This is a genomic window from Caballeronia catudaia (assembly GCF_001544755.2).
GTDB lineage: Bacteria > Pseudomonadota > Gammaproteobacteria > Burkholderiales > Burkholderiaceae > Caballeronia > Caballeronia catudaia.
The window spans coordinates 170895-251748 of sequence record NZ_FCOF02000008.1 but is presented as its reverse complement, the minus strand read 5'-3'; the positions used below and the strand labels follow the sequence as shown (position 1 = coordinate 251748).

At 64.9% G+C, this 80854-nt stretch carries 81 protein-coding genes and 3 pseudogenes (1 of these 84 running past the window's edge); 54 read left to right on the top strand and 30 right to left on the bottom strand.

Going from position 1 to position 80854, the window contains the following annotated elements; translation table 11 throughout:
- The 3 genes and pseudogenes from AWB75_RS11975 to AWB75_RS11965 all read right to left on the bottom strand — a co-directional run.
- Positions 1-2461: pseudogene (locus AWB75_RS11975) on the bottom strand (autotransporter adhesin family protein); the annotation flags it as partial.
- A gap of 124 nt (positions 2462-2585) precedes the next feature.
- Positions 2586-3749 (bottom strand): dienelactone hydrolase family protein, encoded by a 1164-nt coding sequence (locus AWB75_RS11970; protein ID WP_061124291.1) that lies wholly within the window; start codon positions 3747-3749, stop codon positions 2586-2588.
- A 56-nt stretch (positions 3750-3805) separates the two neighbouring features.
- Complete coding sequence (locus AWB75_RS11965; protein WP_061124290.1) at positions 3806-5149, bottom strand: Nramp family divalent metal transporter; 1344 nt, start codon at positions 5147-5149, stop codon at positions 3806-3808.
- 203 nt (positions 5150-5352) lie between these two features.
- Between AWB75_RS11965 and AWB75_RS11960 the strand changes: the two genes are divergently transcribed.
- The 5 genes from AWB75_RS11960 (at position 5353) to rpoD (ending at position 13606) form a co-directional block, all read left to right on the top strand.
- Positions 5353-7314: a phage integrase family protein gene (locus tag AWB75_RS11960; protein WP_061124289.1), complete on the top strand. Its 1962-nt coding sequence runs from the start codon at positions 5353-5355 to the stop codon at positions 7312-7314.
- Positions 7315-7487: 173 nt separating this feature from the next.
- Positions 7488-8666 carry a ParA family protein gene (locus AWB75_RS11955; protein ID WP_061124288.1) on the top strand — a complete coding sequence of 393 codons (1179 nt, stop codon included), beginning with the start codon at positions 7488-7490 and terminating at the stop codon, positions 8664-8666.
- Complete coding sequence (locus AWB75_RS11950; protein WP_061124287.1) at positions 8667-9638, top strand: ParB/RepB/Spo0J family partition protein; 972 nt, start codon at positions 8667-8669, stop codon at positions 9636-9638. It abuts the gene before it with no gap.
- Between the two features lie 320 nt (positions 9639-9958).
- Complete coding sequence (locus AWB75_RS11945) at positions 9959-11284, top strand: replication protein O (protein WP_235012072.1); 1326 nt, start codon at positions 9959-9961, stop codon at positions 11282-11284.
- A gap of 315 nt (positions 11285-11599) precedes the next feature.
- Positions 11600-13606: an RNA polymerase sigma factor RpoD gene (gene rpoD / locus AWB75_RS11940; protein ID WP_061124285.1), complete on the top strand. Its 2007-nt coding sequence runs from the start codon at positions 11600-11602 to the stop codon at positions 13604-13606.
- A gap of 93 nt (positions 13607-13699) precedes the next feature.
- On the opposite strand, the gene AWB75_RS11935 is transcribed toward rpoD, so the two are convergent.
- Together AWB75_RS11935 and AWB75_RS11930 are read right to left on the bottom strand one after the other, a co-directional pair.
- On the bottom strand, positions 13700-14047 hold the full coding sequence (locus tag AWB75_RS11935; protein WP_061124284.1) for a hypothetical protein: 348 nt from the start codon (positions 14045-14047) through the stop codon (positions 13700-13702).
- A 283-nt stretch (positions 14048-14330) separates the two neighbouring features.
- Positions 14331-15035 (bottom strand): glutathione S-transferase N-terminal domain-containing protein, encoded by a 705-nt coding sequence (locus AWB75_RS11930; protein WP_061124283.1) that lies wholly within the window; start codon positions 15033-15035, stop codon positions 14331-14333.
- Between the two features lie 378 nt (positions 15036-15413).
- Here AWB75_RS11930 and AWB75_RS11925 point away from each other — a divergent pair, with 378 nt between their 5' ends.
- Together AWB75_RS11925 and AWB75_RS11920 are read left to right on the top strand one after the other, a co-directional pair.
- A complete protein-coding gene (locus AWB75_RS11925) occupies positions 15414-15929 on the top strand; it encodes a hypothetical protein (RefSeq protein WP_061124282.1) in 516 nt (171 codons plus the stop codon).
- 89 nt (positions 15930-16018) lie between these two features.
- Complete coding sequence (locus AWB75_RS11920) at positions 16019-16786, top strand: SDR family oxidoreductase (RefSeq protein WP_061124281.1); 768 nt, start codon at positions 16019-16021, stop codon at positions 16784-16786.
- A 7-nt stretch (positions 16787-16793) separates the two neighbouring features.
- Here the strand turns inward: AWB75_RS11920 and AWB75_RS11915 are convergent, their stop codons facing one another.
- Positions 16794-17024, bottom strand: a complete 231-nt coding sequence (locus AWB75_RS11915) for a hypothetical protein (RefSeq protein ID WP_061124280.1) — start codon at positions 17022-17024, stop codon at positions 16794-16796.
- Positions 17025-17177: 153 nt separating this feature from the next.
- On the opposite strand from AWB75_RS11915, the gene AWB75_RS11910 reads away from it, so the two are divergent.
- The 7 genes from AWB75_RS11910 (at position 17178) to AWB75_RS11880 (ending at position 25240) form a co-directional block, all read left to right on the top strand.
- Entirely contained in the window at positions 17178-19160 is a 1983-nt protein-coding gene (locus AWB75_RS11910) for a sigma-54-dependent Fis family transcriptional regulator (protein ID WP_061124279.1), read from the top strand.
- Between the two features lie 178 nt (positions 19161-19338).
- Complete coding sequence (locus AWB75_RS11905; RefSeq protein ID WP_061124278.1) at positions 19339-20385, top strand: ATP-NAD kinase family protein; 1047 nt, start codon at positions 19339-19341, stop codon at positions 20383-20385.
- A 24-nt stretch (positions 20386-20409) separates the two neighbouring features.
- Positions 20410-21405, top strand: a complete 996-nt coding sequence (locus AWB75_RS11900) for a thiamine pyrophosphate-dependent dehydrogenase E1 component subunit alpha (RefSeq protein WP_061124277.1) — start codon at positions 20410-20412, stop codon at positions 21403-21405.
- An 18-nt stretch (positions 21406-21423) separates the two neighbouring features.
- Positions 21424-22440 (top strand): alpha-ketoacid dehydrogenase subunit beta, encoded by a 1017-nt coding sequence (locus tag AWB75_RS11895; RefSeq protein ID WP_061124276.1) that lies wholly within the window; start codon positions 21424-21426, stop codon positions 22438-22440.
- Complete coding sequence (locus AWB75_RS11890) at positions 22440-23564, top strand: acetoin dehydrogenase dihydrolipoyllysine-residue acetyltransferase subunit (protein ID WP_061124275.1); 1125 nt, start codon at positions 22440-22442, stop codon at positions 23562-23564. Before AWB75_RS11895 ends, AWB75_RS11890 begins: the two co-directional genes overlap by 1 nt.
- A 107-nt stretch (positions 23565-23671) precedes the next feature.
- A complete protein-coding gene (locus tag AWB75_RS11885) occupies positions 23672-24415 on the top strand; it encodes a lipoyl protein ligase domain-containing protein (RefSeq protein WP_061124274.1) in 744 nt (247 codons plus the stop codon).
- An 18-nt stretch (positions 24416-24433) separates the two neighbouring features.
- Positions 24434-25240: a hypothetical protein gene (locus AWB75_RS11880; RefSeq protein ID WP_235012071.1), complete on the top strand. Its 807-nt coding sequence runs from the start codon at positions 24434-24436 to the stop codon at positions 25238-25240.
- A gap of 4 nt (positions 25241-25244) precedes the next feature.
- Here AWB75_RS11880 and AWB75_RS11875 read toward each other — a convergent pair whose 3' ends face one another.
- The 3 genes from AWB75_RS11875 to AWB75_RS11865 all read right to left on the bottom strand — a co-directional run bounded on the left by AWB75_RS11875 (position 25245) and on the right by AWB75_RS11865 (position 27151).
- Positions 25245-25775: a YMGG-like glycine zipper-containing protein gene (locus AWB75_RS11875; RefSeq protein ID WP_061124272.1), complete on the bottom strand. Its 531-nt coding sequence runs from the start codon at positions 25773-25775 to the stop codon at positions 25245-25247.
- 49 nt (positions 25776-25824) lie between these two features.
- Positions 25825-26175 carry a hypothetical protein gene (locus AWB75_RS11870; protein WP_061124315.1) on the bottom strand — a complete coding sequence of 117 codons (351 nt, stop codon included), beginning with the start codon at positions 26173-26175 and terminating at the stop codon, positions 25825-25827.
- A gap of 172 nt (positions 26176-26347) precedes the next feature.
- Positions 26348-27151, bottom strand: coding sequence for a DeoR/GlpR family DNA-binding transcription regulator (locus tag AWB75_RS11865; RefSeq protein WP_087086582.1), 804 nt, complete (start codon positions 27149-27151; stop codon positions 26348-26350).
- 32 nt (positions 27152-27183) lie between these two features.
- Between AWB75_RS11865 and AWB75_RS11860 the strand changes: the two genes are divergently transcribed.
- The gene (locus AWB75_RS11860) at positions 27184-27771 is read left to right on the top strand and encodes an NUDIX domain-containing protein (protein WP_061124270.1); all 588 of its coding nucleotides are present in this window, start codon (positions 27184-27186) and stop codon (positions 27769-27771) included.
- Here AWB75_RS11860 and modC read toward each other — a convergent pair.
- The 3 genes from modC to modA are packed head-to-tail and all read right to left on the bottom strand — an operon-like array spanning position 27760 to position 30345.
- Positions 27760-28902: a molybdenum ABC transporter ATP-binding protein gene (gene modC / locus AWB75_RS11855; RefSeq protein ID WP_061124269.1), complete on the bottom strand. Its 1143-nt coding sequence runs from the start codon at positions 28900-28902 to the stop codon at positions 27760-27762. The two genes, AWB75_RS11860 and modC, sit on opposite strands and share 12 nt — an antisense overlap.
- Complete coding sequence (gene modB / locus AWB75_RS11850) at positions 28895-29575, bottom strand: molybdate ABC transporter permease subunit (RefSeq protein WP_061124268.1); 681 nt, start codon at positions 29573-29575, stop codon at positions 28895-28897. The genes modC and modB overlap by 8 nt, the downstream gene beginning before the upstream one ends.
- Before the next feature lie 2 nt (positions 29576-29577).
- Complete coding sequence (modA, locus tag AWB75_RS11845; RefSeq protein WP_200822967.1) at positions 29578-30345, bottom strand: molybdate ABC transporter substrate-binding protein; 768 nt, start codon at positions 30343-30345, stop codon at positions 29578-29580.
- A 326-nt stretch (positions 30346-30671) separates the two neighbouring features.
- On the opposite strand from modA, the gene AWB75_RS11840 reads away from it, so the two are divergent.
- The 4 genes from AWB75_RS11840 to AWB75_RS11825 all read left to right on the top strand — a co-directional run bounded on the left by AWB75_RS11840 (position 30672) and on the right by AWB75_RS11825 (position 33923).
- The gene (locus AWB75_RS11840; protein ID WP_061124266.1) at positions 30672-31469 is read left to right on the top strand and encodes an enoyl-CoA hydratase/isomerase family protein; all 798 of its coding nucleotides are present in this window, start codon (positions 30672-30674) and stop codon (positions 31467-31469) included.
- A 17-nt stretch (positions 31470-31486) separates the two neighbouring features.
- Positions 31487-32164, top strand: a complete 678-nt coding sequence (locus AWB75_RS11835) for a glutathione S-transferase family protein (protein WP_061124265.1) — start codon at positions 31487-31489, stop codon at positions 32162-32164.
- A gap of 124 nt (positions 32165-32288) precedes the next feature.
- Positions 32289-32471, top strand: coding sequence for a hypothetical protein (locus tag AWB75_RS11830; protein WP_061124264.1), 183 nt, complete (start codon positions 32289-32291; stop codon positions 32469-32471).
- Between the two features lie 306 nt (positions 32472-32777).
- A complete protein-coding gene (locus tag AWB75_RS11825) occupies positions 32778-33923 on the top strand; it encodes a PDDEXK nuclease domain-containing protein (protein WP_061124263.1) in 1146 nt (381 codons plus the stop codon).
- Between the two features lie 341 nt (positions 33924-34264).
- Here the strand turns inward: AWB75_RS11825 and AWB75_RS11820 are convergent, their stop codons facing one another.
- The 5 genes from AWB75_RS11820 to vapB form a co-directional block, all read right to left on the bottom strand.
- Entirely contained in the window at positions 34265-35542 is a 1278-nt protein-coding gene (locus tag AWB75_RS11820) for a PQQ-dependent sugar dehydrogenase (RefSeq protein WP_061124262.1), read from the bottom strand.
- Positions 35543-35716: 174 nt separating this feature from the next.
- The gene (locus tag AWB75_RS11815; protein WP_061124261.1) at positions 35717-36481 is read right to left on the bottom strand and encodes a hypothetical protein; all 765 of its coding nucleotides are present in this window, start codon (positions 36479-36481) and stop codon (positions 35717-35719) included.
- 231 nt (positions 36482-36712) lie between these two features.
- Positions 36713-36880 carry a hypothetical protein gene (locus AWB75_RS38090; protein WP_200822966.1) on the bottom strand — a complete coding sequence of 56 codons (168 nt, stop codon included), beginning with the start codon at positions 36878-36880 and terminating at the stop codon, positions 36713-36715.
- Positions 36881-36984: 104 nt separating this feature from the next.
- Positions 36985-37392 carry a type II toxin-antitoxin system VapC family toxin gene (locus tag AWB75_RS11810; protein ID WP_061124260.1) on the bottom strand — a complete coding sequence of 136 codons (408 nt, stop codon included), beginning with the start codon at positions 37390-37392 and terminating at the stop codon, positions 36985-36987.
- Positions 37392-37628 carry a type II toxin-antitoxin system VapB family antitoxin gene (gene vapB / locus AWB75_RS11805; RefSeq protein WP_061124259.1) on the bottom strand — a complete coding sequence of 79 codons (237 nt, stop codon included), beginning with the start codon at positions 37626-37628 and terminating at the stop codon, positions 37392-37394. Before vapB ends, AWB75_RS11810 begins: the two co-directional genes overlap by 1 nt.
- Before the next feature lie 157 nt (positions 37629-37785).
- Between vapB and AWB75_RS11800 the strand changes: the two genes are divergently transcribed.
- Entirely contained in the window at positions 37786-38970 is a 1185-nt protein-coding gene (locus AWB75_RS11800; protein WP_061124258.1) for a polysaccharide pyruvyl transferase family protein, read from the top strand.
- On the opposite strand, the pseudogene AWB75_RS11795 reads toward AWB75_RS11800, so the two are convergent.
- Positions 38959-39240 (bottom strand): annotated as a pseudogene (locus AWB75_RS11795) (LysR substrate-binding domain-containing protein); the annotation flags it as partial. The gene AWB75_RS11800 and the pseudogene AWB75_RS11795 sit on opposite strands and share 12 nt — an antisense overlap.
- A gap of 17 nt (positions 39241-39257) precedes the next feature.
- Between AWB75_RS11795 and AWB75_RS11790 the strand changes: the two are divergent.
- From AWB75_RS11790 to AWB75_RS11780, 3 genes and pseudogenes are all read left to right on the top strand, one after another.
- Positions 39258-39671, top strand: a pseudogene (locus tag AWB75_RS11790) (MFS transporter); the annotation flags it as partial.
- A gap of 67 nt (positions 39672-39738) precedes the next feature.
- Complete coding sequence (locus tag AWB75_RS11785; protein WP_061124255.1) at positions 39739-40128, top strand: potassium channel family protein; 390 nt, start codon at positions 39739-39741, stop codon at positions 40126-40128.
- Between the two features lie 61 nt (positions 40129-40189).
- Positions 40190-40900, top strand: a complete 711-nt coding sequence (locus tag AWB75_RS11780; protein WP_061124254.1) for an SDR family NAD(P)-dependent oxidoreductase — start codon at positions 40190-40192, stop codon at positions 40898-40900.
- A gap of 12 nt (positions 40901-40912) precedes the next feature.
- Here AWB75_RS11780 and AWB75_RS11775 read toward each other — a convergent pair whose 3' ends face one another.
- Positions 40913-41962: a sensor domain-containing diguanylate cyclase gene (locus tag AWB75_RS11775; RefSeq protein WP_061124253.1), complete on the bottom strand. Its 1050-nt coding sequence runs from the start codon at positions 41960-41962 to the stop codon at positions 40913-40915.
- A gap of 291 nt (positions 41963-42253) precedes the next feature.
- A complete protein-coding gene (locus tag AWB75_RS11770; RefSeq protein WP_061124252.1) occupies positions 42254-42898 on the bottom strand; it encodes a hypothetical protein in 645 nt (214 codons plus the stop codon).
- Positions 42899-43378: 480 nt separating this feature from the next.
- On the opposite strand from AWB75_RS11770, the gene AWB75_RS11765 reads away from it, so the two are divergent.
- Genes AWB75_RS11765 through AWB75_RS11680 form a run of 18 tightly spaced genes read left to right on the top strand, consistent with a single transcriptional unit; the run spans position 43379 to position 60312 of the window.
- Entirely contained in the window at positions 43379-44071 is a 693-nt protein-coding gene (locus tag AWB75_RS11765) for a beta-ketoacyl synthase chain length factor (RefSeq protein WP_061124251.1), read from the top strand.
- A complete protein-coding gene (locus tag AWB75_RS11760; RefSeq protein ID WP_061124250.1) occupies positions 44058-44849 on the top strand; it encodes a lysophospholipid acyltransferase family protein in 792 nt (263 codons plus the stop codon). Before AWB75_RS11765 ends, AWB75_RS11760 begins: the two co-directional genes overlap by 14 nt.
- Entirely contained in the window at positions 44830-45129 is a 300-nt protein-coding gene (locus AWB75_RS11755) for a phosphopantetheine-binding protein (protein ID WP_061124249.1), read from the top strand. The genes AWB75_RS11760 and AWB75_RS11755 overlap by 20 nt, the downstream gene beginning before the upstream one ends.
- Before the next feature lie 2 nt (positions 45130-45131).
- The gene (locus AWB75_RS11750; protein ID WP_200822965.1) at positions 45132-45383 is read left to right on the top strand and encodes an acyl carrier protein; all 252 of its coding nucleotides are present in this window, start codon (positions 45132-45134) and stop codon (positions 45381-45383) included.
- Positions 45380-46039, top strand: a complete 660-nt coding sequence (locus AWB75_RS11745; protein ID WP_087086581.1) for a COG4648 family protein — start codon at positions 45380-45382, stop codon at positions 46037-46039. The genes AWB75_RS11750 and AWB75_RS11745 overlap by 4 nt, the downstream gene beginning before the upstream one ends.
- Complete coding sequence (locus AWB75_RS11740) at positions 46036-47739, top strand: AMP-binding protein (protein WP_061124247.1); 1704 nt, start codon at positions 46036-46038, stop codon at positions 47737-47739. The genes AWB75_RS11745 and AWB75_RS11740 overlap by 4 nt, the downstream gene beginning before the upstream one ends.
- Positions 47736-49487, top strand: coding sequence for a glycosyltransferase family 2 protein (locus tag AWB75_RS11735; protein ID WP_061124246.1), 1752 nt, complete (start codon positions 47736-47738; stop codon positions 49485-49487). Before AWB75_RS11740 ends, AWB75_RS11735 begins: the two co-directional genes overlap by 4 nt.
- The gene (locus AWB75_RS11730) at positions 49474-51054 is read left to right on the top strand and encodes an HAL/PAL/TAL family ammonia-lyase (protein WP_061124245.1); all 1581 of its coding nucleotides are present in this window, start codon (positions 49474-49476) and stop codon (positions 51052-51054) included. Before AWB75_RS11735 ends, AWB75_RS11730 begins: the two co-directional genes overlap by 14 nt.
- Positions 51047-51484 carry an acyl-CoA thioesterase gene (locus tag AWB75_RS11725; RefSeq protein ID WP_061124244.1) on the top strand — a complete coding sequence of 146 codons (438 nt, stop codon included), beginning with the start codon at positions 51047-51049 and terminating at the stop codon, positions 51482-51484. The genes AWB75_RS11730 and AWB75_RS11725 overlap by 8 nt, the downstream gene beginning before the upstream one ends.
- Positions 51472-52107 (top strand): LolA family protein, encoded by a 636-nt coding sequence (locus tag AWB75_RS11720; protein WP_061124243.1) that lies wholly within the window; start codon positions 51472-51474, stop codon positions 52105-52107. Before AWB75_RS11725 ends, AWB75_RS11720 begins: the two co-directional genes overlap by 13 nt.
- Positions 52104-54533, top strand: coding sequence for an MMPL family transporter (locus AWB75_RS11715; RefSeq protein ID WP_061124242.1), 2430 nt, complete (start codon positions 52104-52106; stop codon positions 54531-54533). Before AWB75_RS11720 ends, AWB75_RS11715 begins: the two co-directional genes overlap by 4 nt.
- Complete coding sequence (locus AWB75_RS11710; RefSeq protein WP_061124241.1) at positions 54530-55714, top strand: beta-ketoacyl-[acyl-carrier-protein] synthase family protein; 1185 nt, start codon at positions 54530-54532, stop codon at positions 55712-55714. The genes AWB75_RS11715 and AWB75_RS11710 overlap by 4 nt, the downstream gene beginning before the upstream one ends.
- Before the next feature lie 14 nt (positions 55715-55728).
- Positions 55729-56199 (top strand): hotdog family protein, encoded by a 471-nt coding sequence (locus AWB75_RS11705; protein WP_061124240.1) that lies wholly within the window; start codon positions 55729-55731, stop codon positions 56197-56199.
- Positions 56196-56921 (top strand): 3-ketoacyl-ACP reductase FabG2, encoded by a 726-nt coding sequence (locus AWB75_RS11700; protein ID WP_061124239.1) that lies wholly within the window; start codon positions 56196-56198, stop codon positions 56919-56921. The genes AWB75_RS11705 and AWB75_RS11700 overlap by 4 nt, the downstream gene beginning before the upstream one ends.
- A complete protein-coding gene (locus AWB75_RS11695) occupies positions 56921-58147 on the top strand; it encodes a beta-ketoacyl-ACP synthase (RefSeq protein WP_061124238.1) in 1227 nt (408 codons plus the stop codon). The genes AWB75_RS11700 and AWB75_RS11695 overlap by 1 nt, the downstream gene beginning before the upstream one ends.
- A complete protein-coding gene (locus AWB75_RS11690; protein WP_061124237.1) occupies positions 58144-59400 on the top strand; it encodes a beta-ketoacyl-[acyl-carrier-protein] synthase family protein in 1257 nt (418 codons plus the stop codon). The genes AWB75_RS11695 and AWB75_RS11690 overlap by 4 nt, the downstream gene beginning before the upstream one ends.
- Before the next feature lie 28 nt (positions 59401-59428).
- Entirely contained in the window at positions 59429-59854 is a 426-nt protein-coding gene (locus AWB75_RS11685) for a hypothetical protein (protein ID WP_061124236.1), read from the top strand.
- Positions 59855-59877: 23 nt separating this feature from the next.
- Positions 59878-60312: a hypothetical protein gene (locus AWB75_RS11680; protein ID WP_061124235.1), complete on the top strand. Its 435-nt coding sequence runs from the start codon at positions 59878-59880 to the stop codon at positions 60310-60312.
- Between the two features lie 48 nt (positions 60313-60360).
- Here AWB75_RS11680 and AWB75_RS11675 read toward each other — a convergent pair whose 3' ends face one another.
- Positions 60361-61101 (bottom strand): class I SAM-dependent methyltransferase, encoded by a 741-nt coding sequence (locus AWB75_RS11675; protein WP_061124313.1) that lies wholly within the window; start codon positions 61099-61101, stop codon positions 60361-60363.
- 125 nt (positions 61102-61226) lie between these two features.
- On the opposite strand from AWB75_RS11675, the gene AWB75_RS11670 reads away from it, so the two are divergent.
- The gene (locus tag AWB75_RS11670) at positions 61227-62474 is read left to right on the top strand and encodes an NAD(P)/FAD-dependent oxidoreductase (RefSeq protein WP_061124234.1); all 1248 of its coding nucleotides are present in this window, start codon (positions 61227-61229) and stop codon (positions 62472-62474) included.
- A 50-nt stretch (positions 62475-62524) separates the two neighbouring features.
- Here AWB75_RS11670 and AWB75_RS11665 read toward each other — a convergent pair whose 3' ends face one another.
- The 4 genes from AWB75_RS11665 to AWB75_RS11650 form a co-directional block, all read right to left on the bottom strand.
- A complete protein-coding gene (locus AWB75_RS11665) occupies positions 62525-62965 on the bottom strand; it encodes a hypothetical protein (protein ID WP_061124233.1) in 441 nt (146 codons plus the stop codon).
- A gap of 107 nt (positions 62966-63072) precedes the next feature.
- Entirely contained in the window at positions 63073-63516 is a 444-nt protein-coding gene (locus AWB75_RS11660) for an SET domain-containing protein (RefSeq protein ID WP_061124232.1), read from the bottom strand.
- An 11-nt stretch (positions 63517-63527) separates the two neighbouring features.
- Positions 63528-63797, bottom strand: coding sequence for a hypothetical protein (locus AWB75_RS37690; RefSeq protein ID WP_159462779.1), 270 nt, complete (start codon positions 63795-63797; stop codon positions 63528-63530).
- Between the two features lie 13 nt (positions 63798-63810).
- Positions 63811-64074 (bottom strand): hypothetical protein, encoded by a 264-nt coding sequence (locus AWB75_RS11650; protein ID WP_061124230.1) that lies wholly within the window; start codon positions 64072-64074, stop codon positions 63811-63813.
- A gap of 98 nt (positions 64075-64172) precedes the next feature.
- On the opposite strand from AWB75_RS11650, the gene AWB75_RS11645 reads away from it, so the two are divergent.
- Positions 64173-65561 carry an FAD-binding oxidoreductase gene (locus tag AWB75_RS11645; protein ID WP_061124229.1) on the top strand — a complete coding sequence of 463 codons (1389 nt, stop codon included), beginning with the start codon at positions 64173-64175 and terminating at the stop codon, positions 65559-65561.
- On the opposite strand, the gene AWB75_RS11640 is transcribed toward AWB75_RS11645, so the two are convergent.
- Positions 65558-66622 carry a DMT family transporter gene (locus tag AWB75_RS11640; protein ID WP_061124228.1) on the bottom strand — a complete coding sequence of 355 codons (1065 nt, stop codon included), beginning with the start codon at positions 66620-66622 and terminating at the stop codon, positions 65558-65560. The two genes, AWB75_RS11645 and AWB75_RS11640, sit on opposite strands and share 4 nt — an antisense overlap.
- A 107-nt stretch (positions 66623-66729) precedes the next feature.
- Between AWB75_RS11640 and AWB75_RS11635 the strand changes: the two genes are divergently transcribed.
- Positions 66730-67020 (top strand): hypothetical protein, encoded by a 291-nt coding sequence (locus AWB75_RS11635; RefSeq protein ID WP_061124227.1) that lies wholly within the window; start codon positions 66730-66732, stop codon positions 67018-67020.
- Positions 67021-67023: 3 nt separating this feature from the next.
- Here AWB75_RS11635 and AWB75_RS11630 read toward each other — a convergent pair whose 3' ends face one another.
- Positions 67024-68304, bottom strand: a complete 1281-nt coding sequence (locus AWB75_RS11630) for an MFS transporter (protein WP_061124226.1) — start codon at positions 68302-68304, stop codon at positions 67024-67026.
- Between the two features lie 117 nt (positions 68305-68421).
- Here AWB75_RS11630 and AWB75_RS11625 point away from each other — a divergent pair, with 117 nt between their 5' ends.
- Positions 68422-69312 carry an aldo/keto reductase gene (locus AWB75_RS11625; RefSeq protein ID WP_061124225.1) on the top strand — a complete coding sequence of 297 codons (891 nt, stop codon included), beginning with the start codon at positions 68422-68424 and terminating at the stop codon, positions 69310-69312.
- On the opposite strand, the gene AWB75_RS11620 is transcribed toward AWB75_RS11625, so the two are convergent.
- Positions 69309-70415 (bottom strand): LacI family DNA-binding transcriptional regulator, encoded by a 1107-nt coding sequence (locus tag AWB75_RS11620; RefSeq protein WP_061124224.1) that lies wholly within the window; start codon positions 70413-70415, stop codon positions 69309-69311. The two genes, AWB75_RS11625 and AWB75_RS11620, sit on opposite strands and share 4 nt — an antisense overlap.
- Positions 70416-70502: 87 nt before the next feature.
- Positions 70503-70958 (bottom strand): MaoC family dehydratase, encoded by a 456-nt coding sequence (locus AWB75_RS11615; RefSeq protein ID WP_061124223.1) that lies wholly within the window; start codon positions 70956-70958, stop codon positions 70503-70505.
- 271 nt (positions 70959-71229) lie between these two features.
- Between AWB75_RS11615 and AWB75_RS11610 the strand changes: the two genes are divergently transcribed.
- From AWB75_RS11610 to AWB75_RS11585, 6 genes are all read left to right on the top strand, one after another.
- Positions 71230-72837 carry an acyl CoA:acetate/3-ketoacid CoA transferase gene (locus AWB75_RS11610; protein ID WP_061124222.1) on the top strand — a complete coding sequence of 536 codons (1608 nt, stop codon included), beginning with the start codon at positions 71230-71232 and terminating at the stop codon, positions 72835-72837.
- Entirely contained in the window at positions 72834-73640 is an 807-nt protein-coding gene (locus tag AWB75_RS11605) for a shikimate dehydrogenase family protein (protein WP_061124221.1), read from the top strand. The genes AWB75_RS11610 and AWB75_RS11605 overlap by 4 nt, the downstream gene beginning before the upstream one ends.
- A gap of 15 nt (positions 73641-73655) precedes the next feature.
- Positions 73656-74324 (top strand): DUF4286 family protein, encoded by a 669-nt coding sequence (locus AWB75_RS11600; RefSeq protein WP_061124220.1) that lies wholly within the window; start codon positions 73656-73658, stop codon positions 74322-74324.
- A complete protein-coding gene (locus AWB75_RS11595; protein ID WP_061124219.1) occupies positions 74321-75172 on the top strand; it encodes a fumarylacetoacetate hydrolase family protein in 852 nt (283 codons plus the stop codon). The genes AWB75_RS11600 and AWB75_RS11595 overlap by 4 nt, the downstream gene beginning before the upstream one ends.
- A gap of 38 nt (positions 75173-75210) precedes the next feature.
- Complete coding sequence (locus AWB75_RS11590; RefSeq protein ID WP_061124218.1) at positions 75211-76446, top strand: ABC transporter substrate-binding protein; 1236 nt, start codon at positions 75211-75213, stop codon at positions 76444-76446.
- Between the two features lie 62 nt (positions 76447-76508).
- Complete coding sequence (locus AWB75_RS11585) at positions 76509-76847, top strand: cupin domain-containing protein (protein WP_061124217.1); 339 nt, start codon at positions 76509-76511, stop codon at positions 76845-76847.
- Here the strand turns inward: AWB75_RS11585 and AWB75_RS11580 are convergent.
- Entirely contained in the window at positions 76844-77746 is a 903-nt protein-coding gene (locus AWB75_RS11580) for a LysR family transcriptional regulator (RefSeq protein ID WP_061124216.1), read from the bottom strand. The genes AWB75_RS11585 and AWB75_RS11580 overlap by 4 nt on opposite strands.
- A 122-nt stretch (positions 77747-77868) precedes the next feature.
- On the opposite strand from AWB75_RS11580, the gene AWB75_RS11575 reads away from it, so the two are divergent.
- The 3 genes in view from AWB75_RS11575 to AWB75_RS11565 are tightly spaced (at most 57 nt apart) and all read left to right on the top strand, a layout consistent with a single transcriptional unit that may run on beyond the window.
- The gene (locus AWB75_RS11575; protein WP_061124215.1) at positions 77869-78810 is read left to right on the top strand and encodes a hydroxymethylglutaryl-CoA lyase; all 942 of its coding nucleotides are present in this window, start codon (positions 77869-77871) and stop codon (positions 78808-78810) included.
- A 7-nt stretch (positions 78811-78817) separates the two neighbouring features.
- Positions 78818-79966, top strand: a complete 1149-nt coding sequence (locus tag AWB75_RS11570; protein ID WP_061124214.1) for a CaiB/BaiF CoA transferase family protein — start codon at positions 78818-78820, stop codon at positions 79964-79966.
- A gap of 57 nt (positions 79967-80023) precedes the next feature.
- Positions 80024-80854: the 5' portion of an MFS transporter gene (locus AWB75_RS11565; RefSeq protein ID WP_061124213.1), read on the top strand. Its footprint extends 609 nt past the window's final position; the window shows 831 of its 1440 coding nt (coding positions 1-831); its start codon is at positions 80024-80026; the stop codon falls past the right edge of the window.

The window sequence follows — 80854 nt, the reverse complement described above, 5'->3', positions numbered from 1 at the left end:
GCGTGGGCGTGGGCGTGGGCGTGGGCGTCGGCGTGGGCGTGGGCGTGGGCGTGGGCGTGGGCGTCGGCGTGGGCGTGGGCGTGGGCGTGGGCGTGGGCGTCGGCGTGGGCGTCGGCGTCGGCGTCGGCGTCGGCGTTGGCGTCGGCGTTGGGGCAGCAGGCGCCGGTGGCACGCTCGAACGCAGATACCAGTTGTCCGCCGTTCCCGCGCTCACGCCGCCCTTGAACAGGTAATAGGTGTACGCACCGGCCTCCATCGGACGCGCAAGCGTGAACGCGCCCGCCGATGTCGTCGCGCCATTCGTCGCCTGAACGACCATAATGCCGTCGTTCACCGTCAGCCCGCCCGTTCCGCCGACGTTCGTTACGCCGATCGACGTCGTGCCTCCGCCCGCGCCCTGCGCAATCACGAGCTTGTCGCTCGGCGCGCCGTCGGCCGCGAGCACGCTCTGCACCAGAAGCCGTCCCGCCGTGCCGGTGTAATTGCCGTTCACGACGAATTCGTCGCTCGTGCTCGTGCCGCCGTTCGTCAAATCGATCGTTCCCGCGTTGTTCAACGTGACGAGTTGCCCCGCGATCGCCGGCCGCATCGAAGTGCGTCCGATGCCGCCCGCGAGAATCGTGCTCGTCGCATCGAGATTGAGCGTGCCCGTGCCTGTCGCGGCATCGCCGAGCGTCAGTCCGTTCGCATCGAAAGTCAATTGCGTATTGTTAGACGCGTTCACCGTCTCCCAATTGGAAAAGCGCGAGAGACCGCTTGCCTGCACGTTGTCGAGCGTGAGCGAATCCGAGCCCGGGCCGCCGTCGAACTGCGTGATCGCGGCGAGCGCGGGATCGTTCAGGTTGCGGAGCACGGCCGTGTCGTCGCCCGCGCCGAGTGTTACCGGTCCCGCGATCGTGCCGCCGCTCCATGTCAGCGCGTCCGCGCCGGAGGAGGTCGAGACGCCCTGCCCGATGGCCCCGCCCGTGATCGTCAACGCGTTGTTGCCGCTGCCGAGATCCACGCGCCCGCCGATCGTGCCGCCAGAAAGCGTGAACGTATCGTCGTTCTGCGCGGCGGTGACGTTGCCGTCGACCTGCCCGCCCGACATGTCATAGATATTGGAGCCGACGTTCAGATCGACGCTGCCGATGCGCCCGCCCGTGACCAGCGCGACATCGCCGTTCGCAAAGACGCCGACGATGCGCCCGCCCGACATGGTGAACGTGTCGCGCCCGTCGCCCTGATCGAGCGAGTCGAGCTGGCCGGCGGTCATCGTGAATGCGTCGACGCCATCGCCCTGCCGAATCTGTCCGGTGACCACGCCGCCGTTCATCGTGAACGTATCGCGGCCAGTATCGGTGCGCACCGCGACGCCCGCGCCGCCCGCGATCGTTCCGGTGTTCGTGACGGACACGTTGATGTTTCCCCTTGCCGCAATCGCCTCCGCGCCCGTGCCGCGAATCGTGCCCGTGTTGTCGATCGTCTCGCCGCCGTTGGCGATCGTCACGCCCGTCGTGCCTTGAATCGTGCCCGCGTTGTCGAGCGTGCCGCCGCCATTCGCGACGATCGCGCTTGCCTTCTGACTCGTGATGCTCGCGTTCTCCGCATTCACGATCGCCGCGCGACTCGCGATGGACATGCCCAGGCCGCCCGTGCCGCGCGCGATGATCGTGCCGGTGTTGGTGATCGTGCCCGGCGATGCATCGAGCGAGACGATGCCGTGCGCGTTGCCGCCGGACACGTCGATCGTTCCGTTGTTCGTGATGACGTTGTTGCCGGGACCGTTCACGATACCGCCATTGGCGAGCATGCCGTGCGCCGATGTGCCGGTCGTCGCGATAGAGCCGTTATTGATGAGTGTGTCGCCGCCGGTACGCGCGCCCATTCCGCTCGAATTCGAGCCGCTCGTGACGATCGTGCCGTCGTTGGTGAGCGCGCCGCCGCCTGGACTGCTGAAATCGTTCATCGCGGTGGCGTTCGCGCCGCTCGTCGTGAGCGAGCCACCGGCCTCGTTGCGCATGATGACGGCCGCCGCGCTGTTGAACATCGCTTCCGAGCTAAAGCCTGCTGTTGACACGACGCCGCGGTTCACCAGCGTGTTGCGTCCCAACGCGGTGCTTTGTGAGGTCATTCCGTCAAAGCTGTCGCCGGTCACGTGCAGCGTTCCACTGTTCGTCGCGGTGCTCGTATCGCGCACGAATAGTCCGTTGCGATTGATGATGTCGAGCTCGGCGCCGGGCAGAACGTTGATCGTCACGTTGACGCTGCCCGGCACCGCGATGACCGACAAGGTCGACGGATTGGGCAAGCGCGTGTCGCACGTGGCCGTCACGCCGGACTGGGGCGCGTTGTTGTCGCACGCGCCGAACGTGGGCAGTGCGCGGAAGAGACAAGAAACGCCGAACGCGAGCGAAAGCGCATGCGCGAGCGGCGTCGATCGGACTGGAAGGAACGAGCGGCGCATGACTTCTCCGGCCATGCGGACGGTTTCGATTTGATCAGCAGCCCCGTATATCGTTACGGCCCGCGTGCACGGCTCGCCCGCAATGCTGTGCACAGATTAGTGCACGCATTGGGCTTTGCAAAGAAAGCTCGATCGCCCGTCAGATCGGCTTGCCCGCGCTCGATGCCCAGCCGGGCATGAGTTCATTGCTCGGCAATGTTTCATCGATCAGCTTGCGCGCAGTTTGCCTTCCCGCAACCGGCAGGCCTTCGGGATTCAGCGCGCCGATCTGCACGAGCACCGAAGCCTGATCCCAGTAGATATGCTCGTTATAGAGCTTGTCGCCGCGAAAGCGGATCACCGCGAGCATCGGCACTTCGAAGTATCGGCCGGTCGGCGCGAGCCCCGGCAATAGCCAGTCGATCTCGCGATCATGCGTCGCACAGAATACGAACTCATCGACGACGCGGTCCGCGCCGATCGTGCGCGACACCGGAATCAGCTTCGTGTCGGCCGGATTCGAATGGATGAAGTGATATCGGTAGAAACGCTTGAGCTGATCGTGACCGACACCGCCGGTCATCGTCGGCACGTGATTCACGTATGGCTGATCGACCATCGTCGGCATCACGGCGTCGACATCGCGCGTGCCGAACTCGAAGTAACAGTGCCGTTCCCACAACGAATCGAGATCGAAGAGCGGCCCGAGCACTTTACGCAGCATCGACAGCGTGCGTGAATAAGCCATCAGCGCGGCGGGCTTGTCGAAATGTTCGCTTTCCGAAACGATGAAGCCATTCGATGTGCCCGGATAAACGTAGCGCTCGATGTGCGGCTTGTTCGCGAGCGCGGCCTCGACTTCGCTCGGATCGTGCGAGCCGCTTTCGGCGAAGTGGAAGACCATCGGGCAGCGGATCGTCGGGATATCGGCGAGCAAGGCGGCGAAGTCATCGGGGCAGTAGCAGGCGGCGCAATCGACGTCCGCCTGCGCGGCGATGCGCGTCGCGAGTTGCCCGCCGCGCCCGAAACCCACCACGCCGATTTTCCCAGCGTGTTGCGGCAACGCGCGCAGGCCATCGACGAGCGCCGCGAAATTTTTCGCCGCGACGCCGCCGGGCTTGGGGTCGCGCGGTGGAAGTTGCGGCGCGAGCACCACATAGCCCTCTTCGGCGTACAGATCGGCAGTGCGCCGGACGAAGTCGTCGAGGCCCGCCGTATCGTGCAGCAGAACGATGCCCGGACCCGAGCCTTTCGCGGGCTGCGTCACGTAAGCGGGAATTGCCGCGCCGTCGCGAAGCCTGATGTCGATGAACGTGCCGCTCATTGTCCGGGTCTCCTCATATATATAGAGCGAGTTTTTTGGCGGCGCGCGCCGTGCGTTCAGGACAGCAGCGTGTCGGCAAGCAGCTTCACGTTCAGCACGACGATCACGCCCGCGACCAGCCACGCCAGCGCGGCCGTCCAGCGCGAGATCGCGAAGACGCCCATCGTGCGGCGGTCCGACACGAAGCGCACCAGCGGAATGACGGCGAACGGCAGTTGCATCGACAGAATCACTTGGCTCAGCACGAGCAGTTGGCCCGTGCCCTTTTCGCCGTAGATCGCGGTCACGATGATCACTGGCACGATCGCGATTGCGCGCGTGATCAGCCGCCGCGCCCAGTTCGGAATGCGCAGGCGCAGGAAACCTTCCATCACGATCTGGCCGGCGAGCGTCGCGGTGACGGTCGAGTTCAGACCGGACGCGAGCAAGGCAACCGCGAAGAGCGTCGATGCGATGCTCAGGCCCAGCAGCGGTGAAAGCAATCGGAAAGCATCACCGATTTCCGCGACGTCGTCGTGCCCGCTCGCATGAAACACGGCGGCGGCGACGATCAGGATGGCCGCGTTGATGAACAACGCGAGTGTCAGCGCGATGGTGCTGTCGATGGTCGCCCAGCGGATTGCATCGCGCCGGGCCGCGACCGATTTTCCGTAGGCGCGCGTCTGGACGACCGACGAATGCAGATAAAGGTTGTGCGGCATGACCGTCGCACCGAGAATGCCGATCGCAACATAGAGCATTTCGCGGTCGGCGACGATGCGCGGCGACGGCACGAAGCCGCGCAGCACATCCGCGAACGGCGGCGAGGCGGCGGCGATCTGCAACGTGAAGCAGCCCGCGATCACGATGAGCAGCGCGATGACGAACGCTTCCAGCAATCGAAAGCCTTTGTTCATCAGCAGCAGCAAGAGGAAAGCGTCGAGCGCGGTCAGCAGCGCGCCCGCGATCAGCGGAATGCCGAACAGCAGATTCAGTGCGATGGCGGTGCCGATTACCTCGGCGAGATCGCATGCGACGATCGCCGTCTCGCACGCGAGCCAGAGCGCGGAGTTCACGGGTTTCGAATAGTGATCGCGGCATGCCTGCGCGAGATCGCGGCCGGTCGCGACGCCCAGCCGCACCGCGAGCGCCTGTAGCAGAATCGCCATCAGGTTGGAGAGCAGGATGACCGCAAGCAGCGTATAGCCGAAGCGCGAGCCGCCGGCGAGATCGGTCGCCCAGTTGCCGGGGTCCATGTAGCCGACGGAAATCATGTAGCCGGGACCGGCGAAGGCGAGGAAGCGTCGAATCCATCGCCCGTCCGACGGCACGTGCACCGACGCGTACACCTCCGGCAAACTCGGGCGGAACGCGTCGTCCTGCTCGGGCGGTTTCGAAGCGGGGCGTACAGGATCAAGCACGGCTCGTTTCTCCTGCGGAGTACCGTCTGTCGGCGTGCTGGAAATATGCGCCGCGCCGGATGAACATTCAAGCGCGCGAGTCAATCACGCGTCGATAATGAATCGTGACGCTGATAAATCGACTTATCAGATGTAGCGATTTTTCTTGTCAGATTCGAAGGTGGTTGATAATCTTCCCGCAAATCGTTGATAAGAAAGGATAAATGGAAGCGCCTGCACGTCGTTCGACAGACGATAGCCTGAATCAGACGCGTCTGCGCGGCCCTAGCCGACTCACGCGTCAGCACTTCGCGCTGTATCGGGGTTATCTCGACGGCGTGTCGGAAGCGCAACTGCACACCTCGTATGGCGACGCCAGTACCGACGTGCGCACCACCCGGCGGCTGATCGACGCCCTGCGCGACACGCTCTCGGTCCTTGCCCGGCGCGCCCGCGATACCGAGGCGGCGCATCTGCTGCGGCTTCGCCCTGGCAGCATTCCGCTTTTCGAGCCGCCGCCGGCCGCTGCGGTGCCCACGCTCGACGACTTTCGCGAGAACATCGACCCGGACGGCGTTTACGGCGAGTCGGAATTGCTCGCGCTGTATGAGGAAGCCTATCCGCCGCAAAGCTCGCCAACCTTGGATCGGCGCGCCACACGCAATGCGCGACTGCGACGACGGCAGGCCGAAGCGCTCGCGCGCATGGAGGCGTCGCTCGCCCAGGATCCGAGTCCGGATCATCCTGTCGACGGTTGGTTCGAGCCTGCGATTACGGCGCGATTAACGTCGGCTGGACTGACGACACTGTCCGATGTCATCGAACTGATCGAACGGCGGCGGCATCGCTGGTACGCGGCGGTGCCCCGGCTCGGGCCGAAAGGCGCGCAACGCGTCGTCGACTGGCTGCAACTGCACAGCCAGGCGCTTCGGCATACGCTGTCGCCGCTTGCACTGCGGCCGAGGCGGCAGTGGCGAACCGACGACATCGCGGCAGCGCAGCCGTCGGAGATCGAACCGAGCGATACGGTCGCCATCGCGCCGCTCGAAGCGTTGCGCGTTCCCGATGCGTTCGACGGTTCGAAAGGGTCGAATCGCGTGAGTGCGGCGTCCCGCTTCGACACCGATATCCGGGCAATTACGGCCTGGCTCGACGCGCGGTCGAGCAGCGCGCATACGCGGCGTGCGTATCGGCGGGAGGCGGAGCGCCTGTTGCTGTGGGCATTGGTGGAGAAGAGCAAGCCGCTCTCATCGCTCGATGCGAGCGATTGCGCCGAATACATCGGTGCGTTTCTTTCGAATCCGGCGCCAGCGGCGCGCTGGATCGCGACTCAGCGCGGCGAGCGATGCTTCGCGAGCTGGCGGCCGTTTGCGGGGCCGCTTTCAGAACGAAGCCGTGAAACGGCGCGTTCGATCTTGAGCGCGATGGGCGAATGGCTGGTCGACCAGCGATATTTGGGGGTCAATCCGTTCGCGGGGCTCGCGCGCGTCGTGGCGCCACCAGTCTTCGATTCGGTCAGCCGCACACTCGGCCGGGACGAGTGGGCATGCGTGCTGCGGTCGGTCGAGCGAACGGAGTATTCGTTTGCCGAGCACCGCGACCGATTGGCGCTCCTGCTGGCTTACGCCACGGGCCTGCGCCGCGCCGAACTCGCCGCCGCGACAACTTGCGCGTTGAGCGTGGGGCGGCTGTCCGGCCTTGACGGCGTGGTCTGGCGTCTTGCCGTGGACCGGGGCCGGAGATCGTCGCGTACGGTGCTGTTGCCGCCTGCGGTCGTGGAAGCGCTTTCCGAAAATCTCGCGTTGCGCGGCCTTCCGAGCCCGTTGGACTGTGCCGAAGGCACGCCAATTCTGGCGCAAGCGCGCGGCGGCCAGCCGGTGACGCCTGACGGTATCGGAAAGATATTCAAGAGCATCTTTTCGAACGCGGCGGCGTTCATGGACGCGCGGGCACCCGGAAGCGGGCGGCAGTTGCAGTGCGCCAGCACGCACTGGCTTCGTCACACTCACTCTACCCACGCGCTTGGGCACGGCGCGGAACTGCGCGAAGTCAGCGTCGGACTCGGTCATGCCGATGTCTCGACTACCTCGCTGTATCTCAAAACTGAGGATGTTGGGCGCTTTCTCGGCGTCGAGAAGCTGATCCGCAGCGCCTCGATGGCCTCGAAAATCGCAGAATCCTCTTAGTTTCGCGTTTACACGAGCGGAAAGCGTTGTAAAAATGCCCGGCAAGGGCGCTCAAGTACTTCAGAGTTTACTTGAGGTTTACCGGTTCGCCGTTTATTCTTCGGTTTGCAGCTTGTTTTCCACAAACCGAATAATTTATTGCTTACCCAGGCCCGCCAGTGACTGCGAATTCCATGCTAAGCGCTCGGCTTCCCGAAGTCGATCAATCCGTTTCGATCGAAACGCTATTGGGAGTGGCCGCGCAAGCCACTGATATTCTCAATCAGATCCGCGATGCAATGTTGGAGCCGTATCCGCGCAAAAGCGCGCCAACATTCACGAGCGCGCAGGTTGCGTCGCTCTGCGGAATCGACAAGCAGCGATTCCAGTACCTGACGACCAAGGGCGATTTGCCTGCGGGAACGTCGAAGGGCGCGGGCCGCAGCAAGGAGTTCGCGCTCGAAGAAGCGCTGACCTGGATCCGGGCAACGAAAGAGCGCCCCCGCCGACCGGAAGGCAAACGCGGGCGGATCGTGACCATTGCGAATTTCAAAGGCGGCGTCGCCAAGACGACCACGGCCGTCTCTGCCGCGCAGGCGTTGACGCTGCTCGGCCGCAGAGTGCTCGTCATCGATTGCGATCCGCAGGGCACGACCACCCAGCTATGCGGATGGGCGCCCGACGCGGAAATCTCCGACGATCAGACGCTTCTTCCGCTGATCTACGGCGACCAGACGACACTGCACTATGCGGTGCAGGAAACCTACTGGCACAACCTCGATCTCATTCCCGCATCGTCGTCCCTTTTCGACGCCGAATTCGAGATTCCCGCGAAGGTTTTGAACGACAGCACGTTCGAATTCTGGGAAATCGTTCGCAAGGGACTGATGCCGCTCACCGATGAATACGACGCGATCGTCATCGACACCCCTCCTGCACTCAGCTACCTGACCATCAACGCGCTGCTCGCGTCGGATGCGATTTTGCTGCCCTGCCCGCCCGAGGCGCTCGACTTCGCAAGTTCGACGCAGTTCTGGCATCTCTTCGCCGATATCGCGAAGAAACTGCCGGGCGTGCTCGAGCAAAAGCGATTCGATTTCGTGAACGTAATCATGACGAAAGCAAAGTCGGACGATGTTTCGCGCGTTGTGCGCGGTTGGCTTCAGAAAGCCTATGGCGACCGTGTGCTGCCCTTCGAGATTCCGGAGTCGACCGTACCGAAGGGCGCGTCGGCACAGCTGTCGACGGTCTACGACCTGTCGAAACCGGACGGCAGCACGGCAGCATACAACCGATTCAAAGAGCCGCTCGACCGGCTCGCTGAACATCTCGACGCGCAGTTCGCGCGCGCGTGGAATCAGACGGAGGCGTAAATGGGCATCGGGGACAGACTACTCGCCAAGACAGCGAACATCGGCAGCAAGCCAACCGAGCCAGCGCAAGCGCGTCCGGTGAACAACGAACCGCGCACGTCGCCGGGGCGGCTGATGGATGCGCAACATCGCATCAACACGGCTCAGGCGCGGATAAAGGAGCTCGAATCTCAACTCGAGGAGCGCGCGGCACTTGAAGTTCCGCTCGACGTACTCGTCGAAGTGAGCGGACGTCGTCGGAAGCTGACGGCAGAACAGTTTCAAGAGCTGAAAAGCAATCTCGCACAGCATGCGCTCGCCACGCCCATTTTGGTGCGCGTACTGCCAGAGGGCCGCTACGAGATCATCGCGGGACATAACCGCGTGGCCGCCTACCGCGAGCTCGGACGAACCACGATTCGCGCGAACGTCGCGTCGATCGAAGAAGGTGAGATCGAATTCGCGGCGTTTTTTTCGAATCTTCTGTCGCCGTCGCTGACCGACTTCGAGAAGTACTGGAACTTCAAGCGACTGCAAGAGTTGAGCGGCCTGTCACGGAGTCAGATTTCCGAGAGTGCCGGCCTGAGCAAGAGTCACGTCACACGAATCTTCTCGTTCGATGCGTTACCTGAGGCAGCCAAAGTTGCGCTGGCCGAAAAGCCCGAGCGACTTGGAAGCAATGCGGCGCAGAAGCTGGCGGCACTCACCGAGGCTGGCAAATCGGAGAAAGTGATCGAAGCTGTTCGCAAGTTGATTGACGACGAAAACTTTACGCAAGACAGGGCGGTCGCGCTGGCAGCTGAAAAACCGAAGTCAACAGCGCCCAGCGCAACGGTAGTCAGATCGGGAAGAAGGAAGGTCTGCGAGATTTCTACCCGCAACGGCGTGGTAGGCGTCCGTTTCTTCGAAAGGGATGCGACGGATGCAGAACAGTGGGGACAACGCATTGCCGACTTCATCAACAAAACGTTGAGCGAGTCGGAGCAAGACTGAGGTTCTAGTAGGTTTTCGTTTTAAATCAACCACTTAACGAAATCAACCGTAGTTGTAACGCACTGAGCCTAGTAGAACTTCTTTGAAAATCAATGACTTGCCGAAAACGCACTGATGAGGCTGCCATGTAACGAGCAAGCTGCATAAAAGACAAAAGCCTTCGGCGCCAACCGAAGGCTTTTGAATATCGGGCTTAACTGCATATTGCCCGTTCCGCTTCCCGACGCCAATCGGGTCACGAGTACACACCTCGAAGTTTAGCGGAACGCGATCGGCAGTCAAGCGTTTGTCTTCCATTTTTCGAAATGGACGTACTTGACATGCGTATCGCGCAACATTCCGTTGCAGGCGAGGCTGTTTCTCGCCCTCAAACATCCAAAGCTTCGCCCACTGTTGAAGATCAACAGGCTCTCGACGAATATGCCTGCGACCGATCGAACCTACCTTGGGTGATCTTCCGCGCAGCGCATCGCGCGACCCACACCGCCGCCCTACCCGCACGCGCGCGCGCACTGCTCGCAGCTTTGGCGCGCACCGTCGATGCAACTCGACCCTATGCCCCGATCTTCGCGCGCCGAGAATTGCTCACTGGACGTGCTCAGCAATCCATGCGCACGTTCTATCGCGGTCTGGACGACCTCGAAGTTGCCGGACTCATCACTCGCCCGCCCCAGACAAGATATGGTCAAGCCGGCTTGTTCGGTCGCGCATATCTCCACCTCACGCCCAAGGCAGCCACCCTGCTCGGCTTGGTCGAACCCGAAAGCGAGGCCAAGAAGCCGTCCCCCGCGCATAGGGAAGACGCGTCGAAAACCGAAGCCGCTATTTCTTACGCGTGTCCGTCTGTCACCGTGGCAGACGGCGCTATATATAAGGATCTAATCCCAACTACTCAAAAGAGACAACCAGGACGCCTTCCCGCTGACCTCGAGCGCCTGTTGCCGCTGGGTTTTCGAGAATTTCTGATCTTCAAGCTGATGCGCGAAGCCAAACTTCACGGCAAGCTGCTTTCCGATGTCGTCGAAGCCGCCTGGAATCCGCTAAGTCGCGCCAAGCATCCGATCAGCTATCTCCGCACGCTTTTGCGCGCCCCGGTCGATTTCGCCTATCGCATCCGAACCCAACGCGACGCTCGCGCCGAGGAAGTACAGAACCGACTCCGCTCACAACGTGCCGACGACGTCATCGCTAAGTACGCTGGGCAAGTCTTCGTCAGCCACGACGGACTTCGGCGATATCGCATCTCGGACGACCTGCGGTCCATCACGATCCGTCACCGCGACGAGCCCCAACCGCGTGTTCACGCCGGCACGTGGGCACAGGACTTCGTCGCAGCACTCGATGCCGGGCGCATTGTGCCGGGGGATACGGACAGTGCCAGCAACGCGTTCACGCATGACGATATAAACGGACAGACGCGTCCTCCCGAGCCGTCAGGTGCTGCCGCACGCACTACCAGCGCAAGGGGCCGCGTCGAAGCGCACCTGAGCGATCTAAAGCACATTCTTCGCTTGAAACGCGCCGGAGTCGTCCCAACTATGAAGCCAAGGGATGCCGACACGCGGCCAGGTCAGAATCCCGCAGATTCGTTCCGTCTGAGCTCTCTGTTAAAGGCGCTCTCGTCTGCCGCATCGACGCCTTCTTAAGAGATGCGTTGATCGTTTGTTAATCCTTAGACAAATCATGAACGCTCGCGTCGCACAGGAGATCGGAAATAGCCGTATCACGGAAACTTTTTGAAAAACCTGCTGCGTCGCAGTAAACGCTGGTATACTCTAAGGTTGCGCCTTAATGGGCGATTGGAAAACGCAAACCGCGTCCGAACGCGCGGTCTGTGTGCTTTGCTCGATGCGATTTTCAGCAAGCCGTCCGTGGTCGAAGCTGTCATCGAAATCATTGCGAGCCGTCACGCTCGCTTCCGGGGATCTGTCGTCGCCGAGCAAACCTGTCGAGGAGAAAGTATGGCAAGTTTTGATCGGGAAGATTCGGAGCTGGATATCGTCGCGCCGGCGCGCAAATCGCCGGGCCGACGGGCGAACAAAGGGAAGGGCCAGGCCGGCACGATGCAGCCCGATGTCGCAATGACCGCGGAGCAGAATGAAGAGCGTCAGCGCCAGATGCGCGCGCTCATCCAGTTGGGCAAGGAACGTGGATACCTGACGCACGCCGAGATCAACGACCACCTGCCGGATAACTTCGCCGAAACCGCGGCGATGGAAACGGTCGTCGCCACGTTCAACGACATGGGCGTGGCGGTCTACGAGCAGGCGCCGGATGCCGAAACGCTGCTTCTGAGCGATAGCGCCCCGAGCGTGGTTACCGACGAGCAATCGGACGAAGAAGCGGAAAACGCGCTGTCGACCGTGGATTCCGAATTCGGCCGCACGACCGACCCGGTGCGCATGTATATGCGCGAAATGGGCGCGACCGAACTGCTGACACGTGCCGGCGAAATCGCTATCGCGAAGCGCATCGAAGATGGTCTGCACGAGATGATTCAGGCGATCGCGGCATGCCCGTCGACCGTCGCGACCATTCTCGCGGACGCGGCGCACGTTGAATCGGGCGAGCTCAAGATCGACGAACTGGTCGACGGTCTGAAAGAAGACGACACGGAAGAGGCTGCCGATATTTCGGCACCCGAAACAAATGACTCGACCGATGTCGATACGGACACCGATGAATCCGACAGCGTCGAAGATGACGACGACGATCTCGACGGCGCCGATTCGGCCGCTTCGAACGAAGCACGCCTGAAGCAGCTCAAGGCGGATTGCCTCGAAATCTTCGCGCGCGTGCGCGAACTCGCGGAACATGCAAGCAATCCTAAGGGATCGGGCGTGGTCGCGACGAAGGCCGTCGAAAAGGCGCGCGCCGAAATCCAGCGCGAGCTCGGTTCGATCCGTTTCACGGCGAAGACCATCGACCGTCTGTGTGCCGACGTCCAACAGCAAGTCGCGCAAGTGCGCGATTTCGAGCGTCGCGTGTTGCAGATCGCAGTGGATCGTTGCGGGATGCCGCGTGAGAAGTTCGTCGAATCCTTCGTAGGTCACGAAACCGACCTCGAATGGACGACGCGCGCGGCCGCCAGTGGGAAGCAATACGGCGCGTCGCTCGAGCGCAGCCTGCCGGCGATTCAGGCCGAGCAGCAAAAGCTCATCGACATCGAAGGCGTGGTTCAGATGCCGCTCAAGCAACTCAAGCAGATCAACCGTCAGATGACGGCTGCCGAGTTGAAGATGCGTCAGGCCAAGCGCGAGATGATCGAAGCGAACCTGCGTCTCGTGATCTCGATTGCGAAGAAGTACGTCAATCGCGGCATGCAATTCCTGGATTTGATTCAGGAAGGCAACATCGGTCTGATGAAGGCGGTGGACAAGTTCGAATATCGCCGTGGCTGGAAGTTCTCGACGTACGCCACGTGGTGGGTGCGTCAGGCCGTGACGCGTTCGCTCGCCGATCAGGCGCGCACGATCCGCGTGCCGGTTCACATGATCGAAACGATCAACAAGCTGAACCGCATTTCGCGCGAGATCCTGCAGCAGACCGGTCAGGAAGCGCATCCGTCGGTGCTCGCCGAGCGCATGGAAATGCCCGAGGAGAAGATCCGCGGCATTCTCAAGATCGCGAAGCAGCCTGTCTCGCTCGAAACGCCGGTCGGCGAAGATGCCGATGCGACGCTCGGCGACATGATCGAAGACCAGGGCGCCGCATCGCCGGCCGACGCCGCCGTGCATGCGAACATGCGCGCCGCAATCGACGACGCGTTGAACGCGCTGTCGCCGCGCGAGGCTAAGGTGCTGCGCATGCGCTTTGGTATCGACACGGCTTCGGACTACACGCTCGAAGAACTCGGCAAGCAGTTCGATGTGACGCGCGAGCGTATTCGTCAGATCGAGAGCAAGGCAATGCGCAAGCTCATGCATCCGAGCCGCGCCGACAAGCTGCGTCCGTTCCTGGATCGCTGATCCTACGATTCGCCCGAATCCACGTTCGGGTGAATTCGAAAAGCGCGTGCCGCCGAATAGGTGGCACGCGCTTTTTTACGTCTGCGGGAAGCGCTAGCCGTGCCTCGCGCCCGTCGACGCGCACGCTTGCAGCGCCGCGATCGCCTTGTTCGCGAGCGTAAGCGTTTCCTCGCAGGCGAGACGGTCGCGGAAGATGGAGCATCCGCCGCCTGCATTGACGCGCGCCACCGCGCCACGAACCTTGTCCAGCGCGGATTGCGGCGACCCGGTATCTCTGATGATCGACGCAATGTCGAATGCGCTGCCGGCATCGGTTTCCACATAGCCAGGACATTGGGTTTGCGCATGCGCCGCCGCGCAGATCAGCCCGATCGCCGCGATGGCAGGGAACCTTCGTGGCGGGGAATAGCGAAAAGAACAAAAGCGGGAAAGGGCATTCATGGCGTCACCACGGTCGAGCATCGCATCGAAGAACGCGAGCGACGGGCGAATTCGGATCGGCTGAAATGAACGCGCGCTTGTCCACAGATTTCGTGCACAAGCATGTGGATATCCTGAGCATCGTAGCGTCAACGCGTTGATGCATAACGCATTTCACCCGGCGTGCGAAATTCGCGCGCTGCTTCGCCTTTCATTCTGAACCGGTTCTGCGATTCGCGTCGGGCGGACGAGAAATCGTCTTCGGCAGACGCATCAAGCGCCTGCCGACAACTGAACGCGTATATCACCCGCGCTTCGGAATATCCAACCCGCGCTGCACGGCGGGGCGCGCGAGAAACGCGCCGAGCGCGCGCTCCACGTTCGCGAACTCATGAAAATCGACGAGTTCCCGCGCTTCATAAAAGCCGACCAGATTACGCACCCACGGAAACACCGAAATATCCGCGATGCTGTACTCGTCGCCCATGATCCAGTCGCGCCCGTCGAGGCGCTTGTCGAGCACGGCCAGCAGACGCTTCGACTCGGCGACATAACGCGCGCGCGGCCGCTTGTCCTCGTAGTCCTTTCCGGCGAACTTATGGAAGAAGCCGACTTGGCCGAACATCGGGCCGATGCCGCCCATCTGGAACATCAGCCATTGCAGCGTTTCATAGCGCTTCGCGACATCGTCGGGCATGAGTTGGCCGCTCTTCGCCGCGAGGTAGATGAGAATCGCGCCGGATTCGAACAGCGGCAGCGGCTCGCCGTTGGGCCCGTTCGGATCGATGATCGCGGGAATCTTGTTGTTCGGATTGAGCGACAAAAACTCGTCCGACATCTGGTCGTTCGCATCGAAGCGAACGAGATGCGGCTCGTAAGGCAAGCCGGTTTCTTCGAGCGTGATCGAGACTTTCACGCCATTGGGCGTCGGCAGCGAGTAAAGCTGGATCCGCTCGGGATGCTGTGCGGGCCACTTTTTGGTGATCGGAAAATCAGAGAGAACAGTCATGTAAGGTCCTCGAGGGTCGAATCGCCGAATATAACGATTTCATCGACTTCGTGCCCTGATGGCACCACGGCGCGCGGTGTCATCGGGCGGACACGTCGGAAAGAAAAGATTGCGGGATCTCGTACAGACGCCGCGTGTCGAAGCGCAGAACCTGTCATTGCCTCGACTACAAAGTGTTTGCAGGAATCGCCGGACACGTACGAGGAATGCGCGAAGCGCCAAGGTCAAGAATTCGACCAACACACAAGAAACCACCCCATTGCGGGAATAATGCAGCGCCTGCGCGACGTGCGGGCCGGTTCGCTGGCTCGCTTATTGCATCGACGGAGATGCCCGAGCATCCCTGTCGGTCTTACGAACCGTTGGTTTAACGCTGCCATGAAAACCGTTCCTCTCGCAACGCTTACCGCATTCGCTGCCGTGGTCGGGGGACTGCTGCCCAGCCTGTGCGAAGCGACACCGCTCGAAAGTCAACTCGACTGCAAATCCAGTGCGCACCGATTCATTGCGCCGCTCGTCGCCGACAAGTCCATCAATGCGCAGCCGATGCGCGTCGAGGCCAACTCCGTCAACGCTTTCAGGCCGACGCACGGCAGCGAACTCACGGCGTACGGCTTTCGCGTCTACGCCGTGCTGGGCTACGAGCAGGGCGACGACATGTTCAAGCGCGGCAGCGGCCAGCCGATCAACGATTCGGCATATGGCGTGGTGGTGCTCGGTGCGTCGGAGACGGTGGAGGCGAAGGTGCGCGAATCGGGCAGCACGGCGGTCGTGAAGCAGGTCGTGCCGATGGTGATGACCGCCGTTTTCTGCGACGGCAGCGCCGCGCAGAACACGACGACCGCGACAGCAACGGCCGGAGCGGTCACGACGGAAGCGTCGCGCAATCGCTGAATCGTCGCAAACGCGGCGATAATGTTCTCCCAAATTCCGCGCGCGTGCCTGCAAGAGTGTCGCGCGCACGACAACAGGAGAACGCCGATATGTCCGACGCAGCCAACCAGTCTCAACGAATCGCCATCGTCACCGGAGCGGGCAGCGGCATCGGCCGTGCGGCGGCGCTGGCCCTGCTCGGCGACGGCTGGTCGGTCGTGCTGGCGGGACGGCGTCCCGCGCCGCTCGAAGCGGTCGTCGCTGAATCGAAAGCGGCCGATCGCGCGCTCGCCGTGCCGACCGATGTCTCCGATCCGCAATCGGTCGAAAAACTCTTCAACGCAGCGGTCGAGCGCTTCGGCCGCGTCGATCTGCTGTTCAACAACGCAGGCGTGACGAACCCGCCGGGACCGTTCGAAGACTGGACGCCGGAGCAATGGCGCAATGTCGTCGACATCAACCTCAACGGCATGTTCTATTGCCTGCAACAGGCGTTTCGCACGATGAAGGCGCAAACGCCGATGGGCGGACGCATCATCAACAACGGCTCGATCTCCGCGAGCGCGCCGCGCCCGAACTCGGCGGCTTACACCGCGACGAAACACGCAGTCGGCGGGCTGACGAAATCGGCATCGCTCGATGGCCGCAAGTACGACATTGCGGTCGGTCAGATCGATATCGGCAATGCGTTCACCGAGCTTTCCGAGCGCATGTCGAAGGGCGTGCCGCAGGCGAACGGCGAGATCGCCATCGAGCCGATGATGGACGTGAAAATCGTCGGTCAGTCGGTGCTGTACATGGCGAATCTGCCGCTCGACGCGAACGTGCTGTTCCACACCGTGATGGCAACGAAGATGCCATTCGTTGGCCGCGGCTAAGCGGCCCTTACTCCGTCCGATACCAGACGCGAATGCCCGAATACCAGTGGCTGACGCTGGTATCGTCGCCGGCGCCGAACGTCGAGAGGCTCTCGACGTTCAGCACGTCGATCCCATTCTCCGCAATCCACCTGTTCGCGCGCTCGACGAGCGCCGCGCCGTTCTCGTACACGTTGCCCTTGATGATGTGATGCTGCACGATCTGTCGCTCGAAATCTTCGTAAGCGATTTTCGTCATCGGTCGTCTCCATTTTTTGATTGAATTCGGCGACGCGTTCTTGCTGCGGCGCAGCGATGCCGCCGCATGACGCGTTCGTCCGATTCGCGCATCATATGGCCTAAGACAGCGCGCGTGAAAGAAGGGCGCGTCATGGAGACAAGGAGAGCGCGCATGGACATGCGGCAACGCGAGCACATCGAGGCAGTCGTCGCGGCGATCACGCGGGAGGACGCGCTCGGTTCGCCGCGCACGCACGACGGCATCATCGAGTCTTCGTGGCGGCGTTGCGTGCATCAGTACGGGCTCGATCCGTCGCGCATGCAGGAAGCGCGCATCCTGCCGCAGACGCGGCTGCGCGAGCATCAGCAACGCATCGACGATTTCGCGCGCATCGCGCGGCACGGGCTTGAAACGCTGTACGAGCAAGTCGCGGGCATGGGCTACGTCGTGCTGCTGACGGATGCGCTCGGCGTGACGGTCGATTACATCGGCGACGCGAATACCGATTCAGCATTGCGCCGCGCCGGGCTGTATCTCGGCGCGCAGTGGAGCGAAGCGGGCGCGGGCACCTGCGCGGTCGGCACGGCGCTGACGACGGGCCAGGCGTTGACGGTGCATCAGATCGACCATTTCGACGCAACCCACATTCCACTCACCTGCACGGCCGCGCCGCTCTACGATTCGCGCGGCGCGCTGTCCGCCATTCTCGATATCTCCGCGCTCACGTCGCCGCAAGCGCGCGACAGCCAGAACCTCGCGCTGCAGCTCGTACGCATCTACGCCGGGCATATCGAAAACGCGAATTTCCTGCGCACGCATCGGCAGGACTGGATTCTGAAGCTGAACGCATCGCCCGAATTCGTCGATGTCAACCCGGAATATCTGATCGCGCTCGATGCGAGCGGGCGCATCGTCGGCCATAACCGGCGCGCGCACGCGATGCTCGCTGCGGAAATCGGCCGGCCGATCGCGCCGGGCGCGGTGTCGGCCGATGCGGCGGCGTCGCTGATCGGCACGCGCTTCGACACGCTGTTCGATGCGCGCATCGAAGAACTGGGACGCTTCGTGTATTCGCGGCCGAGCGAGTTGCGCGCGGTGCCGCTCGCGAAGTCCGGCGCGCTGCTGTATTTGAGCGTGATGCCGCCCGCGCCGTGCTTCACGCCTTCTTCCGCGACGACGAAGCAGCGCGACATCGAGATTCCCGCTCCGCTTGCCGCGCTTTCCGGCGGCGACGCCGCGCTCACGCGTCAACTCGAACGCGCGGCGAAGCTCGTCGATTCGCCGATCAATCTGCTCGTCAACGGGGAAACCGGCAGCGGCAAGGAGTTTTTTGCGAAGGCGCTGCATCGCGCGAGCGCGCGTCGCGCGGGGCCGTTCGTCGCGGTGAATTGCGCGGCGATTCCGGAGACGCTCATCGAAAGCGAATTGTTCGGGCATCTGCCGAACAGCTTTTCCGGCGCGGGCGCGCGAGCCAAGCGCGGACTGATTCAGGAAGCGGACGGCGGCACGCTCTTTCTCGATGAAATCGGCGACATGCCGCGCGAACTGCAATCGCGTCTGCTGCGTGTGCTAGCCGAAGGCGAAGTGCTCGCGATCGGCGCATCGCGGCCCGTGTCCGTCGATGTGCGCGTGATTTCCGCGACCCATCATTCGCTCGACGCGCTCATGCAGGACGGACGTTTCCGCGAAGACCTGTACTACCGACTGAACGGCGCGCGCTTCACGCTGCCGCCGCTGCGCGAGCGGACCGATCTCGACTGGCTGATCGCCAGGTTTCTCGGCGACGACAGAGTCACGCTGTCGCCGGCAGCGCGTGAGCGGCTGCATCGGCATGACTGGCCGGGAAACTTGCGCGAGCTTTCGAACGCGCTGCGTTATGCGCGCGCGGTTTGTGTGAACGGCCTGATCGACGTCGATGACCTGCCCGAAGGATTCGGCGTCGCGGAAACACTGCCGCCGCCGCGAGTCATCGAAGAGTTCGATCCGCATCGTCTGCCGCCCGAAGGCATGCTGCTGATGCAATACCTGCGTGCCGCGAGCTGGAACCTGAGCGCGGTCGCGCGGCAGATCGGCGTGAGCCGCATGACGCTGTATCGGCGCATGGCGCGCTACGGCATCAAGTCGCCGAATCAGCGCGACGCGAACGGTCACTGAACACGCCGACACACCGATACGCCTGTACTCGTCGATACACCTGCCGCTGTGACACCTGTCACGGCGACGTGCGTTACATCGCATCGAAACGCCCGTTTTCTACGGGAAATCCCGCGCTTTTTCGATTGGCATAGGCCTTGCCTTTATCCGCCGCACAAAAGAACGACGGAGACAAGGAATGCCACAGCCGCTCGTCGGCATCATCGCCAATCCTGTTTCGGCGCGCGACATCCGGCGCGTCATCGCGAACGCGAACAGCCTGCAGCTCGCGGACCGCGTGAATATCGTGTTGCGGCTGCTTTCGTCGCTGGCGTCCTGCGGCGTCGATCGCGTTCTGATGATGCCGGATCGCGAAGGCCTCAAAGTCATGCTCCAGCGCCATCTCGCGCGCAAACAAGGTCCGGACGCCGCGCTCGCCGCCGTCGAATTTCTCGATATGCCCGTCACGGCGCGCGTCGACGACACGTTCCGCGCCGCGCGCACGATGCGCGAAGCGGGCGCCGATGCGCTCATCGTGCTCGGAGGCGACGGCACGCATCGCGCGGTCGTGCGCGAATGCGGGCAAGTGCCGATCGCCGGCATCTCCACGGGCACGAACAACGCGTATCCGGAAATGCGCGAGCCGACCATCGCGGGCCTCGCGACCGGACTTTATGCAACCGGCCGCGTGCCGTCGCGCGAAGCGCTTGCGTCGAACAAGCGGCTCGACATCGAGATACGAGATCGCAAGGGCGCGGTGCGTCGCGATATCGCGCTCGTCGATGCCGTCATCTCGCACGAGCATTTCATCGGCGCGCGGGCGCTTTGGAAGATCGATACGCTCGCCGCCGTCTACGTTTCTTACGCCGACCCGCAGGCGATCGGCATGTCGGCGATCGCCGGTCTGCTCGAACCGCTCGGTCGGCATGAAGCGGGTGGCCTCGCGATCGAACTCGCCGCGCCCGGCAAGGGCGAATTCGACCTGCACGCGCCGATCGCGCCGGGACTCGTCGAACCGGTGCCGATCGCGAACTGGACGCGCTTAGCCGATGGCGTGCCGCATCGCGTGAAGCAGCGCACGGGCATCGTCGCGCTCGACGGCGAACGCGAGCTCGCCTTCGGCCCCGACGACGACGTGACCATCACCTTGCATGAAAACGCCTTTCGCAGCATCGATGTCGCCGCCTGCATGCGCTACGCGGCGTCGTCCGGGCTGATGCGTCAGCTCAAGAGCAATCCCCGCTAGACCACCTCAACGAAGGAGACAGAGATGACAGCTACGCAACATGCGGGCGGCTTGCCGCTCTCCAAGGACGAACTGCTGACCGTCTATCGCAAGATGCGGACGATCCGCGATTTCGAGGAACGCCTGCACGTCGATTTCGGACGCGGCGACATTCCCGGCTTCGTGCATCTCTACGCGGGCGAGGAAGCGGCGGGCGTCGGCATCATGAGCCATCTGAACGACGGCGACCGCATCGCGAGCACGCACCGCGGACATGGGCACTGCATCGCGAAGGGCGTCGATCCGGTCGAGATGATGAAGGAGATCTACGGCAAGAAAGGCGGCTCGTGCAATGGCAAGGGCGGCTCGATGCATATCGCCGATTTGTCCAAAGGCATGATGGGCGCGAACGGCATTCTCGGCGCAGGCGCGCCGTTGATCTGCGGCGCGGCGCTCGCGGCGAAGTTCCGCGGCAAGGGCGAAGTCGGCATCACGTTCGCGGGCGATGGCGCATCGAATCAGGGCACGTTTCTCGAAAGCCTGAATCTCGCCGCCGTGTGGAATCTGCCGGTGATCTTCGTGATCGAGAACAACGGCTACGCGGAATCGACGGGGCGCGATTACGGCACCGCCGTCGACAGCTACGTGGATCGCGCGGCGGGCTTCGGCATTCCGGGCGTGACCGTCGACGGCACCGATTTCTTCGCGGTGTACGAAGCGGCGGGCGAAGTCATCCGGCGCGCGCGCGAAGGCGGCGGCCCGGCGCTGCTCGAATGCAAGATGATCCGCTTCTACGGCCACTTCGAAGGCGACGCACAGACGTATCGCGCGCCGGGCGAACTCGACGATATCCGCTCGAACAAGGATTGCCTCAAGAAATTCGCGCACGCCGTGACGCAGGCCGACGTGATCGCGCCCGCGGAGCTCGACGCCATCGACAAGGAAGTCGCCGCGCTGATCGACCGCGCGGTGCAGGAAGCGAAGGACGCGCCTTTGCCGAGCGCCGCCGATCTGCTCACCGATGTCTACGTCAAATATTAAATTCTGGAGACGACAATCATGGCCCGCAAACTAAGCATGAAGATGGCGATCAACGAAGCGCTCGATCAGGAAATGCAGCGCGATCCGAGCGTGATCGTGCTGGGTGAGGATATCGTCGGCGGCGCAGGCGCGGACGGCGAGAAGGACGCGTGGGGCGGCGTGCTCGGCGTGACGAAAGGTCTGTACGCGAAGCACGGCGATCGTCTTCTGGACACGCCATTGTCGGAAAGCGCGTATGTAGGCGCTGCGATCGGCGCTGCGGCGTGCGGCATGCGGCCCGTCGCGGAACTGATGTTCATCGACTTCATGGGCGTGTGCTTCGACCAGATCTTCAATCAGGCGGCGAAGTTCCGCTACATGTTCGGCGGCAAGGCGGAAACGCCCGTTGTGATCCGCGCGATGGTCGGCGCGGGTTTTCGCGCGGCGGCTCAACACAGTCAAATGCTGACGTCGCTCTTTACGCACATTCCGGGTCTGAAGGTCGTGTGCCCGTCGACGCCTTACGACACCAAGGGATTGCTGATCCAGGCGATCCGCGACAACGATCCCGTCATCTTCTGCGAGCACAAGAACCTCTACGGCTTCGAAGGCGAAGTGCCCGAGAACTCGTATGCGATTCCGTTCGGCGAGGCGAACATCGTGCGCGACGGCAAGGACGTGTCGATCGTCACGTATGGCCTGATGGTGCATCGCGCGCTCGAAGCGGCATCGACGCTCGCGAAGGAGGGCATCGAAGCGGAAGTGGTCGATCTGCGCACGTTGTCGCCGCTCGACCTCGATACGGTGCTCGAGACCGTCGAGAACACGGGGCGGCTCGTCGTCGTCGATGAAGCGAATCCGCGCTGCAACATCGCCACGGATATTTCCGCGCAGGTCGCGCAGCACGCGTTCGGCGCGTTGAAGGCGGGCATCGAGATGGTCTGCGCGCCGCATACGCCGGTGCCGTTCTCGCCGACGCTCGAAGATTTGTACATTCCGAGCGCCGCGCAGATCGCCGACGCCGCACGAAAAACCATGAAGGGAGGAAAGCACTGATGGCCGCAATCACACCGATCGTGATGCCCAAATGGGGCTTGTCGATGAAGGAAGGCACGGTCAACGAATGGCTCGTGGAGGAGGGCACGGAGATCACCGTCGGCATGCCGATTCTCGATGTCGAAACCGACAAGATCGCCAACGCGGTCGAAGCGCCCGACGCGGGTCTGCTACGGCGCCGTGTGGCGGCGGCGGGCGATGTGCTGCCGGTGAAAGCGCTGCTCGGCGTGCTCGCGCCCGCCGAGGTGAGCGACGCGGATATCGACGCTTACATTTCCTCTTACGTGACGCCCGCGGAAGATGAAGAGGAAGGCGAGGAAGCGGCGGCGTATCACTTCGTCGATGTCGACGGCTTGCGCGTGCGCTATGCATCGCGCGGCGGCGACGACGCCAGCCGCCCCGCAGTGCTGTTCCTCCACGGCTTCGGTGGCGATCTCGACAACTGGCTCTTCAATCTCGATCCACTCGCCGAGAAGCATCGCGTGTTCGCGCTCGATCTGCCGGGCCACGGGCAATCGACGCCGAAAGTGCCGGGGACTTCGCTTGAAGCGTTGGCTTCGTTCGTCGCGAAATTCATGGATGCCGTCGGCCTGCAAAAAGCGCATCTCGTCGGCCATTCGATGGGCGGCGGCATCGCGGCGCAACTGGCCGTCGACCGGCCGGAGCGCGTGCAGTCGGTAGCGCTGATATCGCCCGCCGGTTTCGGCGATGAAGTGAACAACGCGTACACCGAAGGCTTCGTCACGGCGGAGTCGCGTCGCGAGTTGAAGCCGGTGGTCGAACTGCTGTTCGCGAATCCGGAACTCGTGAGCCGCCAGATGCTCGACGATCTGCTGAAGTACAAGCGGCTCGACGGCGTGAGCGACGCGCTGACCTCGCTCAACGGCGGATTGTTCGCGGGCGGAAAGCAGAGCGCGCAGCCGGGCGGCAAGCTCGCCGCGACGGGCAAGCCGGTGCTCGTGATCTGGGGCGGGAAGGACCAGATCATTCCCGCCGCGCACGCGAAAAATGCGCCGGAAGGTGCGACCGTGCGCGTGTTCGACGATGCCGGGCACATGAGCCAGATGGAGAAGGCGAACGAGGTGAACGCGCTGTTGAAGGAGCACGTGGGAAAGAGCGCCTGACCGCCTGACGCGCCCGTCGGAGCGGGACACCGACGCGGCGCGCCGGCGCTTTCTTGACTAACATGTCGGGATCGCGCCGGCGTCGGCGCGTCTTTCCTTTCGATTCCATGCCCTTCGACCTGATCGATCCCACAGCCCTTCCCGCCGATCCGATGCAGGCGGAGGAAACGCTGCTCGCGCGCGCCGCCGCCGGCGACGCCGTCGCGCATATCTGGGAAGCGCCCTTGTCGCTGGTCGTGCCGCGCAGCTATCAGCGTTACGCGGCGCTCGCCGATGCACGCGAGGCTTTCGCGCGGCGCGGCTGTCCGGTGTGGCTGCGTCTGTCGGGCGGCGGCCTCGTGCCGCAAGGGCCGGGCATTCTGAATCTGAGCCTCGCGTATCCGGTGCGCGCGCCGATGGGCACGCTGTCGGAATCCATCTACGTGCATCTGTGCAGAATTCTCGCGGACGCGCTCAACTCGCTCGGCGTGCTGACGCACTGGCAGGCTGTCGAAGGCTCGTTCTGCGATGGCCGCTTCAATCTCGCGTGGGGCCCCGGCGACGATGCGCGCAAGATCGCGGGCACGGCGCAGTACTGGCGGCGCGTGCCTCACGGCGACCGCGACGCGCCGCTCTATGCGGTGCTCGCGCACGCCGTGCTGCTCGTCGACGCCGATCCCATCGAAATCAATGAGCGTGCGAACGCGTTCGAAGCCATGATCGAGAGCGGCCGCCGCTACGAGGAAATGCGCGTCGTGACCGTCGCGCAGGCGCTCGCCTACGAATGTTTTTCGATGCCCGCCGACGTGCGCGATCGCGTGCGCGCGGCGCTGATCGCTCGCGTGAAGGACGCGTCGCTGCCTGAGCAATAAAAACGCATCGAGGTGGCCATGCCGCTCAGAAGTGCTTCGAACGGGTTCTTCTTCGCGATGTGGGTCGCCGTCTGCGCGGCCGCGCCCGAGTTTTTGTGGCAAGGCCTGTTTTCACTCTTCGGGCATTTCTCGCTGACGGACGCCGCCGCCGCGCTCTTCATCGGCGCGATTCTGGCGTTTTTCGTCGAACCCGTTCTGGAACGCTTGCGCAGTCTTGGCGATGCGCCCGAGCACGAGCAGAAATCGCCCGCCTTCGCCGCGTGCGAGGCGTTGAGCTTCGCGGTCGTCGCGGTCTGTGTGCACGAGGCGATCACCGTGTATGTCGCGGCGAGCCATTCCAACGAGCAGGCGAGCGAAAACCTGGTGAAAGCCGTCGCGACGGCGCTGCAATGGGCGATCACGCCGTTTTTCATCACGATTGCGTGGATCGCCGCGCGCGGGCCATCGTGGATCGCGTGGTCCGTCGCGGCGCTCGCCGTGATTGCCGGCTTGCTGGCGGGCGTCGTCTTCGGCTGGCCGGTGCACGTGCTCGTGACGAGCGCGATCCCGTCGATCTGCGTGCTGATCGCGGGATGCGTGATCGTGCGGGAACAGTGGGATGCGTCGACGTTCCGGCGCTGCGCACGCGCGACCGGTGTGATCGCACTGGCGTGGCTCGTGCTGACGGGCGCGCTGCAACTCGTGCTGTGGCTCGCGCACGTGCAGGCGTTTCGCGTCTACGAGCGCTCGGAATTCTGGAGCGACTTGCGGTTCTATATCGGCTGGGTGACGGGCCTGCTCGTTGCACCGTCGTTCGTGCGCGATGCGCCGCTCGCGCGGCGCTAGGGTTTCAGCTATTGGGCGGAGGCGGCGGCTGCCAGCCCGGCGGCGGCGGGGGCGGCGGCGGCGTGGTGTAGGACGAGCCGGTGGGCTGAACGCTCCGGACGCTGCTGCGCACGGGTACTTTGTCGCCCGCGGCGTACATGCATTGCAGATACGCGTAGTCGTAGCGCTGCTGCACGTTGTAACCCGACATCTGCGATGCCCCGGCGCCGTATGCGCTGCCGGTCAGCAAGCCCGCGCCCGCGCCGATGGCCGCGCCCGAGCCGCCGCCGAACGCCGCGCCCGCGGCAGCCCCGAGCGCCGTGCCGACGACCGCACTGCCGACCGCGCTGTTGGTGGCCGCCTGATTGGCGTCCACGCCGCCGACTTGCTGAAGGGCGAACTGGCGGCAGGAGTTGTCGTCGGCGCGGAACTGGTCGAACGTCTTGGTGCTGCCGGGCAGCGCCATCACGCTGGGGCCGGTGGGCATCACGGTGCAGGCCGAAAGGCCGGTTGCGCCGATTGCCGCAAGCAGCAGGGCAAGCCTTGAGGTGTTCATGGAATCTTGCGAATAGCTTCGTGGTCGATGTTCGGAATGCCGGAAAGCATCAGTTCGATGGCGGCGGTGTCGCCGGAACCGGGCGCCACGCGCCGGCGCATGCCTTCACGTAGGGGTAATAGGCCTTGGCGGAGTCGCAGTAGTACCACATGCCGGGCTGCTGCATGGGCGCGCCCGGTTCGGCGGCGGGCTGACCTTGCTCGACGTATTGCACCGGCGCCTGCGGCGCGACCACCACGGGCGGCGGCGAATAGTAGTAGTACGGCGCGGGCGCGACCGGATACGGGTAATACACGGGTCCGCCGACCCATACACCGACGCGCGCCCACGCATGAGCGTTGGCGGCGAAGCCCGCGCTCGCCACGAGCGACAGCGCGATAAAAGCCTTCAGGCGATTCACGACGTTCTCCAGAAAAATGTTCGCTGAGTCGAGGTCACTAACGAAAATGCGGACTTCGCAGTTGACCGCTCGCGGCACATCTTTGAACGCTATGCCACTTGCCGGAGAAATTCAATTACACGGGCTGGCGCGTATTTTTCGGCGCGTTACCCGGTAATAAATTGCCGCAATTTCATGCGCGCAGCACGGTGATGCCGGCGCGTTCGATCGGCTCGATGAGCTTCGCGTCAGTCCCTTCTTCGACGATGATCGTCTGCGCCAGTTCGATCCCGCCGATGCGATACGCCGACGCCGCATTGAGCTTCGCCGCCGACGCGAGCACGACCGTTTCCGCCGCGCGCGCCGCGAGCGCCCGCTTGACATGCGCTTCCTCGAAATCGCCGGTGGTGAGCCCGGCGCCCGGATGCACGCCGGTGACGCCCATGAAATAGATGTCGGCGTGAATATGCGACATGGCTTCGACGGCCGCCGCGCCCACGGTGACGATCGAGTGCTTGTAGAGCTTGCCGCCGATCAGCACGACTTCCACCGACGCGTGCTGCGCCAGCGCCACGGCGACGCTCGGACTATGCGTGACGATCGTCGCGGAAAGCGTCTCCGGCAGATGCCGCACGAGCAGCGCGGACGTCGTGCCGCCATCGACGATGACGACCTGCCCCGGCGCGATCATCTGCGCCGCTTTCCGCGCGATGCGCCGCTTCGCATCCGACTCCATTTCCTCGCGACGCGCGAACGGCGCCACCGCGGGCGACGCCGGCAACGCGCCGCCATGCACGCGCTGCAGAAGCCCATCGGCGGCGAGTTCGCGCAGATCGCGCCGCACCGTGTCCTCGGAGATATTGAAGCGCGCGCTCAGCTCGCTGGCGAGCACTTGCCCGTCCCGCTTGAGCGTATCGAGAATGGCTTTCTTGCGTTGACTGGTCAACATTGATTTGCACGGATTTGCTTGATATTGCACGAAACTGCACGCTACCATGAGCGCGATTGATTGTCGAACAGGGGAATCCGATGGAAACGAATGAGCGCGTGCGCATCCTCAAAACCGAAGTGCTGTCGGACGACTGGTACGTCCTCAGAAAAGTCACCTTCGATTTCCTGCGCCGCGACGGAACCTGGCAGCGTCAGAGTCGCGAGACGTACGACCGCGGCAACGGCGCGACCATCCTGCTGCACGACCGCAAGACCGGCAACGTCTTGCTGACGCGCCAGTTCCGCATGCCCGCGTTCGTCAACGGGCATCACGGCATGCTGGTCGAGACGCCCGGCGGCCTGCTCGACGACGCGTCGCCGGAAGAGCGCATCCGCGCCGAAGTGGAAGAGGAAACGGGGTATCGCGTGCATCACGTCGAAAAGATCTTCGAGGCGTTCATGAGCCCGGGATCGGTGACGGAGAAGCTCTATTTCTATCTCGGCGACTACGACAGCTCCATGCGCGTGTCCGACGGCGGCGGCGTGCTGGAAGAGGGCGAGGAAATCGAGACGCTCGAAGTGCCGCTGCAAACAGCGCTGCGGATGATCGAGCGCGGTGAAATCATGGACGGCAAGACGATCATGCTGTTGCAATACGCCGCGTTGAAGGCGCGCTCAAGCCAGTAGCGACACCGCCTTCACCTGCGCCCACACGCGCATGCCTTCGACGATCCCGAGCCGGTCGAGCGAATAGCGCGTCACGCGGGCGAGCAGCGGCGAGCCGTCGACATCGAGCCGCACCACGGCCTGCGACGGGTTGGCGTCGTCCGCGATGCCGATCACCGTCGCGGCCAGCACGTTCAGCACGCTGCTGCGGTCCTGCTCGTGCGCGCCGGTGATGAGGCTCACGTCGCGCGCCTTCACCGTCACGCGCATCGCACGGCCTGCGGGCGACGGCGCATGCACGACCGTCAGCTTCGCGCGCGAGCCTGGCAACGCGAGCGTGAGCAGGCCATAACGGCTGTCGTATCCATCGACGATGCCGTCGAACACGACCGATGCGTCGTCGGCGAGCGCGAGCGGCAAGTCGAGGCGCGCAAGCGTATCGGCGATCGGGCCGCTCGCGAGTGCGCGCCCGCCTTCGAGCAGCACGAGATGATCCGCGAGGCGCGCGACTTCTTCCGGCGCGTGACTCACGTAGAGCACGGGAATATCGAGTTCGTCGTGCAGACGTTCGAGATACGGCAGGATTTCGAGCTTGCGCTTCTGATCGAGCGATGCGAGCGGCTCGTCGAGCAACAACAGACGCGGGCTCGTCAACAGCGCCCGCGCGATGCCCGCGCGCTGCCGCTCGCCGCCCGACAAACCGGCGGGCGAGCGCTCCAGCAAATGCCCGATGCCGAGCAACTCCGCCGCCTGCGCCAGATCCACACGCCGCTCCGCCGCCCGCACGCGCTCCAGCCCGAAGCGCAGATTCTGCTTCACGCTCAAGTGCGGAAAAAGGCTGGCTTCCTGAAAGACATAGCCGAGCGGGCGCTTGTGCGTCGGCAGGAAAATGTTGCGTTCGGTGTCGAGCCAGATTTCGCCGTTGACGACGAGCTTTCCGACGCGCGGCCGCGCGAGTCCCGCGAGACAGCGCAGCAGCGTGGTCTTGCCGGAGCCGGAATGGCCGAAGATCGCGGTGACGCCGCGCCCGGGGAGCGTGAGATCGAGATCGAGCGTGAAGTCGCCGTGCTCCACGATAAAGCGCGCCTCGATGGCCTCGGTGGCACTTCTGCGCGCGCGGTCGAGCGTCAGGGATGAAGTGAGTTCAGACATGAGCCGCAAGGGAGCGCCGGCTGGAATAGAGCAGCAGAAGAACGATGAACGAGAATACCACCATGCCCCCCGCGAGCCAGTGCGCCTGAGCGTATTCGAGCGCTTCGACGTGATCGAAGATCTGCACGGAAACCACGCGCGTGCGCCCCGGAATATTGCCGCCGATCATGAGCACGACGCCGAATTCGCCGACGGTATGCGCGAAGCCGAGAATCGTCGCGGTGACGATGCCAGGCCGCGCGAGCGGCAGCGCGATCGTGAAGAACGTGTCCCACGGGCCCGCGCGCAGCGTCGCGGCGGCTTCGAGCGGGCGCCGGCCGATCGCTTCGAACGCGTTCTGCAACGGCTGGACGACGAACGGCAGCGAGTAAATCACCGAGCCGACGACGAGCCCCGCGAACGTGAACGGCAGCAGGCCAATGCCGAGCGCCTGCGTGATCTTGCCGACAGAGCCGTTCGGCCCCATCAGCACGAGCAGATAGAAGCCGATGACCGTCGGCGGCAGCACGAGCGGCAGCGCCACCACAGCGCCGACGATGCCCTTCGCCTTCGAGCGCGTATGCGTGAGCCACCACGCGATCGGCGTGCCGATGACGAGCAGGAGCGCCGTCGCCAGCGACGCGAGTTCGAGCGTCAGGGTGATGGCCTGGAGATCGGCGCTATCGAGCGGCATATTTACAGTTGATATCCGTACGACTTGATGATGGCGGCGGCCTTCGGGCCTTTCAGGTAATCGACGAACTGCTTCGCCACCGGATTGTCCTTGCCCTTGCTCAGAATGACGGCGTCCTGTTTGATCGGCTCATGCAGGTCGGCGGGCACGATCCACGCCGATCCGCTCGTGATCTTGCCATTCTTGTATATCTGCGACAGCGCGACGAAGCCGAGTTCGGCGTTTCCCGTTGCGACGAACTGCTGCGTCTGCGAAATGTTCTGGCCTTCGACGACCTTCGGCTTGAGCTCGGCGGTCAGGCCGAGCTTGTCGAGCGTCTGATATCCGGCGAGTCCGTACGGCGCGGCTTTGGGATGCGCGATCGCAATGTGATTGAACGCGTTCTTCTTCAGCACGTCCCCTTTATCGTCGACGTAGCCGTCTTTCGCCGACCACAGCGCGAGCGCGCCCGTCGCGTAGGTGAAGCGGCTGCCGGGCACGGTCGCGCCTTCGGTTTCGAGCTTGGCGGGCGTGGTGTCGTCGGCGGCCAGGAACACTTCGAAGGGCGCGCCGTTCTTGATCTGCGCGTAGAACTGACCCGTGGCGCCGAAGGACGCGACGACCTTGTTGCCCGTGTCCTTCTCGAAATCGGCGGCGATCGCCTGCACGGGCGCCGTGAAGTTGGCCGCGACCGCGACCTGCACTTCACCGGCAAGCGCCGACGACGCGGCGATGCCTGCGGCAAACGGGACGAATGCGCAAAGCAAAGCGCGCAAAATACGGGTCTTCACGTCAGGCTCCTTGAATCGAGTTGACATTATGGTTATGGATCGACTTCGGGCGGCACGTTGGGGGTCGCGGGCGCGTGGCCGAGCTGGGGTCGCGCTGTCCGGCAAGAACCGTAATATATACAAGTATATTGCGGCTGCGCATGCTCGTCTTGCGGCATGCCGGTCCGGTCTCATCGGATGATTGTTCTGCGGCGCATTTGTGAGTAAAGCTCAAAAAACGAGTTGACCGCTCGCGGCTTTTTCGAAGAAACTGATCGGACGGCGCAAAGTGCCAGTCGAAATAAATTGAGCAACGCTCAATTCGCGGATATCAGGGAGACGGAAACATGACCGACGCAGCGAATCTGCAACGCCTGAAGCTCGGCATCGAAGGACACGTCGCGCGCGTGACGCTCGATCGGCCCGACGTGCGCAACGCCTTCGACGATGCGACCATCGTCGAGCTGACCGCTGCATTCCGCGCGCTCGACGAGGACCCCAACGTGCGCGTCATCATCCTCGCCGCGAGTGGTCCGGCGTTCTGCGCGGGCGCGGATCTCAACTGGATGAAGCGCATGGCGGATTATTCGGAAGCGGAGAACCGCGCCGATGCGCTCGGCCTCGCCACGATGCTCAACACCATCTACGCGTGCAAAAAGCCCGTGATCGCGCGCGTTCAAGGCGATGCCTACGCGGGCGGCATGGGCCTCGTCGCTGTGTGCGACATCGCGGTAGCGGCGGACACCGCGCACTTCTGCCTGTCCGAAGCCAAACTCGGCCTCATGCCCGCGACGATCGCGCCCTACGTGATCCGCGCGATGGGCGCGCGCGCGGCACATCGCTATTTCGTCACGGCCGAGCGCTTCGACGCCGCCGAAGCGCAGCGCCTGAACTTCGTGCATGAAGCCGTCGCCGCCGATCAGCTCGACGCGCGTGTCGACGCGATCGCCGCCAGCATCGTCGCGAACAGTCCGAACGGCGTGCGCGAGTGCAAGCAACTCGTCGCGGATTTCGCGGGCAAGGACATCGACGAAGCGTTGATCGCGGAGACGGCCGAGCGCATTGCGCGCATCCGCGCATCCGATGAAGGGCGCGAAGGCGTGCGCAGCTTCCTCGAGAAGCGCAAGCCGTCGTGGCTCGCCTGACACACACAGGAGTCGACGTGATTACGCTGCATCACTGTGTGAGCGCGCGTTCGTTCCGGCCGCTGTGGGCGCTGGAAGAAATCGGCGTGCCGTATGAACTCAAGATGCTGCCGTTTCCGCCGCGCGTGCTCGCTCACGCGTTCAGGGAAGTCAATCCGCTCGGCACGATTCCGGCGCTGACCGACGATGCGAACGGCGCGCTCTTCATGACCGAATCGGCGGCGATCTGCCAGTATCTGGCGGCGCGCTATTCGCCGGGCGTGCTCGATGTCGCCTTGCAAGAGCCCGATTTCGGCCGCTACCTCAACTTCCTGCATTTCGGCGAAGCGACGCTCACGTTCCCCCAAACGCTCGTGCTGCGCTACACGCATCTGGAGCCGCCGGAGCGCCGGCAGCCGCAGATCGTCGAGGATTACGCGCGATGGTTCCACGCGCGCTTGCGCACGCTCGCGCCGCTGCTGGAAGCGCAGCCGTACCTGTGCGCGGGACGCTTCACGGCGGCGGATATTTCCGTCGGCTATGCGTTGATGCTCGCGGAGCTCATCGGGCTGAGCGGGCGCTTTGCGCCATCGATCGCCGACTACTGGAGCCGCTTGCGCGAGCGCGACGGTTTTATCCGCGCGATGCGCGCGCAGGAAGCGGCGGCGCTGGCTCAGGAGGTGTCGACCGTCCCCGCGCCGCAACTGCGTCCGTAAATCTCCCCCCTTCAAGTCCCCCCGTCAGTAGGGCTGTGCGCGGCGCCGCACAGTTCTACTCTTCACATCACGCGCTGACGTTCATGCGCGCCGATTCCGAGAGATCTACTTGACGAGGTTGGCGATGGTCGTCTTTTCCTGGTTCCTGTCGATGATCGTCGCGCTGTTCGCGACGGCCACCATCGCGATGGCGCTGCCGAGCTCCGCCGCCGACGAGCTGAACGCCACCGCGCCGCAGTCGCTTTTCAGCATCGAGATGAATCGCGTCGACGCGATGCTCGCGTCCTGCCTGCCGAAAGGCGACTGAGCCGGCGGCGCGCGGGGGCGCATCGCTGGGCGTCGGATGTAAGCAGTGTCGAATCAACACGTTGCGGCAATAGCCGGGACGATATCCACAGGCTTGTGCACCTTTTCTGTGGAAAACATCGGGCATCGAGGCCGAAGAGCCTGGGAACGAAACCCCTAGCCAGTCGCGAGGGGCGCGTCGGGAGACCAACACAAAACAGGAAGATCGACGTTCCGTGCGGATGGCGCGCCTCGACGGGGAGGCGAATCCGCTATATTCGAGCGCTGACGCGACCTGCGGGCCGCACCGCACGGAGACGATCGACGGATGACGAAGCACGCGATAGCCACCCACGACTATGACGAATTCCGCTCGGGCATCGTCGAGGTGCTCGAGCGCGCGCGGAGCGCCGCTGCCCGCAGCGTCAACGCGATCATGACGGCGTCGTACTGGGAAATCGGGCGGCGGATCGTCGATTCGGAGCAGGGCGGGGCCGATCGGGCGGCGTACGGCGAGGCGCTCATCGCGCGACTGGCCGCCGATCTGACGAAGCGTTTCGGCAGGGGATTCGGCCGGGCGAATCTCGCCAACATGCGCGCGTTCTACCAGCAATGGCCGCCAGAGCGGATTTTCCAGACAGCGTCTGGAGAATCGTCGGCGGCTTCGCAAACGCTCCAGACGGCGTCTGGAGAATCCCCGCTTTCCGTTCCCGCCGACGCGCGCCTCGCGGCGCTCGCCGCGCGTTTCACGCTGCCGTGGTCCGCCTATGTGCGCCTGCTTTCCGTGAAGAACGACGCGGCGCGCGCTTTCTACGAAACCGAAACACTGCGCGAAGGCTGGTCGGTGCGCCAGCTCGACCGGCAAGTGAACAGCCAGCTCTACGAGCGGCTCGCGCTGTCGCGCAACAAGGCGGCGCTGCTGCAAAAAGCCGCCGAGCACGCTCCCGGCGACGCGATCACGCCCGAGGAAGCGATCAAAGACCCGTTCGTCCTCGAATTTCTCGACATCAAGGACGAATATTCCGAGTCGGATCTGGAGAATGCGCTGATCCAGCGCCTTGCGGATTTCCTGCTCGAACTGGGCGACGATTTCGCGTTCATCGGACGGCAGCGACGGCTGCGCATCGACGACACGTGGTTTCGCGTCGATCTGCTGTTCTTCCATCGGCGTCTGAAATGCCTCGTCGTCGTCGATCTGAAGGTCGGGCGATTCAGCTACGCGGACGCCGGTCAGATGCATCTCTACCTGAATTACGCGCGCGAGCACTGGATGAAGCCGGGGGAAAACCCGCCGGTCGGACTGATTCTCTGTGCGGGAAAGGGCAGCGCGGAGGCGCGCTACGCGCTCGACAACCTGCCAAACAAGATTCTGGCCGCCGAATATCAGACGGTGCTGCCCGATGAACGGCTGATCGCCGAAGAACTGGAGCGCTCGCGAAAGGCACTCGATGCGCGGCGCGGTCACGCCGTCTAGTGCCGGAAACACGCCACCGAACGGGCAAAAACGCGGACAAAAAAAAGCCCGCTTCGATGAGCGGGCTTGAATCCACATCGGTTGAGACATGGAGGAGACAGGAGTTAGTATAAACCCTTAAGCTTCCACGTCAATACCTGAATCAAAAAAAATCGCAATCGGGTTTCGTCCGCAGCAAATTTGCAACACTTCCGGCGGTGTCACTGCTTGCCGAGGCTGTGGTAATACGCCGCCAGATTGGCGGCATCCGCGTCGTCGATGCCGCGACACGCCGCGCATTGCGCGGCCTTCGCCAGCACGCCCGCCAGAAGCGCCGGGCGTCATCGCATGTCTCGCATGTCTCATTTGGCGCCCGCATACGAGATGCGGTAAATCGCGCCCGCGTAGTCGTCGGAGACGAGGAGGGAGCCGTCCTGCAGCACCTGCACGTCGACCGGACGGCCCATGTACTCGCCGCTATCCGTGAGCCAGCCTTGCGCGAAGACTTCCGGCTCGCCCGCGGTGCCGTCGTCCTTGATAGGGACGAACATGATGCGCGCGCCGATGGGCTTCGTGCGGTTCCACGAACCGTGCTCCGCATCGAAGATGCCGCCCTGATACTTCTGCGGGAACATTTTGCCGTTGTAGAACGACATGCCGAGGTCCGCGGCGTGCGCGGCGAACTCGACCTCCGGGAACACGACGCCCGCCGGCGGATTCTGGTCCTTGTACTCGGCCGTGCGCACCTTGCCGCCGCCGTACCACGGAAAGCCGAAGTGCTCGCCGGCCCTGGTCGCATGATCCAGCTCGCCGGGAGGGGTGTCGTCGCCCATGCCGTCGACCTGGTTATCCGTGAACCACAGCGTCTTGTCCTTCGGATTGAAATCGAGGCCGACCGAATTGCGCACGCCGTGCGCATAGACTTCGCGATTCTTGCCGTCCTGATCCATGCGGATGATGCCCGCGAGCCCGTGCTTGTCGAGCTCGGCGAGCTTGTCTTTGGGCGGCACGTTCCACGGCTGGCCGAGCGCGATGTACAGCTTCTTGTCCGGTCCGACGCGGCATGCGCGCGCGCCGTGGTTGAAGCTTTCGAACTGTGTGGGAATCAGCTTGCCCTGCGGCACGACCACCGCCGCGGCCACGTCCGGGCCGCCTTCACCGAAAAAGTGCGCGGCGGGAAAGCCGAGCACCCGGTTCTGCTCGACGACGTAAAGGACGCCGTCCGGCGAGAAGCACACGCCGTTGGGCACCTTGAACGGCACGGAGGACGCGAACTGCACGACATCGCTCGCGACGCGCTGTTTCGTGCGATCCGTCACCTGCCACACGCGATTCTTGCGCGTACCGACAAACACGACGCCCGTCGACGGCTCGATCGCCATGTGCCGCGCCTCGGGAACCACGGCGTACAGCTCGATTTTGAAGCCCGGCGGCAGCTTGATCTGGTCCAGGTTTTTGCGCAGCGCGTCGGCGGTCGATCCGCTCTGCGGGATCTTTTCTGGCGGCGTGGCGTTGCCGGTCTGACGGAAGTTCGATAGCGCATTGACGTTGTCCTGCGCGGCGTTCGCCATGTTCGCGAGCGACAGCCAGGCGAACATGGCGCCTGCGGCCAACGGCAAAAGCTTGAGCGTTGCCTTCATCTGGGTTGTCTCCTGTTGTTATCGACGAAATGCGCTGACCAAACAACGGCCACGCTCGGCGGAGCGCGCGGCCCGAGAAGCAACCGGACGGAACGCCGACGCCGCGTGCGGTGAAACAATCTTAGGATAGAGATCGCGCTTTTAATCAAAACGCGATTCATTTCGCGGCGGCGTCTACTTCCGCCCGTCGAAGAGAAATACGTTTGCCCGATCCGGACTCGGCAACGCAACGAGAAGACGCGCGCCGTCGAGCACCGCGTTACCGGTCACGGTCGAGTCCGGGACAGGGCAAGGCGCGGGGCCGAACGTAACCGAGACGTCGTAGGCGTTCGCCCCTTCATGCGGCGCCACCGTTCCCCTGAAGATGCAGCCGGATGCGGTCGTACCGGCCAGATAGCCGTCGGCGGCGACGGTGATGCGCGTTGGCGTCGCCCCGGCGAGCGACATGCCGCGTCCGGTGTAGAGTCCGCCCGCGTTGGCTTTGCTCGGTGCGATATCGAGCATCGGCGCGGCGCGGCCGGAAAACGCGAGGTCCGCGCCGCCGTCCCTGATTGCGACGGTCGCATCGACGGCCGGCGCGTGCGAGAAGTCGACGCTGAACGCGGCCGGCGATGCGCTCGCCGTCCCCACGCGATAGTCGAGCGCCGAATCGCTGGTGAAGCGCCCGTCGCGCGCCTGCGCGCCGTTGGCCGCGATCGCGACACCCGCGAGACCCGTGCCGCCCGCGCCGCCATAGAAGAGATACGCGGTGCCATTGAAGAGCATGAGCAGCGTGGCGTCGGCGGTGCTGTTTTTGAGCGCGCCTTTGTAGACGCCGCCAGAGGGAAGTGCCGCGATGACGGAACCGGGAGGCGGCGCAACGGCGGTGTTCGTGCCGTCCGTCGAACACGCAGCGAGAGCGATGGCGCAAACCACAAAGGGAATCGCGTTTCTTGTCATTCAGCACTCCGGTCGTGAGCGGTGAGCGTTCTGTATAAGCGCTTCAATCATCCAGGTCAAGCGCGCCGCGACGCCTCATTCGGCGCTCATTCAGCCTCCTTACGATGCTCTTCCGGAAGTGCGTGCTGTAGCGCTCGCCCGCGCGCGGCTCGTGCGTCGGAATTCCCATGTGATGAAACGCGTAGGTGACGCCGTCTCGTATGAACATCGGCTGCTCCGGCGGATCGTGATTCAGTACGCGCCGGCCATCGGCAGAAGCAGGCAGGGCAGAAGGTCGTCGTAGGGCATCGGCTCGGAAGACGAGGATGCGCCGACGGTCTCCTCAACCGGCGATGCGTCGCGCCTCGCGTCTTCGGCAATCAGCGATGCCGCGGCGATCTGCGTCGATTCGATCTTCATCCTTCCCTCCCGCGTTGCAGCGTGTGAAGGAAGTGTGACCGGGCAGAATTAGACGATTGTGAGGGCTCGCTCCGGCGAGCGCCGCCGCACGCGGGACCACTTCATCACGCGCCGTCGTCGAGCCAGTTCTCGACGGTGACGCCGGGGTAATTCTCGAAGTCCTTGAGGTTGTTCGTTACGACCGGCACGCCGAGCGCGACCGAGTGAGCCGCGATCAGCTTGTCGAGCGCGCCCTTGTTACGCTCGCGCGAGGTCTGGCGGATCGGCCCGTAGGCCGCCGCTGCATCTTCGCCGAACGGCGCGACTTCGATCAGCTCGACGAGCGACGCCAGATTGACGCGCTCGCGCTCGGGCCGCGCGCTCATCGCGACGCCGAACTGCAATTCGGCGTATGTGATCGCGGACATGACCACGTCGCCGACGTAGCATTGCGCAAAGCGCCGGGCGACCTGCTCGGGCTGATGTTTCATCAGATAGATGCACATGTTGGTGTCGAGCAGATAACGCGGCATCAGAAGAACTCCCGATCGTCTTGTTCCGGCTCGCTGCGCCCGGACGCCATGAAATCGGAATCGAAGCGCTTGAAGCGGTCGAGCGCGCCCGCCAGCGGCCGACGCACGGGATGAATACGAAGCTCATCGCCGATGCGTTCGATCTCGACCTCCGTTTCGTTTTCCGGATAGGCGAGTTCGGCAGGAATGCGGATGGCTTGCGAATTGCCGTTCCGAAAAATTCGAGTGATAGGCATGACGGACTCCTGTGTGTACTCACGTGTGTACTTTAGCAGAACTCCGCCTGCAGCGTGCATGGACATATTCTTCCTCCAGGACTTCTGAACCTCAGCGTTCCTTACGGTCGACGTGGCCCATGCTGCCCGTCGGGCGCTCTTTTGAACAGGTGGCCATTTGGCTAATCCGCAAGCGGCGCCGAACCGCCCGGTCATCATCTTCGGCGCGTTCGACCGACACAATTTCGGCGATATGCTCTTCGCGCATGTCGTCGCGCGTTTGCTTGTGCAACGGTTTCCGGACATCGAACCGGTGTTTGCCGGATGCGCGCAACGCGACTTGCGCGCGTTCGGCGGCCACGATGTCGCCGCGCTCCCGCGGCTCGCGCAACGCTGGCGCGACGAACCCCTCACGCTGATTCACGCGGGCGGCGAGTTGCTGACGTGCGACGCATGGGAAGCCGCCGTAATGCTGACGAGGCCCGAAGACACGCAGTCCTGCATCGCCCGATACGGCTCGAGCGCAACGGATCGCCGCGCGTGGGCGCGCACGGAACTCGGAATCGACGCGCACGCCCCCTACGTGATCGGCCGCGAGACGTTTCCACGGGCGGCGTGGATCTGCTTCGACGCGATCGGCGGCGCGACGCTCGATGCCCGCGATACCGCGCTGCGCGACGAAGTGCTGACGAAGCTCCGAACCGCCGACCACATCGGCGTACGGGACGCCGCGACGCAAGCCACGTTACGAGGCGCGGGCATCGACGCACGATTGGTCCCGGACCCCGCGGCACTGGTGGCGGAACTCTTCGACGACCGCATCCAGGCCGCGCGCCCCACATTGCCTTGCGGCTATCTGGCCGTCCAGTTCAGCGCGGATTTCGGCGACGACGCCATGCTCGCGCGCATCGCGCATCAACTGGATTTGCTCGGTGAATCGACCGGTCTCGGCATTACGCTCTTTCGCGCGGGCGCGGCGCCGTGGCACGACGACATCGCGGTCTACGAGCGCATGGCGGCGCGCATGCGTCATCCCGCCGTGAAGATTTTCGATTCGCTGAACGTCTGGGATATCTGCGCGCTGATCGCCGGCAGCGCGGGTTTTGCGGGCAGCAGCCTGCATGGCCGGATCGTCGCGATGGCGTACGGTTTGCCGCGCGTGAATCTCGAGCACGGAGATGCGCGCAAGCAGCACGCGTATGCATCGACGTGGGAGGTCGCCAATGCGCCGGGCGTCGTGCGCGTCGACGAATTGCACGCAGCCATGCTCGACGCGATGACGATCGACCGCCAAGCGCTCCGTCATCACGGCGCGATGCTCGCGAACGCGCACCGGTCAGGATTCGAGGCGCTAGATCTTTGAAGCCGCGAAGTCGAGATAAGCCCGCACCGCCGGCGCGCGCTCGAAACGCCGATACGCCATCGCCACTTCCGAAGGCACGGCTTTGCCCGCGATCTCGCGATATTCCACGTCCGGCACCGTCACGCAGCGCGCGAGCGAACGCGGCACGATGGCGACATCGCCGCCGAGCGACACATGCGCGAGCACGGCCGCGAGCACGGCCGCGAGCGTGCCCGGCCGCGCGACGATGTTCGCTCTGAAGCGCCCGCGCCGCGCCACTTCGAGCGTGCCTTGGTGAGCGCGGGCCGATCATGGCGTGTGTGCCGGCGAACCGCACCGGCATGGCGTCGGGCATCAGCACGACGACGCGCTTCACCGCGATCGTCACGTCGGTCGGCGTGCTGGGCGCGGTGCTCGCGAGCCGCACGCACGCCGCGCTCGACATGCACGCAGGCAGCCTCGCCGATCCGGACGCCATTCTCGATGCGACGTTCCTCTCGCGCCTGCTCGCCGGCGATCTGGCGCATGCGGGCGCGGGCAGCGACACGATCCTGCGCATCGCGCGGGAAAGTTTCGCGAGCGGTTTCGCGGCGTCGCTCGCCGTCGCGGGCGCGTGCGCGTTGATCGTCGCGGCGGCGGTGTGGCTGCTCGGCCGGATGGCGCCGACGGGCGAAAACGTAAAAATAGGTGTATCCGGCACGTTGGACGACATCGTCCGATAGCGCCGGTTTGCAGTGCGGGGCTACGATGGCGGGCTGATGAATTTTCGCCGTCGAAAGATCGCCCACCATGCAAAGCACTGCCAGCAAGCGTCGCACGCGTCCGAAAGTCAGCCCGGGCCGGACCATCATCGAGATGATCAGAGTGGTGTGGCATCTGTCGCCGCTCTTTCTCATCAACATTGCGACGTTCATGGCGATCGCGGTGACGATGTACTACTTCGGCGGTCCCGTCGACACGGTCACGCACGCGCCTGTAACGTTCGGCGAGACGCTATACATGTGTGGCGTGACCGGCCTGACGATCGGTTATGGCGACATCGTGCCGACCACGCCGATCGGCCGCGCGGCCGCGGTTTCCCTCGCGTTCCTCGGCGTCCTGCTGACGGGCCTGATCACATCGGCGGCGGTGCTGGCCGTGCAACGGGCGTCCGGCTACGCCGAATCAGGCGGACAATAGCGTTCCGGGCGTCGCGCCGAAAGGCGCCGTCCTCTCGACCTTCGGTCTGGCGGAGAACGCGATGAACACTCTGGAAGGAAGGATCGTCGCCATCACGGGCGGCTTTGGCAGTCTGGGACTCGCGACGGCGCGCGTGCTCGCCGGGCGCGGCGCGCGCATCGCGCTCATTGGCCACGGCGGCCACGGCGGTCAGCCGGACGCATTGCCCGCGCCGCTCGCCGATGCGTGCATCGTGACCGGCATCGATCTGGCGGACGCGAGGTCGGCGCAAACGGCGATCGACGCCATCGTCGAACAGACGGGCGGCCTGCACGCGCTCGTGAACGTTGCGGGCGCGTTCAGCTGGCAGACGATCGCGGATGGCAGCGCCGACACCTGGCAATCCCTGTTCGACGTGAACGTGAAGACCGCGCTCAACGCGTCGAAGGCCGCGCTCGCGGCGTTGAGCGCGAGCGAAGGCGGGCGCATCGTCAATATCGGCGCGCTGGCCGCGATGAAAGCGGGCATGGGCATGGGCGCCTACGCGGCGTCGAAGGCCGCGCTGCTGCGCCTGACCGAAGCCCTCGCCGAAGAACTGAAGGACAAGGGCGTGACGGTGAACGCGGTATTGCCGTCGATCATCGATACGGCGCCCAATCGCCGCGACATGCCCGACGCCGATTTCTCCCGCTGGGTGAAAGCCGAGGAACTCGGCGCGGTGATCGCGTTCCTGCTTTCGCCGGATGCGCAATGCATCACGGGCGCGGCGATTCCGGTGACGGGCCGCGTCTGAATTTCCGCGCGATCAGCGGCTTTGGGCTTTGAAACCTTCGCCCCGAATTCCCGCGCGATCCACGGCCGCGATGCGATTGCGGCCGTTGTCCTTTGCCTGATAGAGCTGCGCGTCGGTGAGGTTGATGAAGGCCGTCACGTCCATGCGCTCGCCGGGCACGACGGTGCCTACGCCGAAGCTCGCGGTCACTTGCTGATCGTGCGGCGAGCGCACGTGCGCGATCGCTTCATGCGCGATCAGCGCGCGGCAACGCTCCGCGATGCGCATCGCGGCTTCGGCATCGGCATCGGCATCGGCGAGAATCAGCACAAATTCCTCGCCGCCGAAGCGCCCGAGAAAATGCCGTTCGCCGGCCGCCTCGCCGAGCACGCGCGCGATGCGCTTCAGGCATTCGTCGCCCTGAACGTGACCGTAGTAATCGTTGTACGACTTGAAGAAGTCGATATCGATCATGACGAGCGACAGCGGTCTGCCCGATGACTTCGCGGCGTCCCACTCGCGCGCCAGCACGTCGTCGAAGCGGCGGCGGTTGCCGACGCCCGTGAGGCTGTCGCTGAACGACAGACGCTCCAGTTCCTGCTGCAACTGCGTGAGTTCTTCCTCGATGCGCTTGCGCTCGCTGATGTCGAACATGAAGCCGATAAGCGCCTCGACTTCGCCCTGGTCGTTGCGCTCGACATGCACGACGTCGCGCAGCCACACATAGCCGCCGTCGCGGGTGAGCGCGCGGTAATCGGCTTCGTGATCCGTGCCTGCCTTCGATTGCGCGACGCAGAAGCTGACCACCGCTTCGCGATCGTCCGGATGCATGCGCTCGGCCCAGTCGTTCACCGTCTTCCACGACGACGGCGCCCAGCCGAGCAGCGCCTCGATCTGCGGACCGATGTAGGCGAATTCCATCGTCGCCCAGTCGATCTTCCAGGGAATCGCCTTGGTCGATTCGAGCAGCGTGCGATAGACCGCGTGATCGTCCTCGCCTAACGCGCGCTCCGGCGGCGCGAGGGTGTCGTCGTGTCGCAGGAAGGCGGCCTGGAGCGGGCTTTCGGAAGGGGCGCGGTTCATCGTATCGGGTGGCGTCAGCCTGAATAACGGGTTGCGTGTGTTATCGGCAGCGCGCGGGATATTCTGAAGGGGGGCATCGGTCAAGGATGATCGATGCGCGGGGCAGCGTTTCGGACTTTACTGGTGGGAAGCGGCCCTGCATCTGCCTATTCTCGCCGGGTAGCTTCAACGCTACACAAGGTGGTCTCGTACCTTTGCCCCGACTTGCTCGGGGCTTTTTTTGTTTCTTGCGGACATAACCGGTTATTTCGGAATGCTCATTTCGAACCGGACGTTGTGCCGTTGAACGCGCTACTTCCCGTTTACCAGGTCCTTCGTCTGCAGAGTAATCGCCGACAGCCCTTTTTCCACGATTTCTCGCCAGTCGCTGGAAACCACGACTTGTTTCGATTCGCTCACGCGCGTCTTTACGGTCTGAGCGCCGTGAAGCGCGCCGACATTGCCGGACAACTGCAATTCCGATTTATGGTTGGTGGTAACCGACCAGAAGCCGGGCTGAAACCATGCCCAAAAATCGATCACTTGGGCAGTCACCGGCGTGGCGGCGGCAAAGTTGGGGTCGCCTTGCTTCACGACAACGTAACCGGCTTGCTGAAAGCCGGTGGCCAGCGCGCTTTCGACGAGGCCGGAGACGGTCTTGCCTTCGGGAAGCACCACATCGCCGAGGGCCTTGCCGAAGCCGCCTCTTTTTCGACCGATTGCGCGAGCCTTCGACGCATCGCTCGAATCTTCACTGGGGTCCAGTGACGCCATGTCGGCGCTAGGGGGCGCGACGGTGAACGTGCGCTTATCCTGGACGGAATCGAAGCGCACATACTTTCCCGTCGCAGGGTTCGTCCCTTGAGGCGCGGAGACATCGACCGTTCCGCGGCCTACCGCGCATCCGGTGACTGCAGCGACGGCGCAGATATAAAAAGCAATTCGACCCAACATCATGAACGTTTCTCCTGGTTGATTATTCCGATCAGCGGAGCTGAAGCCCAAGCGCCTGGCAATACAGCCGCTCGGTCAATCGATTACGGCAGAAACGATGAAAAGTTGAGCCCGTTGTGATCGAGCACGTCGCTACCCGTTCGACGATGCCGAATTGGCCGCGCGCGATTATATGAAGCCGCGACTCGCATGCAGTCGCAGTGTCGCGGCGATGAGACGAACGGAAAGCAATCATCATTTTTGATGATTTTCATTCGCGAGGCTCGGTAGAATCCCGCCGGATAAAAAAGGGTCCGCAGGCGTCCCCTATTTCAAGCGCTGAATCGCTAAATTCTTTCCCCTTCGCGCCGTTAACTCGCTTGCAAACGAATTAATCAACACATAAGCACCGGGTGGCTCCGCCAGTCGGACGGAGCACATCTCATCGTGCGGCCGCCGGACGTCGCTGCCCGGGTACCACGAGTTTCGAACGCGAACACCGACATGCCCGATCCGCACTGGACCATTCCAGTCGCTCGCTGGTCCTTCTGGCCCGCGGCCGCGTCCGCCGCACCCGATATCGGCTTCATCGAGCCGATGACGCGGCGCCGGCTCAGCACGTTGTCGCGGGCCGCGCTGAAGGTCGCGCACGACTGCTCCGCATCCGTGCCCGCCGTGCGCGTCGTGTTCGCCTCGCGTCACGGCGAGCTGCATCGCACGACCGATATCCTGCACACCATCGATGCGGGCAAAACCGTCTCGCCCACCTCCTTCAGTCTGTCCGTCCTCAACACGATGACCGGCGTCTTCGGCATCGTGCGCGGCGACCGCACCGCCGCCACCGCGTTGTCGGCGGGCAACGAAACCCTCGGCTACGCATTGCTCGAAGCGCATGCGCAATACGCGACGGACGCATCCACCCCGGTGCTGCTCGTCTATGCCGACGAACCGGCCGATCCCGCCTACGGCCCGGTCGAAGACGACGCGGAAGGCGGCGCGCTCGCGATTCTGCTCGACGCTTCCACGCAAACCGGGCGGCTGCAATGCGCGCGCGTGACCGATTCCGCTGCGGCGCGCCCGGCGTTCGCCTCGCAATGTCAGGCCGTGCAGCATTGTCTCGACACGCATGCCGCCAGCGAATGGCGCGGCGAGCATTCCCATTCCATGTGGCGCTGGTGCTGGCATGAAGGCGCTTGATCACCACTGGCGCCTCGCTGCGACGGCCCTCGCATTCGCCGCGTTCGGCGTCTGCGGGATCGGCTTCTCGCTGATCCTGTTTCCGCTCGCTTCGGTCTGGCCGCACCGCGATTCGAAGCAGCGCATCATCGTCGGCGTCATTCACGTGTTCTTTCGCGCGCTCGTCGCCGTGCTCGTGCGCGTCGGCGTGATGAAGCTCGACGTGCACGGCGCCCGCGCGCTCAGGCGAGGCACGCAGCGCGCGGCCATCGTCGTGGCGAATCACCCGACCTGGCTCGACGTGATGGTGCTGCTGTCGCTCACGCCGCGCGCATGCTGCGTCGTGAAGAGCGCGCACTGGAGCAATCCGTTCTTCTGGGGCGTGATGCGCGCAGCGGAATACGTCAGCAACGCGGACCCCGTCGCGCTCGTCGAAGCGGGCGCGCGGCAGCTCGCGCGCGGCTACACGATGATCATTTTCCCCGAGGGCACGCGCAGCCCGGCAAGCAACCGGCTGCACGCGTTTTCACGCGGTTTTGCGCACATGGCGTTGCAATCCGGCGCGCCGATCCTGCCCGTGCTGATGGACTGCGATCCGCCCGCGTTCACCAAGGACATGCGCTGGCACGACGTGCCCGATCGCGCCTTCCACATGCAAGTGAACGTGCTCGACCCTCTGCGCGCCGACGAACTCGCCGCCCGCGACGAGCCGCCCGCGCTCGCCGCCCGCTCGGTGACGAGCGCGATCGAGGCCCACATTACCCAGCATCTGATCGACTATGGATTCCTTAAAACTTGAAATCAAACGGCTTCTGATCGAAGCGCTCGATCTCGAAGACATGCAGCCCGACGATATCGACGACGACGCGCCGCTCTTCGACACCGACGGCGTCGGTCTGGATTCGATCGACGCGCTCGAAATCGGCATCGTGCTGCGCGAACACTATCAACTGAATATCGCGTCCAACGACGAGCGCACGCGAGAGCATTTCCGTTCGATCAACACGCTCGTCGCGCTGGTCGCGAGCCAGCGCGAGCTTGCGCACGTCGCGGACGGCACTACGAAAGAAGGGGAATGAGCGTGACCGAGAACGAAATCCTTGAGCGCATCCGCGCCATCTTTCACGAGAACTTCGCGATCGAGCCGGAGCGCGTGACGCCCGAAGCGCACCTGTACGAAGAGCTCGATCTGGACAGCATCGACGCCGTCGATCTCGCCATCAAACTGCAGGAGATGACGGGCCGCCGCATCAAGCCGGAAGAGTTCAGGTCGGTGCGCACGGTCGCGGACGTGGTCGCCGCCGTCCAATCGCTGCTCGTCGAACAGGAATGATGCCAGCGCCGATCGCGCAGTCGCCCGACACGCCCGGCACGCAGTCGGCCGCTGCGCACGCGCGCGGCCGCTTCGGCTTCGCGCTGAACGCGGCGCTCAAGCTCGCCTATCCCGCGGTCATTCTCGGGGCGTGGGTCTGGAACGCCCCGCGCTATGCCGGCTGCCTGCTGTTCGCGTTGATCTGGCTGCAACGCTGCATCGGCACGGGTGTGGTGAGCGTGTCGCTGCGCAGGCTCTCGCGCGTCGACTGGGCCGTGGCGTTCATGCTGAGCGCCGCGTCCGCCGCGATCGTGTGGACCGACAGCGAACGCCTGCTGCATATCTATCCGTCGCTCGTGAACCTCGGCTTGCTGATCGCGTTCGGCGCGACGCTCGTGCGCGGCCCGTCGATGATCGAAAAGTTCGCGCGCATCGGCACGCCCGATCTGAGCGAGCCCGCCGTGCGCCACACGCGCCGCGTCACGCGGATCTGGTGCGGGTTCTTTGCCGCGAACGGCCTGTTCTCGCTGTACACCGCGCTGTATTGGCCGCGCGAGGCCTGGTCGCTGTATAACGGCGCGATCTCGTACGGGCTCGTCGGCGTGTTGATCGCGGGCGAGATCGTCTGGCGCTATCTCGTGATCCTGCCGCGCGCGCGGCGTGCGGGGGCGGCATGATCGCGCTGCACGATGTGCTGTGCGCGCCGCGCGCCGCGCTGACGCCCGTTTGCCGCGACGGCGGCGCCGGGACCACGCACGCCGTCATCACGCACGCGGCGTTCCGCGCACGCACGGCGGCGCTCGCGTGGTGGCTGCGCGAGCAGAACGATCGCCGCTATGCGTTGTGCATCGACGATCCGTTCGACTTCGCCTGCGCGCTCTTCGCGCTGTTCGCATGCGGCAAGGAGCCGGTGATTCCCGCGAGTTCCGCGCCCGGCTATCTCGACGGTCTCGACCACGCGTACGACGCCATGCTGACGGACGACGACGTCCGCGCGCTGAGTGCGACGCAGGCAATCCGAAGCGCCGTGCCGCCGCTGCCGATCGACCCGCACGCGCCGCTCACGCTCTACACGTCGGGCAGCAGCGGCAGTCCGAAGCCGATCCACAAGACGCTCGCGCAGTTCGACGCCGAAGTGCGCACGCTCGAACGCGAGTGGGGGGCGCTCGTCGGCGACGCGACGATGCTATCGAGCGTCCCGCATCGCCATATCTATGGGCTGCTGTTCCGCGTGCTGTGGCCGCTCGCCGCCGGCCGCGCGTTCGATCGCGTGCTGTGCGCCGATCCGCAGCAGCTGCGCTCGCGCATCGCGCATGGCGGCGCGACCGCGATGGTGTCGTCGCCGGCGCAACTCGTTCGCTGGCCCGCGCTCGCCGGTTTCACCGATTTGACGCCCGCGCCGCGCGTGTTCTTTTCATCGGGCGGACCGCTCGCGGCGGACCCGGCGCGCGACTACGCGAGCGTGTTCGGCGATGCGCCCGTCGAAATCTACGGCAGCACGGAAACCGGCGGCATCGCGTGGCGCAGACAGAGCGCGACGTCGGCATGGCGGCCGCTCGCCGGCGTCGACGTGCGCCGCGCGGATGACGGCGCGCTCGAAGTGCGCTCGCCGCATCTGGGCCACGACGACTGGCATCGGACCGACGACGCGATCCTCCTCGACGACGACGGCCGCTTTCGCCTGCAAGGCCGCCTCGACCGCGTGATCAAGCTCGACGGCAAGCGCCTGTCGCTGCCCGAAATGGAAGCGCGGCTCGCGCTGCATCCGTATGTGGCGCAGGCGTGCGTCGTGCCGCTCGCGGGTGCGTCGCGCGAGCGCGCGGGCGCCGTCGTCGCACTGAGCGATGCCGGCAGCGCGGCGCTGCGCGACGAAGGCCGCCTCGCGCTGGCGAAAGCGCTGCGCCGTCATCTCGCCGCCTATTTCGATGTCGTGCTGCTGCCGCGCCGCTGGCGCTTTCGCATCGCGCTGCCGTTCGATGCGCGCGGCAAGCTGCCCGTCGCGGCGGTCGCGGCGGCGTTCGGCGCCCGCGCCGAAGGTTTCGAAGTGCTCTCTGAAGCGCGCGACGGCGAGAGCCTCCGCTACGAGTTGCGCGTGCCGCCCACGCTTGCGCACTTCAACGGGCATTTCCCGAATCTGCCGATTTTGCCCGGCGTCGTGCAGGTCGACTGGGCGATCCGTCTCGCGGCGGAGCACGTCGCGGGCGCGCGCGACACGGCATCGGTCGATCGTCTCAAGTTCATGGCGCCCGTGCCGCCCGGCGCGGTGCTCGACTTGCGGCTCGCGCACGACGCCGCGCGCCGCCGCGTGCAGTTCGCGTATCGCCTGAACGGGCGCGAGTGCGCGTCGGGCGTGGTGGTCTATCGGGAGCGCGCATGAGCGGCGCGAACCTGCGTACGTGCATCGTCATTCCGATCTACAACCACAAGGACGCGATCGGCGGCACGCTCGCGCGTCTCGCCGTGCATGGCCTGCCGATGTTCGTCGTCGATGACGGCAGCGACGAGGCCACGCAGGCGGTCCTCGCGGCGCTCGCCGCGCAGTATCGCGAGCAGATGACGCTGCTGCGCCTGCCCGTCAATGGCGGCAAGGGCGCAGCCGTGATGGCGGGATTGCGCGCGGCGCGCCGCGCGGATTACACGCACGCGTTGCAGATCGACGCCGACGGGCAGCACGACGCGAACGACGTGCCGCGCTTTCTCGCGGCGGCGCGCGCCGAGCCGGGCGCGGTGATTCTCGGTCGCCCCGTCTACGACGAAAGCGTGCCGAAGTCGCGTCTCTACGGCCGCTATGCGACGCATGTGTGGGTGTGGATCGAAACGCTGTCGTTCACGATCCGCGATTCGATGTGCGGCTTTCGCCTGTATCCGCTCGACGCGGTCTGCGCGCTCATCGACAGCGTGCGAATCGGCACGCGCATGGACTTCGACATCGAAATTCTCGTGCGCCTGCACTGGCGGCGGCTCGCCTTCCGCACCGTGCCGACGCGCGTCACCTACGCGACGGATGGCGTGTCGCACTTCGACGTGCTGTGGGACAACGTGCGCATCAGCGCGAGCCACACGCGCCTCGTGTGCGGCATGCTGCTGCGTCTGCCGATGCTGCTCGCGCACAAGGCGATGCCGCGCAGGACGTGCGCCGCAGCGGGCGCGGACACAGGCTGGTGGCGCGTCGCGGAACGCGGCAGCCGGGTCGGCATGGCGCTTCTCGCGCTCAGTTGCCGTCTGTTCGGGCTGCGCTTCACGGGGCTTTGGCTGCATCCGATCGTCGGCTATTTCCTGCTGACGGGACGCGCCGCGCGCGCCGCTTCGCATCGCTATTTTGCGCATCTCGAAGATGCCGCAGCGGGTGAGCGCACGCCGCGCCCCGGCTGGCGTTCCGCGTACCGGCAGATGCTCGCGTTCGCGCAGTCGGGGCTCGACAAGCTGGCCGCGTGGTCGGGCCGCATCGGTGAAAGCGATGTCGTGTTCGACGATCCCGCCGCGTTCGAAGCGCTCGTCGCAAGCGGACGCGGCGCGCTCGTGATCGGCGCGCATCTCGGCAACCTCGAAATGACGCGCGCGCTCGCGGTGCGCAACGGCCGCGCGAAAGTGACGGCCATCGTCTACACGGAGCACGCGAAGCGCTTCAACAGCGTGCTGTCGTCGGCGCATGGCGACTTCGCCAGACACCTCGTCCCGGTGAGCGATTTCGGCCCCGAGACGGCGATGATGATGAAGGCGCGCATCGACGCGGGCGAGTTGCTCGTGATCGTCGGCGACCGTGTGCCGGCGCGCGAATCGGGCCGCACGACGCACGCGCGCTTCCTCGGTGCGACCGCGCCGTTCGCGCAAGGGCCGTATGTGCTCGCGCATGCGCTCGGCTGCCCCGTGTACCTGTTCTTCTGCCTGAAGGAACGCGACGCCCGCCATCGGCTGTATTTCGAGCCGTTCGCGGAACGCATCGCCTTGCCGCGCCGCGAACGCGCGCAGCACATCGCGGCGTGGGCGCAGCGCTATGCGTCGCGTCTCGAACACTATTGCCGCAAGGCGCCTTATCAATGGTTCAATTTTTTCGATTTCTGGACGCGTCCCGGCAAATCGACGACGGACGCCGCAGCGTCCGGAGGAAACGATGTCCGAGCATGATCTGATCGACTCAACTCGCGCACGGACCGTGACATTCGGCGGCCGGCGCGTGACGATCGAAGAAGTTGTGTCGATCGCGACGAAGCGCGCGCCGGTCGCGCTGAATCGCGACGCCGCCTGGCGCGCGCGCATCGGGCGCGGCGCGGACTTCCTGCGCCGCCATCTCGCGGCGGGCAAGACCGTGTACGGCGTGAACACCGGCTACGGCGACGCGTGCGTCGTCGATGTGCCGATGGCGCTCGTCGAAGCGCTGCCGCTGCAACTCACGCGCTATCACGGCTGCGGCATGGGCGCGTATCTCGACGACGAAGCGACGCTCGCCGTCATCGCCGCGCGTCTGAACTCGCTGGCGTACGGATTTTCCGGCGTGCGTCTCGTGCTGCTCGAACGGCTCGCGGACCTGATCAATCATCGCGTGTTGCCGCGCATTCCGTCGGAAGGCTCGGTCGGCGCGAGCGGCGATCTGACGCCGTTGTCCTACGTGGCGGCGGCGCTCGTCGGCGAGCGCGACGTGATGTTCGGCGGGACGCTGCGCGATGCCGCCGGCGTGTGGTCGGCGCTCGGCGTGAGCCCGCTCACGCTCGCGCCGAAGGAAGGACTCGCGCTGATGAACGGCACGGCGGTGATGACCGGCCTCGCGTGTCTCGCGTTCGCGCGCGCGCGTCATCTGACGCGTCTCGCCGCGCGCCTCACGGCGCTCTCGACGCTGGCGCTCGATGGCCGCGCCGCGCATTTCGACGCGACGATCTTCGCGGTGAAGCCGCACGCGGGCCAGGCCGAAGCCGCCGCCTGGATCCGCGACGATCTCGCGGGCCGCGACGACACGCCGGGACATCGGCTGCAGGACCGCTATTCGATTCGCTGCGCGCCGCACGTGATCGGCGTGACGGTGGACGCGCTCACGTGGATGCGCCGCGACATCGAAAACGAACTGAACAGCGCGAACGACAATCCGCTGATCGACCCGGACGCCGAGCGTGTGCTGCACGGCGGCAACTTCTACGGCGGCCATATCGCGTTCGCGATGGACGCGCTCAAGACGGCCGTCGCCAATCTCGCGGACTTGATGGATCGCCAGCTCGCGCTGATCGTCGACGACAAGTTCAACAACGGCCTGCCGCGCAATCTGACGGGCGCGACGCCCGCGCGCGCGCCGATCAATCACGGTTTCAAGGCAGTGCAGATTTCGGCGTCCGCGTGGACCGCCGAGGCGCTCAAGCACACGATGCCCGCGAGCGTGTTCTCGCGCTCGACGGAAGCGCACAACCAGGACAAGGTCAGCATGGGCACGATCGCCGCGCGCGACTGCCTGCGCGTGCTCGAACTGACGGAGCAAGTCGCGGCCGCGCATACGCTCGCCGCGGTGCAGGCGCTGAACCTGCGCCTGCGTCTCGCTCCGGACACGCCCGTGCCCGCGACCCTGCGGGACTTCGCGGCAACGATCGCATCGGTTTCGCCGTTCGTCGCGGAGGATCGTGCGCTCGAACGCGATCTGCGCGCGCTGACGGCACGCATCGCGCAATGTGCGCTGGTCGATGCGGACGCAAAGGAGCCGCGTCATGGCTGACGTCCTGCAAACGCGAACGCTGAAGGCGAGCGCGATCGTCGAAGTGCCGTTCCACGATGTCGATGCGATGAACGTGTGCTGGCACGGCCACTATCTGAAGTATTTCGAGGCGGCGCGCTCGGCGCTGCAACGCGCGTTCGATTACGACTATCGCGAGATGCAGGCGTCCGGCTATCTGTGGCCGGTCGTCGAGGCGCATCTGAAGTACGTGCGTCCCGCGACCTACGGACAGCGCATCGAAGTGCGCGCGGAACTGCTCGAATACGAGAATCGCCTGAAGATCGGCTATGAGCTCGTCGATTGCACAACGGGCGAGCGGCTGACCAGGGGCTACACGATCCAGGTCGCCGTCGATGCGGCGACGCAGGAGTTGCAGTTCCTGTCGCCGCCGGTGGTGTTCGAGAAGCTGGAGCGCGTATGGGCGCGATGACGATATTCCGCGCACTGATCGCCGCAGCGCTGTTTCTTTCGGCATCGGCACAAGCCGCAAACGCCGATCCGGCGCTCGTCTCGCAAGTGACGTCGCGGCTCGCGCAGATGAAGGGCGTGCGCGCGCGCTTCACGCAGACGCAGACGCTTTCCGCGATGAAGCAGCCGCTCGTCAGCACGGGCATGCTCGTGTTCCAGCGCGATCGCGGCGTGATCTGGCGCGTGGACACGCCTTACGCGGCGACCTACGTCATCACCGATGCGGGCGTCGCCGAGGTCGATGCGAACGGCCGCCGCGTCCGCACGAAAAGCGCGCAAGGCGTGCGCGGTGTCGCGCAGGTATCGAAGATGATGCGCGCGATGCTCGGCGGCGATCTGTCCGCGCTGTATTCGCAATTCGATGTCGATGCACGCGGCTCCGCGTCGGACTGGACGCTCGATCTGAAGCCGAACCAGCCGCAGCTCGCGCAGGCGATGGCGGGCCTGCACATGACGGGCGGCGCATTCCTGAAGAGCCTGCGGATCGATCTCGCCAGCGGCGACGTCACGCGCATCGAGTTCACGAAAAGCGAAGCAGCCGATGAGCTTCCGTCCGCCGAGCGCACCTTGCTGAGCGCGCCATGACGCCGTGGCGCTGGCAACGCACGACGACATCGCTGTGGCGCATCCGCGCCGCGTGGGTCGCGCTCGCGCTCGTCGCGGTGCTGTATTGCGTGCATCGTTTTTCCGGGCCGTCGCCGCTGGAGACGAACCTGCTCGCGCTGCTGCCCGCGACGGAAGCGGACCCCGTCGCCGAACAGGCCGTGGAGCGGCTCGCCGGCGCGCTCGGCGACCGCACGGTGTTCCTCGTGACGAGCCGCGACGCGGATCACGCGAAAGCCGCCGCCCGCCAGTTCGGGGCGGCGCTGAAGGAGAGCGGCGCGTTCGCGTCGGTGACGGCGGAATTGCCGCCGTTCGATATCGCGCAAATCGGTGCGTTCTACGCGCCGTATCGCTTCGGCCTCCTGACACGCGATGACCGCGACGCTCTCAAGCATGCGTCCGTCGGCGCGGCGTCGCTGCATGACGCGCTGATGCAGCGCATCCACAACCCGGTGCGCGGCCCGCTCGCGACGCCGCTCGCCGTCGATCCGTTCGGCTGGCTCGAACACTGGCTCTCCGCGCTGCCGCTCGCGACGTCGAATCTGGATCTCGAAGACAACATGCTCGTCGCGCATCGCGGCGATTCGACCAGCGTGCTCGTCGTCACGACGCTGCATGGCTCGGCGTACGAATCGCAGGTGCAGCGCGCGGTGCTGTCGGCGGCGTCTCAGGCGCAGGCGTCGATACGCTCCGCATGGCCCGATGCGTCGGTTGCGCGGGCGGGCGCCGTGTTCTACGCGGAGTCGGCGCGGCGCGCATCGGAGCAAGAGGTGCATCGGATCGGCATCGCGTCCGCGTGCGGCATCGCGCTCCTGATGCTGTGGGTGTTCCGCTCGCCGCGTCTCTTGCTGCTCGGCTTTCTGTCGACGGCGCTCGGCATCGCCGGCGCGCTGTCTGTCACGATGGCCGTGTTCGGCAAGCTGCATCTGCTGACGCTCGTGTTCGGCGCGAGCCTGATCGGCGAGGCCGTCGATTATTCGATTCAGTATTTCGTCGTCTATCTCGGCGCGCCGCGCGACTGGGACGCGAAGCAGGGCGCGCGCGCGGTGCGTCCTGCGCTCTGCGTGGCGCTCGCCACCAGCCTGCTGGGCTATGCGATCCTCGCATGGGCGCCGTTCCCCGCGCTCAAGCAGATCGCCTGTTTCGCGATGACGGGCATCTGCGTCGCGTTCGCTTCGGTCATGTGGCTGCTGCCCGCGGTGTTGCCCGCGTCGCCCAGTAAAGGGCCGAAGGCCACGCAGCGGCGTCTCTTCGCGCGCGCGGCCGTGCTGCTTGTCCACTGGCAACGCGCGATCGGCGCGAAGCGTTCGTGGGCCGTGGCGATCGTGCTCGCCGTCGTTTGCGCGCCGGGCTGGCTGCTGCTCCAAAGCGACGACGACATCCATCTGCTGATCCAGCGCGATCCGGCGCTCGTCGCGCAGGAGAATCAGGTCCGCGATGCAGTTGGCATCGACAACACCGCGCAGTTTTTCGTGGTGCAGGGCGCGACGCAGGACATCGTGCTGCAACGCGCGGAAGCGCTCGGCGCGAAGCTCGATGCGCTGCCGGGCAGGCAAACGGTGGACGGCTGGCGCGCGGTCACGCAGTTCGTGCCGTCGGCGCGGCGTCAGGCCGAAGACCGCGCGTTCTTCGCGCAACACGTCTTCGCCGATCCCGCCGCCTTGCGCGCGACGCTGCTGCAAGCGGGCTTCCGCGACGATATCGCCGACGCGTGGATCGGCGCGTTCGCGCAGAGCGGCACGCCGCCGCTGACCGTCGAGCGCTGGCTCGCGGCGAACTGGTCGAAGCCGTTCGCGCATCTGTGGCTCGGCGCGGTGGAGGCGCACGGTCAGCGCGGCTACGCGGCCATCGTGATGCCGCGCCGCGTCACGCCGCGGAATCTGCCCGCGCTGATCGACACGGCGCGCGCCACCGATGGCGTCACGTTCGTCGACAAGGCGGCCGGCGTGTCGAAGCTCTTCGGCGAATATCGCGTCGACAGCGGCATGTGGCTCGGCGGCGCGCTGCTGCTCGTGTTCGCGCTGATGATCGCGCGCTATCGCCTGCGCGGCGGCATCGCGACGACGTTGCCCGTGCTGCTCGCCGTCGGCGTGACGCTGGCCGTGTTCGGTTACGCGCGCGTGCCGCTCAATCTGTTCAACTGCCTCGCGCTGATGCTGGTGCTCGGCGTCGGCGCGAATTACGCGGTGTTCCTGCGCGAAGGCTGCCTGCGCGACGGCGCGGATCTCGGCGCGGTCTGGACGGGCGTGCTGCTGTCGGCAGCGACGACGCTGCTGTCGTTCGGCATGCTCGGCATGAGCGCCATGCCCGCGCTGAAGAGCTTCGGCGCCACACTCACGCTCGGCATCCTCGTTGCCGTGCTGCTCGCGCCGATGGGCATGCCAACCCAAGGGAGAAAACCCGCATGACGCCGCCGCCTGTCTATCTGAATGCGCTCGGCATGATCAACGCGCTCGGCAGCGACGCCGATGCGATCGCGTCCGCGCTGGCGGCGTCGGAATCGCCGGGCATGGGCCCGATGGCGATGAAGAACGGCGACGCGTTCGTCGGCCGCGTGCTCGCGCCGCTCGACATCGCGCCGCCCGCCGCACTCGAACGCTTCGCTTGCCGCAACAACCGCCTGCTGCTCGCGGCGCTCGAACTCATCCGTCCCGAGATCGAAGCGGCGCGCGCGCGTTACGGCTCCACGCGCCTCGGCGTGGTGCTCGGCACGAGCACGTCGGGCGTCGGCGCAGCGGAGGCCGCGTTTGCGCATCGCACGAAAACGGGTGCGCTGCCGCAAAGCTTCGACTATCGGCAGATGGAAATCGGCACGGCCGCGCCGTTCGCCGCCGCCGCGCTGAACCTGCAAGGCCCGGCGTTCACGGTGTCGACCGCGTGCACGTCGAGCGCGAAGGCGTTCGCGGCCGCGCGCCGTCTGCTGCAACTGAACCTGTGCGATGCGCTGATCGTCGGCGGCGTCGACACGCTGTGCGAGCTGACCGTGCAGGGCTTCGCCTCGCTCGATTCGGTCAGCGCCACGCGCACCAATCCGATGAGCCGCAACCGGAGCGGCATCAACATCGGCGAGGGCGCGGCCGTGTTCCTGATGACGCGCGACGAAGGCGCCGTGCGTCTCGCCGGCGTGGGCGAGTCGAGCGACGCGCATCACGTGTCGGCGCCCGATCCGCAAGGCGTCGGCGGCGAAATGGCGCTGCGCGCGGCGCTCGCGGATGCGGGCGTTGCGCCCGGCGTCATCGGCTACGTGAACATGCACGCGACGGCCACGCGCAAGAACGACGAAATGGAAGCGCATCTGATGGCGCGCGTGTTTCCGGACGGCGTGCCCGCGAGCGGCACCAAGCCTTTCACGGGCCATCTGCTCGGTGCGGCGGGCGCGACGGAACTCGGTTTCGCGTGGCTCACGCTCGCGCGCGACGACATGGCCTTGCCGCTGCATGTCTGGGACGGCGCAGCCGACGCCGCGTTGCCCGCTCTCGATCTCGTCGGGACGGAGCGCCGCCTGGCGCGCGCGGCGGGCGCGCGCCATGTCATGAGCAATTCGTTCGCGTTCGGCGGCAGCAATGTCAGCCTGATTCTCGCGGATTGAGGACGAACAGCACGATGCATAGCAACGAAGTCTTTCCGCCGATCGAATCGATCATTCCTCATCGCGGCACGATGCTGCTCGTGGACGCCGTCACGTCGTGCGGCGACGAGACGCTGACGGCGCGCGCCAGCGTGCGCGCCGACGCCTGGTACGCGGACGAGCGCGGCGCGATGCCCGCGTGGATCGGCATCGAGCTGATGGCGCAGAGCGTGGCCGCGCACGTTTCGCTGCTCGCGATGCGCGGGGGCGAACGCGCCCGCCCCGGCGTGCTGCTCGGCACGCGCAGCTATCACGCGCACGCCAGCGCGTTCGCGTGCGGCGCGCGGCTGGTCATCGGCGTGCGTCAGGTGCTGCGCAGCGAGGAAGGCCACGGCGCTTACGAATGCACCATCGAACATGATGGTCGTCGATATGCCGACGCCGTCATCAAGGTATTTCAGCCCCATGATTTTCAGACGTTCATCGAAGGGAGTGTGAGCGCATGAGCCGTCGAGTTTTAGTAACGGGCGCAAGCCGCGGCATCGGCCGCGCCATTGCCTATCAACTGGCCGCCGACGGCTTCGCCGTCTCCGTGCATTGCCGTACCGGCCGCGCCGAAGCGCAAGCCGTGACCGCGGGTATCGCCGCGCAGGGCGGTTCGGCGCGCGTCGTGCAGTTCGACGTGCGCGACCGCGCCGCGTGCCGCGAGGTGCTCGAAGCCGATCTCGCCGCGCACGGTCCGTATTACGGCATCGTGTGCAGCGCGGGCGTGACGCGCGATGCCGCGTTTCCCGCGCTCACCGAAGACGACTGGGACATCGTGATCGAAACCGGCCTCGACGCGTTCTACAACGTGATCCATCCGCTGACGATGCCAATGGTCCGCGCGAAGCAGGGCGGCCGCATCGTGACGATCGCGTCGGTGTCGGGCGTGATCGGCAATCGCGGGCAGGTGAACTACAGCGCCGCGAAGGCCGGGCTGATCGGCGCGACCAAGGCGCTCGCGGTCGAGCTCGCGTCGCGCAATATCACGGCCAATTGCGTCGCGCCGGGGTTGATCGAAACCGGCATGCTCGCCGATGCGCCCGTCGAACACGCGCTGAAAACGGTGCCGATGAACCGCGTCGGCCAGCCGGGCGAAGTGGCCGCCGTCGTCGGCTTCCTGATGTCCGATGCCGCGTCGTATGTGACACGTCAGGTGATCGGCGTGAATGGCGGGATGATCTGATGAAGCGCGTCGTCATCACGGGCATGGGCGGCGTCACGGCGCTGGGCGATCGCTGGAGCGATGTCGAAGCCGCGCTGAAGACGGGCCGCAATGCGGTGCGCCGCATCCACGAATGGGATTTCTTCGAAGCGCTGCATACGCGTCTCGCCTGTCCGCTGCCCGCGTTCGCGCAGCCCGCCGAATGGCCGCGCAAGAAGACGCGCTCGATGGGCCTCGTGTCGATGTACGCGGTGCGCGCGAGCGAACTCGCGCTCGCGGATGCGGGTCTCGCGGGCGACACGTCGATCAGCGACGGCCGCATGGGCGTGGCGTACGGTTCGTCGTCCGGCTCGGTCGCGCCGATCCGCGCATTCGGCACGATGCTCAACACCGGCTCGATGACCGATGTCACCTCGAACAGCTACGTGCAGATGATGCCGCACACGACCGCCGTGAACGTGAGCCTCTTCTGGGATCTGAAGGGGCGCGTGATCCCGGCGTCCTCGGCGTGCGCGTCGGGCAGCCAGGCGATCGGCTTCGCCTATGAAGCCATCGCGACGGGCAGGCAGGCGATGATGCTCGCGGGCGGCGCGGAAGAACTGTCGGGGCCGGCGGTCGCCGTGTTCGACACGCTCTACGCGACCAGCACGCGCAACGACGAGCCAGCGCTCACGCCCTGCCCGTTCGACGCGAAGCGCGACGGTCTCGTGGTCGGCGAAGGCGCGGCCACGCTCGTGCTCGAAGAGTACGAACACGCGAAGGCGCGCGGCGCGACGATCCATGCGGAGATCGTCGGCTTCGGCTGCAACTCGGACGGCGCGCATATCACGCAGCCGACCGCCAGCACGATGGCGCGCGCGATGCAGCTCGCTCTGGACGACGCGAAGCTCGAAGCGCAAGCGATCGCCTATGTGAACGCGCACGGAACGTCCACGGATCGCGGCGATATCGCGGAAAGCCACGCGACCGCGCAGACCTTCGGCGAGCGCATGCCGATCAGTTCTCTCAAAAGCTATGTCGGGCATACGCTCGGTGCGTGCGGCGCGATCGAGGCATGGTGGACCATCGAGATGATGAAGCGCAACTGGTATGCGCCGACGCTCAATCTCACCGAAGTCGATCCCGCGTGCGCGCCGCTCGACTACATCATGGGCGAAGCGCGCGCCATCGACGCCGAATACGTGATGAGCAACAACTTCGCATTCGGCGGCATCAATACGTCGCTGATTTTCCGGCGCGTTCGATGAGCAGCACGCGGGTCATGCAGCGCGTCGTCGTGACGGGCATGGGCATCGTCTCGTGTCTCGGCAATTCGCTCGACACGGTGAGCCAGGCCTTGCGCGATGGCCGCAGCGGCGTGACGCGCATCGATGCGTGGCGCGCGCGCGGCTTTAATTCGCAGGTCGCGGCGGCTGCGTCGGTCGCGGGCGAAGCGCCGTTTGACCGCAAGCTGGAGCGCTTCATGGGCGACACGGCGCGCTTCGCGTGTCACGCGGCGAAAAAAGCGATCGACGATGCACGGCTCGACGACGCCACGCTGCGCTCGCCGAAGACGGGCGCGGTGATCGGTTCCGGCGTCGGCGCGATGGCGGAATACGACGTGGCGCTTGGCGTCGTCGAGGCGCACGGCATCGACAGAACGCCGCCGTACACCGTGCCGCGCGCGATGAGCAGCACGGCGTCGGCGAATGTCGTGCAGGTATTCGGCGTCGAGGGCGTCGCGTATTCGCCTTCGTCGGCGTGTACGACATCCGCGCTCGCGATCGGGCAGGCGATGCAGCTCATCCAGACGGGACGCCAGCAGGTCGTGCTCGCGGGCGGCAGCGAAGCGCTGCACGACAACATGACGCTGATGTTCGATGCGATGCACGCGCTCTCGCGCGGCTTCAACGACACGCCGGCGCGCGCCTCGCGTCCGTACGACACCGCGCGCGATGGCTTTGTGATCGGCTCCGGCGCGGGCGTGCTGGTGCTCGAATCGCTCGGTCACGCGCTCGCGCGCGGCGCGCGCATCCACGCCGAGCTGACGGGCTTCGGCGAGAGCACCGATGGCGCGGGCATGGTCACGCCGCACAGCGACGGCATCGCGCGCGCGGTGCGCATGGCGCTCGACGAAGCTGATGGATGGCCCGAATACATCAACACACAAGCGCCGTCCACACTGCTTGGCGACGCGGAAGAACTGCACGCGTTGCGCGACGTGTTCGGTGCGCGCGTGCCTTTGTTCTCGTCGACCAAGGGCATGACGGGACACCCGCTCGGCGCTTGCGGCGCGCACGAAGCGATCTACACGCTGCTGATGATGCGCGACGGGTTCATCGCGGGGACGGGTCGCATCGAATCGCCGGACCCGCTCGTGCATGGCATGCCGCTCGTGCAGGTCACGCGTGAAGCGCGCATCGGCCGCGCGCTGTCGGTGTCGTTCGGCTTCGGCGGAAGCTGCGCGGCGCTGATGTTCGAAAAGCTGGACCGTTGCCCGTCGGCGCAGTTACGGGCGTGAATCGATTAACGAAAGAGAGTTACCTGAAATGAAAGTCAAATTCGCGCTGGGGATCGTCGCCGGCATCGTCATTTTGCAATCCGGATGCACGACACAGAGCCAATCGCTGCCGATGCCCGCTGAAGCCCAGAACCAGAACAAGGACGGCGTCGCGCTGTACTTCAGCGATCAACCGCACGCGAAGGTGAAGACGCTGATCGAATCAAAGGAAGTGCGCGTGCGCGTCGGGCGCGATCCGAACAGTAAGGAACCGATGTGCAACGTCGCGCTCGGCAAGGCGCTTCAGGATTTGCGCGGCTATGCGCGCACGAAGAACGCGAACGCCGTCGTCAACGTGACGACGCGCTTCCAGGGCAAGGAAATCTCGTCTTCGACGGAGTTCAAGTGTGGCTCGAGCGTGACCGGCGCGACCCTCGCCGTGCGCGGCGATGTCGTTCAGCTCGCCACCGAATGAACCCCGCTACGAGGATCGGCAATATGAAGCTTCAGATGATCTGCGCGGCGTTGGCCGTGGGCTTGCTGTCGTCGCACGCGTTCGCGCGCGACACGGTGGCGAACTATTCGATCCAATCCGCGCTGAAGAGCGAGGACGGCAAGGTCGATCAAGGCATTGCGCTGTATTTCGCCGGACAGACGCATCCGGGCGTGGCGAAGTCGTTCGGCGAATTCGCGACCAACAAGAAGACCAACGCATTCGGCAAGAGCGATGAAGCAGCGTGCCAGCACGTGTTCCTGTCGGCGGTGCTGGAGATGCAGGAACGTGTGCGCAAGGAAGGCGGCGACGCGGTCATCAACATCACGAGCAACTACCGGAACGTCGAGCGCGAAAGCGCGACGGAATTCACTTGCGGCGCGGGCGCGATGGTCGCGGGCGTGGCGTTGAAAGGCGAAGTGGTGACGCTGAAGAAGTAAAGCAGCGGGACGCGCGGCGCGTGATTCACATGCACGCCGCGCTGTAGGTCAAATAGTCTTGACGGCCGCGACGTTGACGAGCGTCTCGCGCCGCTTGCCGGGCTTCGGCGTGTAGAGGCCGACGCGCTCCAGCAGGCCGAAGTCTTTCGCGCGGCTCCACCACAGGTAGGGCAGCGATACGTTATGGGCTCCGAAACTGAAGCCGCCGTTGCGGATCATGTCGAGATAGCCGTCCGCGCTTTTTTGCACATCCATCGGATGACGAAACAGTAGGCGGATGACCCACGACTTGATATACGCGTCCGTCGATTCGGCGAACAGCAGCACGCCGCCCGGCTTGAGCACGCGGCGGAACTCGGCGAGCGCGCGTTCCTGCTCGACGAGATGATGGAAAGTCTGATGACAGAAGACGATATCGGCGCATGCGTCGCCCAGCGGCAGATTGGCGCAGTCTCCATGCAGCACGTCGATGTGCGTCGCGGCTGTGTCAGCATCCTGCCCGCAGGCGTGCGCGGCTTGCGTGGCGAGCGTCAGCGAAGGCTCGTGAAAGTCGATGCCGACGATGCGGCGCGGCGTGAACGCTTGCGCAAGCAGCCGAAACGAAATGCCCTGGCCGCAACCGACATCGACGATGGTGGGACGAACGGGCAACGGTCCGTCGATCAGGCGTTTGAGGTCGTTGATGGCGACGCGCAGCACGTGGTGTTCCCACGTGTGCGTGCGCAGGAACCAGACGCCGAACCTCGTTTCGGAAACGAACGGCACGCTGGATGATTCGGTGTTCTGCACGATGAATCCGGTAAAGAAGTATTGATTGAATCTTTGAAACACGGTGGCCGGATTGTAATCGCTGATGCGGCATGCAAGCGTCGCATTTGCCCTACGGTTCCAGACCGCCTTCACCAGAAATAGCAATGAACAAGGATTGTTCGATGAATGTCTCTGTCGATGTCGCCATCATCGGAGCCGGTCCCTCGGGTGCGGTCGCAGCGGCGCTGCTGCGAAAAGGGGGCCACTCGGTGCTCGTGCTCGAACGGCAGCACTTTCCGCGCTTCTCGATCGGCGAAAGTCTGTTGCCGCAGAGCATGGCGTATCTCGAAGAAGCCGGCATGCTGCAAGACGTCGTGGAAGCGGGCTTCCAGTACAAGAACGGCGCGCAGTTCGTCCATCGCGAGCGGGCGGCGGCCTTCGATTTTCGCGACAAGCATTCCGACGGCTGGGGCACGACATTCCAGGTCGAGCGCGCAGTGTTCGACGATCTGCTGATTCGCCGCGCGGCGAAGCAGGGCGCCGAAGTGCGTTTTGGACATGCGGTGCTCGACATGAAAACCGGCGACGCGCCGGTGCTCGAAGTCGCCGACGAAGCGGGCGCGCGATATCAGGTGCATGCGCGCTTCGTGCTCGACGCGAGCGGCTTCGGACGCGTGCTGCCGCGTTTGCTGAACCTCGAAGCGCCGACGCGCCTGCCGACGCGCGCCGCGATCTTCACGCACGTGCGCGACGGCATTGCGCCCGAGACGCATGATCGCAACAAGATCACGGTCGCGGTGCATCCCGAACATGGCGATGTCTGGTACTGGATGATTCCGCTGGCCAATGGGCGCTCGTCGGTCGGATGCGTCGCGCAGGCGGCGTTTCTCGACGTGCCGGAAGCAGAGCGCGAGGCGAAGCTCCGTGCGCTGATCCGATGCGAGCCGACGCTGAACCGGCTGATCGGAGATGCGCCGTTTCTGATGCCGGTGCGGCATATCGGCGGATATTCGGCGAATGTCGAACGGCTGCACGGGCCGGGCTACGCCCTGCTCGGTAACGCGGGTGAGTTCCTCGATCCCGTGTTTTCGTCAGGCGTGACGATCGCGTTCCGTTCGGCGCATCTCGCGGTGCAGACGCTCAAGCGGCACTTGAACGGCGAGACCGTTGACTGGCACGCGCACTACGACGCGCCATTGCGCCGGGGCATCGATACGTTCCGCGCGTTCGTCGAGAACTGGTACACCGGGAAGCTTCAGGACATCATCTTTTCGCGTGACCAGACGCCCGTGATCCGCCGCATGATCAGCGCGGTGCTGGCGGGGTATGCGTGGGACGAGACCAATCCTTATGTCGTCGATCCGGTGCGGCGGTTGAATGCGCTGCACGAGGTGTGCAAGCAGCAGAACTGAGTTCGTTTCGCCGACGAAGCGCGCGTAATGCGCTTCGTCGGCCACGTCGCTCAATCGTAGTGATGATGCTTGTGATGCCCCTTGCCCGATCGACGGCCACGCGAGTAGTCGTCCGCGTACGAGTTCGACCGCGAGACATTGCCGCCGAGCGATGCACCCGCGCCGCCGCCCAGCGCCGCGCCGATGAGGCCGCCGGTGCGGCCGCCCATCGCATTGCCAGCCGCCGTGCCGGCGCCGCCGCCGAGCGCGCCGCCGATGATCGCGCCCGTGCGTTCCCTGCGGTTCGACGTCACTGCGCCGCCCGCGCCGCCGCCCACCGCGCCGCCAATGACGGAACCCGTGCTGCCGCCCACCGCGCCACCGAGGGCCGCGCCCGCTACGCCGCCGAGGGCGCCGCCAAGCGCGTTGTTCATATCGCCGGCCATCGCGGGCATCGACGCCGCAGCGGTGAGTGCCGTGAAGCCAAGGATCAAGACGATTCTTTTCGACATAGAGAGCTGTTCGTTTTTTTGAGACGGGGCTGAGTATAACTGCCCGCCGAAAGCCCTCTGTAACTTGTTGGCCTCACCACCGTAAGAGGTGTAACAAAATCATCCGTCTATTTGCCTGCCGACAACATCGTGCCACGGCAGCCGGGCGCAAGGCATCGGCACGCATATAGCCGCTTGAGCGCGGCGGTGCGCCGGCCTTCCACGGTCAGGCAATAGTCGATGAACAACTCCTGTCCCTTCGCGATCGGCCTGAGCGCGCGGATGAACACGCGCTCGCCGTCCTGTTCCGCTTCGCAGTTCGGCGCGCAACTGTGATTGAGCCAGCGCGCGGAATTGCCGCCGCGCGCGCCGTCGATGACGCTGCCGTCGTCGAGGCCGAAGAGGAACGTGTGGCCGTCCTCCGCGTTCGATTTTTCGTGCATGCGCTGCGCTTCCTTCCACGAGAGGCGCTGACCTTTGTATTCGAGCAGCAGCGCCCCCTTGGGAAGGTCGGCGAGAGCGAAGACGCCCCGGCCATGAACGGGCGAAGTGCGGACGGTGATTCGACGCATGGTGTGGCGGGTCACAGTGAGAATGTCGGAAGTTTGAGGGAAAGCGTGCGCATCGTTATGATGTGGCCGTCATAAATCGTTGTCACGTCCATGCCCGCAGTTTCTCCCCGCAAGAGCAGGAAGCGCAAGCCGTTACGCGGCTCGCTTGCACGATATCGAAACCGGATCGTCGAAGTGCTCGGAGAGGCGCGCGGCAGGCGCGTGATGATACGGTCGATCCATGACGATGGCGTCGAGCGGCGCACGGCGGTGAAGTGGATCAACTTGCTGCCGCTGGACACGGAGCTGTTCTAGTTAGCTACCCAGCAACGCCCGCGCCTGCTCCAGCAACGCGGCCGCTGCGAGAAATTCGTTGCGTCCCGCCATCGTGAGCGCGGCGTACGCGGTGTCCTTGAATAGCTCATCGTTCGATGTCACCGCCGCGCGCCCTCGATGCAGCCGAAAGAACGCCAGCATCTCGAACGCCTGCGCGCGCAGATCTTCGCTCGCGCCAGCCGCCACCAGTTCCGCCGCGCCGGTGAGCTGAGCCAGCGCGCTTTCGAAGTCGGTCCGTTCCATCGTCGTAATCCCCGAAGAATCCTGCCGATAATTCTCGCGCGTTTTGGTTCAAACTATCGCATCTGACCTCAATGCGAAACAACGAACGGAGACGACGCATGACGGCAAGCGAAGCAGTAGTGGTATTGCGTGAGGCGCTCGGCGCCCAGGTCGTGGCGCTGCCCGACGAATTCGGCGAGAGGCGCGTCGCGGACTGGAGCGGCATGCCCGGCGCGACGCCGCTCGCGATCATTCGCCCGCGCACGACGCAAGAGGTTGCACAAGCGCTTGCGATTTGCACCGGACACAAACAACCGGTCGTCACGCAAGGCGGCCTGACAGGTCTCGTCGGCGGTGCGAATCTGCTCGGCGGCGAAGTGGCGCTGAGCCTCGAACGCATGAATCGCATCGTCGAGATCGATGAAGTTTCCGCGACCATGACCGTCGAAGCCGGCACGCCGCTGCAAGTCGTTCAGGAAGCGGCGAGCGCGGCGGGCTTCTACTTTCCGCTGGATCTCGGCGCGCGCGGAAGCTGCACGATCGGCGGCAATCTCGCGACGAACGCGGGCGGCAACCGCGTCATCAAGTACGGCATGATGCGCGATCAGGTGCTCGGCGTCGAAGCGGTGCTCGCGAGCGGCGAGATCGTCGGCGGGCTGAACAAGATGATCAAGAACAACAGCGGCTATGACCTGCGGCATCTGTTGATCGGCAGCGAAGGCACGCTAGCGGTCATCACGCGCGTCGTGCTGCGGCTGCGCCCGAAGCCCACCGCGACCGCCACCGCCTGGTGCGGCCTGCCGGATTTCGCCGCCGTCACCACGCTGCTCGCGCGCGCGCAGGCGAATCTCGCGCCGGGCGTGTCCGCGTTCGAAGTGATGTGGGCGGGCTATCACGATACGGTCATCGCCAATCTGAAGAATCTGCGCGCGCCGCTCGCCGATGCCCACCCGTTCTACGTGCTGCTCGAAAGCGTCGGCACCGATCCCGCGCGGCACGGCGAAGCGTTCGAGGAGTTTCTCGGCGGCATGCTCGAAGCGGGCATCGTGAGCGATGCGGCGATCGCATCGAACGAGGCGCACGCGCGCGATTTCTGGGCGATCCGCGACGCGCCCGGCGAATACGACCGCTTCATCCCGAACTGCGCGGCCTACGACGTGAGCTTTTCGATCGCGCAGGTCGGCGACGCCGCCGCGCAATGCGAGGCGCGTCTGCGCGCGCGCTGGCCCGATGCGATCGTGATGACCTACGGCCATCTCGGCGACGGCAACATTCACATCGTCGTGGACGTGCCCGGCCGCGGCAAGCAGGATCACGACGATCTCGATGCCGTCATCTACGACGTCACGCGCGAGTTCGAGGGATCGATCTCTGCGGAGCACGGCATCGGCACGAAGAAGCGCGACTATCTGCATCTCGCGCGCCGCGAAGCCGATATCGCGTCGATGCGCGCGATCAAGGCGGCCCTCGATCCGAACGGTCTGCTCAATCCGGGCAAGGTGTTCTAGCCGCGCTTGTGCGAATGCCGGTGATGCACGTCGGGGAAATGCGCGTGCGTGTGCGTGATCGGCAGATGCACGTGCGCATGCGTGTGCGGTTCGTCGACGGACCAGGGAAAGGCGTGATCGTGCCGATGATGCGCGTCATGCACATGCCGATGCGTATGTTCGAGCCGCTCGTGCGTGTGCTCGTGTTCGTGCCGCTCGCGCACGTGCAGCCACACGCCGAGCATCATCAGCGCGGCGGCGATCCAGAACGCCGCGCCGGGCGCCTGCGGCCAGATCGCGAGCGAGAGCGCGACGCCGAACACCGGCGCGACCGAGAAGTACGCGCCGGTGCGCGCCGTCCCGAGATGGCGCAGCGCGATCACGAATAGCACGAGACTCACGCCGTAGCCGCCGAAGCCCGTCGTCATCGCGGCGAGGGCGATGCGCGGCGCGGGCAGGGGCGCGCCCATCGCGAGCGCGATGCCGAGATTCGTCGCGCCCGCGACGAGCCCTTTCGCGCACGCGATCACCATTGCGTCGGCGGTGGCGATCTTGCGCGTCAGATTGTTGTCGATGGCCCAGCAGAGGCACGCGAGCGCGATCAGCAGCGCACCCGACGACATGCCGCCCGCGTTCGCCGCCGATGGCTCCCACGCGAGCACGACGCCGCCCGCGACGATCGCGGCCATGCCGAGGAACACAGGCATGTCGACGTTCTCGCGAAACACGATCCACGCGATCGCCGCCGTCAGCACGCCTTCGAGGTTGAGCAAGAGGGAACTCGTCGCGGCGGGCGTGCTCGCCAGCCCGAGCATCAGCAATGCCGGGCCGGCGATGCCGCCGAACGCGATCGCGCCGGCGAGCCACGCGAGTTCCCGCCCGCCGATGCCTTTGCTTTGCACGCGCCAGAACGAGCGCCCGAGCAGCACGGCGCCCAGCCCGATGCCGCTGCCGAGATAGAACAGGCCCGCGACCATGAACGGCGGCATCGGGCCGAGGAGCGCTTTGGCGATCGGCGTCGTCGCGCCGAAAAGCGCGGCGGCGGTCAGTGCGGTGAGGATCGATGCGAATCGGCTGTACATGACGAAAGTCTAGTCGATGCCGTTTTTCTCCGCCGCGCGCTCATTTTTCTCTCATTTTCCCGCCGCAGAATCCACCCATCGACAAACCGGCATGGAGGAGACGAGAAATGAGAGCGATCAGACACGCAATCCTGGCGAGCAAACTCACTTTCGGTCTGGTGACGGCCGCCCAGGCGCACGCGTTCATCGGCGTGGGCATCATGGGCGGTCCGGTGTTCCCGATCGGATCGAGCGCGCAGAGTGCGCCGCCGCTGCCGGTCTATGCGCGCGCGACGAACTCCGGCCCCGCGCCGCTGCCGCTCGACGCGCCGCCGGTGCACTTCGCGCAGCCGGCCATCGGCAATATCGCGGCGATCATGGGGCGCGCGAATGCGTCGACGCTTCAGAGCGGCGTCTGACGATCAACCGTTCGTTTCGCGATCGATCTCGTCCAGCGACAACCCCTTGGTCTCGCGCACGAATCGGATCACGACCATGCCGGCGATCGCCGCGACGATCGTGAAGCCGATGATCGCGTCGGGCATCGTGAAACCGAATCGATGCATCGTCGAGAGCACGATGAAGGGCGCGATGCCGCCGCCGATCACGCCGAAGTTGTAGAGAAAGCCGACGCCCGACGCGCGCACATCGCGCGGCAGGTTTTCGGTGAGCACCGTGCCCCAGATGCCCGACGAGCCGATCAGAAAGAAGCCGCTCACGAACGCACAGGCCGCCGCGAGCGCGATATTGCCCGTCGACAGAATCACGCCCGCGACGAACAGCGCGCCGATGCCGATCATCACCGAAATCGCCATGCGCCGCCCGAGCCGCTCGGCGATGAACCCCGACGCGACGAAGCCGAGAATCTGCCCGATCGCGGACGCCATCGTGATCTGGCTGACGGCGGCGGGCGCGAGGCCGGCCGCGCGCAGATAAGTCGGCAGAAGCGCTTGAAACGGCCACGAGCCGAAGCACAGCACGAAGATCAGGAGCGCGAGATAGGACACGCGCTTCGGATACTTCGAGAACAGATCGACGACCGGATTGCTGCGCCACGTGACAGCCGCAGCGGGCCGCGCCTTCTTCCACGCCTGCGATTCCGGCACGCAGAAAATGATGAACAGCGCGAGCACGATGGACGGCGGCAAGCCGATGAAGAACATCCCGCGCCAGCCGAAGTGCGGATAGATGAACTCGTACGCGAGCGCCGCGCCGATCGCGCCGACGCCCCAGCCCGTATCCAGAATGCCGATGCCGATCGCGCGATGCTTCTCGGGCCACGATTCCGCGACCATCGCCGCGCCGAGCGAAAAACCGGGCGCCATGCCGAAGCCGAGCAGAAGACGGAACACCACGAGCGCCGCGAAACTCCACGACAGCCCCGTTGCGACCGCGCCGAGCGTGAACCATGTCAGCGTGATGAGCAGCGGTATCTTGCGCCCTATGCGGTCGCTCAGGCCGCCGAAGAGCAGCCCGCCGATCCAGCGCACGCCGTAGGTGGCGAGCAACAGCAGCGAGGCAGTGTCGAGCGATACGTTGAAGGCGGTCGCGATATCGCGCAACACGAAGGTGATGGCGAGGAAGTCGAGCGCGTCGTTGACCCACACGCCCCAGGCGGCGATCAGCACGCGCCATTGCGTCCAGCTAATGTCGCGATACCAGCGGCGCGCGCCTTCCTGCGCGATGGCGATGTCTCTTTGCATCGGGTGTCTCCGTGTTCGGCTAGCGCTTGAATGTAACCGGTATCATTATAGTCATTTGCCGTCGCATTCAAACACCGTAAACCCCAATACAATTTGATTTGTAACCGTTTTCAGATCATGACGACATCCTCCATCGAAACCAAGCTCTCGCGCGTGGTCGCGGGCATGTGGCGCGTGATGCGCTGGAACACGACGCGCGCGGAGCTCGCCGCGTTCATCGGCGAATGCGTCGAGCTCGGCGTGACGAGCTTCGATCACGCCGATATCTACGGCGGATATGAAGCCGAAACCTTCTTCGGCGAAGCGCTCGCATTGCGCCCCGGATTGCGCGAGCGCATCCAGATCGTCACGAAGGCGGGCATCAGACTCGTGTCGCCTGCGCGCCCGCAGCATCGCGTGAAGCATTACGACAACAGCGCCGCGCATGTGCGCGAGAGCGTCGAGCGTTCGTTGCGGGCGTTCCGGTGCGAGCGCATCGAGCTGTTCCTGCTGCATCGCCCCGATCCGCTCATCGACGAGGACGAGCTCGCGCGCGAAGTCGAGCGGCTGCTGGCGGCGGGAAAGATCGGCGCGTTCGGCGTATCGAACTTTTCGGCGCGCGCATTCGAATCGCTGAATACGCGCATTGCGCTCGCGACGAATCAGATCGAGGTGTCGCCGTTTCATTCGACGCCGATCGACGACGGCACGATGAGCGCATTGAAAACGGCGCGCGTCACGCCGATGATCTGGTCGCCGCTCGGTGGCGGCCGTCTGTTCGATGAAGCCGATGCCGCCGCCGCGCGCGTGCGCGGCACGCTCCAGGCGATTCAGCGCGAGCGCGGCGTGGCGAGCTGGGTGTCGATCGCGTATGCGTGGATTTTCAGGCTGCCGTCGCGGCCGATCGCGATTGCGGGCACGCGGCGCATCGAAGGTCTGCGCGATGCCGTCGATGCGCTCGATATCGAATTAACGCGCGAGGAATGGTTCGCGATTCTGGAAGCGGCGCGGGGAAGGGCGGTGGATTAGCCGCGCGTCTTGCGGGCTTTGGATGCTTTCGGCGGCGGCCCCGACGAAGCCCGCACGATGATTTCCGCCTCGCACTTCACGCTCACCGCGCTGCCTTTCTCGGCAAGCTCGGCGAGAATCATCTTCGCGGCCATCGCGCCGATTTCCGCGCTCGGCACGCGCACGGTGGTGATCGGAATCGGCAACTCGGACATCAGTTCGAAATCGTCGAAACCGACGAGGCTCAGTTCGTTCGGAATGTCGTAGCCCTTTTGCATCGCTTCGAGCATCGCGCCCATCGCGAAGGAACCGTTGCCGCAGATCACGACCGTCGGCGGCTGCGGCGTATCCATCACCTTCGAGAAAAGCTCCCTGCCTTCGTGCGCGCCCCAGAAGCCTTCGACCATATGCGCCGCCGAAATGCCGAGCCCATGCTCGGCGAGCGCATCGCGCACGCCTTCGCGACGCGCGCGGGCGCGATCGTTCGAATCGGCGTTCTGCGAGAGCATCGCGAAACGACGATGCCCGAGGCCGATCAGATACGTCGTGAAATCGAAGAACGCCTGATGATTGTCGACGCCGACGCACAGCGTATCCACGCCATCGCGATACGCGAACGTGTTCACGAACGGCACCTGGCGCTGTCCGAGCAGCGTATAGAGGTCGGGATGATGCGCTTCGCCAACGAGCACGACCGCATCGACGCCGCGTTCCAGCATCGTGCGCACCTGGCGATATTCGCGCTCCGGATCGTACTGCGAGCAGCCGAGGAGCAACGTATAGCCGGCTTGTTCGAGCGCTTCCTGCAAGGTCTGAATGGCGGTGGCGAAGTGCTCGTTCGCGAGCGTCGGGAACACCGCGCCGATGGTGCCCGTGCGCTGCGTCGCGAGCGCGCGCGCGGCGGCGTGCGGCACCCAGCCGAGATGCTCGATCGCGACCATGATGCGCGAGCGCAATTCGTCGGACACGACTTCGGGATTGTTCATCACACGCGAAACCGTGGCCGACGACACGCCCGCGAATCGCGCGACATCGCGCAGCGTCACGGCGGACGAGCGCGTCTTTCTGCTCGCGGTGCTGGCGGCATCGGCGTCTTCGGTCGTGCTCTTTTTGCTCTTGGCCATGCCTGATCGGGGTTCGCGCGGGGTGCGCCGATTATAGCAATCCACCTGCGCCGCAATATTCGTGCAGCACCGCGCGAAGGCCCGCCGTCAGTCCACGTTCGACAATTTCTTCGCCCATTTCATCAGATGACGTCCGGCCGCGACGACTTCGCCATGCTGGTTGATGACTTCCATGTCGGCGGTGCTGCGGCGCTTTTCTTCGTCGATTTCCGCGACGCGATAGATCACCGTGACCGTATCGCCGAGCAGCACCGGCTTGATGAAACGAATGCGGTCGTAGCCCGCGGAAACAGGGAATTCATCGAGATCCGTGCGATGAATGATGTGCGCGATCGAGATCGTCGATGCCGTCGACATATAGCCGACCAGCAACGCGCCGTGCGCGATGCGCCGGCCGATCGCCGACTTCTCCTGCATGTATTGCTCGTTGATGTGCGTGTCGCTGAAGTCGCCCGTGAGGCCGGCGAACAACGTCACGTCGACTTCGCCGACGGTCTTCGCGAAACGATATTCGTCGCCAATCTCGACGCCCTTGATAGCCATGCTCTGTCTCCTGATGCGTTGAAGTCGCGGCGCGTGGCATGCGTCGCGGGAACTCGAAGAGATGCTTCGATTGCAATTTATGATACCGGTTACATAGTGCCGTGTAAATGACGGACATACCGGTTGAAACCAAGACCGATGGTGCCATTAATGGTATTCCCTAGCGCGAGTCCATTCTGTGAGATTGTCCTTGAAAGCTCTTATGAGACCGGTTACATTAGATCCGTGGGCTAGGTCGATGGCCGGGCAAAGATACGGAGAAGAGTGACAAATGGAACGAATTTCCAGCGACGACGCGGCCGCACTGGTGCGCTCGGGCGATTCCGTCGTGATCAGCGGTTCAGGCGGCGGACATGCGGTGCCCGAGGCGCTGCTCGCGGCGGTGGAACGGCGTTTTATCGCTGAGCGGCAGCCGCAAGGCATCACGTCGATCAGCGTGGTCGGCATCGGCGACCGCGCCGCGCTCGGTGCGAGCCATCTCGCGCACGAAGGATTGCTGAAGCGCGCGATCACGAGTGCGCTCGTCGATTCGCCCGGCCTCGTCACGATGGCCGCGAACGACAGCATCGAGGCCTACACGTTGCCGCAAGGCGTGCTGTCGCAACTGATGCGCGAGATGGCGGGCGGCCGTCCCGGCCTCATCACGAAAACGGGTCTCGGCACGTTCGTCGATCCGCGTCAGCAGGGCGCGCGCCAGAGTCCGTCTACGGAAGAGATGCTCGTCGAGCTGATGCATATCGACGGCGAAGAATGGCTGCGCTTCAAGCCGTTCCCGGTCGATATCGCGTTCCTGCGCGGCACTACCGCCGACGAAGACGGCAACGTGACGATGGAACAGGAAGCCGTGCTCGGCGAAATGCTCGCGATGGCGCAGGCGACGCGGCGCGCGGGCGGCATCGCCGTCGTACAGGTGAAGCGCATGGCGCGGCGCGGCACGCTGCCGCCGAAGCAGGTGAAGATTCCGGGCATTCTCGTGGACTTCGTGGTCGTCGAGGCGGAGCAGCGTCAGACCTACGCGACCGACTACGACCCGAGCTATGCGGGTGAATTGCGCGTGCCGCTTTCGGAGATTCGTCCGCTGCCGTTCGGTCCGCGCAAGGTCATCGTGCGGCGCGCGGCGATGGAACTGTTTCCGCATGCCGTGTGCAATCTCGGCGCGGGCATTTCGACGGGGCTTTCGACAGTCGCGGCGGAAGAAGACCTCCTCGATTCGGTCATTCTCACGAATGAGCAAGGTTTGATCGGCGGCGCGCCGATCACGGGCCGCGATTCCGGCGGCGCGCAGAATTTCGCCGCGATGATCGAGCAGCCGTCGCAATTCGATTTCTACGATGGCGGCGGTCTCGATCTCGCGTTTCTCTCGTTCGCCGAAGTCGACGCGCACGGCAACGTGAACATCAGCCGCTTCGGCGACAAGATCGTCGGCGTGGGCGGTTTCATCAATATCAGCCAGAACGCGAAGCGCGTGATCTTCAGCGGCACGCTCACGGCGGGCGGACTCGAGGTGCAGTGGGAAAACGGCAAGACGCGCATCGTGCAGGAAGGCAGGCATCGCAAGTTCGTGCGTTCACTCGAACAGATCTGCTATAGCGCGCCGCTTGCGCATGAGCGCGGCAATACGGCGTTGTTCGTCACGGAGCGCGCGGTGTTTCGCGTCGGCGACAAGGGACTCGAATTGATCGAAGTCGCACCGGGCGTCGATATCGAACGCGATGTTTTCGCACTCATGGATTTCCGTCCCGCCGTCGCCACCGATATGCACGAGATGGACGCGCGCATCTTCGCGCCGGGCGTCATGGGCATCAGGGAAGAAACGATGGCGCGCGAGCGGAAGCACCGTTCGCGCCGCATCGCCGAATGGTACGGGAGCCGCGCATGAGCACGACGTCGATCACGGGGCGCACGCGCCTTTACGGAATCATCGGCGATCCGATCGCGCAAGTCCGCTCGCCCGAAGTCTATACGCGCAAGTTCGCCGAAGCGGGCATAGATGCGGTGCTCGTGCCGATGCAAATCGATGCGAGCGAGATCGATGCCGTTCTGCCGACGCTCCTGCGCCTGAAGAATCTCGACGGCCTGCTCGTCACATCGCCATTCAAGACGAATGCGCTCGAAGTCGCCGATGAAGTGCGATCGAAAGGACGGCGCGTCGGGGCGGTGAACGCGTTGCGTCGCGACGAACGAGGCCGCTGGCACGCCGATATGTTCGATGGCGAAGGCTTCGTGCGCGGCCTGCTCGCGAAAGGACACACGGTGAAGGACAAGCGCGCGCTCGTGCTCGGCTGCGGCGGCGCGGGCGCGGCGATCGCGGTATCGCTCGCCGATGCGGGCGTCGCGCATATCACGCTGTGCGATATCGATCGCGCGAAGGCGAGCGCGCTTGCCGCGCAACTGTCGGCATCGTGCGAAGGCTGCGCGATCGCCGCCGGCGATGCGGATGCGAACGACGCCGACATCATCGTGAATGCGTCGGTCGTCGGTATGAAAGCGGGCGATGGCATGCCCGCGCCGTTCGCGTCGTTCGGAAGCGGGCAGATCGTCGGCGATGTGGTCTTGCGGCCGCCCGGCGAACCGACCGCACTCATCGCGAAGGCGATCGAATGCGGATGTCCGGTCGTGACGGGCATCGACATGCACAGCGGCCAGATCGACGCGATCTTCGAATTCTTCAACGCAGCCTGACGCGAGAAAAACAACATGTCTTTGCTGGGCAACGCGGTCGTGCTGGTCTGGAACGACGTCGTCGACGAAGGACGCGACGGTTTCTACGCATGGCACGACAAGGAGCACATTCCCGAGCGCCTTTCCATCGACGGCTTTCTGCGCGGCCGGCGCTATCGCGGCGACGATGCATCGCCGGAGTGGCTGACGGTCTACGAAGCGCGCGATATGCGCGTGCTCACCGGCGACGCGTATCTCGAACGCCTCGACAACCCGACGCCGCTCACGCGCGCATCCGTCGCGGACTTCCGCAACACGGCGCGCTCGATATGCCGCATCGCCGAAACGCAAGGCGAAAGCACGGGCGGCTACGTGCTGACGATGCAACTGCGCGTCGATGGAAGCGTGCCCGGCCTCGCATGCTTCGAGTCATTGCTCGTGCGCGGCGATGTGCTCGCGGCACATGCGTTCATCGCCGACGACACCGCAAGCAACGCGCAAACCGCCGAAGCAAAGGCGCGCGCGTTCACGGTGCCGAGCCACATCGTGATGTTCGAAGCCGCCACGCGAGACGGTATCGAAGCATGCCGCTCGACGCTCGATGCCTACGACTGGCCGAGCCACGGCGCGACGGCCGAACCGTGCAACGTCTATGTGCTGGAGATCAGCCGACTCTCCGCGAACCTGAAGGAAACCACCTCATGAAACTTCTGCGCTACGGCAATGCGGGCCAGGAAATGCCCGGCATTCTCGACAACGAAGGCCGCATCCGCGATGCCTTCGCGGTCACCGACGACTTCGATGCCGCGTTCTTCGCCAAGGGCGGCATGAAGCGTCTCGAAGGGCTCGACATCGGCGCGCTGCCGATCGTCGAAGGCAATCCCCGCATCGGCGCGTGCATCGCGCGGCCGGGCAACTTCATCGCGGTCGGCCTGAACTACGTGCAGCACGCGATCGAAACGAACGCGCCCATTCCGAAGGAGCCGATTCTCTTCAACAAGGCGCCGTCGTGCATCAGCGGGCCGAACGATCGCGTGCTGCTGCCGCGCAATTCGACCAAGGCGGATTGGGAAGTGGAGATCGCGCTCGTCATCGGCAAGCGGGCGCATTACGTGAGCGAAGACCACGCGCTCGATTACGTCGCCGGATATTGCGTCTGCAACGATGTTTCCGAGCGCGCGTTCCAGCTCGAACAGGGCGGCCAATGGGTGAAGGGCAAGATGGCGCCGACCTTCGGTCCGCTCGGTCCGTGGCTCGTCACGCCCGATGAACTCGGCGACGTGCAGAACCTTCCGCTGTGGCTCGAACTGAACGGCAAGCGCATCCAGGACTCGTCGACATCGGACATGATCTTCCCGATCAAGACGCTCGTTTCGTACATCAGCCAGTTCGTCGTGCTCGAAGCGGGCGATGTCATCACCACGGGCACGCCGCCGGGCGTCGGCCTCGGCATGAAGCCCGAGCAATACCTGAAGCCGGGCGACGTGATGAAGCTGTCAGTCGCCGGACTCGGCGTGCAGGAACAAATCGTCGCGCGCTGGGACGATCAATAAGCCATCGCAATCGGAAGAGAGAAGCGAGGAGACACATCATGAAGCGGAACGTATGGATAGCGTTGGCGGTGGCGGGCGCGCTCAACACGGCGCAGGCGGCCGATCAGATCGAAGTGCTGCACTGGTGGACGTCGGGCGGCGAATCGAAGGCGGTCGGCGTGCTCAAGCAGGACGTCGAGAAACAGGGCGTCACGTGGAAGGATTTCGCGGTTGCGGGCGGCAGCGGCACGAACGCGCTGACCGTGCTGAAGACGAACGTCGTGTCGGGGCATCCGCCTTCGGCCGCGCAGCTGAAAGGGCCGTCGATACACGACTGGGCCGAACAGGGCGTGCTCGTCGATATCGACTCGGCGACGCAAGGCTGGGACAAGCTCATTCCGCCGCAGGTCGGCAAGTTCCTGAAGTACGACGGGCACTACGTCGCGGTGCCGGTCGAGATTCATCGCATGAACTGGCTTTGGATCAACAAGGAGATTCTCGACAAGGTCGGCGGCGCGGCGCCCAATACGTGGCCCGAGTTCTTCGCGCTCGCCGACAAGATGAAGGCCGCGGGCTACACGGCGGTCGCTCATGGCGGGCAGCCGTGGCAGGACGTGAACCTGTGGGAAGGCGTGGTGCTGTCGCAGGGCGCGGATTTCTATCGCAAGGCGATCGTCGAGCTGGACCCGAAGACGCTCACATCGGACAAGATGGTTCAGGTGTTCGACATCGTGCGCAAGATCGGCTCGTACTACGACAACGGCACGACCGGCCGCGACTGGAATCTCGCGACGATGATGGTCATTAACGGCAAGGCCGGCATGCAGTTCATGGCGGACTGGGCGAAGGGCGAATTCGCGCGCGCGGGCAAGGTGCCGGGCAAGGACTACATCTGCGCGCCGCGTCCGGGCACGGCGGGCAGCTACATGTTCAACTCGGATTCGCTCGCGTTCTTCAGCCAGAACGGTTCGAAGACCGCGACGCCCGGACAGCTCGTGCTGGCGAAGGCGGTGATGTCGCCGGACTTCCAGGAACAGTTCAGCCTGTACAAAGGCTCGATTCCGGCGCGCATCGGCATTCCGATGGACAAGTTCGACGACTGCGCGAAGCGCTCTTACGCCGACGAACAATCGGCGATCAAGGCGAACACGATCGTGCCGTCGCTCGCGCAAGGCATGGCGCAGACCGAAGCCGTCGCGGGCGCGATGACGGACGTCGTCACGAAGTTCATGCATTCGCAGCAGGACAGCAAGAGCGCGGTCCAGGCGCTGGCGGCGGCGGCGAAGGTGAACTGAGTTCACATACGCGTCAGAAATATTCGTTTGTACCGTCACGCTCGCTGCGCTAGCCTGAACGAATGACCCAAATCATCGACTACGCGGCGATCGCCGACGCCGCGCGCGACGGCTACATGAATCGTGTCATCTCCACCGTCAACAATCACGACGTGCATATCAGCGTGATGGACGCGCCTTTTCGATGGCACGTTCATCCGAACTCCGACGAAACCTTCGTCTCGGTGGAAGGCACGTTGATCATCGAGTTCGACGAAGGCGCCGTCGAACTGCACGCCGGTGAATTGCTGACGGTGCCCGCGGGCAAGCGGCATTGCACGCGGCCGGGCGGGGCGCGATCGGTCAATCTGACCGTGGAAAAGACAGACACGCAAACCGTGTTCTGCGACGCGCCTGACTAGCGCGCAGCACGCGCTTCCAGATGCTCGACCAAACGTTGCGCAGCAGGCTGCAACGCGTCGAAGTCCCGAAAGCACACGACGAAGCGGCGCTTCGCGAACGCATCGGAGAGCGGCACCGCTTCGATGCCGAGCGCCTGCCGATACGTTCCGGCCACTTCCATCGGCACGACGCTGATGCCCAATCCTGCCGCGACGACGCGAAACGCCGCGTCGAAGCTCGACACGATCACGCGATACGACATCGTCTTGCCCGCCTGCGCCGCCGCGCGCTGGAGCATCGTGTGCACGGCGGTCGCGGGCGGCAGGCCGACGTGCTCGAATTCGAGCGACTCCTCGAACGCCACGGAACGCCGCTTCGCGAACGGATGATCCCCAGGCACCGCCAGCGCAAGCCGATCATGCCGGTACGCGCGATGCTGCAATCCGCGCAGATCGACGCTGTCCCAGCACACGCCGACCGACGCCACGCCTTCGCGCAACTGCCGCACGAGATCGTTCGAGAGGCGCTCTTCCACATCGACCTTGATGTTCTGATTCGCGGGCTCGCGCATGAACGACGCGATATCGTCGAGCAACGCCTCCGCAATCGCCGATGCCGATGCGCAAATGCTCACGCGCCCCTTGAGGCCGCCGCCGAACGCGGCGACATCGTTGGCGATGCGCTCCATCGTAAAGAGCACGCTGCGCGCATGTTCGAGCAGCGCGATGCCCGCGGGCGTCGGCTCGACGCCGCGCCGCGAGCGCGACAGAAGCGGCACGCCGAGCGACGTCTCGAGTTGCGCGATGCGCTTGCTGATCGCGGAAGGCTCGATATGCGATTCCTGCGCTGCACGCGCGATGTTCTGGTGCTCACACACGGTGACGAAGAGGCGCAGCGTTTTCAGGTCGATATCGCGCATGCCGGTTTGTTTCCTCTAACGTTCCGAACGGGAAGCACAGGCCTTCCAAAATACCGCTTTTAGGGCATTTGCGGAATGTCTAAAGTCGAGTCCACACACACAAAAGACTCGGAGACAAAGCCATGCCCGCGTTCCCGCAACGCGCCGTGATCCGCGAAGTCGGCCTGCGCGACGGCCTGCAAAGCATTCGCACGATCGTGCCGACCGAACGAAAGATCGAATGGATCGGCGATGCCTACGCCGCCGGCCAGCGCGAAATCGAAGCCGGTTCGTTCGTGCCCGCACGCCTCCTGCCGCAACTCGCCGATACGGCCGAACTCGTCGCGTATGCGAAGACGCTGCCCGGCCTGTTCGTATCCGTGCTCGTGCCGAATCTGAAGGGCGCGGAGCGCGCCATCGAAACCCAGGCCGACCTGATGCTCGTGCCGCTTTCCGCGAGCCGCGCGCACAGCCTCGCGAATCTGCGCAAGACGCCGGAAGAAGTCGTCGATGAAGTCGCGCGCATGCGTGCCGCCCGCGACGCGGCCGGTTCGAAGACGATGATCGAAGGCGGCATCGGCACGGCGTTCGGCTGCACGATCCAGGGCCGCGTCGATCACGCCGATGTGCTGCGCTACATGCAAGCCTTGCTCGATGCGGGCGCGGATCGCGTCTCCATCGCCGATACGGTCGGCTATGCCGGTCCCGCCGCCGTGCGCGCGCTCTTCGAGAAGGCGCGCGATATCGCGGGCGAGCGTTTCTGGTGCGGCCACTTTCACGATACGCGCGGCCTCGCGCTCGCCAACGTCTACGCCGCGCTCGAAACCGGCGTCGCGCGCTTCGATGCGACGCTCGCGGGCATCGGCGGCTGTCCGCATGCGCCGGGCGCGAGCGGCAACGCGTCGAGCGAGGATCTCGCGTTCATGCTCGCCGATATGGGCATCGACACCGGCATCGACATTCCCGCGTTGCTGACGCTGCGCGCCAAGCTCGCGCAATGGCTCGACGGCGAAACGCTCCACGGCGCGCTCGCGCTCGCGGGCCTGCCGGTCACCTACGAAACGATTACCGCAATTGAAGCCTGAGGACGATATGAGTCATTCAACCCTGCCGCTCGAAGGCGTGCGCGTGATCGAGTTCACGCATATGGTGATGGGACCGACCTGCGGCATGATCCTCGCCGATCTCGGCGCGGAGGTCATCAAGATCGAGCCGCCCGGCGGCGACAAGACGCGCAATCTGCCGGGCCTGGGCATCGGCTTCTTTCGCTCGTTCAATCGCAACAAGAAGAGCGTCGTCATCGATATCAATACGGACGAAGGCCGCGATGCCGCCATCGAACTGATCGGCGAATGCGACGTGCTGCTCGAAAACTTCCGCCCCGGCCTGATGGCGAAGCTCGGCCTCGATTACGCAAGCTTGTCGAAGACGCATCCGAAGCTCATCTACGTGTCGCACAAAGGCTTTCTGCCAGGCCCGTACGAAAAGCGTCTCGCGCTCGATGAAGTCGTGCAGATGATGGGCGGCCTCGCGTACATGACCGGTCCGGCGGGCAGGCCGCTGCGCGCGGGGACATCGGTGAACGACATCATGGGCGGCATGTTCGGCGCGATCGGCGTGCTGGCCGCGCTGCGCGAACGCGATCTCACCGGACGCGGCCAGGAAGTGCAGAGCGCGCTCTTCGAGAACTGCGTGTTCCTCTCGGCGCAGCACATGCAGCAATATGCGATGACGCATGAAGCGCCGCCGCCGATGCCCTCGCGCGTGTCGGCGTGGAGCGTCTATGACGTGTTCACGCTGGCCGAAGGCGAGCAGTTGTTCATCGGCGCGGTCAGCGACAAGCAGTTCGTCACGCTGTGCGATGTGCTCGAACGTCCGGATCTCGCGCAGGAACCCGGCTTCGCGACGAATGCGATGCGCGTCGCGGTGCGGCCGCATCTTCTGGAACGGCTCGGCGAGATTCTCGCGCATCATCGCGCGGACGAACTCGCGCCGAAGCTCGAAGCGGCCGGCATTCCGTACGCGCCGATCATGCGGCCCGAACAACTGCTCGACGATCCGCATCTGAAAGCGAGCGGCGGCCTCGTGCCGATGCAGACCGACGACGGCGGCACCACCGATGTCGTGCTGCTTCCGCTCACGATGGGCGGACGTCGCCCCGGCGTGCGTCAGCCGCTCGCGCGTGTGGGCGAGCATACGGACGAAGTGCTGGGCCGGCTTGCCAAACGCGTTATCGCATGATGCAAAGCGAAAGGCGCACATGAAAACAAGCGCCATCGCAATACAGGAGACAAGACTATGCAACCTACCCTCAGCGCGGTCGCCGAGCCGCTCGCCTCGCCCGACGTTCGCGTCGCCACGACGCCCGGCGCGCAAATTTCAGCGCGCATGGACCGCCTGCCGATCACGCGGCATCTCTGGATGCTCGTGTTTCTCATCTCGCTCGGCGGCTTCTTCGAAATCTACGATCTGATCTTCACCGGCTATATCGCGCCGGGGATGGCGAAAAGCGGTCTCTTGCAGACGACCACGCATGCGTTCTTCGGCTTCACGGGCATCGCCGGTTTCATCGCGGCGACGTTCGCGGGGCTGTTCATCGGCACGTTCTGCTTCGGCTGGCTGCCCGACCGTTACGGCCGGCGCAGCGTGTTCACCGTCTCGCTGCTGTGGTACTCGATCGGCTCCGCGATCATGGCGTTCCAGACGACGCCCGAAGGCGTGATCTTCTGGCGCTTCGTGACGGGCATCGGCGTGGGCGTGGAGATCATCACCATCGACAGCTATGTGACCGAGCTCGTGCCGCAGCACATGCGCGGCCGCGCGATGGCGTTCAATCAGATGGTGATGTTCGCCGCCGCGCCCGTCGCCGCGATTCTCTCGTACTGGCTCGTGCCCGCGACCGTGTTCGGGCTGGACGGGTGGCGCGTCGTGGTGCTCGCCGGATCGGCCGGCGCGGTGATCGTATGGTTCATCCGGCGCGCGGTGCCCGAAAGCCCGCGCTGGCTCGCGATGCACGGCCGTCACGAAGAAAGCGAGCGCGTGGTGGGCGAGATCGAACGCGTCGTCGAGCGCCAGTCGGGCGCAGCATTGCCGCCGCCCGCGCCTGTCGTCGAGCAGCCGGCGCATCGA

What these genes read in the sequence shown, in the direction of transcription:
- AWB75_RS11970 (WP_061124291.1), bottom strand. Translation starts at nt 3,749, where the DNA reads ATGAGCGGCACGTTCATCGACATCAGGCTTCGCGACGGCGCGGCAATT.
- AWB75_RS11960 (WP_061124289.1), top strand. Translation starts at nt 5,353, where the DNA reads ATGGAAGCGCCTGCACGTCGTTCGACAGACGATAGCCTGAATCAGACG.
- AWB75_RS11955 (WP_061124288.1), top strand. Translation starts at nt 7,488, where the DNA reads ATGCTAAGCGCTCGGCTTCCCGAAGTCGATCAATCCGTTTCGATCGAA.
- AWB75_RS11950 (WP_061124287.1), top strand. Translation starts at nt 8,667, where the DNA reads ATGGGCATCGGGGACAGACTACTCGCCAAGACAGCGAACATCGGCAGC.
- AWB75_RS11945 (WP_235012072.1), top strand. Translation starts at nt 9,959, where the DNA reads ATGCGTATCGCGCAACATTCCGTTGCAGGCGAGGCTGTTTCTCGCCCT.
- rpoD (WP_061124285.1), top strand. Translation starts at nt 11,600, where the DNA reads ATGGCAAGTTTTGATCGGGAAGATTCGGAGCTGGATATCGTCGCGCCG.
- AWB75_RS11935 (WP_061124284.1), bottom strand. Translation starts at nt 14,047, where the DNA reads ATGAATGCCCTTTCCCGCTTTTGTTCTTTTCGCTATTCCCCGCCACGA.
- AWB75_RS11930 (WP_061124283.1), bottom strand. Translation starts at nt 15,035, where the DNA reads ATGACTGTTCTCTCTGATTTTCCGATCACCAAAAAGTGGCCCGCACAG.
- AWB75_RS11925 (WP_061124282.1), top strand. Translation starts at nt 15,414, where the DNA reads ATGAAAACCGTTCCTCTCGCAACGCTTACCGCATTCGCTGCCGTGGTC.
- AWB75_RS11920 (WP_061124281.1), top strand. Translation starts at nt 16,019, where the DNA reads ATGTCCGACGCAGCCAACCAGTCTCAACGAATCGCCATCGTCACCGGA.
- AWB75_RS11915 (WP_061124280.1), bottom strand. Translation starts at nt 17,024, where the DNA reads ATGACGAAAATCGCTTACGAAGATTTCGAGCGACAGATCGTGCAGCAT.
- AWB75_RS11910 (WP_061124279.1), top strand. Translation starts at nt 17,178, where the DNA reads ATGGACATGCGGCAACGCGAGCACATCGAGGCAGTCGTCGCGGCGATC.
- AWB75_RS11905 (WP_061124278.1), top strand. Translation starts at nt 19,339, where the DNA reads ATGCCACAGCCGCTCGTCGGCATCATCGCCAATCCTGTTTCGGCGCGC.
- AWB75_RS11900 (WP_061124277.1), top strand. Translation starts at nt 20,410, where the DNA reads ATGACAGCTACGCAACATGCGGGCGGCTTGCCGCTCTCCAAGGACGAA.
- AWB75_RS11895 (WP_061124276.1), top strand. Translation starts at nt 21,424, where the DNA reads ATGGCCCGCAAACTAAGCATGAAGATGGCGATCAACGAAGCGCTCGAT.
- AWB75_RS11890 (WP_061124275.1), top strand. Translation starts at nt 22,440, where the DNA reads ATGGCCGCAATCACACCGATCGTGATGCCCAAATGGGGCTTGTCGATG.
- AWB75_RS11885 (WP_061124274.1), top strand. Translation starts at nt 23,672, where the DNA reads ATGCCCTTCGACCTGATCGATCCCACAGCCCTTCCCGCCGATCCGATG.
- AWB75_RS11880 (WP_235012071.1), top strand. Translation starts at nt 24,434, where the DNA reads ATGCCGCTCAGAAGTGCTTCGAACGGGTTCTTCTTCGCGATGTGGGTC.
- AWB75_RS11875 (WP_061124272.1), bottom strand. Translation starts at nt 25,775, where the DNA reads ATGAACACCTCAAGGCTTGCCCTGCTGCTTGCGGCAATCGGCGCAACC.
- AWB75_RS11865 (WP_087086582.1), bottom strand. Translation starts at nt 27,151, where the DNA reads ATGGTAGCGTGCAGTTTCGTGCAATATCAAGCAAATCCGTGCAAATCA.
- AWB75_RS11860 (WP_061124270.1), top strand. Translation starts at nt 27,184, where the DNA reads ATGGAAACGAATGAGCGCGTGCGCATCCTCAAAACCGAAGTGCTGTCG.
- modC (WP_061124269.1), bottom strand. Translation starts at nt 28,902, where the DNA reads ATGTCTGAACTCACTTCATCCCTGACGCTCGACCGCGCGCGCAGAAGT.
- modB (WP_061124268.1), bottom strand. Translation starts at nt 29,575, where the DNA reads ATGCCGCTCGATAGCGCCGATCTCCAGGCCATCACCCTGACGCTCGAA.
- AWB75_RS11840 (WP_061124266.1), top strand. Translation starts at nt 30,672, where the DNA reads ATGACCGACGCAGCGAATCTGCAACGCCTGAAGCTCGGCATCGAAGGA.
- AWB75_RS11830 (WP_061124264.1), top strand. Translation starts at nt 32,289, where the DNA reads ATGGTCGTCTTTTCCTGGTTCCTGTCGATGATCGTCGCGCTGTTCGCG.
- AWB75_RS11825 (WP_061124263.1), top strand. Translation starts at nt 32,778, where the DNA reads ATGACGAAGCACGCGATAGCCACCCACGACTATGACGAATTCCGCTCG.
- AWB75_RS11820 (WP_061124262.1), bottom strand. Translation starts at nt 35,542, where the DNA reads ATGAAGGCAACGCTCAAGCTTTTGCCGTTGGCCGCAGGCGCCATGTTC.
- AWB75_RS11815 (WP_061124261.1), bottom strand. Translation starts at nt 36,481, where the DNA reads ATGACAAGAAACGCGATTCCCTTTGTGGTTTGCGCCATCGCTCTCGCT.
- AWB75_RS38090 (WP_200822966.1), bottom strand. Translation starts at nt 36,880, where the DNA reads ATGAAGATCGAATCGACGCAGATCGCCGCGGCATCGCTGATTGCCGAA.
- AWB75_RS11810 (WP_061124260.1), bottom strand. Translation starts at nt 37,392, where the DNA reads ATGCCGCGTTATCTGCTCGACACCAACATGTGCATCTATCTGATGAAA.
- vapB (WP_061124259.1), bottom strand. Translation starts at nt 37,628, where the DNA reads ATGCCTATCACTCGAATTTTTCGGAACGGCAATTCGCAAGCCATCCGC.
- AWB75_RS11785 (WP_061124255.1), top strand. Translation starts at nt 39,739, where the DNA reads ATGCAAAGCACTGCCAGCAAGCGTCGCACGCGTCCGAAAGTCAGCCCG.
- AWB75_RS11780 (WP_061124254.1), top strand. Translation starts at nt 40,190, where the DNA reads ATGAACACTCTGGAAGGAAGGATCGTCGCCATCACGGGCGGCTTTGGC.
- AWB75_RS11775 (WP_061124253.1), bottom strand. Translation starts at nt 41,962, where the DNA reads ATGAACCGCGCCCCTTCCGAAAGCCCGCTCCAGGCCGCCTTCCTGCGA.
- AWB75_RS11770 (WP_061124252.1), bottom strand. Translation starts at nt 42,898, where the DNA reads ATGATGTTGGGTCGAATTGCTTTTTATATCTGCGCCGTCGCTGCAGTC.
- AWB75_RS11765 (WP_061124251.1), top strand. Translation starts at nt 43,379, where the DNA reads ATGCCCGATCCGCACTGGACCATTCCAGTCGCTCGCTGGTCCTTCTGG.
- AWB75_RS11760 (WP_061124250.1), top strand. Translation starts at nt 44,058, where the DNA reads ATGAAGGCGCTTGATCACCACTGGCGCCTCGCTGCGACGGCCCTCGCA.
- AWB75_RS11755 (WP_061124249.1), top strand. Translation starts at nt 44,830, where the DNA reads ATGGATTCCTTAAAACTTGAAATCAAACGGCTTCTGATCGAAGCGCTC.
- AWB75_RS11745 (WP_087086581.1), top strand. Translation starts at nt 45,380, where the DNA reads ATGATGCCAGCGCCGATCGCGCAGTCGCCCGACACGCCCGGCACGCAG.
- AWB75_RS11740 (WP_061124247.1), top strand. Translation starts at nt 46,036, where the DNA reads ATGATCGCGCTGCACGATGTGCTGTGCGCGCCGCGCGCCGCGCTGACG.
- AWB75_RS11735 (WP_061124246.1), top strand. Translation starts at nt 47,736, where the DNA reads ATGAGCGGCGCGAACCTGCGTACGTGCATCGTCATTCCGATCTACAAC.
- AWB75_RS11730 (WP_061124245.1), top strand. Translation starts at nt 49,474, where the DNA reads ATGTCCGAGCATGATCTGATCGACTCAACTCGCGCACGGACCGTGACA.
- AWB75_RS11725 (WP_061124244.1), top strand. Translation starts at nt 51,047, where the DNA reads ATGGCTGACGTCCTGCAAACGCGAACGCTGAAGGCGAGCGCGATCGTC.
- AWB75_RS11720 (WP_061124243.1), top strand. Translation starts at nt 51,472, where the DNA reads ATGGGCGCGATGACGATATTCCGCGCACTGATCGCCGCAGCGCTGTTT.
- AWB75_RS11715 (WP_061124242.1), top strand. Translation starts at nt 52,104, where the DNA reads ATGACGCCGTGGCGCTGGCAACGCACGACGACATCGCTGTGGCGCATC.
- AWB75_RS11710 (WP_061124241.1), top strand. Translation starts at nt 54,530, where the DNA reads ATGACGCCGCCGCCTGTCTATCTGAATGCGCTCGGCATGATCAACGCG.
- AWB75_RS11705 (WP_061124240.1), top strand. Translation starts at nt 55,729, where the DNA reads ATGCATAGCAACGAAGTCTTTCCGCCGATCGAATCGATCATTCCTCAT.
- AWB75_RS11700 (WP_061124239.1), top strand. Translation starts at nt 56,196, where the DNA reads ATGAGCCGTCGAGTTTTAGTAACGGGCGCAAGCCGCGGCATCGGCCGC.
- AWB75_RS11695 (WP_061124238.1), top strand. Translation starts at nt 56,921, where the DNA reads ATGAAGCGCGTCGTCATCACGGGCATGGGCGGCGTCACGGCGCTGGGC.
- AWB75_RS11690 (WP_061124237.1), top strand. Translation starts at nt 58,144, where the DNA reads ATGAGCAGCACGCGGGTCATGCAGCGCGTCGTCGTGACGGGCATGGGC.
- AWB75_RS11685 (WP_061124236.1), top strand. Translation starts at nt 59,429, where the DNA reads ATGAAAGTCAAATTCGCGCTGGGGATCGTCGCCGGCATCGTCATTTTG.
- AWB75_RS11680 (WP_061124235.1), top strand. Translation starts at nt 59,878, where the DNA reads ATGAAGCTTCAGATGATCTGCGCGGCGTTGGCCGTGGGCTTGCTGTCG.
- AWB75_RS11670 (WP_061124234.1), top strand. Translation starts at nt 61,227, where the DNA reads ATGAACAAGGATTGTTCGATGAATGTCTCTGTCGATGTCGCCATCATC.
- AWB75_RS11665 (WP_061124233.1), bottom strand. Translation starts at nt 62,965, where the DNA reads ATGTCGAAAAGAATCGTCTTGATCCTTGGCTTCACGGCACTCACCGCT.
- AWB75_RS11660 (WP_061124232.1), bottom strand. Translation starts at nt 63,516, where the DNA reads ATGCGTCGAATCACCGTCCGCACTTCGCCCGTTCATGGCCGGGGCGTC.
- AWB75_RS11650 (WP_061124230.1), bottom strand. Translation starts at nt 64,074, where the DNA reads ATGGAACGGACCGACTTCGAAAGCGCGCTGGCTCAGCTCACCGGCGCG.
- AWB75_RS11645 (WP_061124229.1), top strand. Translation starts at nt 64,173, where the DNA reads ATGACGGCAAGCGAAGCAGTAGTGGTATTGCGTGAGGCGCTCGGCGCC.
- AWB75_RS11640 (WP_061124228.1), bottom strand. Translation starts at nt 66,622, where the DNA reads ATGTACAGCCGATTCGCATCGATCCTCACCGCACTGACCGCCGCCGCG.
- AWB75_RS11635 (WP_061124227.1), top strand. Translation starts at nt 66,730, where the DNA reads ATGAGAGCGATCAGACACGCAATCCTGGCGAGCAAACTCACTTTCGGT.
- AWB75_RS11630 (WP_061124226.1), bottom strand. Translation starts at nt 68,304, where the DNA reads ATGCAAAGAGACATCGCCATCGCGCAGGAAGGCGCGCGCCGCTGGTAT.
- AWB75_RS11625 (WP_061124225.1), top strand. Translation starts at nt 68,422, where the DNA reads ATGACGACATCCTCCATCGAAACCAAGCTCTCGCGCGTGGTCGCGGGC.
- AWB75_RS11620 (WP_061124224.1), bottom strand. Translation starts at nt 70,415, where the DNA reads ATGGCCAAGAGCAAAAAGAGCACGACCGAAGACGCCGATGCCGCCAGC.
- AWB75_RS11615 (WP_061124223.1), bottom strand. Translation starts at nt 70,958, where the DNA reads ATGGCTATCAAGGGCGTCGAGATTGGCGACGAATATCGTTTCGCGAAG.
- AWB75_RS11610 (WP_061124222.1), top strand. Translation starts at nt 71,230, where the DNA reads ATGGAACGAATTTCCAGCGACGACGCGGCCGCACTGGTGCGCTCGGGC.
- AWB75_RS11605 (WP_061124221.1), top strand. Translation starts at nt 72,834, where the DNA reads ATGAGCACGACGTCGATCACGGGGCGCACGCGCCTTTACGGAATCATC.
- AWB75_RS11600 (WP_061124220.1), top strand. Translation starts at nt 73,656, where the DNA reads ATGTCTTTGCTGGGCAACGCGGTCGTGCTGGTCTGGAACGACGTCGTC.
- AWB75_RS11595 (WP_061124219.1), top strand. Translation starts at nt 74,321, where the DNA reads ATGAAACTTCTGCGCTACGGCAATGCGGGCCAGGAAATGCCCGGCATT.
- AWB75_RS11590 (WP_061124218.1), top strand. Translation starts at nt 75,211, where the DNA reads ATGAAGCGGAACGTATGGATAGCGTTGGCGGTGGCGGGCGCGCTCAAC.
- AWB75_RS11585 (WP_061124217.1), top strand. Translation starts at nt 76,509, where the DNA reads ATGACCCAAATCATCGACTACGCGGCGATCGCCGACGCCGCGCGCGAC.
- AWB75_RS11580 (WP_061124216.1), bottom strand. Translation starts at nt 77,746, where the DNA reads ATGCGCGATATCGACCTGAAAACGCTGCGCCTCTTCGTCACCGTGTGT.
- AWB75_RS11575 (WP_061124215.1), top strand. Translation starts at nt 77,869, where the DNA reads ATGCCCGCGTTCCCGCAACGCGCCGTGATCCGCGAAGTCGGCCTGCGC.
- AWB75_RS11570 (WP_061124214.1), top strand. Translation starts at nt 78,818, where the DNA reads ATGAGTCATTCAACCCTGCCGCTCGAAGGCGTGCGCGTGATCGAGTTC.